The following is a 115,343-nucleotide window of genomic DNA, read 5'->3' on the forward strand; positions in this document are numbered from 1 at the left end:
CACGTAACAAGTCAGGATAATTCTCTTCGTATCTATCAGCATAACCTTATGCAACGAAAAGAAATTATCAGCAACAACGTAGCGGTAACTTATTCAACCTCTGCTTTCTGATTAATTTTGCTGGTAGCAATTTTGGTCAGTAAGTTATCCGTATTCTTTTCTTCTTCCAGCGTTTGCGCCAGAAGTTGGCCAGCTTTGTTATAGCCTAATTGTTTCGCGAGCGTGCAAAGCGTACCGTAAGAGGCAATTTCGTAATGCTCGACTTTTTGCGCAGCGGCAATCAGGCCAGCATCACGTACGGTGCCTTTTTCGCTCGCTTCAATAACTTCATTGGCTTCATCGACCAGGCCTTCCATCGCATGGCATTTCATACGTTTCAGCTTGACGTTAGACTCGGCTTCAAGCAGCTGATCGATGCGTTCAATCTGTCCCTGGGTCTCTTCCAGATGCTGTTTGAATGCCTGCACCAGTTCGGGGGTAGAAGCTTCACGCGCCAGCTTCGCGAGTGCGCGAGCCAGTTGCTTCTCTGCACTGTAAATGTCCGACAGCCCATGAATGAAGAGATCGTTTAGCGTGTTAATCTGCATAATATCCACCCAATAATAGCGTTAAAAATAGCGAGCCATTTCTGACTCGCCAGTCATTTACTTATTTAAAATAGAAGCGGTGATATCCAAATCACAACAATATATTAATTGCCGGATTTACGGCCGCCGCTGTGGCTATTCTGGCCGCCTTTTTTCCCCGCTTCGGAAGCACGCTGTGGATCATTTTTAAAATTACCACCGCTATGTTGACCGCCTTTGCGGCCTGCTTCTGATGCCTTATCACGATCTTCGGCGAAATTACCTGAGCCACCACGATGTTCAGCCATAATATTTCTCCTGTTTCGTTGTTTCAATTAACGACATTTAATTAAGTCAATGTCGCCGGCGTTCGTAATTAAATTTAGACGCTGGCTGGAAATAGTCAAACGGCACGTCAAATCGCAAATATTAATGCTTTGTAAGTAGTTGTGTTTAATTTAACTGAGGGGGTTATTTGAAAGGTATCTTTAAAATAAATAACTTAGCGGCAGTTAGATAAAAATAAAATAATCACGTGAGTTATCATCAGGTGATTTCGCTCACAAAATGGCGCAAAACGCGCTTTTTTTGACATAAATTTACCTTTGGGAGAGTGGATATATCATTTTTTCTTATGGTTTTAAGAGGAATCTTAAAACCGGAGAGGAATAGTCACTGGCCGGTTGGCTCAGCGGGGCGGCGGGGTCTACTTTTAAACTTCATAACGGATACGGCACCCGAAACAGGGGCGACGTTACGATGCCGTTCACCTGAACCAGGCACCGTATCGACGCACCGGGAGTGCACGTACAGCACTTTTTTGGTGAGGAAGTAACATGAGCCTGCAAAAATGTACTGTCATCTATGACGGTAAGCCTTTGATTGGCCTGGCGGATATGCCACTGATCCCGTTTCTTGAGAGTTGTAACATTACGCTGCCCCATGTCTGTTACCACGAGGCACTGGATCCGTTGAAAACCTGCGATGTTTGCTGGGTGGAGATGGACGGCGAACTGGTGCGCGGCTGCACGTTGCGCAGCCGCGAGGGCCTTGTCATCAACTCGTTAAGCGAGCCTGCCCGCGCCGCGCGTGAAGAGGGGATGGACAGGTTGCTGGCGAAACATGAGCTGTATTGCACTGTGTGCGAACACAATACCGGCGACTGTACGTTGCATAACACCGCCGTTGATATGCACATTCCGATCCAGCGCTACCCTTATCAGCGCAAGCCCTATGTTAAAGATCACTCCAACCCGTTTTATACCTACGACCCGGATCAGTGCATTCTCTGTGGTCGCTGTGTCGATGCCTGCCAGAATGTTGAAGTTAACGAGACGCTGAGCATCGACTACACCATGGAGCACCCACGCGTGCTGTGGGACGGCGGCAACCAGATTGCCGGTTCAAGCTGCGTAAGCTGCGGCCACTGTGTTACGGTTTGCCCCTGCAATGCGTTGATGGAAAAGAGCATGCAGCCCGATGCCGGGCCATTTACCTCGATGCGTCAGTCCCTGAAACGCCCGCTCATCGACATCATCAAAACCCTCGAAAATTCCACCGGCGCGGAAGTTATCTCCGGCATTTCGGTTATCGACACCCATTTGCGCCAGCAGGAGATCAAACGCACCAAAACCGTCTGTACCTATTGCGGCGTCGGCTGCACGTTTGAAATGTGGACCCGCGATCGCCACCTGTTAAAAGTGCAGCCGCATGTCGACGCGCCGGTCAACAGCATCTCGACCTGCGTGAAAGGCAAATTCGCCTGGGATTTTATTAATAGCCCGCAGCGACTGACCACGCCGCTTATCCGCGAAAACGATCGTTTCCGCCCGGCAAGCTGGGAAGAGGCGCTCAGCCTTGTGGCGAAGCGGTTGCTGGAAACTCGCGACCGCTATGGCTCCGACAGCATCGGTTTTATCGGCTCAAGCAAAGGCAGCAACGAAGAAGCCTATCTGACGCAGAAAATTGCCCGCGCCATCCTTGGCACCAACAGCGTTGATAACTCCTCGCGCTACTGCCAGAACCCGGCGACAGAAGGGCTGTTTCGCACCGTGGGTTACGGCGGCGATGCCGGAACCATTGCCGATTTAACCAAAGCCGATTTGGTGGTGATAGTCGGCAGCAACACCGCCGAAAACCATCCCGTTATCGCTTCACGCCTGAAAGCCGCTAAAAAGCATCACGGGCAGAAATGGCTGGTGGTGGATCCGCGCCGCCATGAAATGGCCGAACGCGCCGATCTCCATTTACGCATTCACCCCGGTAGCGATCTGGCATGGGCCAGCGCCATGTCGCGCTATATGTTCGACAACGGCTATGCCGACGAAGCCTTCCTCGCTAATCGCGTTAACAAAGTCGACGAGTATCGCCAGTCGCTGGCTCCATTTACGCTGGATTACGCCGCGCAGATCACCGGCCTTGATACGGACGAGTTAACCCGCGCAGCCGAAATGATCGGCCTGGCGGGCAGTGTTTGTATCATCTGGGCGATGGGCATTACTCAGCACAGCCACGGGGCCGATACCAGCACTGCGCTCTCCAATTTGCTGCTGGTGACCGGCAACTACGGGCGACCCGGCACCGGCGGTTACCCGATGCGCGGCCACAACAATGTGCAGGGCGCGAGTGATTTTGGCTGCCTGAAAAATTTCTATCCCGGTTATGAATCCGTTAGCGACCCGAAGGTGCGGGAGAAGTGGGCGAAAGCCTGGGGCGTGCCCGCCGAGCGCCTCTCGCTGAAAGTAGGACAGGACAACTTTATGATGGTGGAAATGGCGCGTAGCGATCAGATCCGCGCCATGTATGTGATTGGCGAAGAGACCGCCTTTTCTGACGCCGATGCCCGCAACGTGCATGAAGGCTTTACCAACCTCGATTTCCTGGTGGTGCAGGATATTTTCCTCAGCCGCACGGCGCAGTTCGCCGATGTGGTGTTACCTGGCTGTCCGAGCGTGGAAAAAGAGGGCACTTTTGTGAACACCGAGCGGCGTATTCAACGCTTCTACCCGGTGATGGAGCCGCTCGGCGACAGCCGCCCGGACTGGCTAATCCTCACCCAGCTTGCCGCGTATATGGGCCACGACTGGGGCTACCGCCATCCGCAGGAGATCATGGCGGAGGCGGCCAGCATTGCCGACAGTTTCGCTGGCGTCAGTTATCAGCGCCTGGAGGGATGGAAATCGCAAATCTGGCCGGTCAACGCTGATGGCAGCAGCACACCGCTGCTTTATACCGAGCGTTTTAAATCCCCCGATGGCCGCGCCTCGCTCTATCCGCTGAGCTGGCAGCCACCCGCCGAAGAGGCGGATGCGCTCTACGATTTGCTGCTCAACAATGGCCGGATGCTGGAACATTTTCAGTCGACCAACCAGAGCGGCCAGGGCGGGCGCACCACCAGCCTGTCGCCAAACTGGTTTGTTGAAATTAGCCCGGAGCTGGCAACCGCCCGCAGCTTGCAGGAAGGCGACTGGGTAAAACTGATCTCCCGGCGCGGGGAAGTGGAGGTGCCGGTCGTTATCACCGAACGTGTGGCGGGCAAGGTGCTGTTTATCTCCATCCATCAGGGCAAAGATGGCATCAACAGGTTAACCGGTGAGCACCACGATCCGCAGGTCAACACCCCGGCCTATAAAGAGCTGGCGGTACGCCTTGAACCCGTTGATCGTCCGCCGCTTCCCGACCCGCTGCCGAAACATAACTTTCGTCACGGTAAACGCACACCCATCGCCAGGGTGCCCGTGGAAGAGAAATGGCGGCGCGACGATTACCGCGAACCGCCGGAAACCGAACCCCACCCGGAGAAATTTTGATGGCTAAAGCGATTGATTATCAGCCGGAACCGGCAAAAATCGGCCCCGATGCGCACGAGGAACTGGAGCGTTTACTGGAAACGCTGCACCAACATGGCGTGCTGCGCCTGGCGAACGACCTGGTGGCGGCCAATAACGAGGTGGCGCAGGTGCTGGTCAAAGGCTTGCAGCGCGAAGGTACGCTCAATGTGCTGCAAAATATCTCGGTGTTGTTGATGGCGCTCTCCAGCGTGCCGCCGGACAAAATGTACAAACTGGCGTTTGGCCTGCGCGATATGGCCGATGCCTTCAGCCAGCCGCCGTCGCAAAGTGAGCAGAAAGCGCCGGGGGGGCGCGGAGTGTGGAAGATGTTGCACGACGATGAGCTCTGGGGGGCGCTGCAACCGCTGTTGCAGGGTCTGAAAGCCTTCTCCCGACGCATGGATGAGCCGGTAGACAAACCCATCTCAGCCTGGACGGGCAAGCCCAGCGACGCATGATGAGCGAGGAATTCACTTTATTGCTGGCGCGCGGCCAGTTTGCCTTCACCATCGGTTTTCATATCGTGCTGGCGGCGTTCACCATTGGCCTGGCGCAGTTCCTCATGTTCCTTGAAGGCATGTGGCTGTGGCGCAAACAGCAAATCTGGCTCTCGCTCTGGCGCTACTGGAGCAAAATCTTTGCGCTGAATGTGGCGGTTGGCGTGGTCACCGGCGTGGTGATGGAGTTTGCTTTCGGCACTAACTGGAGCGGTCTTGCCAGCCGCGCCGGGTCGGTGCTCGGGCCGATGATGTATATGGAAGTGCTGGTGGCGTTTTTCCTCGAAGCGGGGTTTATGGGCGTGGTGCTGTTTGGTATGGGCAAAGTGCGCCCGTGGGTGCACTTTTTAGCCACCTGCATTGTCGCGCTTGGCTCGTTTATCAGCGCCTTCTGGATCCTCGCCGCCAACTCATGGATGCAAACCCCGGATGGCTTTAGCCTCGCGGCGGACGGGCGCGTGATCCCTGTCGACTGGTGGGCGGCGATTATCAACCCCTCGTTTCCCTGGCGCATGGCGCACATGGTGGTCGCGGCGATGCTCGGCACGGCCTGCCTGGTGGCGGCCTGCGGCGCATGGCATCTGCTGCGCGATGCCCGGCAACTGCCCGCGCGCAAAATGTTCTCTCTCGGCCTGTGGATGCTGGTGTTGCTGGCACCGGTACAGGTGGTGCTTGGCGATCTGCATGGCGAAAACACCCGCGATTATCAGCCGATTAAACTGGCGGCGATGGAAGGCGCATGGGATCCGCCGCCCGCAGGCGAGGGTGAGCCGCTGCGCCTGTTCGCGCTACCGGATATGCAGCAGCGGCGTAATCTCTATGAAGTGGCGATCCCCAATATCGGCTCGCTCTATTTGCGACACAATCTTGAAGGCCGCATCCATACCCTGAACCAGTATCCGCCGGAGGATCTGCCCTGGGTCCCGGCGGTGTTCTGGTCTTTTCGCGTGATGGTCGGTCTTGGCATTCTGATGGTGGCGGCGGGCATCGCCGGGCTGGTGGTGCGCCTGCGCGGGCGGTTATGGCAGGCCCGCTGGTTGCAACGCTGGATGGTGCTGATGGCACCGGCCGGTTTTGTCGCCATGCTGGCCGGTTGGCTGGTCACCGAAACCGGCCGTCAGCCGTGGACAATCTACGGCTTACTGCGCACTTCCGAAAGCGCTTCGCCCGTCGCCGGGCAGCTCGTGCTCGGGTCGCTTGCCGTGACGGTGCTGGTTTATCTTGTGCTTTTTTCGCTCGGGCTGTGGTTTTTGCTGCGCCTGATGTCACGCTTGCCCACGCCTGATGAAGAGGGCGCGGAGCCGGAAGTGGCAAAACGCAGTGGGAACGGGGAGGCATAACATGCAGGCGATAGTGGGTTTACCCTGGTTGCATACCCTTTCTGCCGCCGCGCTGGCGGGCAGTTTGTTGATTTACGTGCTGCTCGATGGCACCGATTTGGGCGCGGGCATCCTGAGCGGGTTTCAGCGCAGCCCCGAAGGGCGGCATATTATCAATCTTTCGTTGTTACCGGTGTGGGACGGCAACGAAACCTGGCTGGTCCTGACGGTGGGCGGCCTGCTGGGGCTGTTTCCGCTGGCGTATGCCATTGTGCTGAGCGCGCTCTACGTTCCGCTGTTTGTCATGCTGCTGGCGCTGGTGGTGCGCGGCATGGCAATTGAATATCGCCCCCACGCGCCACGGTTGTTCGATGGGATGTTGTTTGGCGGATCGCTACTGGCGGCGCTGGCGCAGGGCGTACTGGTCGGGACATTGTTGCAGGGGATCAGCACCGACGGCCAGCAATTTACCGGCAGCGGCTTCGAATGGCTGCGGCCATTTCCGCTCTACTGCGGCGTGGCGCTGGCCGTGGGCTACGCGATGATGGGCGCGGGCTGGTTAGTCTGGCGCTGCACCGGTGCGCTGCAAAACTGGGGGCGGCGTATACTGCCGTGGCTCGCCCTGCTTACTGCGTTGCTGGCTGCGGGGTTAGTTATCTGGAGCGCGCTGTTGCAGGAGACCTGGCGCCAGCATTTACTTAACCCGTGGTTGTGGTTGCCGCCCGGCGTGGGGGCGCTTCTGGGTGGGGGCGTGTTGTTTGTTGGCCTTGCGGGGCGACGCTCATTTATGCCGCTGGTCGGGGTATTGATAGGGGTTGTTTGCGCCTTCAGTCTGCTGGTGTTAACGCTTTTCCCGTGGATTGTGCCGCCGGTGTTATCCATCAGCCAGGCCGCCGCGCCGCCCGCGACACAAAAATTTTTACTTTTAAGTTTCGCGCTCCTGGTGCCGGTGACGCTGTTATACAACACGTGGGGTTTTCGTTTGTTCAGTGGAAAAATAGTCGGATAGTTTTTAAAAACCGGTCTATAAGAATAGTGGCAACACTGTTATTAAACAGCACTGCACGGAGACGCTTCTATGTCCAGAGCAAAAGCTTACAACCTGAAGCAGGCGTATCAGATGATAACCTCAGGCAAGCATCAACAAGTTGAGCTGGCCTTTGATGTCGATGCCGATACATTTTTTATGTTAACGACTAACTATGGTCTGAGCGGGGCAAAGATTGACCGCCACGATAACCATTTTGTGCTCACCCTTGAGCAAGAAGCCTCGTCAGCCTCTGGCTGAGAAATCGTTTTTAACTGTCATACCGGCGTTACATTTCTCCCTTTTAATAGCGGCGAGCCTGCCACTGTTAGTGCTTCATCCGGTGTGGCTTCATGTGGTGTTACCCTGATTTTTAGCGGCGCTTTTGCCGCTGGACAAAACTCGTTATCAAAACACTTTCCCGGCAGCGCCGGGTTTTTTTTATCCGCCATAAAAAAGCCTGCGGGCCTTTTCAGGCGTCGCAGGCCAGGTAAGCCAGAAGCGACTACAGCAGGTCGAAACGATCCAGATTCATCACTTTCGTCCAGGCAGCAACAAAGTCGGTGACAAATTTCTCTTTGCCATCGGCGCTGGCATAGACTTCTGCCAGGGCGCGCAGCACCGAGTTGGAGCCAAACACCAGATCGGCGCGGGTCGCGGTGTATTTCACTTCACCGCTGCGGCGATCGCGGCCTTCGAACAGCTCGGCTTTCTCGTCCGTTGCTTTCCATGCGGTGCGCATATCCAGCAGGTTGACGAAGAAATCGGTGTTCAGCACGCCCACGTTGTCGGTAAAGACGCCGTGCAAGCTGCCGTCATAATTCGCGCCCAGCGCCCGCAGGCCGCCCACCAGCGCGGTCATTTCCGGCGCGGTCAGCGTCAGTTGCTGCGCTTTATCAATCAGCAACGTTTCGGTGCTGATGCCGTCCCAGACGCGGCGATAGTTACGGAAACCATCGGCCAGCGGCTCCATTAATGCGAAAGAGTCCACACCGGTCTGATCCTGGCGCGCATCAACACGGCCCGGCGTAAAGGGAACCGTCACCTGCACACCCGCAGCGGCCGCGGCTTTTTCCACGCCCACCACACCGGCCAGCACAATGACGTCTGCCAGCGAGGCTCTGCCGGAAGTTTTCTGGATGCTTTGCAGCGCAGGCAGCACCTTCGCGGCAATGGCGTTCACTTCCCAGTTTTTCTGCGGATCGAGTGCCAGACGCGCACCGTTGGCACCGCCGCGCTTGTCACCGCCACGGAAGGTGGACGCAGACGCCCACGCCACCGACACCAGTTCGCTCACCGACAAACCGGACTCGGCAATCGCCGCTTTCAGGTTAGCGATATCTGCGCCATTGGGTTGATGCACGGCCGCTGGCAGCGGATCCTGCCAAATCAGATCTTCTTTCGGCACTTCCGGGCCAATGTAGCGTGATTTCGGCCCCATATCGCGGTGGGTCAGTTTGAACCAGGCGCGGGCAAAGGCTTCATTAAACGCCTGCGGATCGTTCAGGAAGCGGCGCGAGATTTTCTCGAACTCCGGGTCGAAACGCAGCGTCAGGTCAGTGACCAGCATGGTTGGCTTGCGTTTTTTCGCCGGATCAAACGGGTCCGGGATAACCTCTTCGGCATCTTTGGCTTCGAACTGAATTGCACCACCAGGGCTACGGGTCTGCACCCATTCATAGTTGAACAGGTTCTCGAAGAAGTAGTGGCTCCACTGGGTCGGCGTTTGCGTCCATGCCACTTCCAGCCCGGAAGTAATCGCATCGGCGCCTGCGCCGCTGCCAAATGTGCTGCTCCAGCCTAACCCCTGCGCTTCCAGCGGGGCGGTTTCCGGGTCTGCGCCCACATAGTCCGGTGCGTGAGCCGCGCCGTGGGTTTTACCGAGCGTATGGCCCCCGGCGATCAGCGCCACGGTCTCTTCATCGTTCATGCCCATGTTGCCAAAGGTCGCGCGAATGGCGGCTGCGGCAGAAACCGGCTCGCCGCTGGCGTTTGGCCCTTCCGGGTTAACGTAGATAAGCCCCATTTCCGTTGCGCCGATGGCGGCCTGCGCCAGGCTTTCCGGGTGACGATGGCTCAACCACTCTTTTTCATTACCCCAGTCGATGTCCATATCCGGCTCCCAGACATCTTCCCGGCCTGCGCCGAAACCGAAGGTGCGAAAACCGGCGTTTTCCAGCGCGACGTTACCCGCGAGGATAATCAAATCGCCCCAGGAGATTTGCTGGCCATATTTCTGTTTCACCGGCCACAGCAGGCGACGGGCTTTATCCAGGCTGACGTTATCCGGCCAGGAGTTCAGCGGAGCAAAACGCTGTTGGCCGCGCCCGGAGCCGCCACGCCCGTCAACGGTGCGATACGTCCCCGCACTGTGCCAGGCCATACGAATAAACAGCCCGATATAGCTGCCCCAGTCGGCTGGCCACCACTCCTGAGAATCTGTCAGCACGCCGCGAATATCGGCTTTCAGGGCGCTGTAATCGAGTTTTTTGAATGCTTCGCGGTAATTGAAGTTTTCACCCAGCGGGTTAGAACGGTTGGAGTGTTGGTTCAGCAGATCGACGCGTAGCTGGTTCGGCCACCAGTCACGGTTGGTCATCGGGCCGCCGGGCTTCGGCGTCGGTTTACTGGACGTGTTATGAAAAGGGCACTTCTCAATGGATGAATCACCGGTGAAATCGTCTGACGTGCTCATATCTGGCTCCATTTGCTTGCGTGATGCCGTTACGATATACACTGCTTCTGATAAAAGGTACCTGAATGAATCTACAGATTTGATAGTTAATACCTTTCTAAAAAACAAAAAACGCCGATAAAAATCACATAACCACACCCTCGTTACGCCAACTATCTTATTTCCTGCGCCGCCGCTGCGTTAGCCTTGCCGCCTTTTGGGCATTTCGCTGGCTGTATGGCTGCAATGGGCTACCTTCAATATTTCTACTGTTCAAAGGAGAGACAATGAAACGGCTGGCTTTCTACCTTGCAATTCCTCTGATCCTCGCTGGCTGCTCGGCGAATAACACCCCACCGCAAACGCCAATCCCCGGCGAAAAAACCTCTGCCAAATTACAGACGCTGGAAAGTGGCGCCGCGGCACTTCAGTCCCGACCGCCGATTGATGCCATCAGTACCTATCTGGACGGCTTTCACTTCTACAGCGATAACCAAAAGGGGCAGATGGAAGCGCATCACTACGTCACGGTGCTGAATGACGATGTAATGCAGGCGGTGATTTATGACGGCAACACGCGTGATGCGCGGCTGATGGGCGTGGAGTACATCATTAGCGAGCGCCTGTTCAATACCCTGCCGGCAGAAGAGAAAAAGCTCTGGCACAGCCACCGCTATGAGGTGAAATCCGGCAGTCTGGTCGCACCGGGTCTGCCAGCGGTGGCAGATAAGGCGTTGATGAGCAAAATCGTTAACACCTACGGCAAAACCTTCCATACCTGGCATACCGACCAGAACAAAACGCTGCCGCTTGGCACACCGGCGTTAATGATGGGCTTTACCGCCGACGGGCAACTCAACCCGGCACTGCTGGCCGATCGCGATCGCCGCTTTGATATCAACACCCGTGAAATCAGGCGTGAACGTGCCGATATTCCGGCAAATCCGGTCGCAAAAGGGGCCGATGCCTGGCAGCAAGGGCAGGCGATCCAGTTACGCGCGGTCAACGTCTCTGCCGATGGCGCACAGCATTCCCACTGACCGCGACGGGAGGTCTCAATGAAAGTTCATCACCTTAACTGCGGCTGTATGTGCCCGCTCGGCGGCGCGCTTTATGACGGCTTCAGCAAAGGCATTCATGCGCATCTTGTTTGTCACTGCCTGCTGATTGAAACCGAACGCGACGGACTGGTGCTGGTGGATACCGGTTTTGGCACCGACGATATGCAAACACCACAGCGCCGCTTGTCCGGCTTTTTTCGCCTGATGAACAACATCCAGCGCCGGGAAGAACTGACCGCGCTTTCGCGCATTCGCGCGTTAGGCTTTCAGCCGGAAGATGTGCGCCATATCGTCTTAACGCATCTTGATTTCGACCATGCCGGTGGGCTAACGGATTTTCCCCATGCCCAGGTGCACCTGCTGCAACAGGAGATAGACACCGCACTGCAACGCCATAGCTGGTTACAGCGCGAGCGCTATCGCCCCGGTCAGTGGAGCGCTCGCTCCGCCTGGCAGGGCTACGCGCCGCAGGGGGAGACGTGGTTTGGTTTTGACGCAGTGACCGCGCTGCGCGGCCTGCCGCCGGAAATCTTGTTGGTACCGCTTGCCGGGCACACGCCAGGCCATGCGGGCATTGCTATTCAGCAACAAAGTGGCTGGTTGTTGCACGGCGGCGATGCATGGTTCTACCGTGAAGAGATGGGGCGACCAGAGCGCCACTGCACGCCGGGGCTGCGTTTTTACCAGTGGATGATGGCGATGGACAATGACGCCCGGCGCACCAACCAGCAGCGCTTACGTGAGCTCTCCTGCACGCACGGTAATGAGATTGCGCTCTTTTGCAGCCATGATGCGCTGGAGTTGCGCGCGTTTGAGGAAAAGCAGGCATAAAAAAACCTCACCCCGCAGTACGGGGTGAGGTTTAGTCAGACAGGGTTATTTTTTCTTCGGCTTCGGTTCACCAGTGCCCAGTTCAGCCCCGGTCAGCGGTTCTGCTTTCGGGTCGGACTTGGTGCGTTCGCTCATCGCTTTCACCATTGCCAGTTGTTCCCGGGTCAGTTTGACGTCGATTAAGCCATCGCCACCGTCTACAGCTGGTTGCGGGTTAGCAACGTACTCGAAGTTTTCATCGCTGTTCCAGCTACCGCGCGGATCGTCACCTTCCGACATGTTGTAGTACACATTGCTGTACTGCTCAATCGGCGGCAGTTTGCCCGGCGGGAAGTTGTTACGAATAGAGTAGAGCGCTTTCTCAAACGAGAGCATATGCGCCACTTCGCGGGTCATCAGGAAGCCCAGTGCATCTTTCACACCCGGATCGTCGGTAACATTGATTAAGCGTTCGTAGATGATTTTCGCGCGCGCTTCGGCGGCAATGTTGGAGCGCAAATCTGCGGTCACTTCACCAATGGTATCGATGTAGGATGCCGACCACGGCTTACCCGCAGAGTTAGTCAGCGCCGGGCCACCGCCGTACAGCAGCGAGGTGATGTGGCTATCGTTGCCGTTTTCCGTCAGGGAACGATAGAGTTCCGCTTCGTTTTCGGTGCCTTCAGCCAGCGCGCCTTTCGCGCCTTTGTTCAGCATCCCGACCAGCGAACCGATGATTTCAAGATGGCTGAGCTCTTCGGTTGCGATATCCATCAGCATCTCTTTTCGACCCACGTCGTCATCACCCAGCCCCTGGGTAAAGTAGCGGCAGGCCGCAGCCAATTCGCCCTGCGGGCCACCGAACTGCTCCAGCAGCAGGTTAGCAAGGCCTGGGTTCGGCTCGCTGACGCGAACGGTATATTGCAGTTGTTTCACATGTCTAAACATTGCTTGCCTCCTTACATGTAATAATTATTTTTTGGCTTCGACGCCGTCCGCGTTACTGCGTAACAGGAATTGATCGGTGACATCCGGAATATGATTCAGTGCCCATTCAGCCATTGCTTTTTCTTCAGCCAGAATTTGTTTGAAAATATCAATGCTGGCAACATCACCGGCTTTTTCCGCTGCGCTGATAAGTGAGGTATAACAAGCAATTTCAAATTGTTCGAAGACGTAGCTGCTAATTGCGCCTTTGACAACTTCGTCCGGCGCGAACATACCGCCAAATGCCTGACCCATCGCCGCCATTTTGCTGGTGGCGTCTTTAATGACTGAACGATCAATATTATTTCTGTCCAGAACGCCTTCGAGCAATTTAATTTGCCCTTGCGTTTCGGTTAAGTGCTGTTCGATACGCGCCCGCAAATCCGGGTAGTTATCGATACGACCACTCATGGCTTTCAGCATGGATTCAGCCTGTTTCTCCATGGCGTGAGCGTCGCGTAACCAGTCATGATAATTTTCTTGCGGTGTCATGATGTTATCCTTCTCGTCGTCGGTTTGTGGTCAAAAAGAGAGCGTGTTTCCGGTGCGCGAATGCACCAGAATTAAGTCTGTAAAGTTATTTCAATTAATAACGAACCGGGGTGTGGTTCGCTGTAGACGTTAATTAATATATTCGCAAGTCATTTCTTAAATATTATTTCCATGTTGTTTAATTTCTCCTCTTGTAATTAAGTGAAGTTTTTTTTCGCACCCAGAAATAAAATTAGCTGCTGCTGCCCTTTAGTCAAATTGCGGGGCCAAAAAACCGCTATAACAGCCAGTTTGAGAATATTCTCAGCACAAGGTATGCTGTGCAAACGAGATTAAACGTAACGGCAAAGAATATATCGATGAGCAAAATGAACAGTACGGTGTTTGACGCGTTTCGCTGCCTTAACGTGCTGGCCACCGGCAGCCGTTCATTTGGTATTCGTGAGATTGGCCGTGAACTCAATCTGGACTCCGCCAAAGTGACGCGCCTGATGCAAACTCTGCTCGCACTGGAGATGGTGCAGCAGGATGCGAAACGCAAATACCGCCTCGGTATGGGCATTCACCGCTTGTCGGCCAGCGCCATTCACCACTCGGCGTTTTACACCGCCGCGCTGGAGATGCTGGAAGAGACCGGTAGCCACAACGTGTCGATCGTGATTGGCGTGCTGAGCGGCAGCAATGTGGTTTATTTGCTGCATACGCGCGGCGGGAAAAGCATCGCCCGCGCTATTGGAAATTATGAATCCTGGCCTATCCGCGACTCGGTGATCGGTATTAAATTGCTCTCGACCATGAGCGATGAAGAGATCGTCGAGCGCATCGGTATCCACGATTACCACCTGCTGCAACAGGAAATTGAGCAGGCGCGGCAACATCAGGTGTTTAGTAAGGAGTGGGCGCCCGGTGATTACCGGCTGGCCTGTATTATTCCGGGGATGCAGGCGGCGATTGCGTTATCCAATATCAGCGGTGACAAAGTAAATGTGGAGAGCCTGCGCCAGTTTCTGGTCTCAGCCGCGCGTAAAATTAGCGGGGAATCACTCCCCGCTGTTCAGTAACTGCCGTGCGCGTTGCGCGGTAACGGCAACGCTCTGGCCTGGCCGATAGAGAGATGAGCCGATGCCGACGCTGTTGTAATAAGGCAGGTAATCCGCCGCGTTTTCCACCTCTACGCCGCCGACGGCGGAAAAACTCACCCCCTGCGACAGCGGGCCTTTGATCATCTGCGGGTAGTTAAGGGGTAGCGCCCCGGCCGGGAAGATTTTCAGCACATCCACGTCTAATTCGCAGGCGCGGAAAATTTCACTGCTGGTAAACACACCCGCGCAAACCCGCAGGCCATGCTGCTTTGCCGCCTCCACCACGCGCGCGTCCAGATTGGGCGTGAGGATAAATCCCGCTCCCGCCAGATGGCAGTTTTCCACCTGCGACGCCGTCAGCACCGTACCCGCGCCGAGATCAATCGACTCGCCAAACGCTTTATGCACCTGCGCAAGACTTATTTGCCACTCGGGCGAGTTGGTGGTGATTTCCACGCAGGTGATGCCGTGATCGCGCAGGCAGGCGACCTGTTCGACACACTCTGCGGGCGTAATGCCGCGCAGGATCGCCACAATCTGCTTACTGTTGATCACGAAACACCTCATTTAGCCCGGCGATCAGCGCTGTTTCTGCCTCAAGGGAGGTGCAGGGGAGATCCAGCGCATCGCAGGCCTGGCGGTAGAGCGGCAGCAGCGCCCGGCTGCCAATAAAACACGCCACCTCCCGGCGCGGATGGCCCTGCAAAATTTCATGCCCGACCAGTAAACCCGACAGCCACGCGCCCGCCACCTGCGCAGGCAAATCCCCAAGAATATAGCGCCCGCGACAGCGGAACAGTTCACTCACCAGCGTGGTTTGCCCGCCCTCGACCTGTTGTGCGGTGGCAACGCCTTGCAGGAAGGCTTCTGTGGAGGCGACCTGCTCCGGCAGGCCTTTGCCGACAATCGAGTGGTTCAGCACCAGGTGATACAGCTCCCCGGTCATCAATGTGCGCAGGGTCTCCACCCGTTGCGCATTGCGGTTGACCGTCAGCCATTTACTGTGCGTGCCGACGGCGGCAAATGTCTCGCTCTGGGTGAGCGTCAGCGCGCCTGCCAGTTGCATCTCTTCACCCCGGCAGATTTCATTGACCCGCCGGTCACAAATGCCGGGACGCAGGGTCAGGGGATTGGGCAAAATGCCGGGCAATTCCCGCCCTTTGGCGGTTAAGTCGGCGAAACTGAGCGGCAATTCCAGATAGCCCGCATTGGCAAGTCCGATGTTGCTGCCAATCATGCCGCACAGCAGCACCGGAAGTTGATCATCCCACGCATCCTCCAGGCGCAGCAGTTGCTGGCGCAAAATATCCGCCAGATCCTCACGCTGACATTTACCCACGCCGCAGCTTGCTTCCACGGTGCGGATAAGCTTGCCCTCGCGCACGCGCATGGCGCGAAAATTACTGGTGCCCCAGTCGACGGCGATATAGTTCATCGGCGTCCCTCCAGCACCGCCAGCGGCAGAGCAGAGGTGAGATCGCGCAGTTCCTCGCGCGTAACATCATCAATGCGTTTGGCTGGAAGACGCACCACATCGGTGGCAAAAATCCCCGCCTGGTGCAGCACGGTTTTATGCACAGCCACGCCGATCCCCGGCTGCACGCCGTAACGCAGGAAGGGCAGGTAGTGGTAAAAAATGGCCTGTGCTTCGCGTTTGTCGTGCTGCCACGCATGGAGGATGGCGTTAATCACATCGGGAAATTCGCAGGCGGGCATGGTGCCGATAATCCCCCGGCGCAACTCCTCGTAAAGAAAACCGCCATTCAGCCCGCCGAACAGCCCAACGCGATCGCCGAGTGCCTGTTTCAGGGCGGTGATTTTCAGCGTGGTGGGGGGCTGCTCCACTTTGATGTATTTGATGGCGGGAAAATCCTCGCACAGCTTCACCAGCGTCGGCACCGGCATGTTCACCCCGGTCATCAACGGCGCGTCCTGAACCATAATGTCGATATCGCAGGCTGCGCAGATATCGCGCCAGAAGTGGTAGATCTCCTCCGGGCCGGGTTTTACCACCGACGGCGGGTTGACCATCGCCACCTGCGCGCCCCAGCGCTGTACGCGTTGAATATCTTCAATCGCCACCGCAGAGGATGCGCCGCCCGCCGCCGCAACAAGGGGCAACGCGCCAGTGAGGCGTTTAACGCAGGCAAATAGTGCCTCTTTTTCCCCGGATGTCAGCGCATAACCTTCCGACGCGTTGCCAAATAGCGCCAGCCCGTCGATCCCCTGGGCCAGCAGAAACTTCACTAACTTTTCGATGGAGGCAAAATCCAGCTCGCCATGCTCATCAAATGCCGTTGCCAGAATTGGCACATTACCTTTTAACATATGGCCCCCATAACCGATTGCCGAACTTTTTCTTCATTGATTTCAATACCTAAACCTGGCGCGTGCGGCAGGGCGTAGTGCCCCTGTTCACAGACCAATGGCGTGGTGAGTAACTGGTTGGCGATGGCAAACACCGGCGGCTGGTACTCGAGCATAAACAGGTTCGGTATGGCCGCTGCGACGTGGATCGAGGCGGCAATACATGGGCCTAAACCGACGCTTAAGTGCGGCGCAACCTGCAAATTCCACGTTTCTGCAAGCGAAGCGATATGCATCAGTTCGGTAATACCGGTGCGCCCGACGTCGGGCTGCACAATGTCCACCGCGCGCTGTTCAATAAACGGTTTGAACTGGTAGCGGGTGCGCTCGGTTTCGCCCAGCGCAATCGGCAGCGGGCTTTTTGCCCGTAGCTCGCGATGGCCGGCGATATCTTCCGGCAACAGCGGCGCTTCAAGAAAACCTAATCCGAACGGGTGCAGGGCATTTGCCAGGTCGGCCGCCTGCGCCACGCTGTAATTCCAGTGGGCATCGAGGAAGATTTTTGCCTCATCGCCCAGGGTTTCGCGAATGGCCTGTACGTTGGCGATGTCTTCCCGTACACCGTAGCCGAGCGCCAGCTTCACGGCGTTAAAGCCTTTCTCCTGCCAGCGTTTCGCCAGTGCGCAGCGGGCGGGAAGATCCGGCTCCGGCAGGCCGGAAACATAACAAGGAACCTGCTCGCGGTACGCGCCGCCGAGTAATTGATACACCGGCTGGTCGAGAATTTGCCCTTTCAGATCCCACAGGGCGATATCCACAGCGGCCAGCGCGTCGATGTGGTAGCCGGTAATGTGGCCGCGATCGCGCATCGCGTCATACATCCGCGAGTTCAGCACCTGGCTTGCAAACGGTGACTGGCCTTTTAACAGCGGCGCGAACAACTGCGTAATCAGTTCGGCTATCACCTGCGGCACCACCGGAGCCAGCGCTTCGCCCCAGCCGACATGCCCGCTGTCGGTGGTGATTTTCACCAGGCAGGTTTCCATCTTGCGTGAATAGACGCAGCGGTATTCGGGGCGGTAGTAATAATCCGCGTCGTTTTCCTGCGCCTCGCCGCCGAGATAGACCTGCTGCGGGGTGATTTTCAGGGGAAAACAGTCGATATGGCTGATCTTCATGACTACTCCAGATTAATCGAGAACTTTGCCGGCGGTCTCTTTGGCGATCCACACGACAATAAATGAGATAAGCGCGGTGCCCATGACGTACCACGCCGGGGAGAGCGGGTCGCCAGTAAGGGATATCAGGCCTGCCGAGGCAAACGGCGTCACGCCGCCGAACACCGCCACGGTCAGGTTATAGGCAATGGCGATACTGCCGTAGCGGATCGCAGTGGGGAACAGTTCCACCATGGCCGCGCCGCAGCCGCCGTTAAACATGGCGACAAACACGCCGAGCAGGCTCATGGCGGCAATCGACGCGCCGACCGACCCCTGGCTCATGAGTAGCATCGCCGGCCAGGTGAGCAGAATAAATCCGCCGCAGCCCATTAACATCAGCGGGCGTCGCCCCCAGCGGTCGGAAAGATAGCCGGTGAGCGGCATACAAATCGCCACGCTCAACAGCCCAAGTGTTGTGATGAGGTACGAATCGGTGCGGCTGTAATGCAGGTGCGTAGAGAGATACCCTGGCATAAAGGATTGCAGCACCCAGCTACTGACCGCTTTCACCACAACAAAACCGGTGCAGAACAGCAGGGCATTCATTGAAGTGGAAAGGGATTTGCGCAGCGGGGATTTTTCCAGCTTGCCGCTGGCTTTGAGTTTGTGAAACTCGTCGGAGTCTTCCATATTACGGCGCATATACAGCCCGCCGAGCCCCAGGGGCGCGGCCAGCAAGAACGGAATGCGCCAGCCCCAGTCATTCATCGCCGCTTCGCCAAGGGAGTGGGTTAACAGCAACACCAGCCCGGAGCCGCAGACAAAGGCCATAAAACTAAAGTTTTCGCTCCAGCAAGTGAGCGTGGCGCGCCGGTGCGGCGGGGCGCTTTCGGCAAGATAGGTAATCACGCCCGAACTCTCGCCACCTGCGGCAAAGCCCTGCACCAGCCGGGTGATGACCAACAAGATGGGCGCGATGATCCCGGCTTGTTGCCAGGTGGGCAAGATGCCCATCACAAAGGTGGAAATGGAGGTGATGACAATAACGGTGACCAGCACTTTGCGCCGCCCCAGCCGGTCGCCCATTGAACCGAAAAAGAGGCCGCCGATCGGGCGCATCAAAAAGCCGGAACCGAAGACGGCGAAGGATTTCAGCAGGCCGACCGCCGGATCGCTACTGACAAAGAAGTTGCTGGCGATAATCGCCGCCAGCGTGCCGTACAGGCCAAAGTCGAACCATTCAATAAAGTGGCCGACGCCCGCCGAAAGCATAATTTTCGCGGTGCGCCGGGCGGGCACTTTCTGTTGTGCTTGTGCAGCAGCATAGCGTTCGCCGGGCTGCGTTGTAGTGTGCTCCATTTAACCTCCCGAGGTTAAGTAGGGTAAGCGGTATGTTGTTATGGATATCAAGTGATATGGATATCGAGTGTTAAGGATTGGCGGGCATCCGGCGAGCGCAGGAGCGGGTTGCGTGAGGGGTATCAAAAATTAATGCGGGAAATTGCTTCACATAGTGAAGCAGTGGTTCTTTCAAAACTTTTGGTCTGTAACTTATGCAAACAGGGGAAACATTGTTGTGGCTGAGAGGAGAGGCGGGAGCAAAAATGAAAAGAGCAAGACACATTGTCTTGCTCTCAATAAACACAGGAATTGTAATTATTAGCGATAAAGAGGATCGCCATCCTGATCGCTAAATTCTTCTTCAATAATATTGGCTACTGCCCGATATTCTTCAACATTTGGATGCGCAACAAAATTGGAAGTGAATATATGATGGACGTCTTCAGCGCTAACATTTCCATTATGTTCTCGTGCATAGTCGAGTACAGCTCGGGAAAAATCCTTAGCTTCATCGCTGATACTGAGTCGATCCGATGTAAGAAGTCTATCGACAAGGGATTCTTCCGTTCTCAACATACGGCCTAACGCATGGAGCTTATCGATTCTTGGATTACTCATACGATACCTCACTAAAAAATTTAATCACGGCGGTCACTATAGCAGATTTATTGTTCAAATACATAGATGGCCTGCATATGTCAAACCTATTCGTACCTTCTTTCTGCCATCGGCAGTCCATTGTTCTACATCGTTTTTTTCAAGAGTCAGCACGATTCCTTTTTTACCTTTCGTCAATTCCAGTTCTTTCGAACCGTTCGGTTCGCTCCAAAAAGCGACGTTCCTGCTTGGTGGAAAACCTGTTCCATCAGCCCGGGAGGTCATGCCGAGCGGCGATATAGTTAGCACACAGGAACCAGGATCGTCCGATAAAAACGCAGCATATCGTCCAGGCCACCGATTCTTTATTTGGGCTCCGTCCAGCAATAAAGCAATGATGAGATTGGGGCCAAGGGATCTCACTACAGGGGCTACGGGATCCTGCCGGGCCAGGTCTTCACATATTAAAGGGCTAACTTGTAAGTTATGTTTCTGGCAGTAATAACTGATTAAGGACCGATCCGCAATTGATGTATATTCCCACCATTTTTTATTGGTCATTAAAGCCGTGCCAAGTTTATAATTTAATATCTGGTTACGGTCGAGATACCATCGATGATGTTTATGTTGATGAATTTCAGTTAGGCCAAAATCAGTGCCTTTTTTGTCTTCAGGGACATATAACGTTAAGGAGTTTTCACCAAAACGATCGTTATCACCGCGCTTGTAGACACCTAAAATTAAAGCAGGGCAATTTTCTGGATTAGATTGAAAACGGAGCTTCAAAGCGTCGGCTATTTTTTTTGCAGTTTCAGCGGATACTGAACACTCAGGCAATGCAATGATATCAATGTTGCCAATTTCTTTTATTGCGTCCTCTAAACATTCAATTACCAGCGAACTATCAATTTCTGCATCTGGTTCATAGGTAAAAAAACCAAAGTTTCCCGCCATTTCTAATTTGTTTTGGTCAAGTACTGGTTTGAAATTATTTCTGGATATAACGAGGGGAAAAGGGAGGATAAGAATATTGAACAGAGAAGAAACGGCCGAAGGCGTTTTACGTACAATGGATTTTAATTCAATTTCAGGCTTAATTAGAGAAATGTTATGGCTAATGCTACACAACGATATTCCGCTTTGGCTAACGGAGTTTTTGTAATGAACTGCACCAAACGTTTTATTTGAATAGGAAAGCTGGAACCCAAAGTCGTCATTCATGAGTTTTAACGACAAAATTATCTTTTCATGAATAGATGGTTTTGGCTTTGCGACAGTTGTTGCCGCAGGATAGTTGTTTTTCCTGTTCATGCTTTCGTCTGCTGAAAGAACAAGTTGTAGTGCGGATTTGATGAAATTTTTATTATTGATGAGCGTACCTAAATCCTGGGATAACGTTTGCTCATTAAACACAACCTGAATGGCATCAATTAAATCTTGAAAATTGAAATTAATATCTTCTAAGGTACTATTTATGAAGTTACCCCATAACGAACCTAACTCACTAACTTTATTTTGATCCTTTATGGTCCAGGTGATTTCTTCACCGGAAATCAATAATCTATATCCTCCCTTAATGTCGAGAAGCGATGCAAGAATAACAAAAGCGTTACCGGGCCATATAAATATATCTGTATACGTTTGAGGATAACCTACAATTCTACCTTCATCTTCTTTTAACTTATTAATATAACTGCCGTATTCTAAATATTCGCACGATAAGTCTTTTGGTAATTTAATGTTATGAAACGCATCCAGTATATAATCTTGCAACGTTGACATTCCATCCCCTCATACTTCGAAATTAATTGCCCGGCGGATTTTGCTTAAGTAGAAATTTAAAAGCATGACAGCAATTCTACCTGTCTTAATTAGATAATAAAGAGAGAAATAATTGTTTTTCGACAAGACATCCAAAAATAAAGCAAGGTAATGAGAAAAAACTATCAGAATGCATCCATCCTCGCAGAACCACGCATGCAAGGCGACACCAGGGCAGGCTTCACAAGGAACCGTCTTCATACACCTGCAGGCTGACAAATCGTGCGCTTATCTTGACAATCCATTGACAGTTATCTGCCTGGTCAGTAATTTCATTTGTAATTATTGACCAGGCAAATACCATGACAAACTCTGCGGATACGCCAAACCCCAAACTGCATCTGGGGTTGCTTATTCATCTGGCGAACCAGTTTAAAGACCAGCTCATCAGCCACTACTTCTCGTCGACGGATATCACCGCCGCGCAGTTTAAGGTGCTGATCAGCATCTATAAAGGCTTCAACAGCCCGGTGGAAGTGAGCAAAAACTTGCTGATGGATGCCGGTGCCATGAGCCGCATGCTTGAACGCATGGTGAAGCGCGAGCTCATCGTGCGCACCGTCAACCCCGACGACAAACGGCAGGTGATCCTCGGCCTGACCGATAAAGGGCGCTGCATTTGCGACAGGTTTCAGAACGAGGCGCTGGCCTCGATTCTCCGCTCGCTCACCACACGCCTGACACCCGAAGAATCCCGACTGCTGGAAACGCTTCTGATAAAAATGCTCCCTGACGAGGCCACCCAGCCACATCGCTAAGCTGTTTTGAATAAGGTTACTAAGATGTCTGATTCATCTGCACAATCCGCAACTCAATCCGCAACTGCCGCACGTGCGCCGAGTAAACGTAAGCGCAACTTCGCTATTTTGTTCGTTCTGTTGCTGCTTATCGCGGCCGGTTGCCTGGCGTGGTACCTGCTTTATGCCCGCTATTACGAAACCACCGACGATGCCTATGTCAATGCCAACCTGGTGACGCTGACGCCGCAAATCGCCGGGACTGTTACACAAGTCGCCGTTGATGAAGGTGATTACGTGCAAAAAGGCCAGCCGCTGGTGCTGCTCGATCCGAGCGATACAGAGATCGCGCTGCAACAGGCACAGGCCGATCTCGCCAATACCGTGCGCCAGGTGCGCGGGCTTTACAGCACGGCGGATAACTACCGTGCGCAGGTCGCGGCGAAAAAGGTGGCTCTGCAAACCGCGCAAAGTGATTACGCGCGTCGGCAGAAGATTTTTGCCACTGGCGCGGTGACGGCTGAAGATCTTGCCCATTATCGTGACACTGTCACCAGTGCGCAAAGCGATTTAGTGGCCGCGCAACAGGCTTTAAACACCAATCTGGCGATGGTCGATGACACGGTTATCGACAGCCACCCGGAGATCAAAAGCGCCGTCGCCACGCTGCGCCAGCGTTTTCTCGACAATGCGCGTAGTACCATTGTTGCGCCGGTGAGCGGGTATATCGCCAAACGCGCCGTACAGCTTGGCATGCGCGTGGATTCCGGCACCACCTTGCTGTCAATTGTGCCGCTGGATCAGGTCTGGGTAGATGCCAACTTTAAAGAGAGCCAGATGAACACCATGCGTCTGGGGCAGAAAGTGACGCTGACGGCGGATTTGTACGGTGATGATGTCGAATACCACGGCACCATTGAAAGCCTCGGTATTGGTACCGGCAGCGCCTTTTCGTTGCTGCCCGCGCAGAACGCCAGCGGTAACTGGATCAAAATCATCCAGCGTCTGCCGGTGCGCATCACCCTCGACCCGCATGATATGCAAAAACACCCGCTGCGCGTGGGGTTGTCGATGTTCGCCCGCGTCGATATTCGCCAGACGGACGGGCATTTGCTGCCGCAAAAAACCGTTGAGGCGCCGCGCTTTACCACCGACGTTTATCAAAACGCGCTGGATAATGCCGACAAGCTGGTGGCGAAAATTCTTCATGACAACAGCCAGGCGGTAGCGTCGTCCAGCGCCCGCTAAGAGAGACGTGATGCAAGATAAATCGGTATTTACGCCGCCCAGCCTGCTGCTGGCGACGATTGCGCTGTCGCTGGCCACCTTTATGCAGGTGCTGGATACCACTATTGCTAACGTTGCCTTGCCGACGATTGCCGGGAATCTCGGCGTCAGTTCCGATCAGGGCACGTGGGTTATCACCTCGTTTGCGGTGTGTAACGCCATTGCGCTGCCGTTGACCGGCTGGTTTACCCGCCGGTTTGGTCAGCTCAAGCTATTTGTGGGCTCGGTGGCGCTGTTTACCCTGACCTCGTTTTTGTGCGGATTCGCCCACAGCATGACGGAATTGATTATTTTCCGCGCGCTACAGGGCTTTTTCGCCGGGCCGATGTTCCCGATGTGCCAGACGCTGCTGCTGGTGATTTTCCCCACCAGTAAGCGCAGTATGGCGCTGGCGCTGCTGTCGATGGTCACCGTGGTTGCGCCCATCGTCGGGCCGATTACCGGCGGCTGGATCACCGATAACTATTCGTGGCCGTGGATTTTTTACATCAACGTGCCGATCGGCATTTTCGCCGCCATTGTCGTCTGGACGCAGCTTCGCGCGCGCGAAGAAACCACCGTCGCATCGCCCATCGATTACATCGGCATTGCGCTGCTGGTGCTCGGCGTCGGCTTGCTGCAAGTGGTGCTGGATAAAGGCAACGATCTTGACTGGTTCGCCTCGACGGAAATTATCGTTATGTCGATTCTGTCGGCGATTGCGCTGGTGTCGTTTGTTATCTGGGAACTGGGCGAGCAGCACCCGATTGTCAATTTGCGGCTGTTTAAAGACCGCAACTTCGCCATCGGCACTGCGGCGCTAACGCTCGGTTACGCGGCATTTTTTGCCATCAACATTATTTTGCCACAGTGGCTACAAACCCAGATGGGTTACACCGCTATCTGGGCGGGGCTGGCGGCGGCACCGATGGGCTTTTTGCCGCTGCTGCTGACGCCGTTTATCGGCCGCTACGCCCACAAAGTGGATTTGCGCTTTCTGGCGATGACCTCGTTTCTGACGATGGGTGCGTCCTGCCTGATGCGCGCGCAATTTAATACCGATGTCGATTTTCGCACTATTGCCGAAGTGCAGATGTTTATGGGCATCGGCGTGGCGTTTTTCTTTATGCCGATAACCACCATCGTGCTGTCGAATCTGCACGGCCAGGCGGTGGCGGAAGGCTCCGGGCTGGCGACTTTTTTCCGCGTGTTGGGCGGTTCGTTTGCCTCCTCGCTGACCACCTGGATTTGGTCGCGGCGCGAGGTTTATCACCACGCAAACCTGACCGAAAGCGTCTCTGTCTGGAACCCGGCGGCAACGGATTATCTGCATAAAATGGGCGGCGTGACGCAACAGCACCTGGCGGCGGTGGATAAAACCATTGAACAGCAGGCTTATATGATGTCGACCATCGACTATTTCTGGTTGCTGGGCTGGGGCTTTATGGCATTGATGGTGGTGATTTGGTTTGCCCGACCGCCATTTGTGCGTTCCGGTGCGCCGGGCGCGCCGTCGGCGGGACATTAATAATAACGGAGAGACTATGGCACCTGTTTTACCCGGCAGTGATGGTCGTTTATTGCAGCACCGCTCGTTTGTCGCCTTTTGGCTGGCGCGAACCAGTTCCAGTTTTGGTTTCCAGATGCTTTCAATCATTGTCGGCTGGCAGATTTACTCCCAGACCCAGAGCGCGTTCTGGCTTGGCATGATTGGGCTGGTGCAGTTTGTTCCCTCGCTTACGCTGGCGCTACCCGCCGGGCATATTGCCGATCAGTTTGACCGCCGCCGCGTGGTGCTGCTGTCGCAAATTTGCGAGTGGGTGGCGATTGTGGCGCTGGCCTGGCTGACATGGCAGGGCGACGCCAGCGTGTGGGTGATCCTGGCGCTGATTTTTGTTATCTCCTGTGCGAAAACCATTGAGTCCCCGTCGATGATCTCAATGCTGCCCGCGCTGGTGCCGCTGCCGATCCTGCCGCGCGCCACCGCCGCCAATGCCGTTTCCGGCCAGGCGGCGCAAATCGTTGGCCCGGCGTTGGGCGGCTTTCTGTACGCGGCGGGCGCGGATGTGGTGTATAGCGTCACCGCCGCGCTCTATCTGGTGTCGCTGCTGCTGGTGGTGACTCTGCGCTATGAACAAGCACAGCCGAAACGCACGCCCGCCACGCTCTCATCCCTGTTCGCCGGGGTGGGGTTTATCCGTAACCGCCCGGATGTGCTGGGGGTTATCTCCCTTGATTTGTTCGCGGTGCTGCTGGGCGGCGCAACCGCCTTGCTGCCAATTTTTGCTCACGATGTGCTGCATACCGGGCCACTCGGCCTGGGTCTGCTGCGCAGTGCGCCCGCGGTTGGCGCGTTGCTGGTGGGGTTCTGGCTCAGCCACCGCGCACTGAAACGCAATGTCGGCATGATTATGTTTATGTCCGTCGCGGGGTTTGGCGTGGCAACGCTGATGTTTGCCTTTTCAAGCTGGATGTGGCTGTCGCTGCTGGCGCTGTTTGCGCTGGGCGGTTTCGACATGGTGAGCATGGTTATCCGCGGTTCGCTGGTGCAGCTCGATACGCCGGATGAGATGCGCGGGCGCGTCAATGCGGTGAACTCGATTTTTATCAACACCTCAAATCAGCTTGGCGAGTTTGAATCCGGTATGCTCGCCGCCTGGCTTGGCGCGGTGCCCGCCGCGGCGATTGGCGGTATCGGCACGTTGATTGTGGTGGCGTTGTGGATGAAGTGGTTCCCCGGTTTGCGCCACCGCCAGCGGTTAGAGAGCACGGTGGAGTAGGGTGCACTTAGTTTGCCGGATGGCGGCTTCGCCTGATCCGGCCTACGGGACTTTTAGCTACTCATTATCTATTCATCAGCGCAGATCTCACCGCGGGGTGTTGAGTCCCCGCCGAAATCGGCGAACCGAAGCGTGAATGACAAGGTCTGGACGCCAGGGATGGCGGCCAGAGGCGAACCGAGACAGGATGTCGAGTCGAGCCGACCGCAGTCAGGCACGCGGGAGGTGAGCGTAGTGCGAAGCACCGATTTCCCTGCGGGGCCGCGGGGATTGACAAGGGGAACGCGGTGTTCCCCTTGTCCCGTTCACCGCATGTAGATTTTCTGAAACTACTGAACGACTGGTGAACGGAATCATTCCTGAACCGTTACATATATGCCGTCGTGCTTGCGTTTATCCGGCGAATAGGCCAGCACCACTTTTGCCGGGTCGCGGCTGTTCCAGCCATCTTCCGCCAGGCGCACTTTCTCTGTCGCCGACTCGTGGGTAAAGGGCGGCAATGGTGGGCGGGGGGATATCTGTTCAGACATAGCACTCTCCATTTTTGAAGATATTATTCTGGCGCATTGCCTTCGCCCTGCGCCGATGGCCATTTCCAGCCGCGCACTTCGGGCAGGTCTTCACCATATTCGCGCACATAACGGTGGTGATCCGCAATTTTCTCTGCCAGTTCATCCAGCACCGCATCGGCTTTGCCCTGCAACGACGGGGTGCGCAAAATCGCTTCCTGCGCCAGGTGAAAACGGTCCAGCTCATTCATCACCGTCATATCAAACGGCGTGGTGGTGGTGCCTTCTTCCATAAAGCCGCGCACGTGGAAATTGCGGTGATTATTACGCGGGTACGTCAGGCGATGGATCAGGCTTGGGTAACCGTGGAAAGCAAAAATCACTGGCTTATCCGCGGTGAAAATGGCGTCGAAGGCGTCGTCGCTCAGCCCGTGCGGATGCTGGTCCTGAGTTTGCAGCGCCATCAAATCCACCACATTCACTACCTGGATACGCAGATCGGGGAAATACTCACGCAGCAGATCCACCGCCGCCAGGGTTTCCATCGTGGGGACGTCGCCTGCGCAGGCCATCACCACATCGGGCGATTCACCTTCCGCCACTGTGCCTGCCCAGTGCCAGACACCCATCCCGGCGGCGCAATGTTTAGCGGCGTCTTCCAGGTTGAGCCACTGCGGCGCAGGCTGTTTCCCGGCGACAATCACATTAATGCGATCCCAGGTTTTCAGACAGTGATCCGCCACGCACAGCAGCGTATTGGCATCGGGTGGCAGATAAACGCGCACAATATCGGCTTTCTTATTGACCACATGATCGATAAAACCCGGATCCTGATGGCTGTAACCGTTGTGATCCTGTCGCCAGACATGGGACGAGAGCAGGTAGTTAAGAGAAGAAATCGGTTCGCGCCACGCCAGCTTACGCGTCACTTTCAGCCACTTGGCGTGCTGATTGAACATCGAATCAACAATATGGATAAAGGCTTCGTAGCAGTTAAATAACCCGTGCCGCCCGGTCAGCAGGTAGCCCTCCAGCCAGCCCTGACACTGATGCTCACTTAAAATTTCCATCACCCGGCCATCGGCTGCCAGTTGTTCGTCATAGGGTTTTACCGGCTCCTGCCAGGTGCGATTCGTGACGTCGAACACTTTGCTAAGCCGGTTAGACGCCGTTTCATCCGGGCCGAAGAGGCGAAAGTTATCCGCATTGCGCTGGAAGATCCCAGCGAGATACGCGCCAAGTGCGGCGGTGGATTCTGCCTGCGTTTCGCCAGGCGAGGTGACATTCACGGCGTAATCTTCAACAGATGGGGTTTGCAGTTCCCGGCGCAGCCGACCACCGTTCGCCCACGGCGTGGCGCCCATGCGTTTATCCCCTTCAGGCGCCAGCGCGGCCAGTTCCGGGCGCAGGCGACCCTGCTCATCAAACAGATCGTCGGGCCGGTAGCTGCGCATCCACGTTTCAAGGATTTGGCGGTGGTCGTCATTGTCGCGACACGAAGAGACCGGCACCTGGTGCGCGCGCCAGAAATCCTCCACTTTTTTGCCATCCACCGTTTGCGGGCCGGTCCAGCCTTTGGGGCTACGCAGGATTATCATCGGCCAGCGCGGCAGTTGCGTAGGAGCCTCGCCGCTACGCGCCTGTTGCTGGTAGTCGCGGATGCTCTCCAGCGCCGTTTCCAGGGTTTGCGCCATTTGCCGGTGCATCTTTTCTGGCTCGTGGCCGCTGACCAGTAGCGGTTCATAACCGTAGCCGCGAAATAGCTGGAATAAGTCCTCGTCGCTGCTGCGCCCGAGTAGGGTCGGGTTGGCAATTTTGTAGCCATTAAGATGCAGGATCGGTAGCACCGCGCCGTCGCGGGCGGCGTTGAGGAATTTGATGCCGAACCAACTGGAGGCCAGCGGGCCGGTTTCGGCTTCGCCATCGCCAATCACGCAGGCGGCAATTAATGACGGGTTATCGAATACCGCGCCGAAGGCGTGCGATAAGGAATACCCAAGTTCACCGCCTTCGTTAATCGATCCTGGCGTTTCCGGTGCCGCGTGGCTGGGAATGCCGCCGGGGAAGGAGAACTGGCGAAACAGCTTTTTCATGCCCTCCGCGTCCTGGCTGATATCCGGGTAAATCTCGCTGTAGCTGCCCTCAAGCCAGGTATTCGCTACCATGCCTGGCCCGCCGTGACCTGGGCCGCAAATGTAGATCATGTCGAGATTACGTTTGCGAATCATCCGGTTGAGATGGGCATAAACAAAGTTCAGCCCCGGCGTGGTGCCCCAGTGGCCGAGCAGGCGCGGTTTAATATGCTCCGGCTTTAGCGGCTCGCGCAGCAGGGGGTTATCCATCAGGTAAATTTGCCCGACTGAGAGGTAGTTCGCCGCACGCCAGTAGCGATCGAGCGTGTGCAGTTCCTGGTCCGAGAGTGAAGCGTTTTGCGTCATGCCGTTCCCCATTGAGACAGTGAATGTTCCCTTAAGCCTGGCACAGATGCGCGAACGCTTTGTCTCGCCTACGCTTAAATCGTTACCGTTACGTAAGGATTGGGATGAAAACCGACAACCATGCAAACACCGTTATCGATAAACACGGGATTATTGGCAATCTTCACACCTGTGCGCTGGTGAGCGTTTGCGGGGCGATCGATTTTCTCTGCTGGCCCGACCTGGATAGCCCATCCATTTTTACCTCGCTGCTGGATGCAAAAAAGGGCGGGTATTTCTCCCTTGCGCCGGTGGGCGATGCGTGGCGCGCCGTTCAGCACTATCTGCCCGATACCAACATCCTGCAAACCCGCTGGTTGTCGAAAGAATCAATGGTGGAGCTGACGGATTTTATCGCCATCAATGAGGACGCCGAAGCCAACCCGGTTATCATCCGGCAGATCAAAATCATTTATGGCGCAGCGAAAATTAAGCTGCACTGCTCGCCCCGGTTTAACTACGCAAGCGAGACTCCGAAGGTAACGCAGGATAAAAAGATCTACTGCTTTAAGGGAAAGCGGGGCTTCAGCTTGTCGCTGGCATCGTCCGTGCCGCTGGTGGTGAAAGAAGGGCAACTCGACGGCGAATTTACGTTGTCGGAAGGCGAGAGCGCGGAGTTTGTGCTCGGCGATGCGAAGGTCAAACATGCCGCACTTTCCCATGTTGATGAGCAGTATCAGAAGACGCTAACCTTCTGGCAGCGCTGGGTGAGCCAGAGTAAATACCGTGGGCGCTGGCGCGAAGCGGTTACGCGCTCCTCGCTGGTGCTGAAGCTTTTGACCTCCCAACGCTATGGCTCGATTGCGGCGGCGGCGACATTTGGTTTACCGGAACTGCCGGGCGGCGAGCGTAACTGGGATTACCGTGCCACCTGGCTTCGCGATGCCTCGTTCAGTTGCTATGCGTTGATTCGCCTGGGCTATGTTGACGAAGCTAAAGCATTTGGCGCATGGATCGGCCGCTGTATGGAGAACAGCAAGTTCGATCCGAAAAAATTGCAGGTGATGTACCGGCTGGACAGCGAGACTGATTTAACCGAAGAGGCGTTGCCGCACCTGGCCGGGTATCTCAATTCAAGGCCGGTCAGAAAAGGCAACGAAGCCTATAAACAGCTTCAGCTTGATATCTATGGCGAACTGCTGGATGCGGTCTATCTGACCACTAAATATGGCGACAATATCTCGCACCGGGGCTGGGGGCATGTAGTACGGCTGGTGGATTATGTCTGTGATATCTGGGATTCGCCGGATGCCGGGATCTGGGAGATGCGCGGTGAACCGGCCAATTTTCTCTATTCGCGGCTGATGTGCTGGGTGGCGCTCGACCGTGCGCTGCGCCTGGGCGCGAAGCGTTCGCTGTCGATGCCGTTTGCCCGCTGGGAGGAGACGCGGCAGAAGATCCGCGACGATATCTGGAACAACTTCTGGAACGAGGAGCTGGGCCATTTTACCTCCACGCGCCACGGCAGCGATCTGGACGGCTCGATGCTGCTGATGCCGCTGTTTCGCTTTATCGGCGCGAAAGATCCCGACTGGTTAGCCACGCTGAAGGCCATTCGCAGTAAATTAATGCGCGACGGCATGGTGCGCCGTTATTTGCAGTCGGAAACGCCGTCGGATTCGCTGCACGGCGAGGAGGGCTATTTTGTGCCCTGTTCGTTCTGGTATGTAGAGTGCCTGGCGCGGGCCGATTTTGTCGATGAAGCCAGGATCGAGTTCGAAAAGCTGCTCCATTACGCCAACCATCTGGGGCTGTTTGCCGAGGAGTTTGACGAGCGCGGCTTTCCACTGGGTAACTTCCCGCAGGCGCTGTCACATCTGGCGTTAATCAGCGCAGCGTTTTATCTCGACAAAAAGATGTCCGGGAATCAACAAACCTGGCAGCCTTAAAGGCTGTCGTGAACGGCGATGGTGAAACCCTGTTCCCGCCAGTGGGGAAAACACTACGGACGTGGTGAAAAGCGATATTATCCGCCACACTCTGGAAATTGTTGTACATCACACCACTGATGATATTTAACCGGCCTTCAGACATGAAAATCCACGCTGCGACGTGGATTTTTTTGCGCATTATCATGCTTACATCTGGCAGACGACTTCCACGTTGTTTCCGTCAGGGTCAAAAACGTAAGCGGCATAATAAGCATCATGATAATGCCGACGGACACCGGGCGCGCCATTGTCTTTTCCTCCTGCCTGTAAGGCCGCTTGCCAGAATTGATTAACCTTCATTCTGTCTTCTGCCGTGAACGCCAGATGAACCGGTGCGCCGGGGATGTCATTATCATGCAGCCACAGGCGCGGGTAGCCTTCGGGGCCCAGGCCAAAACGTAAGCCTTCCGTACGGGTTTGCGCTGGGGTAAGCGCTAAAATAAGCTGGAATCCCAGGGGGGCAAGCGCCTGCTCGTAGAATTGCCGCGATGCTTCTGCATCGGTGACTGCAATTTCAATATGATCAATGACTGACATCGTTGTCTCCTGTCTGCTTATCTTCAGTGTTGCCAGCTTTTATAAACAAATTCGAGGCTGTAGCCGTCAGGATCGCGCACCTGGGCTGCGTAGTAGCGTGGGTCATAATGAAGTTGTGCGCCGGGCGGATGAATTTCTGCTGCCCCGGCAGCCAGTGCTGCGGCCCAGGCCTGGTCAACCTGCGCCTGTGAATCAGCAACAAAGCCAACATGCACGGCAGTAGGGGATGGCATGCCCTGTCGTAGCCAGAAAAAGATACGCCCCTTTGCGCCGAAGCCGTACAGATCCGGGTGACCCGACGGGCCCTCGTTACCGTCATAATCGTGGCGACGGTTAATACCCAGTGTCGGGAGTACCGTTTCGTAAAAGGCCACCGAACGCGCAATATCGCTGACGGTGATAAACAGATGATCCAGAGCCATAAAAAGTACCTCGCGAGTCAGTAATACTTTCAAAGCCTACGCAAAGCGGTGTTTCCGTGCTTATGCGATCCTCTCTAAAAGTTGCCCAATCCTGCTTTATTCTTGTCGCGAACCCGGGCGGCATGCTATTGATCGGCGATGGAAAAACACTTACTCGAACTGCGTGAACTGGCATCGGTCGCGGGCAATCAGCGTACTGAAACGGGCATTCCGCGTGTGGCTATGGTGCAGGGTGAAATCCCTGAGCATCGTCTATCTGCTGTTTATGAGCCGATGATCAATCTTATTTTGACCGGCTCGAAAAGCATGACGGTAGGGGACAGAACGTACCGCTACGATCCCGCGACCTATTTTGTGATGTCGGTGGATTTACCTGCCGTTGGTTCTGTTTACCCGGATGCGACGACCGGTGCGCCGTATCTGGCAGTTAGCCTGACGCCAGAGCCGGGCATCATTGCGGATTTACTGGTGGGGTTGCCTGATTCTGACTCCGGGGCTTTGTTTGATTCAGGGTTTGCGGTTGCGCCAGTCACCACCGAGTTGCTGGATGCCTGGGTACGTATGTTGCGCCTGATGCAGACGCCGGAGGCGATCCCCGCGCTGGCTCCGGCCTACGAGCGGGAGATACTGTACCGGGTGTTGCAGGGGCCGCTTGGCTGGATGCTGCGGGATATTGCGCGACCGGAATCGCATCTGTCGCGTATCTATTCAGTGATTAACTGGATAAAGCAAAACTATATGCAGGCTGTGCGCGTGGAAACGCTGGCTGAAATGGCGGCATTGAGCGTGTCGGCTTTTCATCGCCACTTTCTGGCGATCACCGCGCTTAGCCCCGTTCAGTACCAGAAGCGGATAAGGCTGATGCAGGCGCGTGAGAAACTGAGCACCACCCGCGCGAGTATCACCACTATTGCACTGTCGGTAGGCTATCAAAGCCACACGCAATTTAGCCGGGAGTATGCGCGGTTGTTCGGCTTACCGCCGTCGGTTGACAGACGACGCATACCGGAGCGATAAAAACGGCTAAAATAGCGCGCTTACCATCATCTATTCACGGAGGAAATTATGACGAATAAATTATTGCAGGTTCACTTCGAGTTTAACGGCCCGTTTGGCAGTGACATGTCTGAGCAGTTGGTTGAGCTGGCGGAATCAATCAACCGGGAACCGGGCTTTATCTGGAAAATCTGGACCGAAAATGCAACGTCCCACGAAGCGGGTAGCATTTATCTCTTCGATAGCGAAGAAAACGCGCAACGTTACCTGCAAAAGCACCGGGCACGGCTGCAAGAGTTTGGTGCGAAAAATGTCACGTGCAAACTTTTCGACATTAATACTGCACTCACGACACTCACTCACGGCCAGACTAACTAACCAACTACGCGCACGTTGCCTCACACCACGGGCAAGGTGCGCTTCACATCTCATCAGCGGTAATAGATTGAGATCCCCGCGATAAAGTCGGCGGGCGGTTCGAAATAGGTATCGAACGGCGCGTCATCAAAGTGTTCGTAACTTTCCGGTTCATCCAGCGGGCCGTTGTAGACCACAACCTCACCGAAACTGTCTGCGGTGATGCCGTTTACTACCGAGCCACGGCTGCTCATTTCATAGGATAAATTGAAGCCAATCGGATCGTCGTCAGGCATTGCATATGCGCCATAAACGGCGCTGAGGCTGGATGATGAGAACTCAACGCGTTCTCCCTCATAGGTGAATGACTCAGGAAGGGTGATGGTCATTGCACCTGCTGTGTATTTAATCATGTTTCACTCCGTTTTCTTTTTCTGAATGACGCTGCGGGCGCTAGCGTTGTGATGACGATATTTGCCTATCAAAGTTAAGTCAATTGGTTATTTTCAATTTGAAGTTGGTTAATTAAACCACGTTTGAATATCAAAATTTAAAATAGATAAGCAAAATAAATAATTTTACAGAACTTGTAGTGTTTTTTATTTAATGAGATATTCTCATTTCTATGAGGGAAGCGCTAACCAGGTTGCATGCAGTATGCTGCCAGGCTGTTTGGGTGGGAGCATGGCTTGCTGACAGCTGTATATAAAGAGGGGTAAGCAAAGTGGTTTCTGACGATGTCGATGCAATTGCTCAGGAAATGAGCAATCATCCACGCATTATTAATAAAAATCCGTTTGTACATTGCCTGGAAGCGGTCGGTTCTGAATGGTTACAGCTTCTGCTGGTGGTAGAGCGCATCAAACTTGATACCCAGGCGAATAAGAGGTTGGATGAAGTGGTGGCGATCGCCAAAGAGGTGCTGGCGCATCATCAAATCCAGGAAAACTATGGCTATAACCCAGGTGATTATGCCTTACGAAACGATACCGGCTGGAACCCGCAAGTTGACGAAAAGAGCAGGGCGTTAAATGCGGCTACCCCGCTGTTTGATACCCTCGATCAGGGTGGGAAGATCAACGCTTATTTCGCCGCCGTACATAAGACGGATTACGTTAGCTTCGTCCCGGATGCTGCGGAAAATGAATTTCTGACGATCGCCACAGAGGTGCTACCCGCGATACTGGATAGCCGAAATTTTTCCTGGGAAAATCTAAACGTCTGGCGATTAGGCTATCCGCATCACCTGCTAGTCAGAAGCATTGTCTTTAACGATAACCTGCTGCGCGCAATTGATGCGCTGCTCACCTTTGTTGAAAATGGCGTCTTGTTTGACGAATTGCGCAGGAAAACGATTCAGGCTTACGTCCAACGCAAAACATTTCAGGAAGGGCCGTTCTACAACCTCAATGGCAATTTTTTAGCTAACAGGGCAGATATTGTCGCCGAGGTGAATCATCAGATCCTTTTAGCCACGGCGCAGAAATGCCTCTTTCTGGCGCGCGCGATTCCCGTATCAATTGGGATACCAGCCGTTATTCTTGATCAACAGTTCAGAATGCATGTTTCCTCACCGGAAAATATCAAAACCCATTTTGGTCGAATCTGGGAGCAGGAGAAAGAGCGCAAAGTCGTCACCATACAAATGGATGTTGAAGATTTTACCTGGGCCATTAATAACGAATCCAGCGGCGAACTTTACCGCCAGTTAAATGAAATGCTGTTCGCCGCTATTCGCCCTGAAGTAAAAAATTCTCACGGGAAGTACAGTGATATCGATTTGCCCGCATGGTTGTATCAGGCCATCTGGAAATATAAAGGCTGGGTGGAGCAGAGTTCGCACATCATGCTGCTTGGCAACAAAGAGGATTATCTGGCCGCACGCATTATATTGCGTGGCGTGAAGTTCTCACATTGGGACTGGAATCACCGGACTCCGGGCAAGGTCTCCATCGAAAAGAAACTTGCGCAATATAAAACCGGGGGTGAAAGCGAATCGACGATTAAACAGTCCTATGAGAAAGTTCGCGGTTACGCGAAGAATAAAATCACCGGGCTGATTATTAACCAGCTTGAGGAACGCCTGAATATGAATAATCGGCTGGCAGAGGGGATGCAGGCTCCGCTTAATCATCGTGTCATTGATAAGTGCTTACGCTTTCGCAACGTGCTTGCGCGTTATTTCCCTCGGGATATTTTCAACCAACAGGGGCTGTGCTGGGTTATTGATGGCGCAGAGAAGTTAGCGGAAAAATTAAACAGCAGTGACGCCTCTGATGCGCTGTTGCGACATCAACTTTATGCCTGTTTTGCGCTTGATGACCGCGCGCGCGCAATGTTGTCGGCAGGCGATGAACCCCTGGATAGAGTCGAGATTCGCGAACTGCGAACACTGATGAAACAGCCGCTTTTATCCTGACTGAGCCAAAAAAATCCACGCCCAGGCGTGGATTTTTGTTGAGCGCAAATTAACCCGGCCCCTCACTTCCTGCCGCCAGCAGCGGAACTACTACGTCGCTGATGGGTACGGGAATACCGTGAGCGCGACCATATCTTTGTATTACGCCGTTGCGGATATCCCACTCCAGCGGGCGGTTGGCCTGCCGGTCGGCGAGAATTGACGTGCCTAAATCCGCCGGGGCACGCTGAAAATTATCGACAATCTTCTGCAAAACCTGGTCACTCAGAACAGCACCTTCCGCCCGCGCGACCGCCAGACATTCGCGCAGATACGCCAGTGCCAGTTCAGTAATATCACGGCGCGAGAACATCCCGGCCCGGCGATTTGCCAGCACCATCAGCCCCGCGACCGCATTTTGCAGCAGTTTGCGCCATGCTATCGAGACAAAATCGGATGCCAACTCAACCGCGCAGCGCGTACCGCTGAGCGCATCGACAACGCTTTTTGCCTGGGGCACATCTGGCAGCGTCAGGCGCGGTTTCGCGCGTAGCCAGACAGAGGCATCCGGCTCGCGTTGTGCCGGAAACCAGACGACCGAAGGCAGCACCGTTGCGCCATTAACGAAAGGCGCGAGCTGGGCTTTCTGCTCAACGCCGTTTTGCAGGGCACATACGACGGTGTTTTCATCGCACAATGCCTTCAGCCAACCGGCGCTGTCAGCCACCTGTGTGGTTTTCACCGCGACAAATACCAGCCCGAACGGGTGACTGACCGCCGTCGGATCGCGCAATACCGGACCCGGCACCACAACTTCACCCTCATCGTGACGCAAAATTAACTGCGAATGCCCGGTGCGCCCGCAAAGCAGCGGTGTGCGGTCAACTTCATGCAGTGCCGCGGCGATGGTCGTACCGATAGCTCCCGGCCCAATCAACGCCATCGTCGGATGGTCAGACATTGTGAGTTCTCCTGATGTGATTAACCGATAATCAGTGTGCCGGTGACAATCACCGCGCACGCCAGCATTTTTCTTAGCGTTAACGTTTCGCCGAGAAAGAGATAACCCAGTACTGCGGCAAACAGCACGCTGGTTTCGCGAAGCGCAGAGACGGCGCCCATCGGTGCCGCTGCCATGGCGTAAATAATAATGCCGTAAGCCAGCAGCGAAACCAGACCGCCAGCCGCAGCACTCAATAAACCCGGCCGCCAGCGCAGTAAACTTTGGCTGTCGCGCAGCGTGATATAGAGCGCGGGCATCAGTACTCCCCATAATGCACTCATCCACACGGTATAGGAGAGCGCATTGCCTGAGAGGCGGACACCCATACCATCTACCACGCTATACGCGGCGATAAAAGCCCCGGTCGCGAGGGAGTATTTCAGCCCCGGCATTGCCAGCCTGCGGCGTCTCAATGCAAGCATCAGAATGCCGACAGAAATGAGCAGGATGCCGCCAAGCGTGGTGAGTGCCATTTTTTCCCCGGCAAACAGTGCCGCCGCACAGGTAACCAGTAACGGCGAAGAACCGCGCGCAATCGGGTAGGTTTGGCTGAGATCGCCGCTCTGGTAACTGCGTATCAGACACAGGTTATACCCGACATGCAGCAGGGCCGATAACAGCGCGTACTTCCAGCTTGCGATGGCCGGTTGCGGCAGAAACAGCGCGATAACGACGCTGGTCAGGGCGATCGTTACGCACATGATGGTCATCGACCACAACCGGTCAGTGCCGCCGCGTAATAACGCATTCCAGCTGGCATGCAGCAGGGCGGCAAATAATGTAAGCAAAATAATGGGTTCGGACATGGGATGATGCTAAACAGCATGCGTCCGGATGAAAAGCGAAGTCTCGTCATTGCGCCATGAACAAATCCTCATGCATTACCGGTAGCTGAGCTGGGCTTGCTGTGACTCTGCCAGCAGCCAGCGGCGGAATTTCACGATATGCGACTGCGTTTCGATGCCTTGCGGGCAGACGAAATAATAGGCGGCGGGTGAGGGAAAAGGGACGTCAAAGAGGCGCACCAGGCTGCCGTCGCCGATCTCTTTTTCAACGTGACCGCTGCGCGCAAGTGCAATGCCCTGACCCAGAAGCGCGGCTTCAATCGTCATATTGGTGTCAGCGAAGCGGACGCTCTCATGCAGCACATCAATATTTACGCCGTTCTGCTTAAACCAGGCGTCCCATTTGGGTACCAGATCGGCACCATCACGCGTGAGCAGCGGATAGCGCAGCAGCTCGGCAGGTTCAGAAGGCGTGCCAAAACGCTGAAGCAGCGCCGGGCTGGCCACCGGAAATAACTGCTCGCGAAACATAAACTCCGTGAATAGCGCGGGATAATTACCGTGACCGAAACGGATCGCCACATCGGAATCTGTGCCGGCGAAGTTGATGGCTTGATCGGTACTTTCGAGGCTCACCAGAATATCCGGGTGTAAACGCGCTAAACCCGGCAGGCGCGGCAGAAGCCACTTCAGCGCAAACGAATAGGTGGTGTTTACACGCAATCGAACCCGGCCATTTTGTTCCCGCAGATCGCCAAGTGTGGTTTCCAGTTTGCTAAAGAACTCGCGTACCAGCGGCGCGAGCGCGGCACCGGCAGGCGTCAGGCTGAGGGTTTTACCGCGCTGAAAAAGTTGCAGGCCCCAGATTTCCTCCAGGTTTTTTAGCTGATGACTGACCGCGCTTTGCGTAATAAAGAGCTCTGCGGCGGCGGAAGTAAACGTGGTGTGGCGAGTGGCGACTTCAAACGCCCGCAGCGTGGCGGTAGGGGGAAGGTCACGCATTATTCTGTTCCTGTTAATGAGCTAATACTCATGACACAGTATGTCGAATTGAATGTGAAAGACAGAGTGACAGAGAAAGAAGTACGGTGGGAAAGAGCCCTGCGGGTCTATGAAAAGAAAAATCCACGCCGCGGCGTGGATTTTTGTGAAGCGAAAAGGGCAACCAGACGTTGAACAGGACGTTCATCACATTGCCATTTTTAACGAGTTCCACGGGTTGCTTTTATGATTTGGCTTGTGGTTTGCGCAACCCTGTTTTCGCTGCAAACAACAGCAGAGTGATCAGACTTACGGTCAGCATGACAATATTCACCAGTAAACCCATGCCGAAATCGCCGGTCAGATCTTTCACGTACCCCATTGCTGTTGGGCCAAAAAAACCGCCCAGGTTACCGATGGAGTTAATCACAGCGATGCCGCCAGCCGCGGCTGATCCCACCATAAACTGTGGCGGGAGCGTCCAGAAAACCGGTAAAACGGCAAACAGACCTGCCGATGCCATGGTCAATCCGAGCACATTCAACAATGCGCCTTTACTGAATGCGGTCAACGCTATTCCAGCGATGGCTAACACCAGCGGTACCACGGTATGGAACACGCGCTCATTACGACGATCGGATCGCTTTCCCCACCACAACAGGGCAATAACGGCGGCAATATAAGGAATGACTGACAGAAAACCGGTCGCAATAAATGAAAAACCTGCGCTTTTAATGAGCTGCGGAAGCCAGAAGTTGACTGTCGCATTAGTCATGGAAATCCCGAGGAAGATGAGCGCAAGGCTAAGCACCAGAGGATGGAAAAAAATACGAGAAACTTCAACGCTGGATGTATGCTGCCGCTGCGTTAAATCTTCATTCAAAACGTTGCGGGCAGTCTGTTTTTCCTGATCGGAAAGCCATTTAACATCCTCAACTTTTTCCGGCAGTCGCAGCCAGACAATGATACCCAGAATCACAGCCGGAACGGCCTCAATAACAAACAGCCATTGCCATCCTTGCAGACCGCTATGCGCACCGGTGGAAAGAATGAGCCCGGAAACCGGCCCGCCGATAATTGTCGCCAGCGGATTGGACAGTAATAAAAAGCCGACAATTTGCGCGCGCCGTTTGTTCGGAAACCATTGTGTTAAGTAATAAAGAATGCCCGGATAAAAACCCGCTTCAGCAGCGCCTAACAAAAAACGTAGGGCAAGAAAGGATTTCGCATCCCAGACAAATGCCGTACAGGCGGATAAAAGCCCCCAGGTGATCATAATCCGGGCAATCCAGCGTCGGGCACCCACGCGGGCTAACATCAAATTACTGGGCACTTCAAAAATAAAATAACTAATAAAAAATATGCCGCTCCCCAGGCCGAATGCGGTAGCGGACAGACCGATATCTTCACGCATTGTTAATGCTGCGAAGCCCACATTCACCCGGTCGAGAAAAGCCGCAAAATAGCAAAGCACCAAAAATGGTAATAATCGCCAGGCGATTTTATTAAATGTTTTTTGCGTCGTTTCGCTCTCTTGAAGCGGAACATACGCCGATTTACTTGTAGATGTAACGGAGGAATTTTGTGACATTTGTCTCTGCCTTTTTATAATTTTAGAAACCTACCACTTGCCCCGGATCGGCCGAGGTTGCCAGTGGCGGGAAGTGAATGCCGCGCTGACCTGAAAGCCCACGATTAACAGGCAGGACAAATTCAGGCGGTTCGCAGCCTGTGAAGGTGCCGTTATTAACCCACGCCAGATCGCTGCCGTAGAGTTCTTGTAATAGTTGTTGTTTCAATGAGCCGATGACATCGTGCATAGCCTCATGCCGGGAGAGATCGTGTTGTTCGCCCGGATCGCTCTCTAAATCAAACAGTTGGAAATGGTTTCCCGCCGGATACCAGAGAAGTTTAAAGCGCCCGTCGGTAAGCATTCGGCTGGCGAGCGGGCCTTCAAGGCTCTCGCCGTAAAACGTGCTGCGCTGCCGTTCGCCGGTCATCGATATGCCATCGCAACTTTCCGGTACGGGGATATCACACAGCGTGAGCAACGTTGGCATGATGTCCTGGAGCCCTACCAGGCGCTTGTCACAGCGGCCGGGCTGAATGCGGTTCGAACCTGCCCGATCCACAACAATCATCGGTATTTGTGCTGAACCCTGGTAAAAATAGCGTTTGGCGTACATGCCATGGTCGCCGAGCATATCCCCGTGGTCGCTGGTGAAGACAATGATGGTGTCATCCAGGATGCCTTCTTCCCGCAACGAGCCTATCAGCAGGCGGATTTGGTGATCGATATGGGTGCATTGCGCGTAAAAGGCGCGTCGCATATCGTCGTACTGCTCTGGCGGTAGCGGCGGTTTGAGTTGTTGATTCATGGCGAGCGCATAGGGAAGGTCTGCCGCTCGTGACCATTCACTTTGTTGTGGGCCATCAATATTACGCAGGCGATAACGATCGAAATAACTGCTCAGCGGGACAATGGGCGGGTGAGGATGAGTATAGGAAACGTACCAAAAGGCGGGACGCGTCGGGTCACGGCGGCGGATATTCTTCGCTGCCGTTTGTGTTACCCAGTTGGTCACGTGCAGCTTCTCGTCCAGGTGCCATGTCCGCCAGCTATATTCGTTATTGCTCATGCCATGCATAAATTGCTGACCGGCAACGCCATTTTCCGCGAGGAAAATTTCGTAATCATCCACGCCGCCCAGATGGCTGCGTCCCTCTTCAGCGATAAAGGCCTCTTCAAAACCGATACGATCGCGTGTGGGGTAAACGTGTAATTTCCCGGTGGCTGACGTTTGATAACCGGCACGGGCAAATGTACCTGCCAGCGTTGGCATATCCGGCATTGGCAGCGCAGGCTGAAAGATTCGATCGCCATGTTTTCGCGATGTTGTACCGGTCATGATCGTCCTGCGCGCAGGGATACAAATCGGGCAAGGTGACCAGGCATTTGGAAAATGGACCCCCGAACGAGCCAGATTGTCGATAGTCGGTGTTTCAATAAAGCGATTACCGGCAAAACCAAACAGGTGGCCTGGCCATTGATCCACGGTGATAAACAGGACGTGGGGGCGTTTTGTTAACGTTGAATTATTGCTGTTCATTTTTTAGCTCTTTCAATGAGTTATGGCGTTTTTCTGCCGGGACAAGAAAAGCTTTCCCTGGTGGAATCATTGTCATTAAAAAGAATATGTAATAAAAAATGAGCTACAAATTAGATTTCCTAATTTGTTATCTTCTAATTACATCCAGGTCACAGTTATGGATCAAAAAAGCTTGATGTCGTTTGTCGTGCTGGCCGAGGAGTTGCAATTCATCCGCGCGGCAAAGCGACTGAATGTCACGCAATCAGCGTTAAGCCAGTTAATCGCTCGCCTTGAAAAAGAGCTGGGCGTGGAGCTTTTTGAGCGCACCAAACGTAGTGTTCGCTTGTCACAATGCGGACATGTTTTTTTACCCGAAGCGCGAAAAGTCATTGAGGATATTGATAAAGCCGCAGAAACGGCGCGCCGCGCCGCCAGGGGACAAGTGGGTAAAATTGCTGTCGCCTATGTTGATGCTGCCCCCTTCAGCCTGCTTTCGCCGGTGATTATGCAATTTCGTAAAGCCTGGCCGGATGTCGAAATGGTATTGCATGAAATGACGTCAGCAGATCAATTCGACGCGTTGCAACATGATCACATCGACATCGGCTTGTTGCGACCGTTATACCAGGCGGAGTGGATGCGAAGCGCGACGTTGCTGGAAGAGCCTTACGTGGTGGCGATGCATAAAGAGCATGAGCTTGCCGCGCTGGAGGCGGTGCACATTCGCGCACTTATCAGGGAGAAATTTCTCTTTACCTCCAAAGAGAAAGCGAAATACATCTACAGCAACTGGGACGCCATATTTTCTCGCCATGGGATGTTACCGATAGTGGTTCAGGAGGTGAATCAACTCCACGCGCTGTTAAGCCTGGTTGGGGCGGGTATGGGAATGGCGTTTCTGCCGCTGTCGGTGGCGCAGAATAACAATCATGGTGTTGTCTACCGACCCATTACTGGCATTGATACACCTTGCGCGCAACTGAATATCGCCTGGCGTGATGGAACCCATAACGCGCTCATCAGTAATTTCGTTCATACTGCGAAGCAGGTAAGTGCAAGGGTGAAAAGGGATAAAAACGTCCTGGCGGCGCATTAAGAGCACGCAGAAGAAAAGAGGCCAGAGTCTGGCCTCTTGTATGAGTGTCTCAGCGTTATTATTGTGCGGAGATCCCATCTTCCATACGGTTGAACTTGTAGAAGAACGGAACGGGGTCGACAACCGGTGGATTACTGTATTTTTGCGCTTCCTGCTGCCAAAGGTTTTTCAACTCTGCCAGTTTTTCCGGATATTTCGCCGCCAGATCGGTTGATTCCGAATAATCATTGGCGGTGTTAAACAGCTGCCATTGGTCGTTTGCGTAGTCCGTGCCAATCCGGTGCATAGCCACTGCACGCCAGTCACCTTTGGTAATTGCCCTTTGACCACGCAGTTCAAAGTACTGCACATCGCGGGTTTTGGCCGTATCTGAATTTAATGTTGGCAGGAATGATTTGCCCGCGACCGGAATTTGTTTTACGCCGTCAACGACGTCAGCAAATTTTGTCCCGGCTGCATCCAGAATGGTGGGGGCCAGGTCAATAACGCTGACGTACTGGTGGCGAATGACGCCTGGTTTCTGAATCTGTTTAGGCCAGGAGACAATCAGCGGCGTGCGGATCCCGCCTAAATAGGGCCACAACTTATAGCGACGGAAAGGCGTGCTGCCTGCATAAGCCCACGGGCGCTGATAGAGCATATCTGTATTCGGGCCACCGGCCTCATCCAGATGGGCATCCATTTCCGCGACAGTGGTGTTATCCATATAGGCACGACGGAAACCACCGTTCGGGCCACCTTCGGAAGCTGCGCCGTTATCGGTAATAAACATGACCACGGTGTTATCAAACTGATTGGTGGATTTCAGATACTGAACCAGCCGGCCAATTTGCTCATCCGTGTGAGTAATAAAACCTGCGTATGTTTCCATAAAGCGACTGAAAACGCGTTTATGTTGTTCATCCAGCGAATCCCAGGCCGCATCACCTTTCTCACGCGGCGGGAGAACAGTATTTGCCGGTATAACGCCCAGTTTTTTCTGGCGTTCAAAACGTTCGAGGCGCAGTTTATCCCAGCCCTGGCTGTACTTGCCTTTGTAGGCATCAATATAAGATTGCGGTACTTGCAACGGTGAGTGTGCAGCCCCAAAAGCGAGATAGACAAATTTTGGCTTATCCGACTTTTCTTTGAAGGCACCGATAGCGTGATCGACCAGATCAACAGAGAGGTGATAGCCCGGTTTGTCCGGTTTGGGGAGTTCTTTATTATTTTCCACTAAATCAGGGTGATATTGCGGTGAATGACCACTCAGGAAGCCGTAGTAGTAATCAAATCCTTTCTGTCTCGGCCAGAATTTTTGGTTACGTTCAGGCGCATCTTTGTATTCAGGTGCGATATGCCATTTTCCCAGCGCATAGGTTGAGTAGCCCGCCTGGTGCAGGGCCTGGGCCATGGTTTGCGCATTCATTGGCATTTCACCGCTGTTGGCTGGGCCTGCTCCCAGCGGCGTTTCCGGCGCAGGTGCATTCGTGCCTTTCGGCGGCAACTCTTCCATATTGACAGTCTGATTGTTGCGTCCGGTCATCAACGCAGCACGCGTCGGCGCGCACATGGAACTGGTATCGAACCGGTTATAGCGCAGTCCCGAATACGCCAGCAAATCGATATTAGGCGTTTTAATCTCAGAGCCAAATGCGCCGATGTCCCCAAACCCCATGTCATCAAGCACAATCATCACGACGTTGGGTTGTTGCTTCGTTTTCTCTGCGGTGGGCTGGGTCTGTCCGGCGGCCGTGAAGGACGCCATCAGCATACCTGCCATAGCGGTGCCCGTAGCCAGAATGCTGAGTAACTTTTTCCGCGAGGGAAAAAGGGGGCTATTACTTTGTTGAACGTCATTGTTCTGGTGTGAAGCGGCAAAAATTTCCTGCCTGTCTTTATAAAGCGATGTAACGAGCGTTCTCATTGCGTGATTCCTTATTAATAAAAGGTATCGGGTTTAAAAATCCCACTGGAATTCAATACGGGTAATATCGTCGGCTTTCTCTTCCCAGGTATAAGACAGCCATGCGCGCAGGTTAGGCGAGCCAAACCAATATTCCAGCTGCGGGGTAATGCCAGTGCCGCCAAATTCGTCGTAAGTGTTGTAGAGGATATAACTGAACCCGGAGGCTTTTTCAGGGAACATTTGCGCGCCAACCGTTGCTGAATAACCGAGGCCGCCTTTTGCCCAGCCGCGTTTTTTAATCAGCGCTTTGGACTCGCTGTTATCGCGTTTTGAATAAGCAGTCTGACCAACAAGACGATATTGTTTCCCGATATTGGCATACCCCGCCAGCGCCCAGGTATAAAGCGAGGTGCTGTCGCGCGCATATTTTGAATCGGCATTTTTAGTAGTCTGACCAACAAGACGATATTGTTTCCCGATATTGGCATACCCCGCCAGCGCCCAGGTATAAAGCGAGGTGCTGTCGCGCGCATATTTTGAATCGGCATTTTTAGTGTCGCCACGTTGTGTTGCGGCGATATCGACGTTACCCACGATACTGGTGCTGCCAACCGTGACAGAAGGTTGGCCGTTATGCATTGAGGCGTATACGCCATAATCACCTGGACGGAAACTGTAGAGATCATCCGTTTGATAACCGATATCGACGCCAAAGATTTTGGATGTGCGATCGTAGCTGCCTGCGAGGAAGAGATTGTCAGGAAATTGTTTCTTATAAAGAAACTTGCCCGCGTTTTTTACACCTGCATCGGCCTGGGTATCCAGTAATCCCTGCGAACCCATATCGACCGCAAAGAAGCTCCATGTCGCGGTATGTTTACCGTACATAAACGCCCCAAGATCGTCATGGGAGATACCTACCCGGAATTGTTCCCATTTGACGGTATCATCAAAATCATTAAATTCGTTGATGGTTTCTCCATGCAGACGGCTATAGTTTTCCTGTCCCCGCATCCAGAAATCACCTACCAGCGCCGTTTTATCCGCAAAGTATGTTTTTCCCCGAAGTCGGCCATTCAATTGAAGATATTCAGCATTACGGGCATTTTCATTCGTGTATGAACCCTTGACGCGAAATGTCGCATACCAGCGAGAGTCTTTCGACAGGTCGGTCAACGCAGGGACAGTGCTCCCTTTATTCGCGGAAAGGTAATTTTCTACTACATCGTCACGTTTGCTGGATGTATTTTCTTCAGCGTATACCGAACCAGCAAAGAGTGTTGAGGCAATCAGTAAAGAGAGAAAAGTACGTGTTGTTTTTATGTTCATCATAGTTAGCCAGAGTTCTTGTCTTCCGGGAGCAATAAATGCGTCGGCCGGTTGAACAATAATTATAAAACAGTGCGTGACAGAGTTTGACGTATTAAAACGCCATTGCCTGTGCGCCATTCAAATTAACCAAAGCGGAATCATCCTTAATGTCTGTAATAAAATACTGCGACGTTAGTTGTTCGATATCGTTAATATTTTTCTCCTCTGGTACTGGGCGTGTAACTAATGGGCAAAAAAAAACCTAAATCGGGAGAGATAAACAACATCTTCACCGATTTAGGTTTTGCCTGTTAAGAACAGTAACAATCCTTAATCTGATGCACTTATAAAATTAACAGATCGTGTTAGCAAGCTCTTTTTAGCGTTAATCATCAGTCTGTGAGATGACTCACTTTTTATTATTTATCCTAAAAATAGTTTGGCTTCAGAAAGATCGGCTTGTTAATGCGATCAGTGTCACATTTCTTAATGTGCGCCATTGCATACAACAAGCTGCCTGTTAATCTCGCCAGCAGTTGGATTGTTACTGTTCTTAACAGGCAAAACCAGATAAGTTTTTTCCTTCTTGAGGATCAGCTTATCTGGTTTTTTTTTGGGATTTATCGGTCAGGCAGGGCTGAAATAATGAAAAAAATACTTGTCCCGGGATTGCTGTCAATATGCATTGCTCAGCAGGTACAGGCAGCGGATTTTTCCGCACAGGCCAATAGCCAGCGTCCAAATATTGTGTTGATCCTTGCCGAAGATATGAATCCCCGGTTGGGCGCGTACGGCGATCCCAATGCGGTAACGCCGAATATTGATGCGCTGGCGAAAGAGTCCGTGTTGTTTACCAACGCATTTACAATGGCGGGCGTCAGCGCACCTTCCCGCGCGGGGTTGATTACCGGCATGCCTCAACAGGCCACCGGTTTGCTGCATATGAGAACCGCGACCTATAAACATAAATATCAGGGCGTACCCCCCTCTTATGTGAAAGCTTATCCTGAATTATTGCGTGCAAACGGCTATTTCACCTATAACGACACGAAAACTGATTACCAGTTTACGGACGGGCATGCGGACGTCGGGCCATTTACCATCTGGAGCGCACATGGATCTTATTCTAATCTGGATGATTTGAGGGTGCCGGCCGCGTGGGAAAATTATGACCTGAAAGGAAAACCTTTCTTCATTAATCTCAACCCGCAGATAACGCACGAGTCAGGCATTTTTACTGCTGAAAATGTCGCTAAAATTCAGCCCGCTTTTAAAGAATTACCCGCTTTGTGGGATAAGCTACGCGCGCATTATACGCTGCCCGACATAGATCCAGCGAAGCTACAACTTGATCCGTACTGGAAAGACACAAAACAGGTCAGAAATGAACTGGCATTGTTTTACAAGAATATCAGCGTCATGGATCAGCAAGTGGGGAATATAATAAACAGGCTTAAGAAAGACGGACTTTGGAATAACACTATCGTTATTTTTGCTGCTGATAACGGAGATGGTTTGCCTCGTCATAAACGTGAGGGTTATGACTCCGGGACGCATGTTCCATTAATTATTCATGTCCCTGAAAAATATACTCCTGTTGGCTGGAAATCAGCGGGCGAAAAAGACGACAGGTTACTTTCATTTGAAGATTTAGCACCGACAATTCTTGGTTTTAGTGGCGCAAAAATACCTTTTTATATGAAGGGAATTAACTTATCTCAGGATAATCCTCCTGAGAGAAAGTATATTTTCTCCGCCAGAGGGCGTATGGATGAGATTTACCTTAGGTCATACTATGTCCGCGATAAGCACTTCCAGTATGTGCAGAATATAGACAAAACGCCCAATGGCGAACATATTGCATTTCGTGATGTTCTGGATACCACCAGAGCACTGAATGAGGCGCATCAGCATGGCACGCTTAATGCAGAACAGGAAGCGTGGTTTAGCCGCAAACCTGCTGAGGAACTTTACGATCTGCAACAGGATCCCTGGCAATTGCACAACATTGCCGGCAATACCGCCGCCGAACCCACGCTCACGCTGTTTCGTCAGAAACTGGAGCAATGGCGTAACGAAACCAACGATATGGGGGTCATCCCCGAAGAGCAAATGGTTAAAGATTTACAGGACGCAAATGGCCAGGCGCGTGTGACGCTTCCCCCGGTTGCGGAACTTAATCCCCTGACCAACAAAATTTATATTGCTAACCGGACGGATGGCGCCTCTATTGGTTACAGTCTGGACGGTAAAAACTGGGAGCTGTATAGCGGCGCGTTCCCGGCACCATCAGGGATTAATTCTCTCTTCATTAAAGCGGTTCGTTATGGCTGGAAGGAGAGTGAAGTTCAGCAGTTTGAGTTATCCAGACAATAAAAAGAAACGGTTATCCGTCAATGAAACAGCGCACATGGGCAGCAGCGAGGTAAGCAATGAGCCAGACGTTCACCAATTTCCAGTTGATGGCAAAACCTTCCGGTTCTGTTTGCAACATTGACTGTACCTACTGTTTTTATCTGGAGAAAGAGCATCTCTATCCGGAACGAAAAGCGCGCTGGAAGATGGATGCCACTACGCTTGAAAACTACGTCCGAAAAAATATCCAGTCACAAAATAATGAGGTAGTGGATTTTCTCTGGCAGGGCGGAGAACCCACCTTAATGGGGCTGGATTACTTTCGTGAAGCTGTGCGCTTACAAAATCAGTACCGTGGCCTTAAACACATTAATAATTACTTCCAGACCAACGGTACGAATCTGGATGACGATTGGGCGGTTTTTCTCAAAGAGAACAATTTTCTGGTCGGCTTGTCGATAGATGGCGACAGGATCAGCAATGACACTTACCGGCTCACCCGTTCAGGCAAAAGCACCTTTGATGCGGTGATGAACGGCCTTGAAGCGCTTAAACGGCATAAAGTGGAGTTCAATACGCTTACCGTTGTGAATGCCGAAAACGTTAAACGACCGATGGATGTTTATAATTTTCTGAAACGGATCGGCAGTCGCTATATGCAGTTTATTCCGCTGGTTGAAAGGGCTGCCGCAAAGCCGGATGCCAATGGATTGACCCTGATTCAGCCTGATTTCTCCGGGCAGTGTAGTGTTACCGACTGGTCGGTGCCTGCAAAAGCCTGGGGGCAATTTATGAACTGCATCTTTGATCATTGGATCCAACACGATATCGGTAACGTTTTTGTCATGAATTTTGAGCAAACGCTGGCGAAGATGTGCGGGCAACTCAGTGCCTGTGTGATTAATGAAACGTGCGGCACAAACCTTATTGTTGAAGCGAACGGTGATGTTTACTCATGCGATCATTTCGTTTATCCAGAGAACAAACTCGGCAATCTCAACGAAGATGATTTGCTGGCGCTGGTGAATAAGCCCGAAAACATTGCCTTTGGGCAAAATAAAAAGAACGGCATCAGTAAAGATTGCCTCAATTGTATGGTTCGTCCAGTGTGCAACGGCGGTTGCCCCAAACATCGTTTTGAAATTTCCAGCGATGGTCGGCCCAATAAGAACTATTTGTGCGAAGGGTTTGCAACCCATTTGTTTCATGTCGTCCCCAAAATGAAGACGTTGCTCTCTATGCTGCAATCCGATATGCCGCCAGGAAAAATTCGTCGGGAGATAAAGCAACACTACTACCGGTGAAGATATTTCCACCGATCCAGATTGTTTGCTTAGGGTCATTTGGGGATCAAGATGAAAATCGCCAGAGTACTAAATAACAATGTCGTCGTTGTCCTCGATGAACAAAATCGGGAACAGGTCGTGATGGGACGAGGGCTGGCCTTTAAGAAACGCGTTGGTGACGCACTGGATGAAGACAAAATTGAAAAAGTCTTTTCACTACAGAATGATGAAATGGTCCGCCACCTCGGTGAATTACTGAGCCAGATCCCGCTGGAAGTCATGACCACTTGCGATCGCATCATCACGCTGGCAACGCAGCGTCTGGGTAAATTGCAGGAGAGTTTGTATATCACATTAACTGACCACTGCTGGTTTGCTATCGAACGTCATCATAAAGGCGCGGCGATAAAAAACGTTCTGCTCTGGGAAATTAAACGTCTCTATCCGAAAGAATTTGCGTTGGGTCAGGAAGCGCTGTCCATCATTGCTCGCAGGCTTCATGTGGATTTACCTGAGGATGAAGCCGGTTTTATTGCATTGCATCTGGTCACCGCACAGCTTAATAGCGAGATGCCGGAAGTGATGCACGTTACGCGTGTTATGCAGGAAATTCTGCAACTGGTTAAATATCAGTTACAGCTTGAGTATGACGAAGAATCATTGAGTTATCAGCGGTTTGTAACGCATTTGAAATTCTTTGCTCAGCGGATGCTCACCCGTACTGTGGTACCTGACGACGATATTTCATTACACAGCGCAGTGAAAGAGAACTATGCGAAGGCGTGGAGATGTGCTGAAAAAGTTGCGCGGCATTTGCTGACAACCTACCAACGGGAATTAACAACGGAAGAGATAATGTTTCTCGCTATTCATATTGAACGCGTGAGAAAAGAGCGACGTTAATCTCCTCCGGGCTATCTAAAAAAGGATTGTTACTGCGTTAAGCAGGCAAAACCTGAGCGCGGCTCTTTTTAAGAGCTGTTCTCGGGTTTTTTTATTTTTTACCTAAGGGATACCTGCGGGTATCGGATGTAAGGAAAACGACATGAAATATCAAGCTCTGGCGAAGGATATACTCAGCCATGTGGGGGGACGGGAGAATATCGTCAGCCTGGTGCATTGCGCGACGCGGTTACGTTTCAGACTTAAAGATAACAAAAATGCAGATGCTGAAGGGCTTAAAACCAACCCGGATGTCATTATGGTGGTGGAAAGCGGCGGACAGTTTCAGGTTGTGATTGGTAATCACGTCAATGAGGTCTGGCAGGCTGTTCGCAGCGAAGCAGGGCTAACAGATGACTCTCCCGCTGCGGAAGATGAACACAGCGAAAAACCTAATCTGCTGGGGCGGTTAATTGATATTGTTTCCGGAATATTTACGCCCTTTATCGGCATCCTCGCTGCATCGGGGATCCTCAAAGGGCTACTGGCGCTGGCGGTGGTCTGTCACTGGCTCACCGTTGATAGCGGAACGTATAAAATATGGTACGCGGCCAGCGATGCGCTGTTCTTTTTCTTCCCCATCGTACTGGGTTATACCGCAGGGAAAAAATTTGGCGGCAACCCGTTTATCACGATGGTTATCGGTGGCGCGCTGACGCATCCGCTGATGTTACAGTCTTTCGAAGCCAGCCGGGTGCCGGGCGCACCGGTTGACCTTTTCCTTGGGATCCCGGTTAGCTGGTTCAATTACAGCGCCTCAGTCATCCCCATTATTCTCGCCGCCTGGGTAAGTTGCTGGCTGGAAAAGCAAGGTAATAAACGCCTTCCTTCTGCGGTGAAAAATTTCTTCACCCCGCTGATTTGCCTTGCGGTAACGGTGCCTTTGACTTTCCTGGCGATTGGACCTGTCGCGACATGGCTGAGTCAACTTCTGGCGGGTGGATACCAGATGATTTACGGTGTTGCACCCTGGTTGGCGGGTGGCGCAATGGGGGCTTTATGGCAGGTCTGTGTGATTTTCGGCCTGCACTGGGGACTGGTACCGCTGATGATCAACAACCTGTCGGTATTGGGACAAGATTCGATGGTACCGATGTTGCTGCCTGCGGTAATGGGGCAGGTTGGTGCGGCATTCGGGGTTTTTCTGCGTACTCGCGACACGCGTCAGAAAGTGCTGGCGGGCTCTGCGGCAACCGCAGGTATTTTTGGTATCACCGAGCCGGCAGTTTACGGCGTTAACTTGCCGTTGCGTCGGCCGTTTATTTTCGGCTGTGTGGCCGGATCTATTGGTGGTGCCATCGTGGGGTTCAGTAACAGCCACGTTTATTCATTCGGTTTTGCCAATATTTTTACCCTTGCACAGATGATTCCTCCAGGCGGCGTCGATGCCACATTGTGGGGAGGCATTCTTGGCACGCTGGTCGCCATGGTGCTGAGTTTTGTGCTGACATTGGTGGCAGGTATGCCTGCGCGTTCAACTGCACAATCATCGGTTGTCAAAATAGAAGTCGGTGAAAATGAAATTCACTCCCCGATGAGCGGCACCGTGTTAGCGCTCGACCAGGTTCCGGATAGCACATTTGCCAGCGGCTTATTGGGCGAGGGCGTCGGCATTATTCCTTCTGGCAACAAAGTGATTGCGCCCTTCGCCGGTGAAGTCGCCTCCCTTTTTCAGACTAAACATGCGATTGGACTGCTTAGCGACAGCGGTATCGAAGTGCTGATCCACGTAGGTATCGACACTGTGAAACTTGATGGTGAGCCCTTCACGGCACATGTAAAAGTAGGTGACAAGGTTCAGCCTGGCGACCTGTTGCTCGAATTTGATCGGCAAGCCATCCTCGCGGCCGGGTTTGATCTGGCTACCCCCATTATCATCAGCAACAGCGACAGTTATCGCGCTGTTACCACCGTGGCCTCTACGGCCGTCGAAGCCGGAATGCCGTTGCTGACCGTAAATCGTAACTCACACTAACAGGAGCACAGGATGAAAACGTTCCCGGACAATTTTTTATGGGGTGGCGCGATTGCCGCCAATCAGGTTGAAGGCGCTTATCAGGAAGCGGGTAAAGGACTGTCGACATCAGATGTACAACCGCAGGGCGTGTTTGGGCCAGTAATCGAGCGTGTAGCAGGTGATCATGGCATTAAAGATGTGGCGATCGACTTTTATCATCGCTACCCGGAGGATATTACATTATTTGCAGAAATGGGTTTCAGTTGCCTGCGCGTTTCTATTGCCTGGACAAGAATTTTCCCCAATGGTGACGAGGAACGACCGAACGAGGCCGGGCTAGCTTTTTATGACCAGTTGTTTGATGAGCTCGCAAAGCATGGCATTACTCCGCTGGTGACGTTGTCGCATTATGAAATGCCGTGGGGACTGGTGAAACAGTACGGCGGCTGGGGAAGCCGGAAGGTCATCGGGTTCTTCGAACGCTATGCGCGCACGGTCTTTACCCGCTACCAAAATAAGGTGAAGTTGTGGCTTACCTTTAACGAAATCAATATGTCCCTGCATGCACCGATGACGGGTGTTGGCCTGCCTGAAACCAGCAGCAAAGCGCAGGTGTATCAGGCGATCCATCATCAACTGGTAGCCAGCGCTTTAGCGGTGAAAGCCTGCCATGAAATCATTCCGGATGCGAAGATTGGCAATATGCTGCTGGGCGGCCTGGTGTATCCGCTTTCCTGCAAACCGGCAGATGTGTTTAAAGCGTTACAGGAGAATCGCACCTGGCAATTCTTTGGCGATGTGCAGTGCCGTGGCGCGTATCCTGGCTATATGAAGCGCTATTTCCGTGATAACGCCATTGAACTTGATATTACGGATGCAGACCTGATGGCGCTGCGGCATACCGTCGATTTTATTTCATTCAGCTACTATATGACGGGCTGCGTAACCGCTGACGAAGAACTCAATAAAAAAGCGCGCGGCAATATTCTGAGTATGGTGCCAAACCCCCATCTGGCTGCGTCGGACTGGGGCTGGCAAATTGACCCGATTGGTCTGCGAACGTTACTGAACGACCTGTGGGATCGTTATCAGAAGCCTTTGTTTATAGTAGAAAACGGGCTTGGCGCGAAAGATAAAGTCGAGGCAGATGGCACAATTCTGGACGACTACCGAATCAGCTATCTCAACGATCATCTAGTCCAGGTGCGTGAAGCCATTGCAGACGGTGTGGACGTCATGGGATATACCGCCTGGGGGCCCATTGACCTTGTGAGTGCCTCTAAAGCTGAGCTTTCCAAACGGTACGGTTTTATCTATGTCGACCGGGATGATAACGGAGAGGGCAGCCTCGCACGCAGTCGCAAAAAAAGCTTCTACTGGTATCAAAAAGTTATCGCCAGCAAGGGGGCAAGCTTGCAGGAGTAGCTTGTAACCTCATTGAAATAAAAAATCCACGCAAAAGCGTGGATTTTTGTGAAGCGAAAAGGGCAATCAGACGTTAAACAAGAAGTTCATCACATCGCCATCTTTAACGATGTAATCTTTCCCTTCGGAGCGCATTTTGCCGGCTTCTTTCGCGCCTTGCTCACCTTTGTAGGTAATGAAATCTTCATAAGCGATGGTTTGTGCGCGAATAAAACCTTTCTCGAAGTCGGTGTGGATTTTACCGGCGGCCTGCGGCGCGGTTGCGCCAACCGGAATAGTCCAGGCGCGCACTTCTTTTACGCCAGCGGTGAAGTAGGTTTGCAGGTTCAGCAGTTCGTAACCGGCGCGGATCACGCGGTTCAGGCCCGGCTCTTCCAGACCCAGTTCGGCCATAAACTCGTCACGATCGGCATCGTCCAGCTCGGCGATATCCGATTCAACCGCCGCGCACACCGCAACCACCACAGAACCCTCTTTGGCGGCGATTTCACGCACGGTGTCGAGATAGGGGTTGTTTTCGAAACCATCTTCATTGACGTTGGCAATGTACATGGTCGGTTTCAGCGTCAGGAAGCTCAGGTAGCGGATCGCTGCTTTGTCTTCGTCGCTCAGATCCAGCGAGCGCAGCATCCCGGCGTTTTCCAGCTGCGGCAGGCATTTTTCCAGCGCGGCCAGCTCGGCTTTTGCGTCTTTATCGCCGCCTTTGGCTTTTTTCTGCACGCGGTGAATCGCACGTTCGCAGGTATCCAGATCCGCCAGCGCCAGTTCAGTATTGATAACGTCAATGTCTTCTGCCGGATCGACTTTGTTATTAACGTGAATGATGTTGTCATTCTCAAAGCAGCGCACCACGTGGCCGATCGCTTCCGTTTCGCGGATGTTGGTCAGGAACTGGTTACCCAGGCCTTCGCCTTTGGAGGCGCCTTTTACCAGACCGGCGATGTCCACGAATTCCATGGTAGTCGGCAGAATACGCTGCGGTTTAACGATTTCCGCGAGTTTATCCAGACGCGGATCGGGCATCGGTACGACACCGGTGTTCGGCTCAATGGTACAGAACGGGAAGTTGGCCGCTTCGATACCCGCTTTGGTGAGCGCATTGAACAGGGTGGATTTACCTACGTTAGGCAGACCGACGATACCGCATTTGAATCCCATGATGTAATTACCTTAATCTCTTGATAATCAACCCGTTGCGAAAAACGGATTGTAGAAAAGTGAAAAACTTCGCCTAGTATACACATAACCGCTGTAACGCGCGGCAAAAAAGCCGCCGCAGCCCGGTTACTGTGCTTTAAAGGCGTGCAGCCGGTTGGTCGCTTTGGTCAACCCTTCTTTCAGCCAAATCTCGGTGCAACGCGCCGCTTCGTCTACCGCCTCGTCGATCAGTTTCTGCTCGGAAACCGGCGGTTTACCCAGCACAAAACCGACAACTTTGTTTTTATCGCCCGGATGACCGATTCCGACGCGCAAACGGTGGAAATTCGGGTTATTGCCCAGTTTGCTGATGATGTCTTTCAGACCATTATGGCCGCCGTGGCCCCCGCCAAGTTTGAACTTCGCCACGCCTGGTGGCAGATCCAGCTCATCATGGGCCACCAGGATCTCATCGGGGTTGATGCGATAAAAGGTCGCCATTGCCGCAACCGCTTTACCGCTCAGGTTCATAAATGTCGTGGGGACGAGCAGACGCACATCTTCGCCTGCCAGCGTAATGCGCGAGGTATAGCCAAAAAACTTCGGCTCGTCGCGTAGCGGGACGCGGGCGCGATCCGCCAGTAAATCCACATACCAGGCACCCGCGTTATGGCGTGTCGCGGCGTATTCGGCACCGGGGTTCGCCAGCCCGACAATCAATTTAATCGTCACTTTTCATTCCTGACCAGGTCAATGTCCGGCGCGTAGTTTACGTTGTGCGAAGCGCGATGACAAAATTCTCACCGGAAAGAAGGGGAAATGATAATAATTGCTCTCGTCAACCATTCGATTTTCAAGTAGTTCAGTGGGTTATATGTAAATTTTTGTTAGTCGGATATGTGTAATTGTGATCGTGTCCGCAACCGCTTAAAAGTGCGCTGCCTATACTTTACGCACAAGGATTGGGGTTATCCCATCCAACCCATCGTTCCGGAGGTGACAGATGAAACGCAAAAACGCTTCGTTACTCGGTAATGCGCTCATGGGGTTGGGGTTGGTCGTGATGGTTGTTGGCGTCGGTTATTCGATTTTAAACCAGCTTCCACAGCTTCACCTGCCACAAATTTTTGCCCACGGCGCGGTGCTCAGTATTTTCCTCGGAGCCGTGCTCTGGCTTGCAGGCGCGCGCGTTGGCGGCCATGAGCAGGTATGTGATAAGTACTGGTGGGTGCGCCACTATGACAAACGTTGCCGCCGCGACAGGCAAAATCACGGCTAACAATAACGAATTTGATAACGGTTCCCGCGGGAACCGTTTTTTTACCCCAATGTCAGAGCGCTGCTAACGCCGCATCACGGTTCGGGAAGAATGCCAGGCGGCCAGGGATCGGCTGGATACCGGCGCGGGCCATCGTGCGCAGCGGCTGAAACTCCAGGTTGCTGACGCGAAGTTCCGTGCCTTCCGGCAGGCGGCTGACAAAGCGGCGGAACGCGTCCAGACCACCGGCATCCAGCACCGGAACAGCATCCCATTTCAGCACCACGATGCGTTTCCCGGCGATGCGTGTTTCCAGGTCGCTGAACACACCTTCCGCTGCGGCAAAAAACAGCGGGCCAATCACACGCAGGACCAGCACGTCATCCGGCACGCTGACATTTACCGTTGCCAGGCGCGTCATGTGCGCTATGCGACGCATAAACAGCAGTGATGCGAGCACAATCCCGACGCTGATGGCGATAACCATATCAAACAGTACCGTCAGCGACATACAAAGAATCATTACCACAATGTCATCGGCTGGTGCGCGGCGCAGCAGGTCAATCACCTTATGCGCTTCGCTCATATTCCATGCCACCATCAGCAGCAACGCAGCCATCGCCGAAAGCGGCAGCCACGAGAGCAGCGGAGCCAGCACCAGCAGCGCCATGATCACCAGCAGCGAGTGGATCACCGCTGAAATGGGTGACGTTGCCCCGGCGCGCACGTTGGCGGCGGAGCGGGCGATAGCGGCGGTGGCGGTGATGCCGCCAAAAAACGGCGCGACAATATTGCCCAGCCCCTGACCAATCAGCTCGCTGTTGGCTTTATGTTTGGTTCCGGTCATGCCATCCAGCACGACCGCGCAGAGCAACGATTCAATCGCACCGAGCATCGCCATCGAAAACGCGGCAGGCAGCAGCGCCCGCAACGAATCCCAGCTCAACGTAAAAGTGGAATCGGGCAGATCCCACGGCAACACCAGTTGCGGCAGCAACTGCGGAATGCCATTGCCCTGGCTGCCATCGGCCAGCACATAGTGGAACTGCGAACCGATAGTGGCGACATCACCGCCCAGCAGATTAACAATCAACATGACCGCACAACCCGCCAGCAGCGCAGGCAAGTGACCGGGCAGGCGCAAACGCAGACGCGGCCAGAGGATCAACGTGCCGAGGGTGACAATACCAATTGCCGCATCGCCCGGGTTAATCGTCGGCAGTGCCATCACCAGCGCGCCCACTTTTTGCAGGTAATGCTCCGGCACGTGCGTCAGTTGCAGACCGAAAAAGTCTTTTATCTGCATGGTGGCGATGGTAATGCCGATCCCGGAGGTGAAACCAAGGGTGACGGAAAGGGGAATGTATTCAATCAGGCGGCCAAAGCGGGCCAGACCAAACAGGATCAGAAAAACCCCGGACATCAGGGTCGCTACCAGCAGGCCGGAGAGGCCAAACTGCTGCGAGACCGGGTAGAGGATCACCACAAAGGCGGCAGTCGGCCCGGAAACGCTGTAGCGCGACCCGCCGCTCAGAGCAATCACAATGCCTGCAACGGCAGCGGTATAAAGCCCGTATTGCGGTGCGACGCCGCTGCCAATTGCCAGCGCCATTGCCAGCGGGATCGCAATAATGCCTACGGTGATGCCGGCAATCAGATCGCGGGTAAACCGTGCGGCGGTATATTTTTCTTTCCAGCAGGCATCAATGAGCGCGCGGAAAGGCATGATGTGTGGAGAAAGCAACTTGTTCACAATGTGGTCGTCCGTGAAGCGTAGTCGTAAAGTATTAATAAATCATACAAATAATTTTTGAAGCTAAAAAAACCCGCCGGAGCGGGTTTATTGTGCAGCGTCGATTAATGTTCGAACATCGCAGAAATCGATTCTTCGTTGCTGATACGACGGATAGCTTCGGCCAGCATGCCAGAGAGCGTCAGCGTACGTACGTTCGGCAGCGCTTTGATCTCTTCGCTCAGCGGAATGGTGTCGCAGACCACCACTTCGTCAATCACAGAGTTGCGCAGATTATTGACCGCATTACCGGAGAAAATCGGGTGTGTGGCGTAGGCGAAGACGCGTTTCGCGCCACGTTCTTTCAGGGCCTCAGCGGCTTTGCACAGCGTACCGCCGGTGTCGATCATATCGTCAACCAGTACGCAGTCGCGGTTAGCCACGTCACCGATGATGTGCATCACCTGGGAAACGTTAGCGCGCGGACGGCGTTTATCAATGATCGCCATATCGGTATCGTTCAGCAGTTTAGCAATAGCGCGAGCGCGAACGACGCCGCCGATATCCGGCGAAACCACAATCGGGTTATCCAGATTCAGTTGCAGCATATCTTCGAGCAGGATCGGGCTACCGAACACGTTATCTACCGGCACATCAAAGAAGCCCTGGATCTGTTCAGCGTGCAGGTCAACGGTGAGTACGCGGTCAACACCAACGCTTGAGAGGAAATCGGCAACCACTTTGGCGGTAATTGGCACGCGAGCAGAGCGTACACGGCGGTCCTGGCGAGCATAACCAAAATAGGGGATAACGGCGGTGATACGGCCTGCGGAAGCACGGCGCAGGGCATCGACCATAACAACCAATTCCATCAGGTTGTCGTTCGTTGGGGCACAAGTGGACTGGATGATGAAAATATCACCACCGCGTACGTTTTCATTGATTTGTACGCTGACTTCGCCGTCGCTAAAGCGACCTACAGCGGCGTCGCCGAGAGAAGTGTACAGGCGGTTGGCAATACGTTGTGCTAGTTCCGGGGTAGCGTTACCAGCAAAAAGCTTCATATCAGGCACGAGAAGAACCTCAGGCATGCGTCCAGTGGTGGATAGAATACGCCGAAATGTGCGGGTCAGGGCGAAAAACTATCCATGCGGTGTATTAAAGAGCACGATGCAACGTCTGGAACATGTGACGTTGTCACCGGAACTCAGCTTGCCCGGCGATGGTTTGTGCTAGCGGCGAGAGGTTGACGCCTCGCGCGACAAAACCGTGCAGCCATTCCGGGGCTTGCTCAAGCACCTGACGAGCGGCGGATTCGGTGTCAAATTCGGCAAAGACACAGGCTCCTGTGCCAGTCAGGCGCGACGGCGCGTATTCTAACAGCCAGGAAAGCGCGGCATCAACCTTACGAAAACGTTTTCTTGCGATAACCTCGCAATCGTTGCCGAATTCACATTTCAGTAACGTCTCAATTGACCTGACGGGGGTATTTCTTGGTAGTTCAGGATCATTAAAGATAACCGGAGTGGGAATGCTGACACCCGGATGCGCCACCAGATACCACTTTTCGGGCGGATTTACTGGCGTCAATATCTCGCCTACGCCCTCGGCAAACGCGGCATGACCGCGCACAAACACCGGCACATCGGCACCGAGCGTCAGACCCAGCGCCGCCAGTTCATCAACACTCAGCCCGCACTGCCACAGATGGTTGAGCGCAACCAGCACCGTCGCCGCATTTGACGAGCCGCCGCCCAGACCGCCGCCCATCGGCAGGCGTTTTTCAATGGCAATGTCCGCGCCGCTGCCTACGGTTAAGCGCCCGGTTTCCCCGGCGCGTTTCATCAGCAACCGCGCCGCGCGCACGATAAGGTTCTCTTCATCAGGCACGCCAGCAACCGGCGTCAACAGGCAAATGTTGCCATCGCTGCGCGGTTCAATCGTCAGCGTATCACCGTAGTCAAGGAACTGAAAAAGCGTTTGCAGCGTGTGGTAACCATCCGCACGCTGGCCGGTAATGTATAAAAACAGATTGAGTTTCGCCGGAGCAGGCCACTTCATCATTTGACGATCCAGTTATCCATCTTCAGCTTGATGCGCTGCTGACCGTCGTTGAGCTCCATATTGGCGGGCATGGCGGGCTGGGTTTTCGTGTCGTAGCCGCCATAAACCACTTTCCAGTTTTTCCCGCCCTGGCTGTAGTTCAACTGGCTCAGGCGGTACTGGTCATCAAGTTTATAGTCGGTGGCATCACCCGGCAGGCCGAGGATCCACTGGCGCAGGCTGTTAAGCGGGATAGGCATGCCGGTCAGCTTACCGATCATCTCTTCGGCATCGTCAGCGGTGTAGCGTTTGCCTTTGTTATCGACCAGTTGCACGTTACCCGGCTGCGCGTTCAGCTCAAGCTCGGTGCTGCCCAGCGGGTTGGTGAGCAGTAAACGGTAGCGATCCTGGCCGGTTTGTTGCCAGAAAAAGCGGGCATAGACTTTTTGTTCATCGGAAATATAAGCAAAGGCACCACGGGTTTGATACTGGTTCAAATCGCGTACTTGCTGCTGGTGCTGACGCCATTGCGGTGAGTCGGGGCTTTGACCCGGACCTTTCGGCGCGTTAAGCGTACAGGCGGTCAGAACGAGGCTTGCCAGCGGTAGCAGGCGAATGAAGCGGGAATCCGGCATAATCATAACGATGACAAATCCTTGTAAGAGTTTGCAGTGGTTAAACGTAATGCTAGCGCCGCACAGAAAGAGCGTCTACGTTCAAGTTGTCTTAAATCATTAAATTACCAATTACTCCGAAAGGATAGTCTCTCTTTTATTGACTACGCTCATCCTGTATGATGCGTGCAGTCTAACCTTATCAACGTTGGTACTATTCCCGCGCCCATGACCCTTTTAGCTCTCGGCATCAACCATAAAACGGCACCTGTTTCGTTGCGAGAACGCATTGCATTTTCGCCGGAAACGCTTGATCAGGCGCTGGAAAGCCTGCTCTCACAGCCGATGGTGCAGGGTGGCGTGGTGCTGTCGACCTGTAACCGTACCGAACTCTATCTGAGCGTCGAGGAGCGGGACAATCTTCAGGAAGCGCTGGTGCGCTGGCTATGTGATTACCATCATTTGCGTGAGGACGAGGTCCGCCAGAGCCTTTACTGGCACCAGGATAACGACGCCGTCAGCCATTTAATGCGCGTGGCGAGCGGTCTGGATTCGCTGGTGCTTGGCGAGCCGCAAATCCTGGGCCAGGTAAAAAAAGCCTTTGCTGATTCTCAGCGCGGACACGATAACGCCAGCGAACTGGAGCGCATGTTCCAGAAATCCTTCTCCGTTGCCAAGCGCGTGCGTACGGAAACGGATATCGGTGCCAGCGCAGTCTCTGTCGCCTTTGCCGCCTGTACGCTGGCGCGCCAAATCTTCGAATCTCTCTCTTCGGTAACCGTGCTGCTGGTCGGCGCGGGGGAAACCATTGAACTGGTGGCCCGCCATCTGCGCGAACACAAAGTGCAGAAGATGATCATCGCCAACCGTACGCGCGAGCGTGCGCAGGTGCTGGCCGATGAAGTTGGCGCGGAAGTTATCTCCCTGAGTGATATTGATGAGCGCCTGAAAGACGCCGATATCGTTATTAGCTCAACCGCCAGCCCGCTGCCGATTATCGGCAAAGGGATGATGGAGCGGGCAATGAAAGCGCGGCGTAACCAGCCGATGCTGCTGGTGGATATCGCCGTTCCGCGCGATGTTGAGCCGGAGGTGGGTAAAATCGCCAATGCCTATTTGTACAGCGTGGACGATTTGCAAAGCATCATTCAGCACAATCTGGCGCAGCGTAAAGCTGCGGCAGTGCAGGCAGAAACCATTGTCGCCCAGGAAACCAGTGAATTTATGGCCTGGCTGCGCGCGCAAAGCGCCAGCGAGACTATTCGTGAGTATCGCAGCCAGTCAGAAATCGTTCGCAACGAGCTGACGGCGAAAGCGCTTGCCGCGCTGGAGCAGGGCGGCGATCCGCAAGCCATTATGCAAGACCTGGCGTGGAAGCTCACCAACCGTTTGATTCACGCCCCTACCAAATCTCTTCAGCAGGCCGCCCGTGACGGGGACGACGATCGCCTGCATATTCTGCGCAACAGCCTCGGGCTGGATTAGCACAACACACTCTTATTCTTAAAAGGTGCACTTACGCCTATGAAGCCTTCTATTGTTGCCAAACTGGAAGCCCTGCATGAACGCCATGAAGAAGTTCAGGCGCTGCTGGGTGATGCGCAAACTATTGCCGATCAGGACCGTTTTCGCGCCCTGTCGCGTGAATATGCGCAACTGAGCGACGTATCCCGCTGTTTTACTGACTGGCAACAGATTCAGGATGATATCGAAACCGCGCAGATGATGCTCGATGACCCGGAAATGCGCGAAATGGCGCAGGACGAACTGCGTGACGCGAAAGAAAAGGGCGAGCGGCTTGAACAGCAATTGCAGGTGCTGCTGCTGCCCAAAGATCCCGATGACGAGCGCAATGCGTTTGTCGAAGTCCGTGCCGGAACCGGCGGGGATGAAGCCGCACTGTTTGCCGGCGATCTGTTCCGTATGTACAGCCGTTATGCCGAGTCTCGTCGCTGGCGCGTGGAAATCATGAGCGCCAATGAAGGCGAGCATGGCGGTTATAAAGAAGTGATTGCCAAAATCAGCGGTGACGGTGTGTATGGTCGGCTGAAATTTGAATCCGGCGGCCACCGCGTGCAGCGCGTACCGGCCACGGAATCGCAGGGGCGTATTCATACTTCTGCCTGTACCGTGGCGGTGATGCCGGAGATACCAGAAGCGGAATTGCCGGAGATAAGCCCGGCGGATCTGCGTATCGATACGTTCCGCTCGTCTGGCGCGGGTGGTCAGCACGTTAACACCACCGATTCCGCTATTCGTATTACCCACTTGCCAACCGGCATTGTGGTGGAGTGCCAGGACGAACGCTCACAGCACAAAAACAAAGCCAAAGCGCTGGCGGTGCTCGGTTCACGTATTCGCGCGGCAGAGATGGCGAAACGCCAGCAGGCAGAAGCATCAACCCGTCGTAACCTGCTTGGCAGCGGCGATCGCAGCGACCGCAACCGCACCTACAACTTCCCGCAGGGGCGCGTCACCGATCACCGCATTAACCTGACACTCTATCGCCTGGACGAGGTGATGGAAGGCAAACTCGATATGCTAATCGAACCGATTGTGCAGGAATACCAGGCCGACCAACTGGCGGCACTCTCCGAGCAGGACTAATGGATTATCAACAGTGGTTGCGCGAGGCGATAAGCCAGTTACAGGCGAGCGATAGCCCGCGCCGTGACGCGGAGATCCTGCTCGGTTTTGTGACCGGCAAAGCGCGGACCTTTCTTCTCGCCTTTGGTGAAACACCGCTTACGGCGGATCAGCAGCAACAGCTGGCAACATTGCTGGCCCGGCGCGTGCGCGGCGAGCCGGTCGCGCACCTGGTCGGCGAGCGGGAGTTCTGGTCGCTGCCGCTGTTTGTTTCTCCGGCCACGCTTATCCCGCGCCCGGACACCGAGTGTCTGGTTGAGCAGGCGCTCGCCCGTCTTCCCGCCTCGCCGTGCCGCATTCTGGATTTGGGCACCGGCACCGGGGCAATTGCGCTGGCTCTGGCGAGTGAACGCCCGGACTGCCACGTCACCGCTGTTGATCTGATCCCTGAAGCGGTTGCGCTGGCGCAGCGCAATGCCGCGCATCTGGGCATCACGAATGTTGAAATCCGGCAAAGCAGCTGGTTCAGCGCCCTCGATGGGCAGCAATTCTCGCTGGTTGTCAGCAATCCTCCCTATATTGATGAGCAAGATCCCCACCTGGCGCAGGGCGATGTACGCTTTGAGCCATTAAGTGCGCTGGTGGCGGCTGAAAACGGGCTTGCGGATCTGCACACCATCATTGCTAACGCGCCCCGTTATTTGCAGCCACAGGGTTGGTTGCTGCTGGAACATGGCTGGCAGCAGGGCGCGGCGGTGCGGGAGATTTTCGCCCGCTATGGCTGGCAGAACGTGGAAACCTGCCGGGATTATGGTGATAACGAACGCCTGACGCTGGGACAGCGACCTTAACCGGAGCTACACGGAATGCGTGCATTTAACGTCCTGATTATTCTGCATTTGACCTCGGTAGCGCTGACCATTAGCCTGTTCGTTTTACGTTACTGGTGGCGCTGGACAGAGAACCCCCGCTTTAACGCGCGCTGGGTGCGGGTGGTCCCGCATATGGTGGATAGCGTGTTGCTGCTCAGCGGCGCGGGGTTGATGTGGGTGACGGGTTATTTACCTTTGACTTCGAAAGGCGCATGGCTGACTGAGAAGCTGTTTGGCGTTATCATCTACATCGTTTTGGGTTTTATTGCGCTGGGGCGACATCGCCCGCGCAGCCAGCAAATCGGTTTTATCGCCTTTCTGCTGGGGCTGGTGGTGCTGTACATCATCATTAAACTCGCCGCCACAAAAGTACCGATACTGGGGTAAGACATGAGGTCGTTAGCTGATTTCGAATTTAACAACGCGCCATTATGCGACGGGATGATCCTTGTTTCCGAGCTGATCCGCGATGATTTTCCTTCACAGTATGTGCAAGATGAACTGGAGCGCTTGCTCAGCCTGGCGCGTGAGGAAATCAGTCAGGCAAAGCCTCAGGACTGGCAACTGGAAAAACTTGTTGAGCTTTTTTATGGCGAATGGGGTTTTAAAGATACCCGCGGTATCTACCGTTTATCCGATGCGCTGTGGCTCGATAAAGTGTTGCAAAACCGCCAGGGCAGCGCGGTGTCGCTGGGTGCCATTTTACTGTGGGTTGCCGGGCGGCTGGATATTCCCCTGACGCCGGTTATTTTCCCGACGCAGCTTATTCTGCGCGCCGAATGGCTGGACGGTGGAATGTGGCTGATTAACCCGTTTAACGGCGACACGCTGGATGAACACACGCTAGAAGTTTGGCTGAAAGGCAATATTAGCCCGGTGGCCGAGCTATTTAATGAAGACCTTGATGAAGCCGACAATGCTGAAGTGATCCGCAAACTGCTGGATACGTTAAAGTCGGCATTAATGGAAGAGCAGCAGATGGAGCTGGCGTTGCGCGCCAGTGAAGCATTATTGCAGTTCAACCCGGAAGACCCGTATGAGATCCGCGATCGTGGGCTTATCTACGCTCAGCTCGATTGCGACCATGTGGCGCTGCATGATTTAAGCTATTTTGTTGAGCAGTGCCCTGAGGATCCAATTAGCGAGATGATCCGCGCGCAAATCAACACGATTTCCCATAAACAGATTACCCTGCATTAAGCATTCACACTCGATAAGGCGATTTTATGAAACAAAAAGTGGTCAGCATTGGCGACATTAACGTCGCGAACGATCTGCCGTTTGTACTGTTTGGTGGTATGAACGTGCTGGAATCCCGCGATTTAGCAATGCGCATTTGCGAACACTACGTCACCGTAACCCAGAAACTGGGCATTCCGTACGTGTTCAAAGCCTCTTTTGATAAAGCCAACCGCTCTTCCATCAAGTCCTACCGTGGGCCGGGTCTGGAAGAGGGGATGAAAATCTTCCAGGAACTGAAACAGACCTTCGGCGTTAAAGTTATCACTGATGTGCACGAAGCAAGCCAGGCGCAGCCGGTTGCCGACGTGGTTGATGTGATCCAGCTTCCGGCGTTCCTTGCTCGCCAGACCGATCTGGTGGAAGCAATGGCGAAAACCGGCGCGGTCATTAACGTGAAAAAACCGCAGTTCGTAAGCCCCGGCCAGATGGGGAATATCGTCGATAAATTTATTGAAGGCGGTAACGATAAAGTGATCCTGTGCGACCGTGGCGCTAACTTCGGTTATGACAACCTGGTTGTGGATATGCTTGGCTTTAGCGTGATGAAGAAAGTCTCCAACAACTCGCCGGTGATTTTCGATGTGACCCACGCGTTGCAGTGCCGCGACCCGTTTGGCGCAGCATCCGGCGGCCGTCGCGCTCAGGTGGCTGAACTGGCCCGTGCAGGCATGGCGACCGGTCTGGCTGGCCTGTTTATTGAAGCGCATCCGGATCCGGACAATGCCAAATGCGACGGCCCATCTGCGCTGCCGCTGGCGAAGCTGGAGCCGTTCCTCAAACAGATCAAAGCCATTGACGATCTGGTGAAAAGCTTCGACGAACTCGATACCGAGCACTAAGAGAAACCCCGCGAAAGCGGGGTTTTTTGTACTGGGGGCAGGCCATTATGAACGCGCATAATGGCTGGGCGGCTGCCCGACATACCGGCTGAACGCCACGCTGAATGTGCTGGTCGAGCCGTAGCCCACACGTTCCGCAACCTCCGCTACTGACAGTTGATCACCATGCAGCAAATCCTTTGCGACGGCCATGCGCCAGGCAAGCAGATACTGCATCGGCGCTACCCCCACCAGGCGCGTAAAGCGCTCAAAGAATACGGAGCGCGACAGAACCGCGATTTTCGCCAACTCATCAATACTCCAGGCGTGAGCGATACGTTCATGCATCTGCTTCAGGGCACGAGCCAGGCGTTCATCCGCTAAACCGCGCAACAGCCCGGGCGGGGCGCTTCCGGCTGCGGCCGAGCGCATGGCCTCCACCAGCAGCAATTCTGGCAGTCTGGACAACATAAACTCGCTGCCTGGCTTCTGCTCTGCGGATTCTTCCGCCACCATCTGCACAAGCTGCGACAAACGAAGCGAATCCCGGACGTGGACCACCCCGGGCAGCAGCGAAACCAGCAGGTCAGGTTCAGCACAATCAAACAGAAAAGCGCCGCCCATTGCGCGCATATCCGGGGAACCGCCTTGTTCACCATAACGGATCTCGCTGTGCAGGCTCGCCACTTTATTGGGATCGAGATAAACCGGGGGCGCAGGGACGAAGCTCGACAGGGTGAAAGCGGGTGTGGTGGGCAGCAGAATGAAATCGCCGGCGCGCAGAGTGACGGCTTCATGCCCGTCCACCGTAAGCTGGCAGCTTCCTTCCAGCATGATGCAGAAGCTGGGCAAACCGTATTCGAAATAGCGCACGGCCCAGTTACCTTTGCCGCTGATGATATTGGCAAAGGCCGCCCCCGGATGGAGCAGCCGAACGACTTCTGAAAGCGGATCGCTCATTTCAGGACTCTCGCTAAATAAAAACGGACGCTGCATTATCGGTAATCCGGTGGTGCGCGTCTATTGTACAGGCTGAACTCACACACCTGGAGCCTGCAATGAAAACTGTACTGATCACCGGCTGTTCATCCGGCTATGGCCTGGAAACGGCCCGTTACTTCCTCAAACAGGGCTGGAAGGTCATCGCCACGATGCGCGAACCTCAGGAGGAATTGTTTCCTGCTTCCGTGAACCTGCGCATGTTGCCACTGGATGTGACGAAACCCGACAGCATCGCTTCTGCCCTCAATGCAGCCGGCCCGATTGACGTGCTGGTGAATAATGCCGGGATCGGCCTGTTCGGCGCGTTTGAGGACACGCCCATGTCCACCGTACGCGAAATTTTCGAGACCAACACCTTCGGCGTGATGGCGATGTGCCAGGCGGTGATCCCCCAGTTTCGGGCGCGCCGGGCGGGCACCATTGTCAACGTCACCTCAAGCGCCACGCTGGCTCCGTATCCGCTGGTCGCGGCCTACACGGCCAGCAAGAGCGCTATTGAAGGGTTTACCGCCTCACTGGAACCCGAACTGAGGCACTTTGGCGTGCGGGTCAAACTGGTGGAGCCGGGTTATGGCCCGACGACCCGCTTTGCCGCCAATGGTCAGCAGCGTATGCAGGGATTGATCTCAGAAGCTTATGAACCTTTCGCCCGCAGTGTCTTTGCCGGTTACGAAACGTTCTCGGTATTTACTAAGGAAATTGAAGTCGCCGAAGCCGTATTCAGGGCTGCAAGCAGTGGGGAGGATCAGCTTCGTTTCCGGGCGGGAGCCGATGCGCTGGCGCTTCCCTGAGCGGCATAACCGGAGGCGTTATTGCGCGCCTCCGGTCATCATCAGGCAAATATCGTCATCAAATACGCGGCGAACAGAGCCAGATGCGCCGCGCCGTTGAGCACATTGGTGCGACCGGTTGAAAAAGAGAGCTGACACAACATCAACGAGGCTACCATCACAATCATTTCCGGGGCTTCCAGACCAAACACCAGATGGTTACCGGTAATCCAGGCGATAAGCGTCACTACCGGTACGGTGAGGGAAATGGTCGCCAGCACCGAGCCGAAAAAGAGGTTCATTGCCCGCTGGACCTGATTATTCAGCACCGCTTTCAGGGCACCCAAGCCTTCTGGCGAGAGGATCAGCAGCGCCACCAGGAAACCGGTAAAGGCCACCGGCGCGTTCAGCTCCGTTAACAAAGCTTCCAGCGGTTGCGCATTCATTTTGGTCACGGCAATGACTGCAATCAGATGCACAATCAGCCAGACGGTATGCCACAAATTGCCGTGAGCCGATGGCTTACCGTGGTGCGGATCGTCGTCATCGCTGTCGTCTTCATGCTCATAAACGAACAGGCTTTGATGGGTTTTGGTCTGGATCAGCAGGAAGACGCCATACATTGCCGCTGAAATCACCGCCACTAATAACGACTGACCGGTCGTGAAATTGGCCTCCGGCAGCGCCATCGGGAAGACCAGCACAATAATCGCCAGTGGAAAGAGGGCAATCAGATACTGTTTGATGCCGAAAAGATTCATATATTGGGTGGCAAATTTTCGCCCGCCCAGTAACAGCGAGAAGCCAACCAGACCGCCGGTAACAATCATAATGATCGAATAGAGCGTGTCGCGCATGAGCGTCGGCGCGGCGTCGCCGGTCGCCATTAAGGCGGAAATCAGGCTCACTTCCAGAATCACTACCGACAGGCTCAGGATCAGCGAACCGTAAGGCTCACCCAGACGGTGAGCAAGTACATCGGCGTGGCGCACCACGCTAAACGCACTGGCTAAAATCCCGACCAGCGCCAGAATATTGATACCCACTACCACTGGCAGTGACTGCGAACTCCCCCAGAACAGCAGCACGGCCAGCGCCGCCACCGGGAAAATAAGCGTTGTCTCCTTGTGGCGGGTTTTAACCGCCTCATGCGTTGTTGTCATTATGATTCTCCTGAGAAGGCAGGTGTTGTTGAAGTATAGATAAAAACAGCTAGCGCATTAAAATAGCAAAAACGGGCGTTTTAACGGGCTTTTTTACTTAATTTTACGGCAAAGGAATGAATTTCAGTTCAGTGTCGTTAAAAATCATGTTTATCAGAAATTATCACTATATAACAAAGATATATATAGATATAAAAATCACTAATCTGAGTCACCTGGCGCGGCTGGATATTATCGTCCAGACTTATCTCTTTAAACCAGGAGGAGGCGCAAATGCCCTATAAATCAAAATCTGAACTGCCCGATAGCGTCCAGCATGTGCTGCCAGCCCATGCGCAGGAAATCTATAAAGAGGCCTTTAACAGTGCCTGGGACCAGTACAAAGACAAAGAAGACCGGCGCGGCGATGCCAGCCGTGAAGAGACGGCGCACCGTGTCGCCTGGGCGGCGGTGAAAAATGAGTATGAAAAAGGGGATGATGATAAGTGGCATAAGAAGAAATAACGCCTGAACGCGTTACCCTTCGCCATTTATAGCTTTATTCAATGGATTGACGCTATTGCAAGCGGCGCGTGAATTGCATATCGTTTTAACACGCTGCGTTAAAAACCAGCAGTGTATGTCGGGAAGGCAGCAGTAAAGCAGTCGCAAGGAAGTATGCAGTGGCGGAGGTAGAAGATGTTAACGCGTGATTTCTTGCGAACGGCAGATTGTAAAACGGCGTTTGGGGACATTGAAGAATCCCTGTTATGGTCGGCTGAACAACGGGCGGCCTCGCTCGCAGCGACGCTTGCATGCCGGCCGGATGATGGCCCGGTATGGATTTTTGGTTACGGCTCGCTGATGTGGAACCCGGCGCTGGAGTATGACGAATCCTGCACCGGTACGCTGGTTGGCTGGCACAGGGCATTTTGCTTACGCTTAACCGCCGGGCGCGGCACCGCCTGCCAGCCAGGCCGGATGCTTGCACTGAAAGAGGGCGGACGCACCACAGGCGTGGCCTATCGCTTGCCGGAGGAGACGCTGACCGACGAACTTACGTTGCTGTGGAAGCGTGAAATGATTACCGGCTGTTATATGCCGAGCTGGTGCAAACTCTCCCTTGACGATGGCCGCGTGGTGAATGCGCTGGTGTTTATTATGGATCCGCGCCATCCGTTGTATGAGTCCGATACCCGCGCCCAGACCATCGCCCCGTTGATTGCCTCGGCCAGTGGCCCGCTGGGCACGAATGCGCAGTATCTTTTTTCTCTTGAGCAGGAACTGATTAAGCTCGGCATGCATGATGATTGCCTGAATGAGCTGGTGGGGAAAGTGCGGATACTGCTGGAGGGAGAAAAACCAGGTCCGGAGATGCGACCTGGTTTTGCCTGCTAACCGCTGCGCTTACGCCGCAACGTAGCTGATCGAGTGTTCCAGCGACTGGCTGTGGCTATCGATCAGCACACTCCAGACACCGCTGTAAGGTACAGACAGATACGCGCTGGCGCGGTTCTGTACACTCAGAATATCTGCCTGGGCGTCCGGAGTGTGGCTCTTTTCGCTCATCAGATGGATATGACAATTTTCAGAACAACGAACAACAACTGTGTCCCCGCCAAATAACTTCAAACTTGCTTTTACCACCGCCATTTTTAACCCCGTAGTTGTTAACATGTCGCTTTTAACATGTCGTTTTCTAACAACGCGATCCTTGCGGGAAAGTCCCCGTGCGTGATTTTGTTCACATTTCACTCAGGGCATAACACCAAATGGACCGGGGTCGAATGCTGATTTTGATCAAATAATGACGTAACGATTAAACAAAAATTACATTATGCGGTACGCGGGAAAGTCGGCGCGAAAAACCGTGGTTAAAACGCGCCTGAATAAGATTAAATGCGGAAATGCCCGGCGGTTTCGGCAAGCTCGCTCGCCTGCGAGCGTAACGCCCCCGCGGCGGCTGTCGACTCGACGACCAGTTCCGCATTCTGCTGCACCATGCGGTCCAGATCGAGCACCGCACGGTTGATTTCCTGAATCCCCTTCATCTGTTCACTGGTGGCAACGGTGATTTCCCGCATGATAACCGACACGCTGTCGATGCTGGAGACAATATCCGTCATGCTTTCGCCTGCGAGGCGCACATAGCGTGAACCAGTGGACACGCTCTCGGTGGTGGAATCAATCAGCGTTTTAATCTCTTTTGCCGCCTGCGCGCTACGGCTGGCGAGATTACGCACTTCGCCCGCGACCACCGCAAACCCACGGCCCTGCTCACCGGCGCGCGCGGCCTCTACCGAGGCGTTAAGCGCCAGGATATTCGTCTGGAAAGCGATACCGTCAATCACGCTTGTGATATCACCAATTTTCGTTGAGGCAACTTCGATTGACTGCATCGTGTTGATAGCCTGATTCACCACTTCGCCGCCGCGTGACGCCGCCTTTGACGCGGCAAACGCCTGGTCGTTGGCCTGCGCCGCCGCATCAGTAGACTGAGCAACGGAGGCGGTGATTTGCTCAACGGCACTGGCCGTTTCACGCAGGCTGGAGGCTGCCTGTTCTGTACGCCCGGAGAGATCCTGGTTACCGGCTGCAATTTCCTGCGCCGCCAACTGCACCGATTGCGTGGAATCGCGCAGTTTCACCATCACCACCGCGAGCTTGTCGCTGAAGGCATTAAACGCGTGGGCAATTTGTGACACTTCATCATGACCGCCAACCGGCAAACGCTGCGAGAGATCATTGGTGCCGCTGCTGATGGCGTTCATGGCGTCGCGAATGGTCAGCAGGCGTTTCAGCATGGTTGCGACGATCCACTGCATAAAAGCCCCGGCAATCACCACCAGCACAATCAGGGAGAGGGCCGAAGCTTTTAATTGTGCCCGCAGGCCAGCGGTGGACTCGTCGCTATCAAGGGCGACGACCAGTAACCAGTCTGTGCCTTTCACGCGGTTTACCAGCAACGCTTTATCTGCCCCGGCATAACGCCCTGCAACGGGTTGACCGACATGGAGATCGGCAAAGCGAACGCCGCTGATGGCGTCGCTAAAAGGCTTCATCGTCAGTTTTTCATCGGCGGCGGCAATCACTGAACCGTCGCTGGCGAGTAACATTCCGGTGCTGTGAGGCGTCGGGTTGATGCCTCGCACGTTTGCCACCACGCTATCCATCGACACATCGCCCGCCACCACGCCTTTCAGCGTTCCGTTCTCTTTCACCGGAACGGCAAACGTGACAACCAGTGAACCGGTGCTGGCATCCACATAAGGCGCGGTCACGACAGGCGCATCCGCTTTGACGGCCTGCTGATACCACGGGCGAATCGTCGGATCGTAATCTGCCGGCACGCCGCCTGGATCGGAAAATTTTGCCGTTTTGCTGGCATAGCCGACATAAACATTAATAAAACCGCCTGCGCGGGCGAGTTGCGCGAATACCGGTATCGGATCGTCGGTTAATGCCACGCGTTGCAAGGAGGCGACCATGTTCATTTTGCTGGACACCCAGTCGGCAATGGCAATGCTGTGGCTGGCGCTGGTGCTGGCGAGAATATCCTGCTGTGTTTGCTGGTTGTGCTGGCGGGTGACCTGATAATTGATCACGGTGTTAAGAAGCAAAGCGATGGCGAGGCATCCCGCTGTCGCCGCGATAATACGAGCCTTAATCGATCTGAACATTTTTATCGTACCTGCTGTGTTTGTCTTAAGTTGCTATCGGCAACACAGCAGGCAAACTTGATGACCTGACGTCATCCATAAGAAAGTCGTATTAAACCTGGCGCAAGATTAGAACGTTAATACTTTATCCGCCGCCAGTGTCCACTGCGCGAGTTCCACCAGCGTACCGATTTCTACCCCATCGGCCAGCGGCAGCGACGTGACGCCACGTCCGTCGGTACAGGTTTTACACAGCTTAACCGGCACGTTTTGCGCGGTGAGAATTTCCAGCATTTGCTGAATGTTATAGCCCTCGGCCGGCTTTTGCCCGCGCAGCCCGGCGGTCACCGCATCGGACATCAGAAAAAGCTGTAAGGCAAGGCTGGCGTCCTGTTCACGCAGGGCAATGGCCAGCCGCAGGCTGTTAAACAGGGATTCACTGCCGTACGCCGCGCCGTTGGCGATGATCACTATCTTTTGCATATTCACTCCTTCGATAAAAATAACGGAAACGGCTATGCTACTGCGCCGCCCGCGTTGGGGAAAGGGCGGCGGCGCACAGAAATATTATTGTCCGAAACGGCCAATCAACCCGGTCGCTGCCAGTGTGTGGCCTTTAAGTTTGGCGAACAGCGCTTCGCGCGTAAGCCCTTCCGGTAACTCAGGTTTCAGGGAAGTGGCGATAAGCGTAAAGGTGTAGTGATGCGCACCGCTGCCCGGCGGCGGGCAGGGGCCATGCCAGCGGAAATTACCTGGCGTATTTTTCCCGCCGGTGAAGCCTTTGCCATCACGCAGGTCGTTTTGCGCAAACCCGGTGGCCGATGCCGCGATGTTATACGCCACCAGGTGCGTGACGCCTAACCCTTGCGCCCCTTCGGGATCGTGTACTACCAGGGCGAAGCTTTGCGTATTGGCGGGCGGGTTATTCCAGACCAGCGACGGCGAGATATTCTCACCGGTGCAGTTGGGGTTGTTACTGGCATTACCAGCGAATTTCTTCTCCATCATCGCGTTATCGGCAAACGCCGGGGATTGCAGAGTAAAGAGCGCATTGGCACTCGCCTGTACGCCGTAAAACAGCAACGCTGTGCAGAGCACGTTCAGTTTTCTATTCATGACGCATCTCTTCTGACAAAGATGCATTAAATGTAGCCGCGGCGAAGCGCAAGCGATAAGGATTTTCTTGATATATTGCCTGTGGCTGTAAACACAGAGCAAAACCGTTAAACTGAGTGAGCTACTTCACAAAACAGAACGGGATTTTAATTAGCGTTGTGATACGTCATTTCTTCATTTATCCACTTCTTTCACTTCTTGCTGTTTTGTTGGCGGGAGGCGATGCCCGTGCTTTGCAAAACAGATTCGTGCAGCAGGCAGAAAACCCCTTTGATAATAACGGCGACGGTTTGCCGGATCTCGGTATGGCGCCTGAAAACGGCACGCAGGAAAAACATGTTGCCGAAATGGCGAAGGCGTTTGGCGAAGCCAGCATGACGGATACCGATCTGAGCCCCGGTCAGCAGGCGCGCCAGTTCGCCTTTGGTCAATTGCGCGATGTGGTGAGCGACGAAGTTAATCAGCAGGTGGAATCCTGGTTATCGCCCTGGGGCAGCGCCAGTGTCGATCTGAAAGTGGATAACGAAGGCGGATTTACCGGCAGCCACGGCGACTGGTTTGTCCCTTTGCAAGATAACAATCGCTACCTGAGGTGGAGCCAGCTTGGGTTGACGCAGCAAGATGTCGGGCTGGTTGGTAATCTGGGTGTCGGTCAGCGCTGGATAGCCGGTGACTGGCTGCTTGGCTACAACACCTTTTACGACAACCTGATGGATGAAAACTTCGGTCGCGCGGGGTTAGGGGCTGAAGCATGGGGCGAATACCTGCGGCTTTCCGCTAACTATTACCAGCCGGTAAGCCACTGGGATTACCAGACTGCAACACAGCAAATGCGCATGGCGCGCGGTTACGATGTCACGGCGCAGGCGCGGCTGCCCTTTTACCAGCAGCTCAATACCAGCGTCAGCGTGGAGCAATACTTCGGCGATAACGTCGATCTGTTCGATAACGGCACCGGCTATCGCAACCCGGTAGCGGTGAAATTTGGCGTGAATTACACCCCGGTGCCGCTGGTGACATTTACCGCCGAGCATCGCCAGGGCGAAAGCGGCGTTAGCCAGAATGATTTGGGGCTGAAACTCAATTACCGCTTTGGTGTGCCGCTGTGGAAACAGCTTTCCGCCAGCGAAGTGGCAGAGAGCCGTTCCCTGCGCGGAAGCCGCTACGACAGCCCGACGCGCAACAGCGCGCCGGTGTTTGAGTATCGCCAGCGTAAAACGTTATCGGTGTTCCTTGCTACGCCGCCGTGGGATCTTCAGCCGGGTGAAACGGTGGCGTTGAAAATGCAAATTCGCAGCACCCACGGCATTCGCTCATTAATCTGGCAGGGCGATACGCAGGCATTGAGCCTGACGCCACCGGCGAATGCGCGAAGCGAGGAGGGCTGGACGCTGATTATGCCGCACTGGGACAGTAGCGAAGGGGCAACCAATAGCTGGACGCTCTCAGTGTTGGTGGAAGATGAAAAAGGGCAGCGTGTTGAGTCCAACACTATCGAGCTGAAGCTGACCGAGCCGGTGATCCCACCGGCCACGGAAAACAGTGCGGACTGGATGCTGCCCGCCGCGCAATAATCAGAAAATTCGTTCCTGATGCACCCACACTGCGGCTTCGACGCGGGATTTTAGCTTCATCTTTTTCAGCATATGTTTTACGTGCACTTTTACCGTGCTTTCGGTGATATCCAGCCGACGGGCGATCATCTTGTTTGGCAGCCCTTGCGCAATCAGCTTCAGAATGTCACGCTCGCGCGGCGTTAACTGCGTAATATCACGATCGGTTGTCGCACGGTTGGCGCGCAGGCTGGCCGCCAGCACCGGCGTTAGCGCTTCGCTGAGCACCATTTCGCCCGCCGCCGCTTGCTGCAACGCTTTCAATAAATCTTCCGGCTCCATATCTTTCAGCAGGTAGCCGTCTGCGCCGCGTTTCAGGGCGGTCACCACATCCTCTTCGTGATTGGAAACGCTAAAGACCACCACGCGCCCCGAAAGGGTTTTTTCACGCAGCTTGTCCAGGGTTTCCAGCCCGTTCATGCCGGGCATATTGAGATCCAGCAATATCAGATCAGGATCCAGTGATTCCGCCAGCTCAATGCCGTGTTCCCCGTTGCTGGCCTCGCCGACGACAGTGATGTCCGGGGCCATGCTGATTAACTGCTTTACACCGGTTCGCAGCATCGGATGGTCGTCGATCAGGAGGATTGTAGCCGGATCCTGATTACTCATGGTTATCTCCTTGCATGGATGAGAGAAACGTCTCGGGTATAAACGTCACGACAACGTCAGTCCCCCCGGAGGCTCCGGGACGCACCTGGCAGTCGCCGCGCAGGCTTTGCGCGCGGTCACGCATAATAATGAGTCCATAGTGGTTGGTCCGTTCAGCATTGACCGGGATCCCACAACCGTTATCGCTGATGCGCAATATTACCCGGTTTCCCTGCTGTTGCACTGCGACGCTGACCGCGGTTGCGCCGGAGTGTTTTAATGCATTGCTCAATGCCTCACGGGCGATTTGCAATAAATGAATCGCCTGATGGGCCGGTACTAAGCGGGGCGGTAACTGGTAGTCGAGCCGCACCTGGAAACCGAACCGCGCGCTGTACTCCTGGCAACTGGATTCCAGCGCCGGGCGCAGCCCCGGTTCGGTTAATTGTAAACGGAAGGTGGTGAGCAACTCGCGTAACTGCACCCATGACGTATTCAGTTCATTACGGATTTGCCCCAACAACTGCTGGCTGCTGGCCGGGAGTTCGTCACCCTGCATTTGCAGGCAACTGACCTGCATCTTCATACAGGAGAGGGACTGGGCAATAGAATCGTGCAGTTCGCGGGCAATGGTAGCGCGCTCTTCCATCACCATTAATTGTTGCTGGCGATCCTGATGCCGATCCAGCGCCAGCGTCGCGGTAAGTTGCTCAACCAGCGTATCCACCAATTGCTGCTGGTCGTGGCTCAGATGCCGACCCGGTGGCAGTTTCGCCAGCAACAAACCATATTGCATATGCGCATCCGCCAGCCGCCATTTCAGGGTCGAACCCACCCCGGATAACTCAACAAGTTTGCCGTCGCGCGGGCATAAATGGCAGCCTTTGATATCGCAACTGGCGGTCGACTGGCAGGTAAATTCCTGATGATTTGCCTCATCTTCCATATCGTAAACGCGCAGTTCGATATCATGCAGCAGCGTGAGATTTTGCAAGCCGTTCAGCACTGGCGATAAGCGTTCACATAAAGGAATGCGGGAGTGAAGACGGTGATTGGCCTGCCATAGAAACGACAGGATCTCATTTTTTTGCTCAAGCCCGGCGGTCTTTTCCTGCACGCGGCGCTCAAGTACCGCGTAACTTTCGCCAAGTTCGGCGGACATGTTGTTCAGCGCCTCGCCGAGGGTCGCCATCTCATTGCCGCCGCTGATATGGGCGCGCTGGGTAAAATCACGCTGACTGACGGCGCGCGCCATGTGCAGCAGTTGCTGCCACGGACGGAGTAGACGAGCCCGCAGCCAGATAACGGCAAACAACAGTAATAAGCCCATCAGCACTGCCATCACCCGGTGCATCACTACCACCTGTTCAATGCGATGCTCGGTATTGCTGTCAAAGGCAGAGACCAGCCCGTCGATGCGCCCGACGAAGATGGCGATAATATCGGCGACTTCGCCCGGCTGGCGGGCATCTTTAATAGCCGGGATAACCACGCTGTGCCAGTAGGTTTGCAGATCTGTCAGTTGCACTTGCTGGCCGTCCCGCTTTGCCGCTTGCGCCAGCTCAGCGCTGAAGGCGGTATGCTCCATTTCATCCAGCAGATATTGCTCATCATCATGCAACGGGATTGCTGACAGCAGCCGGTAGCTCTGCATGCGCAGCGATCCCGCTTTATTGATTGCGTGAGCGCTGCCCTGAACGCCTTGTACCAGCCAGCCGGAAATAGCCATGCCCGTCACGCCTATCAGGGTCGATAACAGCATCAGCACCGCCAGTTGGTTAACCAGCGACATCGGTGAGAAAAGGCGTTTTAGCATAGACGATTGAGGCTCCTCGGCTGTGCGGAGTGGGGTGGCGGTATTGTCAGCTATCACCTGGGGTATACCCATACCCATAAAGGATTACCCCTTTATTGCCAGTGCGTCGACATTCGGGGGAAGAAGCTGGGTAGCCGGGGGCAGAACCGTGAAAAACCACACCTTTTTTGTCGGTAAGCGCTACTCATAAATGAGCATGATGTTTTTTCGCCTCTCAAAAGGCCAGCTTATCCTTTGATTTATATCAACTTAACCCGCGCTGTAGAAACTAAGGTGGCAGGCATCAAACCGAACATCAGAGGTGTATATGCAACACACATCCATCCCGGAAAAAAGGTCGTCATCTCGGGTTATTACCGACTGGCGTCCTGAAGATCCGGTTTTCTGGCAACAACAGGGGCACCAGATTGCGAGCCGCAATTTGTGGATCTCCGTTCCCAGCCTGCTTCTGGCATTCTGCGTCTGGATGCTTTTTAGCGCGGTCGCCGTGAATCTACCAAAAGTGGGCTTTCAGTTCACGACCGATCAGCTGTTTATGTTAACCGCGCTGCCATCTGTTTCTGGCGCACTGTTACGCGTGCCGTACTCATTTATGGTGCCGGTGTTTGGCGGACGTCGCTGGACTGCCTTCAGCACCGGGATTTTAATCATCCCTTGTGTGTGGCTGGGTTTTGCCGTCCAGGATACGTCTACCCCGTTTAGTACCTTCATCGTTATCGCGCTGCTGTGTGGTTTTGCCGGCGCCAACTTCGCCTCCAGCATGGCAAACATCAGCTTCTTCTTCCCGAAAGAGAAGCAGGGCGGTGCGCTGGGCATCAATGGCGGTTTTGGTAACCTCGGCGTCAGCGTAATGCAGCTGATTGCGCCGCTGGCCGTGTCGTTCTCCATTTTTGCGGCCTTTGGCGGAGCCGGTGTGACACAGCCTGATGGCTCTATGCTGTATCTGCAAAACGCGGCATGGATTTGGGTGCCGTTGCTGGCGGTATTTACGCTGGCAGCCTGGTTTGGCATGAACGAGCTGGCAACCTCAAAAGCCTCGCTGCGCGCGCAGTTGCCGGTGCTGAAACGCTCGCATCTGTGGATCATGAGCTTCCTTTACCTGGCGACCTTCGGATCCTTTATCGGCTTCTCGGCGGGGTTTGCCATGCTGTCAAAAACCCAGTTTCCGGATGTGCAGATCCTGCATTTCGCCTTCTTCGGGCCGCTGGTAGGCGCACTCGCACGCTCTGCGGGCGGGGCGATTTCTGACCGTCTCGGTGGAACGCGCGTGACGCTGGTGAACTTTGTGGTAATGGCTATTTTCAGTGCGCTGTTGTTCCTGACCTTACCGGCAAATGGGACAGGGGGTAATTTCACTGCGTTCTTCTGTGTCTTCCTGGTGCTGTTCCTGACGGCCGGGTTAGGCAGTGGCTCTACGTTCCAGATGATTTCGGTTATTTTCCGCAAAATGACCATGGAGCGCGTGAAGCAATCCGGCGGTAGCGAGAGCGAAGCCATGCGTGAAGCCGCGACAGAAACCGCTGCTGCACTGGGCTTTATCTCCGCCATTGGCGCGATTGGTGGCTTCTTCATTCCTAAAGCATTCGGCACTTCGCTGGCGCTGACCGGTTCACCGGCGGGCGCGATGAAAGTGTTCCTCGTGTTCTATATTGCCTGCGTGGTGATCACCTGGGCGATATACGGGCGTAAAAAACAATAATATTAAGTCGATTGTTGATTATCGTTGCGCGGCTCAGGCCGCGCTTTTTTTGCACCTCATTTAGTTACAACATACTTTTGCGTTTATGAGTTGCCTGCTGCGGTAAGCACTGTGATGCACATCGCATCGCAGTGGCATCTACCCCTTAATACCTCCGGAGCGAGATAAGTCTGAATAATTCAGCCGCTAAATTAATAAAATCGCTATTTTTCAAATAATTAAAAAATAAAAATTAATAACACTTTGGTAGTACTCCGTTATTTATCCGGGCAAATGAAGCTCTGGCGGCTTGATCACCATCAATTCTCTTTGTCTTTGCGGGGGTTACCTTCGCGGCAATTGCAGCAATGTCGATTTAGCCAAGAGAGCCGAACAGGCTCCAACAGGAGAACCCCCGATGAGTAAATTCCTGGACCGGTTTCGCTACTTTAAGCAAAAAGGCGAAACCTTTGCCGATGGGCACGGCCAGCTCTTAAACACCAACCGGGACTGGGAGGATGGATACCGCAGCCGTTGGCAGCACGATAAAGTCGTACGTTCAACCCACGGCGTAAACTGCACTGGCTCCTGTAGCTGGCAGATTTTCGTGAAAAACGGTCTGGTCACCTGGGAAACCCAGCAGACTGACTATCCACGCACCCGTCCCGATATGCCAAACCATGAACCGCGCGGCTGCCCGCGTGGGGCGAGTTACTCCTGGTATCTCTACAGCGCAAACCGCCTGAAATACCCGCTGATGCGCAAACGCCTGATCAAACTGTGGCGTGAAGCGAAAGCGCAACATAGCGATCCGGTGAATGCCTGGGCATCCATTATTGAAGATGCGGATAAAGCGAAAAGCTTTAAACAAGCGCGTGGCCGCGGCGGATTTGTCCGTTCTTCCTGGCAGGAAGTGAACGAACTGATTGCCGCCTCTAACGTCTACACCGTCAAAACCTACGGCCCGGACCGCGTCGCCGGTTTCTCGCCGATCCCGGCGATGTCGATGGTCTCTTACGCGTCTGGCGCACGTTATCTGTCGCTGATTGGCGGCACCTGCCTGAGTTTCTACGACTGGTACTGCGACTTACCGCCCGCATCGCCGCAAACCTGGGGCGAGCAAACCGACGTGCCGGAATCCGCCGACTGGTACAACTCCAGCTATATCCTTGCCTGGGGCTCCAACGTGCCGCAAACCCGTACCCCGGACGCGCACTTCTTTACTGAGGTTCGCTACAAGGGTACTAAAACTGTGGCGATCACCCCGGACTATGCTGAAATCGCTAAACTCTGCGATTTGTGGCTGGCGCCGAAGCAGGGCACTGATGCCGCGATGGCGCTGGCGATGGGCCACGTCATGCTGCGCGAGTTCCATCTGGATAAACCCAGCCAGTACTTCACCGATTATGTGCGTCGTTACACCGACATGCCGATGCTGGTGATGCTCGAAGAGCGCGACGGTTACTATGCTGCTGGCCGTATGTTGCGTGCTGCCGATTTGGTGGATGCGCTGGGTCAGGAAAATAATCCGGAATGGAAAACCGTCGCGCTGGATAGCGAAGGCAATATGATTGCGCCAAACGGTTCGATTGGTTTCCGCTGGGGCGAAAAAGGCAAATGGAACCTGGAGCAGCGCGATGGCGGCAACGGTGCCGATGTCGAACTGACGCTCAGCCTGCTGGGCAAACACGATGATGTGGCGCAGGTTGGCTTCCCGTATTTCGGCGGTGACAATACCGAGCACTTCAAAGGCGTGACGCTGGATAACATCCTGCTGCACAAACTGCCGGTTAAACGCCTGCAACTGGCCGATGGCAGCAGTGCGCTGGTCACCACCGTTTACGATCTGAACATGGCGAACTACGGCCTCGATCGCGGTCTCGGGGATGAAAACTGCGCGACCCGCTATGACGAAGTGAAAGCCTATACGCCCGCCTGGGCCGAGAAAATTACCGGTGTGCCGCAGGCGCAGATTATCCGCGTTGCGCGCGAATTCGCCGAGACCGCGGACAAAACTCACGGTCGCTCGATGATTATCGTCGGGGCCGGGATGAACCACTGGTATCACCTCGATATGAACTATCGTGGGCTTATCAATATGCTGATCTTCTGCGGTTGCGTGGGTCAGAGCGGCGGCGGCTGGGCGCACTATGTCGGCCAGGAAAAACTGCGTCCGCAGACCGGCTGGCAGCCGCTGGCGTTTGCCCTCGACTGGCAGCGCCCGGCGCGCCATATGAACAGCACGTCGTACTTCTACAACCATTCCAGCCAGTGGCGTTACGAGACGGTCACCGCGCAGGAATTCCTGTCGCCGATGGCGGATAAATCCCGCTATAGCGGTCATTTAATTGACTTTAACGTGCGCGCCGAGCGTATGGGCTGGCTGCCGTCTGCGCCGCAACTGGGCACTAACCCGCTGCGTATTGCCGCAGAAGCGGAAAAAGCCGGGATGTCACCGGTGGATTACACCGTCAAATCCCTGAAAGAGGGTTCCCTGCGTTTCGCTGCTGAACAGCCGGAAAATGGCAAAAACCATCCGCGTAACCTGTTTATCTGGCGCTCCAACCTGCTGGGCTCTTCCGGTAAAGGCCACGAGTTCATGCTCAAATATTTGCTGGGTACTGAGCACGGTATTCAGGGCCAGGACCTGGGCAAACAGGGCGGCGTGAAACCTGAAGAAGTGGAGTGGCATGACAACGGTCTCGACGGCAAACTGGATCTGGTGGTGACCCTCGATTTCCGCCTCTCCAGCACCTGTCTCTATTCCGATATCGTGCTGCCGACCGCGACCTGGTATGAAAAAGACGATATGAATACCTCGGATATGCATCCATTTATTCATCCGCTTTCTGCCGCTGTAGACCCGGCATGGGAATCGAAAAGCGACTGGGAAATCTACAAAAGCATTGCCAAATCCTTCTCTGAACTGTGCGTTGGTCACTTAGGGAAAGAAACTGACGTGGTGACGCTGCCGATTCAGCATGACTCTGCCGCTGAACTGGCGCAGCCGCTGGGCGTGAAGGACTGGAAAAAAGGCGAATGCGATCTGATCCCGGGCAAAACGGCACCGCACATTATTCCGGTCGAGCGTGATTACCCGGCGACTTACGAGCGCTTTACCTCTATCGGCCCGCTGATGGAGAAAATCGGTAACGGCGGGAAAGGCATCGCCTGGAATACCCAGAGCGAAATGGATCTGCTGCGCAAGCTCAACTACACCAAAGCAGACGGCCCGGCGAAAGGCCAGCCGATGCTGAACACCGCCATCGACGCGGCGGAAATGATCCTGACGCTGGCCCCGGAAACCAACGGTAATGTGGCGGTGAAAGCCTGGGCGGCGCTCAGCGAATTTACCGGTCGCGACCATACGCATCTGGCGCTGAATAAAGAAGACGAGAAAATTCGCTTCCGCGATATTCAGGCGCAACCGCGCAAAATTATCTCCAGCCCGACCTGGTCTGGCCTGGAAGATGAACATGTTTCTTACAACGCCGGTTATACCAACGTCCATGAGCTGATCCCGTGGCGTACGCTCTCTGGCCGCCAGCAGCTTTATCAGGATCATCAGTGGATGCGCGACTTCGGCGAAAGTCTGTTGGTGTATCGTCCGCCGATCAACACCCGTTCGGTGAAAGAAGTGCTTGGCGTGAAAGCCAACGGTTACCCGGAAAAAGCGCTCAACTTCCTGACGCCGCACCAGAAGTGGGGAATTCACTCCACCTACAGCGATAACTTGCTGATGCTGACGCTGGGCCGTGGTGGACCGGTTGTGTGGCTGAGCGAAACTGACGCGAAAGAGATGGGCATCGCCGATAACGACTGGATCGAAGTCTTCAACAGCAACGGCGCATTGACTGCCCGTGCGGTGGTGAGCCAGCGTGTGCCGTCCGGCATGACGATGATGTACCACGCGCAGGAACGCATCGTGAACCTGCCGGGCTCAGAAATTACCGGTCAGCGCGGCGGGATCCACAACTCGGTGACGCGTATTACGCCGAAACCCACCCATATGATTGGCGGCTATGCACAGCTGGCCTACGGCTTTAACTATTACGGTACGGTCGGTTCCAACCGCGATGAATTTGTGGTGGTACGTAAGATGAAGAACATTAACTGGTTGGATGGCGAAGGCAATGACCAGGTACAGGAGAGCGCAAAATGAAAATTCGTTCACAAGTCGGCATGGTGCTGAATCTCGATAAGTGCATCGGCTGTCATACCTGTTCAGTGACCTGTAAAAACGTCTGGACCAGCCGTGAAGGCATGGAGTACGCGTGGTTTAACAACGTCGAAACCAAACCGGGCACCGGCTTTCCAACCGACTGGGAAAACCAGGAGAAATGGAAGGGCGGCTGGATCCGCAAAATCAACGGCAAACTGCAACCGCGCATGGGCAACCGTGCGCTGCTGCTCGGTAAAATCTTCGCCAACCCGCATCTGCCGGGCATCGATGACTATTACGAGCCGTTCGATTTCGACTATCAGAACCTGCATACCGCACCGGAAAGCAAACATCAGCCGATCGCCCGACCGCGTTCGCTGATAACCGGCCAGCGCATGAATAAAATCACCGCCGGCCCGAACTGGGAAGATGACCTGGGCGGTGAATTCGAAAAACTGAGCAAAGATCAGAACTTCGAAAACATGCAGAAGGCGATGTACGGCCAGTTCGAAAATACTTTCATGATGTACTTGCCGCGCCTGTGCGAACACTGCCTGAACCCGGCATGTGTGGCGACCTGCCCGAGCGGTGCCATTTATAAACGTGAAGAAGATGGCATTGTGCTGATCGATCAGGATAAATGCCGCGGCTGGCGGATGTGCGTCACCGGCTGCCCGTACAAAAAAATCTACTTCAACTGGAAGAGCGGCAAATCGGAGAAGTGCATCTTCTGTTATCCGCGTATTGAAGCAGGTATGCCGACAGTCTGTTCCGAAACCTGTGTTGGGCGTATTCGTTACCTTGGCGTGCTGCTGTACGACGCGGACGCGATTGAAAACGCAGCCAGCACCGAGCACGAGAAAGATCTCTACCAGCGTCAACTGGATGTGTTCCTCGACCCGAACGATCCGGCGGTGATTGAGCAAGCGCTGAAAGATGGCGTTCCGCAAAGTGTTATCGATGCGGCGCAGAAATCGCCGGTCTACAAAATGGCGATGGACTGGAAGCTGGCGCTGCCGCTGCACCCGGAATACCGCACGCTGCCGATGGTCTGGTATGTGCCGCCTTTGTCACCAATTCAGTCCGCTGCGGATGCGGGCGAACTGGGCAGCAACGGGATCCTGCCGGACGTGGAAAGCTTGCGTATTCCGGTGCAATACCTGGCGAACCTGCTGACCGCAGGTGATACCCAACCGGTGCTGCTGGCACTGAAACGTATGCTGGCAATGCGCCACTTCAAACGTGCTGAAACCGTGGACGGTGTGGAAGATACCCGTGCGCTGGAAGAGGTGGGTTTGTCGAAAGCGCAGGCGCAGGAGATGTACCGTTATCTCGCCATCGCCAACTACGAAGACCGTTTTGTTGTGCCGTCCAGCCATCGTGAACTGGCGCGTGACGCCTTCCCGGAGAAAAACGGTTGTGGTTTCAGCTTTGGCGATGGTTGTCACGGCTCGGATAACAAATTCAACCTGTTCAACAGCCGCCGTATCGATGCGGTGAATGTGACAGTGAAAACGGAGCCGCACGCATGATTGAACTGCTGGTTATTTCCCGTTTGCTTGAGTACCCGGATGCTGCCCTGTGGCAGCATCAACAGGAGCTGTTTGATGCGCTGGCGTCCGGCGAACATCTGGCGAAAGCGGACGCTCAGCACGTCGGCATCTTTTTACGTGATCTGACGACGCAGGATCTGCTGGATGCGCAGGCCAGCTACAGCGAACTGTTCGATCGCGGTCGCGCGACATCGCTGTTGCTGTTTGAACATGTTCACGGCGAATCCCGCGATCGCGGTCAGGCGATGGTTGACCTGCTGGCGCAATATGAGCGCCACGGGTTGCAGCTTGATAGCCGCGAATTACCGGATCACTTGCCGCTCTATCTGGAATATCTGGCGCAACTGCCGGTTGCCGAGGCTATCGGCGGGTTGCAGGATATCGCCCCGATTCTGGCGCTGTTGCAGGCGCGCTTACAGCAGCGCGAAAGCCATTATGCGTCGCTGTTCGATGCGCTGCTGGCGCTGACGAAAACCGAGGTGGATAACGCGCAGGTTGCCGAGAAAATTGCCGGTGAAGCGCGCGACGATACGCCGCAGGCGCTGGATGCGGTGTGGGAAGAAGAGCAGGTGAAATTCTTCGCCGAACAGGGCTGCGGCGATGCCGATATCACCGCGCATCAGCGCCGTTTCGCTGGTTCAGTCGCCCCGCAATATCTGAATATCTCAACAGGAGGAGAGCGCTAATGCACTTCCTTAATATGTTCTTCTTTGACATCTATCCGTACATGGCGGGCGCTATCTTTCTGATTGGCAGCTGGCTGCGTTATGACTACGGTCAGTACAGCTGGCGCGCCGGCTCCAGCCAGATGCTGGATCGCAAAGGAATGAACCTCGCGTCGAACTTGTTCCACCTGGGCATTCTGGGTATTTTCGCCGGTCACTTCCTGGGGATGTTAACGCCGCACTGGATGTACGAATCTTTTCTGCCTATCGAAGTTAAGCAGAAGATGGCGATGATCGGCGGTGGGGCCAGCGGGGTGATGTGTCTGGTCGGTGGCCTGTTGCTGTTGAAACGTCGTTTGTTTAATCCGCGTATTCGCGCGACATCGACGGCGGCCGATATTCTCATCATGTCGCTGTTAATGGTGCAGTGCACGCTGGGGCTGCTGACGATCCCTTTTTCTGCACAACATATGGATGGCAGTGAAATGATGAAACTGGTCGCCTGGGCACAGTCTGTCGTGACGTTCCATACCGGTGCGTCTGCGCATCTCGACGGTGTCGCGTTTATTTATCGCGTGCACCTGGTGCTGGGGATGACGCTCTTTGTTCTGTTCCCGTTCTCGCGTCTGGTGCATATCTGGAGCGCGCCGGTTGAGTACTTAACGCGGAAGTATCAAATTGTTCGCGCTCGTCGCTAATCACTACAAACCCGCTTCGGCGGGTTTTTTATTGCCTGTAAGAAGCGCCACCAGGCAAAAAAGGGGAAGGGTTCTGTTCGGAATATGGTGGTGGGGGAAGGATTACTCGGAGCTAAAGCTCCTCGCCCTTCGGGTCGTTGCCTGCGGCAACGCTCTCTCGCGATGCTCGAGTCGAACCTTAGTCGAAGGTTCTCGTCCTTCCCCGTACGAAGATTTATATAAGGCTGAGCAATAAATTTACGTTGGGACTTTATATAAAGATGGTGGTGGGGGAAGGATTACTCGGAGCAAAGCTCCTCGCCCTTCGGGTCGTTGCCTGCGGCAACGCTCTCTCGCTATGCTCGAGTCGAACCTTAGTCGAAGGTTCTCGTCCTTCCCCGAACGAAGATTTATATAAGGCTGAGCAATAAATTTACGTTGGGACTTTATATAAAGATGGTGGTGGGGGAAGGATTACTCGGAGCAAAGCTCCTCGCCCTTCGGGTCGTTGCCTGCGGCAACGCTCTCTCGCTATGCTCGAGTCGAACCTTAGTCGAAGGTTCTCGTCCTTCCCCGAACGAAGATTTATATAAGGCTGAGCAATAAATTTACGTTGGGACTTTATATAAAGATGGTGGTGGGGGAAGGATTACTCGGAGCAAAGCTCCTCGCCCTTCGGGTCGTTGCCTGCGGCAACGCTCTCTCGCTACGCTCGAGTCGAACCTTAATCGAAGGTTCTCGTCCTTCCCCGATCAAAAACGTATGTAGGAGTTCTGTCGTTTGGAGAATGTATGTTTTATTGAAGATGGTGGTGGGGGAAGGATTCGAACCTTCGAAGTCTGTGACGGCAGATTTACAGTCTGCTCCCTTGGGCCGCTCGGGAACCCCACCAGGGGTAATCCATAGTGTTGATGCAGGATGTTGATGGTGGGGGGGGAAGGATTCGAACCTTCGAAGTCGATGACGGCAGATTTACAGTCTGCTCCCTTTGGCCGCTCGGGAACCCCACCAGGGGTAATACATAGTGTTGATGCAGGATGTTGATGGTGGTGGGGGAAGGATTCGAACCTTCGAAGTCGATGACGGCAGATTTACAGTCTGCTCCCTTTGGCCGCTCGGGAACCCCACCAGGGGTAATACAGAGTGTTGATGCAGGATGTTGATGGTGGTGGGGGAAGGATTCGAACCTTCGAAGTCGATGACGGCAGATTTACAGTCTGCTCCCTTTGGCCGCTCGGGAACCCCACCACGGGGTAAAGCTGGTTTATTACTGGCCGCTTCCGTCTTGGGAAGCGCGGCGCATCATACCAAATGACGCGCCGCTGTAAAGCATTCAAACGAGAAAAATGAATCAGTTGCCTGCTTTTTGCCCGCAACGGTTTAAAGCCAGGCAACATCTTTCATGAACGATCACAGAATGATTGTCCGGTTGCCGTAAACGAACACACGCTGCGCCAGAACCTGATATAGCGCGCGGCTCAACACATTTTTTTCCACGTCGCGACCGGCGCGCATCATATCTTCGGCGGTATAGGTGTGATCAACGTGGATCACGTCCTGCATGATAATGGGGCCTTCGTCCAGATTGTCATTCACATAATGCGCTGTCGCCCCGATGATCTTCACGCCGCGTTCATACGCCTGGTGGTAAGGGCGCGCGCCAATAAAGGCCGGCAGAAATGAGTGGTGAATATTAATTATTTTGTTCGGGAAACGTGAAACAAACTCGGGCGTTAATACACGCATATATTTTGCCAGCACAACGTAATCCGGTTGATGCGCTTCAATCGCCTTCACCATCTGGTTATCGTGCGCTTCACGCGTCAGGCCTTCGTGGCTTACCAGTTCGAACGGAATATCAAAACGTTCAACCAGTGAACGTAGCGTGTCGTGATTACCGATCACCGCCGCAATCTCCACATCCAGACCGCCGTAATTCGCTTTCATTAGCAGGTCGCCGAGGCAATGCGCCTCTTTAGTGACCAGAATAACCACACGGCGACGGCCTGCCGGGTTTAACTCGCGTACTGACCCTTCCGGTAAGGCGCTGTCGAGATCTGCCAACAGCGTGGCGTCGTTAAAAATCCCCTCAAGCTCAGTACGCATAAAGAAACGACCGGTGCGGTGATCGACGAACTCATTATTCTGAACAATGTTCAGTTCATGCTTATAACAAATGTTGGTGATGCGTGCGATAAGGCCCTTCTGATCGGGGCAGATGGTACGCAGAATTTTACGTTGTAGAGAGTGCATAACCGGGTAAATCCTGTTGAGTGTGTTTGCTATGAAGTGATGCCAGGCTTATTGCCCGCAGCATTTTTTAAATTTTTTGCCTGACCCGCAGGGGCAAGGATCGTTACGGCCAAATTGTGGACGTGTGCCGTCGATATAGTACCATTCGCCGTTTTCCTTTAAGAAACGGGAGCGTTCGATAATCGCGCCGTTTTTGCCTTGTTCACTAAACCGGGCGACAAAACTGACGTAACCTTCATTGTCATCGTCACCGTAAGCATGCTCAAATAGTGTCAGGCCGAGCCATGTGGTATGCGCAAAACCTGCCTCAATTTGCTGGCGAAACGTTTGTGCCGCACACGAGGGATGCCAGGTTTTAATCAGGTACTCCGTCTGGTGTAATACAAAAGCCGTATAGCGTGAACGCATCAGGCGGGACGGATCGGGCGCCGCTTGTTCACCAGACAGATAAGGCTGGCAACATACGCTATACTCCAGAGCGCTACCGCAAGGACAAGTTTGAGACAAAATGGCATTCCTGGAACAAAAAATAACGGCGCTGCTGCGCCAGGGTAGCAATATGTTAACTGAGCCGTAGCGCTGTGGCTACAGTCTGCCGGGGGAAGTAAAACACGCTGAATGAGAACGGTAAAAATAGGCCTTGCGCTGGGTTCAGGCGCAGCCAGAGGTTGGTCGCATATTGGCGTGATCAACGCCTTAGAGCACGCCGGGATTAAAATTGATATCGTTGCAGGATGTTCCATCGGTTCATTAGTCGGCGCGGCTTACTCCTGCGGGCGGCTTCCTCTGCTGGAAAAGTGGGTGCGTTCTTTCCGTTACTGGGATGTGCTGCGTCTGATGGATTTGTCATGGCGACGCGGTGGTCTGTTACGGGGCGAACGCGTGTTCAATCAGTATCGCCAGTTACTTCCCTTTGCCGATTTTAGCCACTGTGAAAAACAATTTGGTGCGGTAGCGACGAACCTCAGTACCGGGCGTGAGTTGTGGTTCACCGAAGGTGACTTACATCATGCCGTTCGCGCTTCGTGCAGCATGCCAGGGTTAATGTCGCCAGTCGCGCACAATGGCTACTGGTTGGTTGATGGCGCAGTGGTTAATCCCGTCCCGGTCTCGTTGACGCGCGCATTAGGCGCTGACGTGGTCATCGCTGTCGATTTGCAGCATGACGCGCATCTGATGCAACAGGACCTGCTCTCCGTTAGCCTGACCAATAGCGAAATGGAAAACGGTGACGGAGAGACCTTGCGCTGGCATGAGCGCCTGCGGGAACGGCTCAGCCGCACAACGCCAAAGCGTCCGGTGACACCCACCGCCATGGAAATTATGACCACCTCAATCCAGGTGCTTGAAAACCGTCTCAAACGCAATCGTATGGCGGGCGACCCGCCGGATATTTTGCTGCAACCCGTTTGCCCACAAATATCGACACTCGATTTTCATCGCGCCGATGCCGCCATTGCAGCAGGACAGCTGGCTGTGGAAAAGAAAATGGATGAGTTACTTCCTCTGGTGCGGACATTGGCATGAATATAATTTTTATAAGACTTCAGCAAATTCTGACAGGCGAGTCCCGGCTAAGCATGCCACTATTGATCTACTGTCAGGCAGGGGAGAAAAGATGACGCAGCCGTTGGTCGGAAAACAGATATTGATTGTGGAAGACGAGCTCGTTTTCCGATCGCTGCTGGACTCATGGTTGCAATCACTGGGGGCAACGACGTTGCTGGCCGGAGACGGGGTTGATGCGCTTGAACAAATGGCGCGCAACAAACCCGACTTGATGATTTGTGACCTGGCCATGCCGCGTATGAATGGTCTCGCACTGGTTGAGTCTGTCCGCAATCAGGGCGTACAGACGCCGGTGTTGGTGATTTCAGCGACTGAAAATATGGCAGATATTGCCAAAGCCTTGCGTCTTGGGGTGCAGGATGTCGTTCTGAAACCCGTTAAAGATTTCAATCGCTTAAGGGAAACGATCTTCGCCTGTCTTTATCCCAATATGTTTAATTCGCGAGTGGAAGAAGAGGAGCGTTTGTTCCAGGACTGGGACGCCCTGGTGGACAATCCGCAGGCGGCAGCGAATTTGTTGCAGGAATTACAACCGCCAGTACAGCAGGTTATTTCTGGCTGTAGAGTCAATTATCGCCAGCTTGTTTCCGCTGAAAATCCAGGTCTTGTGCTTGATATTGCGCCGCTTTCCGGGCATGACCTTGCTTTTTATTGTCTTGATGTAACGCGTGCCGGTAATAACGGTGTGCTGGCAGCACTGTTGCTGCGCGCTTTATTTAATGGGTTACTTCAGGAGCAGTTATCGCACCAGCGCCAGCGCTTACCCGAAATGGGTGCTTTACTTAAGCAGGTGAATCAACTGCTGCATCAGGCGAATTTGCCTGGACAGTTCCCGCTGCTGGTGGGCTATTACCATAGCGAACTCAAGAACCTGATATTAGTTTCAGCCGGACTTAATGCCACATTAAATACCGGTGAACATCAAATACAAATCAGTAACGGTGTTCCGCTTGGTACGCTTGGGAATACGTATCTGAATCAATTAAGCCAGCGAAGCGACGCCTGGCAATGCCAGGTTTGGGGTGCGGGAGGTCGTCTGCGCTTAATGTTGAGCGCGGAATGAGCGATCGCATCGCGCCATGCAGATAGATTTACCCGGCGGATTAAACGGGTGGTAATATCGCCGCAGTTTATACGTATTAATCCTAATTCGTTGTAAGCGCGTCCTTTTCAGACCTGGTCGATGTGATGGTACTGATATACTCAGACGCGAGTTATTCATGAACCTGTTCAATGCATGGACAGTCCAGGAGATTTTCAATGGCTGCAATAAATTCGAAAGTGACTAAAGCAGTAATCCCGGTGGCGGGATTAGGAACCAGGATGTTACCAGCGACCAAGGCAATTCCTAAAGAAATGTTACCGCTGGTTGATAAGCCATTAATTCAGTACGTAGTCAATGAATGTATCGCTGCGGGTATTACTGAAATCGTTCTGGTAACACATTCATCAAAAAACTCTATCGAAAACCATTTCGATACCAGCTTCGAACTTGAAGCGATGCTGGAGAAACGCGTAAAACGTCAGCTGCTGGAAGAGGTTCAGTCCATTTGCCCGCCGCACGTCACCATCATGCAGGTGCGTCAGGGGCTGGCGAAAGGTTTGGGGCACGCTGTGTTGTGTGCACACCCGGTAGTTGGTAATGAACCCGTCGCGGTTATTCTGCCGGACGTTATTCTTGATGAGTACGAGTCCGATCTCTCTCAGGATAACCTGGCAGAAATGATCAAGCGCTTTGATGAAACTGGTGCCAGCCAAATCATGGTTGAGCCTGTTGAAGATGTAACTGCATACGGTGTGGTTGACTGTAAAGGCGCGACGCTGAATCCGGGTGATAGCGTACCGATGGTTGGTGTGGTCGAAAAACCAAAAGCCAACGTTGCTCCGTCTAATCTGGCGGTAGTAGGGCGCTATGTTCTGAGCGCAGAAATTTGGCCGCTGCTGGCCAAAACTCCTCCGGGCGCTGGCGATGAAATCCAGCTTACTGATGCTATCGATATGTTGATTGAGAAAGAAACCGTCGAAGCTTACCACATGAAAGGCAAAAGCCATGATTGCGGGAATAAACTGGGCTATATGCGCGCATTTGTAGAATATGGCATCCGCCATAATTCGCTGGGTGAAGAGTTTAAAACCTGGCTGGAAGAAACAGTCGGTACCGGGAAAGCATAATACGCTTAACCGAAGCTGAATAAGGCCGGAGGTAATAGTGCGTTGCGCTGATTATCTCCGGCTTTTTTATTTGCCAGGGTTTGGATGAGACTTATCGCAACGCAGGCAGAGGGAATTGATCGCGCACAAGAATAAGAAAAAGTGGCGGGAATTTGAGCAATGAATTAAGGTTCAGATGTGCCGTTTGCATACACTCTATTTGTGAAGAAATTGTGTAGTTCTGGCAAAAAAAATCCCGCCAGCGGCGGGACTTTGAAAAGCAGCTTAGAGATTACTCATCAGTTTCGAGCAGGAAATCTTCGAGTTTTTTACCTTGTTCTTCGATTGCTTTTTTGATTACAGCGGGAGTACGACCCTGGCCGGTCCAGGTTTTCGTTTCGCCGTTTTCATCAACGTAGCTATATTTAGCCGGGCGGGCTGCGCGTTTTGCTTTAGTGCCTGATTTAGCCGTAGCCATGCTATTCAGCAGTTCGTTCGGATCAATACCGTCAGCAATCAGCATTTCACGATATTGTTGCAGTTTACGCGTACGCTCTTCCACTTCAGCTGCGGCAGCGCTTTCTTCCTCGCGGCGCTCATTCACCACAACTTCTAATTTTTCCAGCATTTCTTCGAGCGTTTCCAGAGTGCATTCTCTTGCCTGCGCACGAAGAGTACGGATGTTGTTCAGAATTTTAAGTGCTTCGCTCATTGTAGTAATCTCAAACTTATATTGGGGTGGTTTGTCGGGCTAATAATAGAGCGTTAAATTCGGCAGTGCAATAGCTGTGAATGTAAGGAATTCAAAATACCTCTTTATTTAAGCCTTTCCTAAATACCGCTAACTTAAATTCCCGTTGAAATAGCGCACGAAAAAGCACTTATACAGATGCGGTAAAGCGGTACTGCTGGAGTTTGTACTGGGATAACGTCTGATTAATCCGCGTCGGCTAATAGTCTTTATGGATAAATAACAACCTCATTTATTAGCACCTCAAAAGTGTTCTCTGCCTTAAATTATTAATAATTTCCGGATGATATGGAGAGAATCTTCCGATTAAAAAACATGTGTAAGAGTATGAATCCCTTATTGCTGTTTCTTAGGCAGTAACAACAATGTGGATAAGTAAAGTCTTGTCTATGTGCTGACATTGTCTACAGGATTTACTTAAGACGTGTTGGTGTTCCAGGTTAGCCAGACAAAATATGGTACAATCCTTCGCAGGAATATCACACTTTGATTGGGGTTTTGCGCGCAATGGCACAGCTTTATTTCTACTATTCAGCAATGAATGCAGGGAAATCCACGGCTTTACTACAGTCTTCATACAATTATCAAGAGCGTGGCATGCGCACAGTGGTCTATACCGCCGAGATTGATAATCGATTTGGCGCTGGCAAGGTTAGTTCACGGATCGGATTATCCTCACCCGCGCGTTTGTTTAATCAACACACATTGTTGCTGGATGAAATTAAAGCGGAACATGAACAAGACGCCGTCCATTGCGTATTAGTGGATGAATGCCAGTTCCTGACGCGTGAACAGGTATATGCGCTCTCTGAAGTCGTCGACCAACTGGATATTCCAGTGTTGTGCTATGGCCTGCGCACTGATTTTCGCGGTGAGCTATTCATGGGGAGCCAATATTTGCTGGCCTGGTCAGATAAGCTGGTTGAACTTAAGACTGTTTGCTTTTGTGGGCGCAAAGCCAGCATGGTGCTGCGGCTGGATCAATCCGGACGCCCTTATAACGAAGGCGAACAGGTCGTTATCGGCGGCAATGAGCGCTACGTCTCTGTATGCCGTAAACATTATAAAGAAGCACTTGTTGAAGGCTCGCTTATGGCGATACAGAAACGTGTAAGGGGTTAATGCGCTTTTATCTTTCAGTAACAACAGCGATAAAAAAACCCGCCGAAGCGGGTTTTTTATTAGGTTCATCGATTAAGCGGTTTTCTTCGCTTTCTTATCGACTTTTACCGGTGCGATTTCAACTTTCGCCACGGATGCCGGTTCACCTTCTTTGAACTCGCGGCCATAGAACGTATCCAGAAGAATCTGTTTCAGTTCGGCGATCAGCGGGTAACGCGGGTTAGCGCCGGTGCACTGGTCATCAAACGCATCTTCAGACAGTTTGTCCACATGCGCCAGGAAGTCTGCTTCCTGTACGCCAGCTTCGCGGATAGATTTCGGAATACCCAGTTCAGCTTTCAGGCTTTCCAGCCAGGCCAGCAGTTTCTCAATCTTCGCTGCGGTGCGATCGCCTGGAGCGCTCAGGCCCAGATGGTCCGCGATTTCAGCATAACGGCGACGCGCTTGCGGGCGGTCGTACTGGCTAAATGCAGTCTGCTTGGTCGGATTGTCATTCGCGTTGTAGCGGATAACGTTGCTGATCAGCAGGGCGTTGGCCAGACCGTGCGGAATGTGGAACTGTGAGCCCAGTTTATGCGCCATGGAGTGACACACACCGAGGAAGGCGTTAGCAAACGCGATACCTGCGATAGTGGCAGCACTGTGCACACGTTCACGAGCAACCGGGTTTTTAGACCCTTCGTTGTAAGAAGCCGGCAGGTTTTCTTTCAACAGTTTCAGGGCTTGCAGTGCCTGGCCATCAGAGAACTCAGATGCCAATACTGAAACGTAAGCTTCCAGTGCGTGGGTCACTGCATCCAGACCACCGAATGCGCACAGAGATTTCGGCATATCCATCACCAGGTTGGCATCAACAACGGCCATATCCGGGGTCAGGGCGTAATCCGCCAGCGGGTATTTCTGACCGGTCGCATCATCGGTAACCACCGCAAACGGGGTTACTTCAGAACCGGTACCGGAAGTGGTAGTGATGGCGATCATTTTCGCTTTCACGCCCATTTTCGGGAACTTGTAGATACGTTTACGGATATCCATAAAGCGCAGCGCCAGTTCTTCGAAGTGGGTTTCCGGGTGTTCGTACATGACCCACATGATTTTCGCGGCATCCATCGGGGAACCACCACCCAGGGCGATGATCACGTCCGGTTTAAAGGAGTTTGCCAGCTCAGCACCTTTACGCACGATGGTCAGTGTCGGATCCGCTTCAACTTCGAAGAACACTTCGGTTTCAACGCCTGCGGCTTTCAGCACAGAGGTGATCTGGTCAGCATAGCCGTTGTTGAACAAGAAACGGTCGGTCACGATCATGGCGCGTTTGTGACCATCAGTAATCACTTCATCCAGCGCGATAGGCAGTGAGCCACGGCGGAAGTAGATTGATTTCGGAAGTTTATGCCACAACATGTTTTCAGCTCGCTTAGCAACGGTTTTCTTGTTGATCAGGTGCTTCGGACCAACGTTTTCAGAGATGGAGTTACCACCCCAGGAACCACAACCCAGAGTCAGGGAAGGCGCGAGTTTAAAGTTATACAGATCACCGATACCGCCCTGAGAAGCAGGGGTGTTGATCAGAATACGTGCCGTTTTCATCATCTGGCCGAAGTGGGCCACACGTTCTGGCTGGTTGTCCTGATCGGTATACAGACAAGAGGTATGACCGATACCGCCCATTGCGACCAGTTTTTCCGCTTTCACAACAGCGTCTTCGAAGTCTTTTGCACGATACATTGCCAGCGTCGGCGACAGTTTTTCGTGGGCAAATGGCTCGCTTTCATCAACAACTTTCACTTCGCCGATGAGGATCTTGGTCGTTGCCGGAACGGTGAAGCCTGCCAGTTCAGCGATTTTATATGCCGGCTGACCTACGATAGCGGCGTTCAGCGCACCATTTTTCAGGATGATATCCTGAACGGCTTTCAGCTCTTTGCCCTGAAGCAGGTAGCCGCCATGGCTGGCGAAACGTTCGCGAACGGCGTCGTATACAGAATCAACGACAACAACAGACTGCTCAGATGCGCAGATTACGCCATTGTCGAAGGTTTTAGACATCAATACGGAAGCAACGGCACGTTTGATATCGGCCGTTTCGTCGATAACAACAGGCGTGTTACCTGCGCCGACACCAATTGCCGGTTTACCGGAACTGTAAGCGGCTTTAACCATGCCCGGACCGCCGGTGGCGAGGATAAGGTTGATATCCGGGTGATGCATCAATGCGTTAGAGAGTTCGACGGACGGTTGATCAATCCAGCCGATAAGGTCTTTCGGCGCGCCAGCAGCAATTGCGGCTTGCAGTACGATGTCTGCCGCTTTGTTAGTGGCGTCTTTAGCGCGTGGATGTGGAGAGAAGATAATTGCGTTACGCGTCTTCAGGCTAATGAGTGATTTAAAGATTGCAGTAGATGTCGGGTTAGTGGTCGGCACGATACCGCAAATGATGCCGATAGGTTCCGCGATAGTGATGGTGCCGAAAGTATCATCTTCAGACAACACGCCGCAGGTTTTCTCGTCTTTGTACGCGTTATAGATATACTCAGAAGCAAAGTGGTTTTTAATCACTTTATCTTCGATGATACCCATGCCGGATTCAGCAACGGCCATTTTCGCGAGGGGGATTCGAGCATCTGCGGCAGCCAGGGCGGCGGCGCGGAAGATTTTATCTACTTGCTCTTGAGTAAAGTTGGCATATTCACGCTGGGCTTTCTTCACTCGTTCAACGAGTGCGTTCAGTTCAGCGACATTAGTAACAGCCATAATGCTCTCCTGATAATGTTTAAACTCTTTTAGTAAACCAGCTGCCCAATTAGAGAGTATAGACAGACCGGCTGTAGCTTGCGTAAAACTTAGAAAAACAACAGTTTAACGCTCGACCATGTGCCACTGGTTTACTGAAAGAGCCTCAAGGAAATAATGCAATTATTGACGTTTTTGCTCTCTTTTCGTGGGTTCAAGGTTACTCACTTCTGAGTAACTGTAGTGTGATCCACGTCAAATTTCCGCGAAGCTGACACCTTTCAGCAAGGCTGTTTTTGGGCATTTGTTGCAAATGTTAATGGCATACGACTGAACGTTCTTGCAGACTATCACAACTACCACAAATAAATAACACGCTGTTTTACCAGTATTTTTAATGTGGGAACTGATGAAGTACGCAAAAAAAACGCGTATCTTCTGCATGGATTTTTCTGTCACGCTAAAGTTTTACCTAACTGGCGCCATTGCGGAGCGCACTGTGGAGCATACTTTGTTTGATTTACCTCTCTATTTTAAATTTTTTGTTGGCCTGTTTGCGCTGGTAAACCCGGTCGGGATCATTCCGGTATTTATTAGCATGACCAGTTATCAGATGGCTGAGGCACGCAACAAAACCAATCTTACGGCCAATGTATCGGTGGCGATTATTCTATGGACGTCCTTGTTTCTCGGTGACGCCATATTGCAGCTCTTCGGCATTTCGATTGATTCATTCCGCATCGCCGGGGGTATCCTGGTGGTGACGATTGCCATGTCGATGATCAGTGGGAAGTTAGGGGAAGATAAACAAAACAAACAGGAAAAGTCAGAAACCGCTATCCGTGAAAGCGTTGGCGTTGTGCCGCTGGCATTGCCATTAATGGCGGGGCCGGGGGCAATCAGTTCGACCATTGTGTGGGGAACGCGCTACCACACTTTAGGTCATCTGATAGGTTTTTCGCTTGCGATAGCGTTGTTCGCGTTCTGTTCATGGGGGCTGTTTCGCATTGCGCCGTGGCTGGTGCGCTTACTTGGGCAAACCGGTATTAACGTTATCACGCGTATCATGGGTCTGCTGTTAATGGCGTTAGGTATTGAGTTTATTGTCGCGGGCGTTAAATCGCTTTTCCCTGGTCTGCTGAATTGATTCACGCATCCTTTATAAGAAGAATATATATTTTCGCTATATTTAACTTTATATAGCGAGGGTGGTGCAAGCTTCTTTTCGACGGTAAATAAAAGCGCAAAATTAGCAAATCATATGAAGAATAAGCAAAACAGCGCGAAGCATACTAAATTGCACTAATCAGAAAATCTTTTTTCTATCAGTGGATTATAAGTTTCATGAATCCTTATCGCGTAATTTTTACGCATACAGGTGTGTTCTTTCCCTGACCCAATACTATTGGGCTTGCCGAGACTTTATCGAAATGATATTAGTACTTTCAATCTTCTCGCAGATGAATGTGCTAAAAAATAGTCAATTGTTGCTTTTTTGTACAAAAATGTCTGATGTCAGTTGAAAAGCATTACACGGCGGTGGTGCTTGTTTATCTGGTTGAAAATAAAAGATAAAAAATAAACAGGGAGTTTGAGTCATCATCTCTCTGCGGCTATCGCTGTGCCGCAAAAGAGAAACGGTTAACAAATTTGCAAATTGTATTGGCGGCGGTGGAATGCATTTGTTATTTTCCGCCCACTGTGTTTATCAGCCTAATAATTCGCAGATAAACCGCTTTGTTGAGAATCGTTTTCAACTATAACAATTGAAGTCATGAATGCAACGCGCCTCGACAGGGGAGGCGCGTAAATGAATCGACGTAAGATTGCCGTTTGAGCAGTCCGTAATAAAAAAGTCGGTGATAGCAGCAGTAAAAAAAGATGTCTGATAGCGCCAAAAGCTCCTGCGCTACTCAGGCCCCCAACAGGGGATGAAACACGCTGGCGTGAACGTCAGTAATTATAATGAGTGGAGTAACAACACAATGTCCATTATCACAAAGAAAAGTCTGGTAGCGGCGGGTATTCTTACGGCGCTAATTACCGGTAATGCAGCATTCGCTGCCGATGTCCCGGCCGGTGTCCAACTGGCGGAAAAACAGACGCTAGTTCGCAATAACGGTGCTGAAGTTCAATCTCTCGATCCGCATAAAATTGAAGGTGTTCCTGAGTCAAACGTTAACCGCGACCTGTTTGAAGGTCTGCTGATTTCCGATGTCGAAGGCCATCCAAGCGCCGGTGTTGCTGAAAAATGGGAAAACAAAGATTTTAAAGTCTGGACTTTCCATCTGCGTAAAAATGCGAAATGGTCTGATGGAACCCCCGTTACCGCGCATGATTTCGTTTACAGCTGGCAGCGCCTGGCTGACCCGAAAACCGCTTCTCCTTACGCCAGTTACCTGCAATACGGCCATATCGCTAATATCGACGACGTTATCGTCGGGAAAAAACCAACCAGCGAGCTGGGCGTAAAAGCCATTGATGATAATACCTTCGAAGTCACGCTGAGCGAGCCGGTGCCTTATTTCTATAAACTGCTGGTTCACCCGTCAGTTTCTGCTGTACCTAAAGCCGCTATCGAAAAATTTGGCGATAAGTGGACGCAGCCTGCGAATATCGTGACCAACGGTGCTTACAAACTGAAAGACTGGGTGGTCAACGAACGTATCGTTCTGGAACGCAACACCAACTATTGGGATAACGATAAGACCGTTATCAACCAGGTGACTTATCTGCCAATTGCCGCAGAAGTTACCGACGTTAACCGCTATCGCAGCGGCGAAATCGACATGACCTATAACAACATGCCGATTGAACTGTTCCAGAAACTGAAAAAAGAGATCCCCAAAGAAGTCCACGTTGACCCGTATCTGTGTACTTATTACTACGAAATCAACAACCAGAAAGCGCCGTTCACTGACGTTCGAGTCCGTACCGCTCTGAAACTGGCGCTGGATCGCGACATCATCGTTAATAAAGTGAAAAACCAGGGCGATCTGCCGGCCTACAGCTACACTCCGCCGTATACCGATGGTGCAAAACTGACTGAGCCAGACTGGTTTAAGCTGACCCAGGAGCAACGTAACGCCGAAGCGAAAAAACTGCTGGCTGAAGCAGGCTATACCGCTGACAAACCGCTGACGTTCAACCTGCTGTATAACACCTCCGATTTGCACAAAAAACTGGCGATCGCCGTGGCATCTATCTGGAAGAAAAACCTCGGTGCGAACGTCAAGCTGGAGAATCAGGAGTGGAAAACCTTCCTCGATACGCGTCATCAGGGCACTTTTGATGTGGCACGTGCAGGCTGGTGTGCGGACTATAACGAGCCGACATCCTTCCTGAACACCATGCTTTCCGATAGCTCCAACAACACCGCGCACTATAAGAGCCCGGCGTTTGACAAGATTATCGGCGATACGCTGAAAGTCACTGACGAAGCACAACGCACTGAGCTTTACTCCAAAGCTGAACAGCAGCTTGATAAAGACTCCGCGATCGTGCCGGTTTATTACTACGTGAACGCCCGTCTGGTGAAACCGTGGGTGGGTGGCTATACGGGTAAAGACCCGATGGATAATATCTACGTTAAAAACTTGTATATTATCAAGCATTAATGGCAAAGAGTGGGGCAGGGAAACCTGCCTCACAGTGTCTTATTTTTATCGCACCAAAACACATCAATCGCAGGCAGCGTCATCGCCGCCTGAAAGAGAATGTGCAAAAGGCACAGGCCAGAAGGTACGGGCAATGTTGAAATTTATCCTACGTCGCTGTCTTGAAGCGATCCCAACGCTCTTTATTCTTATCACTATTTCGTTCTTTATGATGCGTCTCGCACCGGGCAGCCCTTTTACCGGTGAACGTGCGCTCTCGCCAGAAGTGATGGCGAATATCGAAGCGAAATACCATTTAAACGATCCCATCCTTACGCAATATTTGAGCTACCTGAAACAGCTGGCGCATTTCGATTTCGGTCCCTCGTTTAAATACAAAGACTACACCGTCAATGATCTGGTCGCGGCAAGCTTCCCGGTTTCGGCAAAATTAGGCGCGGCGGCCTTTATCCTGGCGATTGTCTTTGGCGTTACGGCAGGGGTTATTGCTGCGCTGAACCAGAACACCAAATGGGATTACACCGTCATGGGGTTAGCCATGACTGGGGTGGTTATCCCGAGCTTCGTTGTCGCGCCGCTATTAGTGATGATCTTCGCCATTTTGCTGCAATGGCTTCCCGCCGGTGGCTGGAATGGCGGCGCACCGAAATTTATGATCTTACCGATGGTTGCCTTGTCCCTGGCCTATATCGCCAGTATCTCGCGCATTACCCGTGGGTCGATGATTGAAGTGTTGCACTCCAACTTTATCCGTACCGCCAGGGCGAAAGGCCTGCCGATGCGCCGGATAATTTTCCGCCATGCCCTGAAACCCGCCTTGCTGCCCGTGCTCTCCTATATGGGGCCGGCGTTTGTCGGCATTATCACCGGCTCGATGGTTATCGAGACAATCTACGGTTTGCCGGGTATCGGCCAGTTGTTCGTCAATGGCGCACTGAACCGTGACTACTCGCTGGTGCTGAGTCTGACCATTCTGGTCGGCACGCTGACCATTTTGTTTAACGCGATCGTCGATGTGCTGTACGCCATCATCGATCCGAAAATCCGTTATTAAGACTGGAGTTCGCCATGATGTTAAGTAAGAAAAACAGCGAGGCGCTGGAAAACTTCAGTGAAAAACTCGACGTCGAAGGACGCAGCCTGTGGCAGGATGCGCGTCGCCGCTTCATGCATAACCGCGCGGCGGTCGCGAGCCTGGTCGTGCTGGTCGTGATTGCCTTGTTTGTGACGCTGGCACCGATACTGTCGCAGTTTAGCTATTTCGATACCGACTGGGGCATGATGTCCGCCCAGCCGGATATGGAGTCCGGCCACTATTTCGGCACGGACTCTTCCGGGCGCGACCTGCTGGTGCGTGTGGCGATCGGCGGGCGTATCTCGCTGATAGTCGGTATTGCGGCGGCGCTGGTGGCGGTGGTTCTCGGCACGCTGTATGGCTCCTTGTCTGGTTACCTTGGCGGCAAAACTGACTCGGTGATGATGCGTTTGCTGGAGATCCTCAACTCCTTCCCGTTTATGTTCTTCGTCATTCTGCTGGTGACCTTTTTCGGGCAGAACATTCTGCTCATCTTTGTGGCCATCGGCATGGTTTCCTGGCTCGATATGGCGCGTATTGTGCGCGGCCAGACCCTGAGCCTGAAGCGTAAAGAGTTTATCGAAGCGGCACAGGTGGGCGGTGTTTCTACCGCGAATATCGTCCTGCGCCATATCGTGCCAAATGTACTGGGCGTGGTGGTGGTTTATGCCTCGCTGCTGGTGCCAAGCATGATCCTGTTCGAATCCTTCCTGAGCTTCCTCGGCCTCGGTACTCAGGAGCCGCTGAGCAGCTGGGGCGCGCTGTTAAGCGATGGCGCAAACTCAATGGAAGTCTCTCCGTGGCTACTGCTGTTCCCGGCGGGTTTCCTCGTTGTTACCTTGTTCTGTTTTAACTTTATCGGCGATGGCCTGCGTGATGCCCTCGACCCGAAAGACCGTTAAGGAGTGCTGTTATGAGCATTATTGAAACCTCATTGGCGTCAGCGACGCAGCAGCAATCGAACGTTCTTCTGGATGTTAAAGACTTACGGGTGACATTCCAGACGCCGGACGGTGATGTAACGGCTGTTAACGACCTGAACTTCTCGCTGCGCGCCGGTGAAACGCTGGGCATCGTGGGCGAATCCGGCTCCGGTAAATCCCAGACCGCCTTTGCATTAATGGGCCTGCTGGCGTCGAACGGGCGTATCGGCGGTTCGGCGACCTTTAACGGCAAAGAGATCCTCAATCTGCCGGAACATGCGCTGAATAAACTGCGCGCCGAGCAGATCTCGATGATTTTCCAGGATCCGATGACCTCGCTGAACCCTTACATGCGGGTGGGCGAGCAGTTAATGGAAGTGCTGATGCTGCATAAAAGCATGAGCAAAGCGGAAGCGTTTGAAGAGTCGGTGAAAATGCTCGACGCGGTAAAAATGCCGGAAGCGCGCAAGCGCATGCGCATGTACCCGCACGAGTTCTCCGGCGGCATGCGCCAGCGCGTGATGATTGCCATGGCGCTGCTGTGTCGGCCAAAACTGCTGATTGCCGATGAACCGACAACCGCGCTGGACGTGACCGTGCAGGCACAAATCATGACGCTGCTGAACGAGCTGAAGCGCGAGTTCAACACCGCGATTATCATGATTACCCATGATCTGGGCGTCGTCGCCGGTATTTGCGACAAAGTGCTGGTGATGTATGCCGGGCGGACGATGGAGTACGGCAAAGCCCGTGATGTGTTCTATCAGCCTTCGCATCCGTACTCTATTGGCCTGCTGAATGCGGTACCGCGTCTCGATGCGGAAGGCGAATCGATGCTGACCATTCCAGGCAACCCGCCAAACCTGCTGCGTCTGCCGAAAGGTTGCCCGTTCCAGCCACGCTGCCCGCACGCGATGGACATTTGCAATAACGCTCCACCGCTGGAGGAGTTTGCCCCGGGTCGCTTGCGCGCCTGCTTTAAGCCGGTGGAGGAATTAGTATGAACGCTGTAACCGAAGAGAGAAAAGTGCTGCTGGAAATCGCCGATCTGAAGGTGCATTTCGATATTAAAGACGGCAGGCAATGGTTCTGGCAGCCGCCGAAAACACTGAAAGCGGTCGATGGCGTCACGCTGCGTTTATACGAAGGGGAAACCCTTGGCGTGGTGGGTGAATCCGGCTGCGGCAAATCGACCTTTGCCCGCGCGATTATCGGTCTGGTGAAAGCCACTGACGGTAAAGTCGCGTGGCTGGGCAAAGATCTGCTGGGCATGAAACCGGAAGAGTGGCGCGAAGTGCGCAGCGACATTCAGATGATTTTCCAGGATCCGCTGGCCTCCCTGAACCCGCGTATGACTATCGGTGAAATTATTGCCGAGCCGCTGCGGACCTACCATCCGAAGATGTCGCGTCAGGAAGTGCGTGACCGCGTCAAAGCGATGATGATGAAAGTGGGCCTGCTGCCGAACCTGATCAACCGTTATCCCCATGAGTTTTCCGGTGGTCAGTGTCAACGTATCGGGATTGCCCGCGCGCTGATCCTCGAGCCGAAGCTGATTATCTGTGACGAACCGGTTTCGGCGCTGGATGTTTCCATCCAGGCGCAGGTGGTGAACTTGCTGCAACAGTTACAGCGTGAAATGGGGCTGTCGCTGATCTTTATCGCCCACGACCTGGCGGTGGTGAAACACATTTCCGACCGCGTGCTGGTGATGTACTTAGGTCATGCGGTCGAGCTGGGCACTTACGATGAGGTGTATCAGAACCCGCTGCATCCTTACACCAAAGCGCTGATGTCGGCTGTGCCGGTGCCCGACCCGGATGTGGAAAAGAACAAGACTATCCAGTTGCTGGAAGGGGATTTGCCGTCGCCCATTAATCCGCCGTCAGGCTGTGTGTTCCGCACCCGTTGCCCGATTGCCGGGCCAGAATGCGCCGAAACGCGCCCGGTGCTGGAAGGTAGCTTCCGCCACGCGGTTTCCTGCCTGAAAGTCGACCCGCTTTAATCGACGCATAAAAAAGGGCTGACATTGTGTCAGCCCTTTTGCTTTTCCGCGCTTATTCGCGCCAGAGAATATGACAAAGCTTATGATCTTTTTCGCGACACAGTAATATGCGCGCAAACACATCATTAATTTCACCACCGTCGGTATCCGCCAGCCCAATCACCACTTCGGCGAAGAAGTCCGGGTTTAAATCGTAATCCACATGTTCCTTCCAGTCTTCGCCTGGATCAAACAGCTCCGCACCACCACGCTCTTCAAACTGCAAATTGAAAAGAATGACGTCCGCCGGATCAAGATTATCCATAGCCAGTTCGAGGAAGATGTCATAAGCCTGTTCAAGCGTTTCGTCTTCAGTCAGGCGATTGTTCAGATCCATTTCCATGATTACCTCTTCACGTCTGTTGGGCACGTTTTACAGCAACGGGCTAAAGAAGTAAAACAGTCGTTCGGCAATGCGATGCCAGAACGGACGTTTTACCCACAAACGCGCATCAAGTAACCGGGAGCGGGAAATATAGTCATCCTGCACCGCAGCCAGATCGCCGCCAAATCCCGCATCGTCAATCACCAGCGTTATCTCAAAGTTAAGCCACAGGCTGCGCATGTCCAGATTCACCGTGCCGATCAGGCTCAGTTCCCCGTCAACCAGCACGCTCTTGGTGTGCAGTAAGCCGCCTTCAAATTGATAGATTTTTACCCCGGCAGCCAACAGCTCGGTGAAGAACGCGCGGCTGGCCCAGCCCACCAGAACAGAGTCATTCTTGCGCGGCAGAATAATGCTCACATCCACGCCGCGCTGGGCAGCGGTACAGATAGCGTGCAGTAAATCGTCGCTGGGCACGAAATAGGGCGTAGTCATGATCAAATATTCACGAGAAGCATAAACCGCCGTCAGCAGCGCCTGGTGAATCAAGTCTTCCGGGAAACCGGGGCCGGAAGCGATAGTGTGAATCGTATGCCCGCTGGCTTCTTCGAAGGGCATGATATTGGTATCCGGCGGTGGCGGAAGAATGCGCTTGCCGGTTTCAATTTCCCAGTCGCAGGAGTAAACAATGCCCATTGCCGTGGCAACCGGGCCTTCCATACGCGCCATTAAATCAACCCATTGCCCGACTCCGGCATCCTGTTTAAAGAAGCGGGGATCGACCAGGTTCATACTGCCGGTATAAGCAATGTAGTTATCAATAAGTACAATTTTGCGGTGCTGGCGTAAATCCATGCGGCGCAGAAAGACACGCATCAGGTTAACTTTCAGTGCTTCGACCACTTCAATCCCGGCATTGCGCATCATTGACGGTTAATTTCCGCTGACAACCCCTAATTTCAAAAAAGTTTTCAACCGTCTCTTTTTTGCGCAAAACAGCCCTAAAGTGCCAGTTTTTCGAGCTTTTTGAAACCGTAGCGCTGCAAAACGGGCAGTAATTGCGCAGTCCCGGGCGTCAATGCCATGCAATAAGCAATATTCTCGCCAAACGATTTTGCATCCGGCGCTTCGTGTTCAAGAAGCCAGGCGGTACGACGGGCGATAGCCGAGCCGGAATCCACCAGCCGCGTCCCTTCCGGCAGCACCTGCAACAACTCTTCCTGCAATAACGGGAAATGCGTGCATCCCAACACCACCGTATCTGGCGGCTCCTGCATGCGCAGCCACGGTCGCAGGATACGACGCAACTCCTCAAGCGGCACGGGCTCACCGTGCAGTTTTGCTTCGGCTAATTCCACCAGCTCCGCCGACCCCAGCATTTCAATCCGGCATTCATTGGCGAAACGTGCAATCAATTCGTGCGTATAAGGTCGTTTCACCGTGCCGCGCGTCGCCAGTAGCCCAACAATGCCGTTCGCCGTTAAGCGCGCCGCAGGTTTAATAGCTGGCACTACGCCTACAACAGGGAAGGTAAATTTATCGCGCAGCGCGGGTAGCGAAACGGTGCTTGCCGAATTGCAGGCTATAACGGCCAGTGCGAGGGGGTATTGCGCCTGAACGGCGGTAACAATCTCGACAACTCGCTCAACGATGAACGCTTCGCTTTTTTCCCCATAAGGGAAAGCAACGTTGTCGAAAGCGTAGATGTAATGCAGATCCGGCAGAAGATGCCGGATCTCATCATAAACGGATAACCCACCGACGCCGGAGTCAAACACCAGGACGGTGGGACGTGCATCAGAAGGTGTAGCTGCCAGACAAGGTATATTCCCGTCCTGCAGTTTGGTAGCCATATGCTGTCTCGTACTCTTTATCGAACAGGTTGGCGATTTTACCACGAACTGTCAGATGAGAGGTCACAGGATATGAAGCAGAAAAATCGACCGTACTATAACTTGGCAGAATACGTTGCTGCGGGTTATAGGCTGACGAACGATTATCATAGCGCTTACCGAAATACGCCCAGGCCAGGTTCATATCCACATCGAAGGCGGACCAATCAAGCTCATACTTCGCCTGGCGCTTCGAGCGGCGCGGCAGCACTTCATGGGTTTCATCATCACGCGGATCAATGTATTGCAACGTGACGCGATGCGAGAAAATGCCCGTATCGACGCTTCCGGTCCACTCGACACCTTTAATAGTGGCAGAGTTGATGTTGTAGTAAGCCGTATCACTATAAGTGATAAGGTTATCGATCTCATAACGATAAGCAGACAAACGCCAGTCCACCGGGCCGGTTAACCCCTCAACACCCGCTTCCCACTGTTTTGACTCTTCCGGTTTGAGATCCGGGTTAGAGGCAATCGTGAAACGCTTAGCGCCATATTGCTGCCCCAGCGACGGCGCGAGGAAGCCAGTGCCATAAGAAACAGTCAGGCGATAATTCTCCACGAATTCCCAGCCTGCGGCAGTCTGCCAGGTACCGTGCCAGCCAAACTCATCATCTTTGTCTTCACGGCCAGACGCTTCGAGCGTGACATCGCCCAATTGCTGCATTCCGGTCAGATACAAGCCGGTGTTCTCGCGCTTGTAGGCATCGCGAGTCGTTGTATTCGACGACACCAGGCGCTCCTGTTTCCAGTCCACACCCGCACTGACCGAGCCTTTACCAACCTCAACGTTATTGCCCCACTGAATATAACGCTGTTCCATATCATCTAGCGTGGTACCGTCGTGATAGCGGCCATAAATGCTACTGTAGTTGTAGTCTTTGCTTTTCTGGTAGCTCGCCAGCAGTTGAGAAGAGTAAATCCCTTGCCTGAAGTTCAGGCCGGTATCCCAACCCTGCACATATAACTGACGCTCATCGGCGCTGTAATCTGCCGTATAAGGCGCACTGCCCAGATCGTAATCGACATTATTGCTGAAGTTATAGCCACGGAAGAAACCGTCGAAGCTCTCGTTAAATTTATGCTGCAAACTTCCCCAGAAAGTTTTATTACGGTAACCATCGCGGTCGCCGTCATGATCCCATGTCGAATCTGGCTGGACGTTAAACCCACGCGTGCTGGTATAAGAACCAGCGGCGGTAGCAACGGTGTCACCAAAACGCTGGCGCACAGTACCGTCGTAGGTTTGATAACCCCTGGAACCCATGCCCGCATTGATTTGTGATTTTTCGTCTCCCGTCAGGGTAATGACGTTAACCACGCCGCCGATCGCGCCAGAGCCGTAAACGGTCGAGCGCGGCCCGCGAATATATTCCACGCGCTGCACCAGAGAGAGCGGGATTTGGTTAAGTTCGGGATCGTTGGAAATGCCCGAGCGGGCAACCGGCACACCGTCAATCAGTAACAACAAGTGTTTGGCTTCGGTTCCACGAACATAGACAGATGCGGTTTGCCCCAGGCCGCCGTTTTGCGCGATATCTACGCCAGGCAGACGACGCAGGACATCAACCAGTGAGCGAGACTGCCAGCGATCAATATCCTCACGCGTGACAACTTCCGTCGGCGCCAGCACCGTCTTAACCGGTTGTTGAAAACGATTTGCTGTCACCACTAAACTGTCTGAGCCGCTATCCTGCGCCCAGCCGGAAAATGCCGTGACGGAGAGCGCCGTCAGCAGCGAAGCTTTTTTAATCATTGTGTAAGCATCCACAAAATCAAAAGGATGCCGCAGGTTCCATCAGTAGCTCGCGATGATGTTAACCAGATGCGACGTATTCCGGCAGGTCTTCGGGCTTGGAGGTACAACGAGATGGTGACTTCCCACCCGCAGGCAGTGTCTGTCCTCTCACCTTTATCCTTACCGCTGCGCGTCAGCCCCAGATTTGCACTGGGTTCCCTTTTAACTCACAGGACCGGAACCCGGATGCTACATTCTGTTACATATAGATGTCCAGACTGCTAAGTAGTATTTCGCTGGCATCCAGGGCTGGACATCCCGTGAGCAATCCCTACAATCGCCGCGTTATTCATAATCACTCAGGAAGCATCATGACCCCAGAACACCTGCCGACAGAACAGTACGAAGCCCAACTGGCCGAAAAAGTCGTGCGTCTGCAAGCAATGATGACGCCTTTTTCCGCGCCACTTCCGGAGGTGTTCCGCTCACCGGTCAGCCATTACCGTATGCGTGCCGAGTTCCGTATATGGCATGATGGCGACGATCTCTACCACATCATCTTCGAGCAGCAGACAAAATCGCGTATCCGCGTCGATAGCTTCCCGGCAGCGAGCGAGCTGATTAATCAATTAATGAAAGTGATGATTGATGCGGTGCGCAGCAACAACACGCTGCGCCACAAACTTTTTCAAATCGATTATCTGAGCACCCTGAGCAACCAGGCAATCGTGACGCTGCTGTATCACAAAAAACTGGATACAGAGTGGCAGGAAGAAGCTACCCGTCTGCGCGATGCGATGCGCGCGCAAAACCTGAATGTGCAGATTATTGGCCGTGCGACCAAAACCAAAATCGAACTGGACCAGGACTTTGTTGACGAGCGCCTGCCAGTGGGCGGCAGAGAGATGATTTACCGCCAGGTGGAGAACAGCTTTACCCAGCCGAATGCGGCAATGAATATCCAGATGCTGGAGTGGGCGCTGGATGTTACGCGCGATGCGACGGGCGATCTGCTGGAGCTGTACTGCGGAAACGGTAACTTCTCCCTGGCGCTGGCGCGCAATTTTGACCGCGTGCTGGCCACTGAAATCGCCAAACCATCGGTGGCGGCAGCGCAATACAACATCGCGGCAAACCACATTGATAATGTGCAGATTATCCGCATGTCGGCAGAAGAGTTTACCCAGGCGATGAACGGCGTTCGCGCCTTTAACCGCTTGCAGGGTATCGATCTGAAGAGCTACCAGTGTGAGACGATTTTTGTCGATCCGCCGCGCAGCGGGCTGGATGCAGAAACCGAGAAGATGGTGCAGGCTTACCCGCGCATTCTTTATATTTCCTGTAACCCGGAAACATTGTGCAAAAACCTGGAAACATTAAGCCAGACGCATAAGGTTTCGCGTCTGGCGCTGTTCGATCAGTTCCCCTACACGCACCATATGGAGTGCGGCGTGCTGTTAACCCGCAAGTAAGACGTTATGCCGGAGCGGCTCTCCGGCATATTCATCACTCTGATGCTTCGTGTTGACGGCTACGGTTACGCAGGCGAAAACCAATCCAGAACACCAGAATCACCGACAGCAGCGCAGGCAGGAAGTTGGAACCCATATCCGGATATTCTGCGCGCACCACGGCGCTATAAAGCAGTACGCCAAGAATAAAGCAGGCGGCGGAAAGCCCCGGTAAGCCAACGGGCATTGTACGGTTCTGGTAGCGTTGGTGCAGACAGTAGATCGTCAGCACTAACGAGATAATCGGGAATAGAGAGAACGGTACGAGGGCGCTAAAAATGGCGGTAAACGTACCGTTAATAGACAAACCAGCGATCAGCGCCAGCAGCAACGTACCTTTCTCTTGACCTGACTGTTTCATTACTCATCCTTCACTCGTCGGTTGATGCGCCATTTTTTCCTGTTCACGGCGATACCAGTAATATGCGCCCTTCGAAATCATGCGCAGCTGTAATACCAGCCGCTCTTCTAATTGCTTGCGCTGCTCTACGCTCACGTCCAGCGCTTCCGCACCGGCGTTAAACACAATCGTCACCATGGCTTCAGCCTGCGCTTCCGTAAACGCGCGCGGCATATGGTTTTCGAGTTCGAGGTAGTCAGCAAGTTCCGCAATAAAATGCTGGATTTCACGCGCGACCGCTGCACGAAACGCCGCGGACGTCCCGGAACGCTCACGTAACAGTAGCCGAAAAGCATTAGGATTATTGCCGATAAACTCCATAAAAGTGGAGACCGATGTGCGGATAACGCTCCCGCCTTTGGCGATACGTTGGCGCGCCTGGCGCATCAACTGGCGCAGCATCAGCCCGCTTTCATCGACCATGGTCAGGCCAAGTTCATCAACGTCGCGAAAATGTCGATAAAAAGACGTCGGCGCAATGCCCGCCTCGCGGGCGACTTCTCGCAGGCTGAGGCTGGTAAAGCTACGCTCAGCGCTAAGTTGGCTAAATGCGGCTTCAACCAGCGAACGCCGGGTTCTCTCTTTTTGTTGCGCTCTTACACCCATCACGATGTCTGAATCCTTCCAAAGGCCTGCTGGCACTATACCAGAGAATAATTCTGAACGGATTGTACTGGATTGTGACTGATTGTTTACGCGCATATTCTTCTTTTATGCCGGAAAAAAGCACAGTGATAATTGGGTTATCCCGCCAACGATGTTAGTATTATGTTGCTTTTATGTATAAGAACAGGTAAGCCTTACCATGCCACATTCCTACGATTATGATGCAATAGTAATAGGCTCCGGTCCCGGCGGCGAAGGCGCAGCCATGGGCCTGGTTAAACAGGGAGCACGGGTAGCGGTTATTGAGCGTTACCACAACGTCGGTGGCGGCTGCACGCACTGGGGAACCATCCCATCAAAAGCGCTGCGCCACGCGGTTAGCCGTATTATCGAATTCAACCAGAACCCGCTTTACAGCGATCATACCCGTCTTCTTCGCTCCTCTTTCTCCGATATCCTGAACCATGCCGAAAGCGTGATTAACCAGCAAACGCGTATGCGTCAGGGTTTTTATGAGCGTAACCACTGCGAAATCTTAGAAGGTAGCGCCCATTTTATTGATGACCACACGCTGGCGCTGGAGTGCCACGACGGCACTGTCGAGACGATCACCGCCGAAAAATTTGTCATTGCCTGTGGTTCACGTCCTTACCACCCTACGGATGTGGATTTCGCTCACCCGCGCGTTTACGACAGCGACTCGATTCTCGATATGCATCATGAACCCCGCCATGTGATCATCTATGGTGCTGGGGTGATCGGCTGCGAATATGCATCGATCTTCCGGGGAATGAACGTCAAAGTGGATCTGATCAACACCCGCGATCGCCTGCTGGCGTTTCTCGATCAAGAGATGTCAGATTCCCTTTCGTACCATTTCTGGAACAGCGGCGTGGTGATTCGCCATAACGAAGAGTATGAACGCATCGAACCGCTGGATGATGGCGTGATCATGCACCTGAAATCGGGCAAAAAGCTGAAAGCCGACTGCCTGCTTTACGCCAACGGTCGTACCGGCAACACCGACAGTCTGCAACTGGGCAATATTGGTCTCGAAGCAGACGGGCGCGGCCAGTTGAAGGTCAACAGCATGTACCAGACCGCGCTGCCGCACGTTTACGCCGTGGGCGATGTAATCGGTTATCCAAGCCTGGCCTCAGCGGCGTACGATCAGGGCCGTATCGCTGCGCAGGCGATGGTGAAAGGCGAAGCCACGGCGCATCTGATTGAAGATATCCCGACCGGCATCTACACCATCCCGGAAATTAGTTCCGTTGGTAAAACCGAACAGCAGCTTACCGCCATGAAAGTGCCGTACGAAGTGGGTCGCGCGCAGTTTAAACACCTCGCGCGGGCGCAAATCGTGGGTATGAATGTTGGAACGCTGAAGATCCTGTTTCACCGTGAAACCAAGGAGATTCTGGGGATCCATTGCTTTGGCGAGCGCGCGGCCGAAATCATTCATATCGGCCAGGCGATTATGGAGCAGAAAGGTGGCGGTAACACGATTGAATACTTTGTTAACACCACCTTTAACTACCCAACAATGGCGGAAGCTTATCGGGTAGCGGCGCTAAACGGCTTAAACCGCCTGTTTTAACGTATTGTCGAAATGGCCATTCATCGCACTGCGGATGGCCTCTGCCAGCTGCTCATAGCGGCTGCGCAGCGGCGAACCCGGACGATAAACCAGGCCAATAGTCCGTTTCGGTTCCGGCTTGATGCACGGCAAGTAAACGACGCCATCGCGTTTGCGTTCACGCGGTACTGACAGCGCAGGCAGCAGCGTAATACCACTTCCGGCCGCCACCATATTACGCAGCGTTTCCAGGCTGGTTGCGCGGAAATGGGTATCTTCATCCGCGCCCGCTTCAAAACAGAAGCCCATCGCCTGATCGCGCAGGCAGTGGCCATCTTCCAGCATCAGCAATTTTTCGCCCGCCAGATCGGCCATCGGCACGCATTCACGGTTAACCCACGGGTGATCTTCATAAATCGCCAGCATCATTGGTTCGTCGAAAAGCGGCACTTCGATAAACGCTTCACTCTCTTTCACCAGCGCCAGGATCGCACAGTCGAGCTTACCGCTGTCGAGCTGCGCCAGTAGCTGATGCGTCTGCGCTTCATGCAGGTACATTTCGAGTTTTGGGAAGGTTTGATGCAGCTGAGGAATAATATGCGGCAGCAAGTAAGGTCCAACGGTTGGGATCAGACCAATATGCAGCGGGCCGGACATGCTTTCCCCCTGCTGGCTTGCCATTTCCTTCAGCACTTTGACCTCGCGCAGCACGGTACGCGCCTGATCCACCAGCAACAAACCGGCCTGGGTAAACAGGACTTTGCGGCTGGTACGCTCCAGCAGCATGACGCCCAGTTCATCTTCCAGTTTACGGATCTGCCCGCTCAGCGTGGGTTGGCTAACGTGGCAGGAGTCGGCTGCACGACGAAAATGGCGGTGTTCGGCTAATGCCACCAGGTATTCAAGATCACGAATATTCATACTCATCCTCCGTCGCCACGATAGTTCATGGCGATAGATAGCATAGCAATGAACGATTATCCCTATCAAGCGTTCTGTACAATAATTAGCTCCAGAAACGTAGCGGTACCTCAATTACCCTTGTTGAGACCGTTTTCCCTCCGTTTTTCTCTGAATAACTAAAGCCAACGTGAACGTTTGCGGACCCGAGTGTCCGCTTTTTTTTGCCATAAAAAAGCCCGGCGTGATGCCAGGCTCTTCATTTCATTTATACGCCATTACACGAGCCGCGCTTTCGCCTCAGCAATCGCCTGCGCAACTTGCACCGGCGACACGCCACCTTTTGCCGCGCGCTTATCAAGGCACGATTGCAGGGACAGGACAGGATAAACATCATCGCCAATGACCGGGCTGAACTGTTGCAGATCGGCCAGCGACAGCGCTTCCAGCGGCTTGCCCTGGCGAATCGCTTCCACTACCGCTTCACCCACAATATGGTGCGCTTCACGGAACGGTACCCCTTTCGCCACCAGGTAATCGGCCAGTTCTGTCGCGTTCGCGTAACCCTGTTGCGCCGCTTCCTGGCAACGCGGGCGTTTCACCTGAATGCCGTCCAGCACCAGCGCCGCCATATGCAGGCAGTCAAGCCAGGTATCAAGCGCGTCGAACAGCCCTTCTTTGTCTTCCTGCATATCTTTGTTGTAGGCCAACGGCAGGCCTTTCAGCGTCATCATCATCCCGGTCAATGCGCCTTGCACTCGGCCGCATTTCCCGCGGATCAGCTCCAGCGCATCCGGGTTTTTCTTCTGCGGCATCAGGGATGACCCCGAGGTGACGCGATCGGACAACTCAACAAACCCGGCTTCGCCAGAGTTAAAGAAGATGAGATCTTCGGCAAAACGCGACAGATGCACCATGCCAATTGAGGCGTCAGAGAGCAGCTCCAGCACGTGATCGCGGTCAGAAACGCTGTCCAGGCTGTTACGGGTTGCCGAAGCAAAACCTAACCAGCCCGCCAGTTGTTCACGGTCGATTTCATACGCTGTACCGGCCAGCGCACCGCAGCCCAGCGGGCTGACATCCAGGCGTTTCAGCGCATCCTGCAAACGGCTTTCATCACGGGCCAGCATCTCAACGTAGGCCAAAGACCAGTGCGCGAACGTCACCGGCTGCGCGCGTTGCAGATGCGTATAACCCGGCATCACGGCGTCCTGGTTGTTCTCTGCGGTGACCACCAGCGCACTTTGTAACTGGCGGTTCGCCAGCAGCAATTCACTGATGGTTTCTTTGCACCACAGTTTCAAAT

At 53.6% G+C, this 115,343-nt stretch carries 99 protein-coding genes, 4 tRNA genes, 4 other RNA genes, 3 pseudogenes and 1 riboswitch (1 of these 111 running past the window's edge); of the genes and pseudogenes, 51 read left to right on the plus strand and 59 right to left on the minus strand.

Annotated elements, in window-relative coordinates:
* Positions 1–89 precede the first annotated feature (89 nt).
* Both Q5705_17820 and Q5705_17825 read right to left on the minus strand, forming a co-directional pair.
* Positions 90–587: a ferritin-like domain-containing protein gene (locus Q5705_17820; GenBank protein ID WLI76420.1), complete on the minus strand. Its 498-nt coding sequence runs from the start codon at positions 585–587 to the stop codon at positions 90–92.
* A gap of 104 nt (positions 588–691) precedes the next feature.
* On the minus strand, positions 692–874 hold the full coding sequence (locus Q5705_17825) for a general stress protein (GenBank protein ID WLI76421.1): 183 nt from the start codon (positions 872–874) through the stop codon (positions 692–694).
* A 528-nt stretch (positions 875–1,402) separates the two neighbouring features.
* Between Q5705_17825 and fdhF the strand changes: the two genes are divergently transcribed.
* The 5 genes from fdhF (at position 1,403) to Q5705_17850 (ending at position 7,500) form a co-directional block, all read left to right on the plus strand.
* Complete coding sequence (gene fdhF, locus Q5705_17830; GenBank protein WLI76422.1) at positions 1,403–4,375, plus strand: formate dehydrogenase subunit alpha; 2,973 nt, start codon at positions 1,403–1,405, stop codon at positions 4,373–4,375.
* The gene (locus Q5705_17835) at positions 4,375–4,854 is read left to right on the plus strand and encodes a DUF1641 domain-containing protein (protein WLI76423.1); all 480 of its coding nucleotides are present in this window, start codon (positions 4,375–4,377) and stop codon (positions 4,852–4,854) included. The genes fdhF and Q5705_17835 overlap by 1 nt, the downstream gene beginning before the upstream one ends.
* A complete protein-coding gene (locus Q5705_17840; protein ID WLI76424.1) occupies positions 4,851–6,233 on the plus strand; it encodes a cytochrome ubiquinol oxidase subunit I in 1,383 nt (460 codons plus the stop codon). The genes Q5705_17835 and Q5705_17840 overlap by 4 nt, the downstream gene beginning before the upstream one ends.
* A 1-nt stretch (position 6,234) precedes the next feature.
* A complete protein-coding gene (locus tag Q5705_17845; protein ID WLI76425.1) occupies positions 6,235–7,221 on the plus strand; it encodes a cytochrome d ubiquinol oxidase subunit II in 987 nt (328 codons plus the stop codon).
* Positions 7,222–7,290: 69 nt separating this feature from the next.
* A complete protein-coding gene (locus tag Q5705_17850; GenBank protein ID WLI76426.1) occupies positions 7,291–7,500 on the plus strand; it encodes a hypothetical protein in 210 nt (69 codons plus the stop codon).
* A gap of 17 nt (positions 7,501–7,517) precedes the next feature.
* On the opposite strand, the gene Q5705_17855 is transcribed toward Q5705_17850, so the two are convergent.
* Both Q5705_17855 and katG read right to left on the minus strand, forming a co-directional pair.
* A complete protein-coding gene (locus tag Q5705_17855) occupies positions 7,518–7,691 on the minus strand; it encodes a hypothetical protein (GenBank protein WLI76427.1) in 174 nt (57 codons plus the stop codon).
* A gap of 53 nt (positions 7,692–7,744) precedes the next feature.
* Positions 7,745–9,934 carry a catalase/peroxidase HPI gene (gene katG, locus Q5705_17860; protein ID WLI76428.1) on the minus strand — a complete coding sequence of 730 codons (2,190 nt, stop codon included), beginning with the start codon at positions 9,932–9,934 and terminating at the stop codon, positions 7,745–7,747.
* A gap of 266 nt (positions 9,935–10,200) precedes the next feature.
* Here katG and Q5705_17865 point away from each other — a divergent pair, with 266 nt between their 5' ends.
* A complete protein-coding gene (locus tag Q5705_17865; GenBank protein ID WLI76429.1) occupies positions 10,201–10,953 on the plus strand; it encodes an OBAP family protein in 753 nt (250 codons plus the stop codon).
* Positions 10,954–10,971: 18 nt separating this feature from the next.
* Positions 10,972–11,805, plus strand: coding sequence for an MBL fold metallo-hydrolase (locus Q5705_17870; protein WLI76430.1), 834 nt, complete (start codon positions 10,972–10,974; stop codon positions 11,803–11,805).
* Positions 11,806–11,850: 45 nt separating this feature from the next.
* Here the strand turns inward: Q5705_17870 and Q5705_17875 are convergent, their stop codons facing one another.
* Entirely contained in the window at positions 11,851–12,732 is an 882-nt protein-coding gene (locus tag Q5705_17875) for a manganese catalase family protein (GenBank protein WLI76431.1), read from the minus strand.
* A gap of 24 nt (positions 12,733–12,756) precedes the next feature.
* Positions 12,757–13,263: a DUF892 family protein gene (locus tag Q5705_17880; GenBank protein ID WLI76432.1), complete on the minus strand. Its 507-nt coding sequence runs from the start codon at positions 13,261–13,263 to the stop codon at positions 12,757–12,759.
* Between the two features lie 359 nt (positions 13,264–13,622).
* On the opposite strand from Q5705_17880, the gene Q5705_17885 reads away from it, so the two are divergent.
* The gene (locus tag Q5705_17885) at positions 13,623–14,324 is read left to right on the plus strand and encodes a helix-turn-helix domain-containing protein (GenBank protein WLI76433.1); all 702 of its coding nucleotides are present in this window, start codon (positions 13,623–13,625) and stop codon (positions 14,322–14,324) included.
* Here Q5705_17885 and Q5705_17890 read toward each other — a convergent pair.
* The 7 genes from Q5705_17890 to Q5705_17920 all read right to left on the minus strand — a co-directional run bounded on the left by Q5705_17890 (position 14,304) and on the right by Q5705_17920 (position 21,532).
* Entirely contained in the window at positions 14,304–14,900 is a 597-nt protein-coding gene (locus tag Q5705_17890) for a 2-dehydro-3-deoxyphosphogluconate aldolase (GenBank protein ID WLI76434.1), read from the minus strand. The two genes, Q5705_17885 and Q5705_17890, sit on opposite strands and share 21 nt — an antisense overlap.
* The gene (locus Q5705_17895) at positions 14,887–15,780 is read right to left on the minus strand and encodes a 2-dehydro-3-deoxygalactonokinase (GenBank protein WLI76435.1); all 894 of its coding nucleotides are present in this window, start codon (positions 15,778–15,780) and stop codon (positions 14,887–14,889) included. The genes Q5705_17890 and Q5705_17895 overlap by 14 nt, the downstream gene beginning before the upstream one ends.
* Entirely contained in the window at positions 15,777–16,673 is an 897-nt protein-coding gene (locus Q5705_17900; GenBank protein ID WLI76436.1) for a dihydrodipicolinate synthase family protein, read from the minus strand. The genes Q5705_17895 and Q5705_17900 overlap by 4 nt, the downstream gene beginning before the upstream one ends.
* Complete coding sequence (locus tag Q5705_17905; GenBank protein WLI76437.1) at positions 16,667–17,830, minus strand: mandelate racemase/muconate lactonizing enzyme family protein; 1,164 nt, start codon at positions 17,828–17,830, stop codon at positions 16,667–16,669. The genes Q5705_17900 and Q5705_17905 overlap by 7 nt, the downstream gene beginning before the upstream one ends.
* A gap of 12 nt (positions 17,831–17,842) precedes the next feature.
* Positions 17,843–19,084 (minus strand): MFS transporter, encoded by a 1,242-nt coding sequence (locus Q5705_17910; protein WLI79057.1) that lies wholly within the window; start codon positions 19,082–19,084, stop codon positions 17,843–17,845.
* Between the two features lie 387 nt (positions 19,085–19,471).
* A complete protein-coding gene (locus tag Q5705_17915; GenBank protein ID WLI76438.1) occupies positions 19,472–19,771 on the minus strand; it encodes a hypothetical protein in 300 nt (99 codons plus the stop codon).
* A gap of 54 nt (positions 19,772–19,825) precedes the next feature.
* On the minus strand, positions 19,826–21,532 hold the full coding sequence (locus tag Q5705_17920) for a hypothetical protein (GenBank protein ID WLI76439.1): 1,707 nt from the start codon (positions 21,530–21,532) through the stop codon (positions 19,826–19,828).
* Positions 21,533–21,873: 341 nt separating this feature from the next.
* Between Q5705_17920 and Q5705_17925 the strand changes: the two genes are divergently transcribed.
* From Q5705_17925 to Q5705_17940, 4 genes are read left to right on the plus strand one after another with little or no spacing between them, the layout of a single operon-like run.
* A complete protein-coding gene (locus Q5705_17925; GenBank protein ID WLI76440.1) occupies positions 21,874–22,329 on the plus strand; it encodes a MarR family transcriptional regulator in 456 nt (151 codons plus the stop codon).
* Between the two features lie 24 nt (positions 22,330–22,353).
* Positions 22,354–23,556, plus strand: a complete 1,203-nt coding sequence (locus Q5705_17930) for an efflux RND transporter periplasmic adaptor subunit (protein WLI76441.1) — start codon at positions 22,354–22,356, stop codon at positions 23,554–23,556.
* Between the two features lie 10 nt (positions 23,557–23,566).
* The gene (locus Q5705_17935) at positions 23,567–25,102 is read left to right on the plus strand and encodes a DHA2 family efflux MFS transporter permease subunit (protein WLI76442.1); all 1,536 of its coding nucleotides are present in this window, start codon (positions 23,567–23,569) and stop codon (positions 25,100–25,102) included.
* A 16-nt stretch (positions 25,103–25,118) separates the two neighbouring features.
* Positions 25,119–26,354 carry an MFS transporter gene (locus Q5705_17940; GenBank protein WLI76443.1) on the plus strand — a complete coding sequence of 412 codons (1,236 nt, stop codon included), beginning with the start codon at positions 25,119–25,121 and terminating at the stop codon, positions 26,352–26,354.
* Positions 26,355–26,749: 395 nt separating this feature from the next.
* Here Q5705_17940 and Q5705_17945 read toward each other — a convergent pair.
* Together Q5705_17945 and Q5705_17950 are read right to left on the minus strand one after the other, a co-directional pair.
* Positions 26,750–26,884: pseudogene (locus Q5705_17945) on the minus strand (DUF1348 family protein).
* Between the two features lie 23 nt (positions 26,885–26,907).
* Positions 26,908–29,301 carry a phosphoketolase family protein gene (locus Q5705_17950; protein ID WLI76444.1) on the minus strand — a complete coding sequence of 798 codons (2,394 nt, stop codon included), beginning with the start codon at positions 29,299–29,301 and terminating at the stop codon, positions 26,908–26,910.
* A 104-nt stretch (positions 29,302–29,405) separates the two neighbouring features.
* Here Q5705_17950 and Q5705_17955 point away from each other — a divergent pair, with 104 nt between their 5' ends.
* The gene (locus Q5705_17955) at positions 29,406–31,229 is read left to right on the plus strand and encodes a glycoside hydrolase family 15 protein (protein ID WLI76445.1); all 1,824 of its coding nucleotides are present in this window, start codon (positions 29,406–29,408) and stop codon (positions 31,227–31,229) included.
* A 58-nt stretch (positions 31,230–31,287) separates the two neighbouring features.
* Positions 31,288–31,359: pseudogene (locus Q5705_17960) on the plus strand (biofilm development regulator YmgB/AriR family protein).
* A 59-nt stretch (positions 31,360–31,418) separates the two neighbouring features.
* Here Q5705_17960 and Q5705_17965 read toward each other — a convergent pair.
* A complete protein-coding gene (locus Q5705_17965) occupies positions 31,419–31,808 on the minus strand; it encodes a VOC family protein (GenBank protein ID WLI76446.1) in 390 nt (129 codons plus the stop codon).
* Positions 31,809–31,831: 23 nt separating this feature from the next.
* Positions 31,832–32,230: a VOC family protein gene (locus Q5705_17970; GenBank protein WLI76447.1), complete on the minus strand. Its 399-nt coding sequence runs from the start codon at positions 32,228–32,230 to the stop codon at positions 31,832–31,834.
* A gap of 138 nt (positions 32,231–32,368) precedes the next feature.
* Between Q5705_17970 and Q5705_17975 the strand changes: the two genes are divergently transcribed.
* A complete protein-coding gene (locus Q5705_17975) occupies positions 32,369–33,247 on the plus strand; it encodes an AraC family transcriptional regulator (protein WLI76448.1) in 879 nt (292 codons plus the stop codon).
* A 48-nt stretch (positions 33,248–33,295) separates the two neighbouring features.
* Entirely contained in the window at positions 33,296–33,604 is a 309-nt protein-coding gene (locus tag Q5705_17980; GenBank protein WLI76449.1) for a monooxygenase, read from the plus strand.
* A 53-nt stretch (positions 33,605–33,657) separates the two neighbouring features.
* Here the strand turns inward: Q5705_17980 and Q5705_17985 are convergent, their stop codons facing one another.
* Positions 33,658–33,996: a hypothetical protein gene (locus tag Q5705_17985; protein WLI76450.1), complete on the minus strand. Its 339-nt coding sequence runs from the start codon at positions 33,994–33,996 to the stop codon at positions 33,658–33,660.
* A 311-nt stretch (positions 33,997–34,307) separates the two neighbouring features.
* On the opposite strand from Q5705_17985, the gene Q5705_17990 reads away from it, so the two are divergent.
* Entirely contained in the window at positions 34,308–36,002 is a 1,695-nt protein-coding gene (locus tag Q5705_17990) for a hypothetical protein (GenBank protein ID WLI76451.1), read from the plus strand.
* Between the two features lie 49 nt (positions 36,003–36,051).
* Here Q5705_17990 and Q5705_17995 read toward each other — a convergent pair whose 3' ends face one another.
* From Q5705_17995 to Q5705_18015, 5 genes are all read right to left on the minus strand, one after another.
* Positions 36,052–36,942, minus strand: coding sequence for an oxidoreductase (locus Q5705_17995; protein ID WLI76452.1), 891 nt, complete (start codon positions 36,940–36,942; stop codon positions 36,052–36,054).
* Between the two features lie 20 nt (positions 36,943–36,962).
* A complete protein-coding gene (locus tag Q5705_18000) occupies positions 36,963–37,790 on the minus strand; it encodes a DMT family transporter (protein WLI76453.1) in 828 nt (275 codons plus the stop codon).
* Positions 37,791–37,865: 75 nt separating this feature from the next.
* Entirely contained in the window at positions 37,866–38,771 is a 906-nt protein-coding gene (gene gcvA / locus Q5705_18005) for a transcriptional regulator GcvA (GenBank protein ID WLI76454.1), read from the minus strand.
* A 223-nt stretch (positions 38,772–38,994) separates the two neighbouring features.
* The gene (locus tag Q5705_18010; protein ID WLI76455.1) at positions 38,995–40,341 is read right to left on the minus strand and encodes an MFS transporter; all 1,347 of its coding nucleotides are present in this window, start codon (positions 40,339–40,341) and stop codon (positions 38,995–38,997) included.
* A gap of 22 nt (positions 40,342–40,363) precedes the next feature.
* Positions 40,364–41,860 (minus strand): sulfatase-like hydrolase/transferase, encoded by a 1,497-nt coding sequence (locus Q5705_18015; protein ID WLI76456.1) that lies wholly within the window; start codon positions 41,858–41,860, stop codon positions 40,364–40,366.
* Positions 41,861–42,017: 157 nt separating this feature from the next.
* Between Q5705_18015 and Q5705_18020 the strand changes: the two genes are divergently transcribed.
* Positions 42,018–42,938, plus strand: a complete 921-nt coding sequence (locus Q5705_18020) for a LysR family transcriptional regulator (GenBank protein WLI76457.1) — start codon at positions 42,018–42,020, stop codon at positions 42,936–42,938.
* Positions 42,939–42,996: 58 nt separating this feature from the next.
* Here the strand turns inward: Q5705_18020 and Q5705_18025 are convergent, their stop codons facing one another.
* Positions 42,997–44,685, minus strand: a complete 1,689-nt coding sequence (locus Q5705_18025) for an arylsulfatase (protein WLI76458.1) — start codon at positions 44,683–44,685, stop codon at positions 42,997–42,999.
* A 192-nt stretch (positions 44,686–44,877) separates the two neighbouring features.
* A complete protein-coding gene (locus Q5705_18030; protein WLI76459.1) occupies positions 44,878–46,275 on the minus strand; it encodes a hypothetical protein in 1,398 nt (465 codons plus the stop codon).
* Between the two features lie 507 nt (positions 46,276–46,782).
* Here Q5705_18030 and Q5705_18035 point away from each other — a divergent pair.
* The 5 genes from Q5705_18035 (at position 46,783) to ascB (ending at position 54,102) form a co-directional block, all read left to right on the plus strand.
* Positions 46,783–48,513 carry a sulfatase gene (locus Q5705_18035; GenBank protein ID WLI76460.1) on the plus strand — a complete coding sequence of 577 codons (1,731 nt, stop codon included), beginning with the start codon at positions 46,783–46,785 and terminating at the stop codon, positions 48,511–48,513.
* 86 nt (positions 48,514–48,599) lie between these two features.
* The gene (locus Q5705_18040) at positions 48,600–49,796 is read left to right on the plus strand and encodes an anaerobic sulfatase maturase (GenBank protein ID WLI76461.1); all 1,197 of its coding nucleotides are present in this window, start codon (positions 48,600–48,602) and stop codon (positions 49,794–49,796) included.
* A 51-nt stretch (positions 49,797–49,847) separates the two neighbouring features.
* Positions 49,848–50,681, plus strand: a complete 834-nt coding sequence (gene bglG / locus Q5705_18045) for a transcriptional antiterminator BglG (GenBank protein ID WLI76462.1) — start codon at positions 49,848–49,850, stop codon at positions 50,679–50,681.
* A 142-nt stretch (positions 50,682–50,823) separates the two neighbouring features.
* Positions 50,824–52,695: a PTS beta-glucoside transporter subunit IIABC gene (gene bglF / locus Q5705_18050; GenBank protein WLI76463.1), complete on the plus strand. Its 1,872-nt coding sequence runs from the start codon at positions 50,824–50,826 to the stop codon at positions 52,693–52,695.
* 12 nt (positions 52,696–52,707) lie between these two features.
* On the plus strand, positions 52,708–54,102 hold the full coding sequence (gene ascB, locus Q5705_18055; GenBank protein ID WLI76464.1) for a 6-phospho-beta-glucosidase: 1,395 nt from the start codon (positions 52,708–52,710) through the stop codon (positions 54,100–54,102).
* A gap of 66 nt (positions 54,103–54,168) precedes the next feature.
* Here the strand turns inward: ascB and ychF are convergent, their stop codons facing one another.
* Together ychF and pth are read right to left on the minus strand one after the other, a co-directional pair.
* A complete protein-coding gene (gene ychF, locus Q5705_18060) occupies positions 54,169–55,260 on the minus strand; it encodes a redox-regulated ATPase YchF (GenBank protein ID WLI76465.1) in 1,092 nt (363 codons plus the stop codon).
* A 126-nt stretch (positions 55,261–55,386) separates the two neighbouring features.
* Positions 55,387–55,971 carry an aminoacyl-tRNA hydrolase gene (pth, locus tag Q5705_18065; GenBank protein ID WLI76466.1) on the minus strand — a complete coding sequence of 195 codons (585 nt, stop codon included), beginning with the start codon at positions 55,969–55,971 and terminating at the stop codon, positions 55,387–55,389.
* A gap of 271 nt (positions 55,972–56,242) precedes the next feature.
* Between pth and ychH the strand changes: the two genes are divergently transcribed.
* Positions 56,243–56,518, plus strand: a complete 276-nt coding sequence (ychH, locus tag Q5705_18070) for a stress-induced protein YchH (GenBank protein WLI76467.1) — start codon at positions 56,243–56,245, stop codon at positions 56,516–56,518.
* 52 nt (positions 56,519–56,570) lie between these two features.
* Here ychH and dauA read toward each other — a convergent pair whose 3' ends face one another.
* From dauA to lolB, 4 genes are all read right to left on the minus strand, one after another.
* Positions 56,571–58,250, minus strand: coding sequence for a C4-dicarboxylic acid transporter DauA (dauA, locus tag Q5705_18075; GenBank protein ID WLI76468.1), 1,680 nt, complete (start codon positions 58,248–58,250; stop codon positions 56,571–56,573).
* A gap of 104 nt (positions 58,251–58,354) precedes the next feature.
* A complete protein-coding gene (prs, locus tag Q5705_18080) occupies positions 58,355–59,302 on the minus strand; it encodes a ribose-phosphate diphosphokinase (protein ID WLI76469.1) in 948 nt (315 codons plus the stop codon).
* A 124-nt stretch (positions 59,303–59,426) separates the two neighbouring features.
* Positions 59,427–60,293, minus strand: coding sequence for a 4-(cytidine 5'-diphospho)-2-C-methyl-D-erythritol kinase (gene ispE / locus Q5705_18085; GenBank protein ID WLI76470.1), 867 nt, complete (start codon positions 60,291–60,293; stop codon positions 59,427–59,429).
* The gene (gene lolB / locus Q5705_18090) at positions 60,290–60,913 is read right to left on the minus strand and encodes a lipoprotein insertase outer membrane protein LolB (GenBank protein ID WLI76471.1); all 624 of its coding nucleotides are present in this window, start codon (positions 60,911–60,913) and stop codon (positions 60,290–60,292) included. Before lolB ends, ispE begins: the two co-directional genes overlap by 4 nt.
* A 201-nt stretch (positions 60,914–61,114) precedes the next feature.
* Between lolB and hemA the strand changes: the two genes are divergently transcribed.
* Genes hemA through kdsA form a run of 6 tightly spaced genes read left to right on the plus strand, consistent with a single transcriptional unit; the run spans position 61,115 to position 66,425 of the window.
* Positions 61,115–62,371 carry a glutamyl-tRNA reductase gene (gene hemA, locus Q5705_18095; GenBank protein WLI76472.1) on the plus strand — a complete coding sequence of 419 codons (1,257 nt, stop codon included), beginning with the start codon at positions 61,115–61,117 and terminating at the stop codon, positions 62,369–62,371.
* A gap of 39 nt (positions 62,372–62,410) precedes the next feature.
* Complete coding sequence (gene prfA, locus Q5705_18100) at positions 62,411–63,493, plus strand: peptide chain release factor 1 (GenBank protein ID WLI76473.1); 1,083 nt, start codon at positions 62,411–62,413, stop codon at positions 63,491–63,493.
* On the plus strand, positions 63,493–64,323 hold the full coding sequence (prmC, locus tag Q5705_18105) for a peptide chain release factor N(5)-glutamine methyltransferase (GenBank protein WLI76474.1): 831 nt from the start codon (positions 63,493–63,495) through the stop codon (positions 64,321–64,323). The genes prfA and prmC overlap by 1 nt, the downstream gene beginning before the upstream one ends.
* 15 nt (positions 64,324–64,338) lie before the next feature.
* The gene (gene sirB2, locus Q5705_18110) at positions 64,339–64,731 is read left to right on the plus strand and encodes an invasion regulator SirB2 (protein WLI76475.1); all 393 of its coding nucleotides are present in this window, start codon (positions 64,339–64,341) and stop codon (positions 64,729–64,731) included.
* Positions 64,732–64,734: 3 nt separating this feature from the next.
* The gene (gene sirB1, locus Q5705_18115; GenBank protein WLI76476.1) at positions 64,735–65,544 is read left to right on the plus strand and encodes an invasion regulator SirB1; all 810 of its coding nucleotides are present in this window, start codon (positions 64,735–64,737) and stop codon (positions 65,542–65,544) included.
* A 26-nt stretch (positions 65,545–65,570) separates the two neighbouring features.
* Positions 65,571–66,425 carry a 3-deoxy-8-phosphooctulonate synthase gene (gene kdsA, locus Q5705_18120; protein ID WLI76477.1) on the plus strand — a complete coding sequence of 285 codons (855 nt, stop codon included), beginning with the start codon at positions 65,571–65,573 and terminating at the stop codon, positions 66,423–66,425.
* Between the two features lie 45 nt (positions 66,426–66,470).
* On the opposite strand, the gene Q5705_18125 is transcribed toward kdsA, so the two are convergent.
* Complete coding sequence (locus tag Q5705_18125) at positions 66,471–67,364, minus strand: AraC family transcriptional regulator (protein WLI76478.1); 894 nt, start codon at positions 67,362–67,364, stop codon at positions 66,471–66,473.
* 98 nt (positions 67,365–67,462) lie between these two features.
* Between Q5705_18125 and Q5705_18130 the strand changes: the two genes are divergently transcribed.
* Positions 67,463–68,197: an SDR family oxidoreductase gene (locus Q5705_18130; protein WLI76479.1), complete on the plus strand. Its 735-nt coding sequence runs from the start codon at positions 67,463–67,465 to the stop codon at positions 68,195–68,197.
* A gap of 41 nt (positions 68,198–68,238) precedes the next feature.
* Here the strand turns inward: Q5705_18130 and chaA are convergent, their stop codons facing one another.
* The gene (chaA, locus tag Q5705_18135; GenBank protein ID WLI76480.1) at positions 68,239–69,339 is read right to left on the minus strand and encodes a sodium-potassium/proton antiporter ChaA; all 1,101 of its coding nucleotides are present in this window, start codon (positions 69,337–69,339) and stop codon (positions 68,239–68,241) included.
* Between the two features lie 273 nt (positions 69,340–69,612).
* On the opposite strand from chaA, the gene chaB reads away from it, so the two are divergent.
* Positions 69,613–69,843, plus strand: coding sequence for a putative cation transport regulator ChaB (gene chaB, locus Q5705_18140; GenBank protein WLI76481.1), 231 nt, complete (start codon positions 69,613–69,615; stop codon positions 69,841–69,843).
* A 174-nt stretch (positions 69,844–70,017) separates the two neighbouring features.
* Positions 70,018–70,716, plus strand: coding sequence for a gamma-glutamylcyclotransferase (locus Q5705_18145; protein WLI76482.1), 699 nt, complete (start codon positions 70,018–70,020; stop codon positions 70,714–70,716).
* A gap of 9 nt (positions 70,717–70,725) precedes the next feature.
* Here Q5705_18145 and Q5705_18150 read toward each other — a convergent pair whose 3' ends face one another.
* The 4 genes from Q5705_18150 to Q5705_18165 form a co-directional block, all read right to left on the minus strand.
* A complete protein-coding gene (locus Q5705_18150) occupies positions 70,726–70,971 on the minus strand; it encodes a DUF1883 domain-containing protein (GenBank protein ID WLI76483.1) in 246 nt (81 codons plus the stop codon).
* A 242-nt stretch (positions 70,972–71,213) separates the two neighbouring features.
* Positions 71,214–72,998 (minus strand): methyl-accepting chemotaxis protein, encoded by a 1,785-nt coding sequence (locus tag Q5705_18155; protein ID WLI76484.1) that lies wholly within the window; start codon positions 72,996–72,998, stop codon positions 71,214–71,216.
* A gap of 108 nt (positions 72,999–73,106) precedes the next feature.
* Positions 73,107–73,460 carry a DsrE/DsrF/TusD sulfur relay family protein gene (locus Q5705_18160; GenBank protein WLI76485.1) on the minus strand — a complete coding sequence of 118 codons (354 nt, stop codon included), beginning with the start codon at positions 73,458–73,460 and terminating at the stop codon, positions 73,107–73,109.
* 84 nt (positions 73,461–73,544) lie between these two features.
* On the minus strand, positions 73,545–74,093 hold the full coding sequence (locus tag Q5705_18165) for a YbhB/YbcL family Raf kinase inhibitor-like protein (protein ID WLI76486.1): 549 nt from the start codon (positions 74,091–74,093) through the stop codon (positions 73,545–73,547).
* 176 nt (positions 74,094–74,269) lie between these two features.
* Here Q5705_18165 and Q5705_18170 point away from each other — a divergent pair, with 176 nt between their 5' ends.
* Positions 74,270–75,667 (plus strand): YchO/YchP family invasin, encoded by a 1,398-nt coding sequence (locus Q5705_18170; GenBank protein WLI79058.1) that lies wholly within the window; start codon positions 74,270–74,272, stop codon positions 75,665–75,667.
* Here Q5705_18170 and narL read toward each other — a convergent pair whose 3' ends face one another.
* Both narL and narX read right to left on the minus strand, forming a co-directional pair.
* Positions 75,668–76,318 carry a two-component system response regulator NarL gene (narL, locus tag Q5705_18175; GenBank protein WLI76487.1) on the minus strand — a complete coding sequence of 217 codons (651 nt, stop codon included), beginning with the start codon at positions 76,316–76,318 and terminating at the stop codon, positions 75,668–75,670.
* Positions 76,311–78,113 (minus strand): nitrate/nitrite two-component system sensor histidine kinase NarX, encoded by a 1,803-nt coding sequence (narX, locus tag Q5705_18180; protein ID WLI76488.1) that lies wholly within the window; start codon positions 78,111–78,113, stop codon positions 76,311–76,313. Before narX ends, narL begins: the two co-directional genes overlap by 8 nt.
* A gap of 307 nt (positions 78,114–78,420) precedes the next feature.
* Between narX and Q5705_18185 the strand changes: the two genes are divergently transcribed.
* The 5 genes from Q5705_18185 (at position 78,421) to narI (ending at position 86,869) form a co-directional block, all read left to right on the plus strand.
* Complete coding sequence (locus Q5705_18185; GenBank protein WLI76489.1) at positions 78,421–79,812, plus strand: NarK family nitrate/nitrite MFS transporter; 1,392 nt, start codon at positions 78,421–78,423, stop codon at positions 79,810–79,812.
* A gap of 397 nt (positions 79,813–80,209) precedes the next feature.
* Positions 80,210–83,953 carry a nitrate reductase subunit alpha gene (locus Q5705_18190; GenBank protein ID WLI76490.1) on the plus strand — a complete coding sequence of 1,248 codons (3,744 nt, stop codon included), beginning with the start codon at positions 80,210–80,212 and terminating at the stop codon, positions 83,951–83,953.
* The gene (gene narH, locus Q5705_18195; GenBank protein WLI76491.1) at positions 83,950–85,485 is read left to right on the plus strand and encodes a nitrate reductase subunit beta; all 1,536 of its coding nucleotides are present in this window, start codon (positions 83,950–83,952) and stop codon (positions 85,483–85,485) included. The genes Q5705_18190 and narH overlap by 4 nt, the downstream gene beginning before the upstream one ends.
* On the plus strand, positions 85,482–86,192 hold the full coding sequence (gene narJ, locus Q5705_18200; GenBank protein ID WLI76492.1) for a nitrate reductase molybdenum cofactor assembly chaperone: 711 nt from the start codon (positions 85,482–85,484) through the stop codon (positions 86,190–86,192). Before narH ends, narJ begins: the two co-directional genes overlap by 4 nt.
* Positions 86,192–86,869 carry a respiratory nitrate reductase subunit gamma gene (gene narI / locus Q5705_18205; GenBank protein WLI76493.1) on the plus strand — a complete coding sequence of 226 codons (678 nt, stop codon included), beginning with the start codon at positions 86,192–86,194 and terminating at the stop codon, positions 86,867–86,869. The genes narJ and narI overlap by 1 nt, the downstream gene beginning before the upstream one ends.
* A gap of 85 nt (positions 86,870–86,954) precedes the next feature.
* Here narI and Q5705_18210 read toward each other — a convergent pair.
* From Q5705_18210 to Q5705_18255, 10 genes are all read right to left on the minus strand, one after another.
* Positions 86,955–87,086: non-coding RNA, RtT sRNA (locus Q5705_18210), on the minus strand.
* 44 nt (positions 87,087–87,130) lie between these two features.
* Positions 87,131–87,261, minus strand: a non-coding RNA gene (locus Q5705_18215) — RtT sRNA.
* A gap of 44 nt (positions 87,262–87,305) precedes the next feature.
* A non-coding RNA gene (locus tag Q5705_18220) (RtT sRNA) lies at positions 87,306–87,436 on the minus strand.
* Positions 87,437–87,480: 44 nt separating this feature from the next.
* Positions 87,481–87,611, minus strand: a non-coding RNA gene (locus tag Q5705_18225) — RtT sRNA.
* A 43-nt stretch (positions 87,612–87,654) separates the two neighbouring features.
* Positions 87,655–87,739: transfer RNA gene (locus tag Q5705_18230), tRNA-Tyr, on the minus strand.
* A gap of 34 nt (positions 87,740–87,773) precedes the next feature.
* Positions 87,774–87,858: transfer RNA gene (locus Q5705_18235), tRNA-Tyr, on the minus strand.
* 34 nt (positions 87,859–87,892) lie between these two features.
* Positions 87,893–87,977 (minus strand) — tRNA-Tyr (locus Q5705_18240).
* 34 nt (positions 87,978–88,011) lie between these two features.
* A tRNA-Tyr gene (locus tag Q5705_18245) sits at positions 88,012–88,096 on the minus strand.
* A gap of 162 nt (positions 88,097–88,258) precedes the next feature.
* On the minus strand, positions 88,259–89,101 hold the full coding sequence (gene purU / locus Q5705_18250) for a formyltetrahydrofolate deformylase (protein ID WLI76494.1): 843 nt from the start codon (positions 89,099–89,101) through the stop codon (positions 88,259–88,261).
* A gap of 48 nt (positions 89,102–89,149) precedes the next feature.
* Positions 89,150–89,608, minus strand: coding sequence for a YchJ family protein (locus tag Q5705_18255; protein WLI76495.1), 459 nt, complete (start codon positions 89,606–89,608; stop codon positions 89,150–89,152).
* A gap of 111 nt (positions 89,609–89,719) precedes the next feature.
* Here Q5705_18255 and rssA point away from each other — a divergent pair, with 111 nt between their 5' ends.
* From rssA to galU, 3 genes are all read left to right on the plus strand, one after another.
* Positions 89,720–90,628, plus strand: a complete 909-nt coding sequence (gene rssA, locus Q5705_18260) for a patatin-like phospholipase RssA (protein WLI76496.1) — start codon at positions 89,720–89,722, stop codon at positions 90,626–90,628.
* A gap of 91 nt (positions 90,629–90,719) precedes the next feature.
* Positions 90,720–91,733 carry a two-component system response regulator RssB gene (gene rssB, locus Q5705_18265; GenBank protein WLI79059.1) on the plus strand — a complete coding sequence of 338 codons (1,014 nt, stop codon included), beginning with the start codon at positions 90,720–90,722 and terminating at the stop codon, positions 91,731–91,733.
* A 197-nt stretch (positions 91,734–91,930) separates the two neighbouring features.
* Entirely contained in the window at positions 91,931–92,842 is a 912-nt protein-coding gene (gene galU / locus Q5705_18270; protein WLI76497.1) for a UTP--glucose-1-phosphate uridylyltransferase GalU, read from the plus strand.
* A 271-nt stretch (positions 92,843–93,113) separates the two neighbouring features.
* On the opposite strand, the gene hns is transcribed toward galU, so the two are convergent.
* Positions 93,114–93,533 (minus strand): histone-like nucleoid-structuring protein H-NS, encoded by a 420-nt coding sequence (gene hns / locus Q5705_18275; protein ID WLI76498.1) that lies wholly within the window; start codon positions 93,531–93,533, stop codon positions 93,114–93,116.
* A gap of 546 nt (positions 93,534–94,079) precedes the next feature.
* Between hns and tdk the strand changes: the two genes are divergently transcribed.
* Complete coding sequence (gene tdk / locus Q5705_18280) at positions 94,080–94,694, plus strand: thymidine kinase (protein ID WLI76499.1); 615 nt, start codon at positions 94,080–94,082, stop codon at positions 94,692–94,694.
* Positions 94,695–94,766: 72 nt separating this feature from the next.
* Here the strand turns inward: tdk and adhE are convergent, their stop codons facing one another.
* Positions 94,767–97,448: a bifunctional acetaldehyde-CoA/alcohol dehydrogenase gene (gene adhE / locus Q5705_18285; protein ID WLI76500.1), complete on the minus strand. Its 2,682-nt coding sequence runs from the start codon at positions 97,446–97,448 to the stop codon at positions 94,767–94,769.
* 478 nt (positions 97,449–97,926) lie between these two features.
* On the opposite strand from adhE, the gene Q5705_18290 reads away from it, so the two are divergent.
* The 6 genes from Q5705_18290 (at position 97,927) to oppF (ending at position 105,047) form a co-directional block, all read left to right on the plus strand.
* Complete coding sequence (locus tag Q5705_18290) at positions 97,927–98,574, plus strand: YchE family NAAT transporter (GenBank protein ID WLI76501.1); 648 nt, start codon at positions 97,927–97,929, stop codon at positions 98,572–98,574.
* A gap of 838 nt (positions 98,575–99,412) precedes the next feature.
* Complete coding sequence (gene oppA / locus Q5705_18295) at positions 99,413–101,044, plus strand: oligopeptide ABC transporter substrate-binding protein OppA (GenBank protein ID WLI76502.1); 1,632 nt, start codon at positions 99,413–99,415, stop codon at positions 101,042–101,044.
* Between the two features lie 133 nt (positions 101,045–101,177).
* Positions 101,178–102,098: an oligopeptide ABC transporter permease OppB gene (oppB, locus tag Q5705_18300; GenBank protein WLI76503.1), complete on the plus strand. Its 921-nt coding sequence runs from the start codon at positions 101,178–101,180 to the stop codon at positions 102,096–102,098.
* 14 nt (positions 102,099–102,112) lie between these two features.
* Positions 102,113–103,021 (plus strand): oligopeptide ABC transporter permease OppC, encoded by a 909-nt coding sequence (oppC, locus tag Q5705_18305; protein WLI76504.1) that lies wholly within the window; start codon positions 102,113–102,115, stop codon positions 103,019–103,021.
* 11 nt (positions 103,022–103,032) lie between these two features.
* The gene (locus tag Q5705_18310; GenBank protein WLI76505.1) at positions 103,033–104,046 is read left to right on the plus strand and encodes an ABC transporter ATP-binding protein; all 1,014 of its coding nucleotides are present in this window, start codon (positions 103,033–103,035) and stop codon (positions 104,044–104,046) included.
* Positions 104,043–105,047 (plus strand): murein tripeptide/oligopeptide ABC transporter ATP-binding protein OppF, encoded by a 1,005-nt coding sequence (gene oppF / locus Q5705_18315; protein WLI76506.1) that lies wholly within the window; start codon positions 104,043–104,045, stop codon positions 105,045–105,047. Before Q5705_18310 ends, oppF begins: the two co-directional genes overlap by 4 nt.
* 52 nt (positions 105,048–105,099) lie before the next feature.
* Here the strand turns inward: oppF and Q5705_18320 are convergent, their stop codons facing one another.
* The 4 genes and pseudogenes from Q5705_18320 to btuB all read right to left on the minus strand — a co-directional run bounded on the left by Q5705_18320 (position 105,100) and on the right by btuB (position 109,059).
* The gene (locus Q5705_18320) at positions 105,100–105,429 is read right to left on the minus strand and encodes an HI1450 family dsDNA-mimic protein (GenBank protein WLI76507.1); all 330 of its coding nucleotides are present in this window, start codon (positions 105,427–105,429) and stop codon (positions 105,100–105,102) included.
* Positions 105,430–105,459: 30 nt separating this feature from the next.
* Positions 105,460–106,341: pseudogene (gene cls, locus Q5705_18325) on the minus strand (cardiolipin synthase).
* Between the two features lie 71 nt (positions 106,342–106,412).
* Positions 106,413–107,264 carry a glutamate racemase gene (murI, locus tag Q5705_18330; GenBank protein WLI76508.1) on the minus strand — a complete coding sequence of 284 codons (852 nt, stop codon included), beginning with the start codon at positions 107,262–107,264 and terminating at the stop codon, positions 106,413–106,415.
* Positions 107,209–109,059: a TonB-dependent vitamin B12 receptor BtuB gene (gene btuB / locus Q5705_18335; GenBank protein WLI76509.1), complete on the minus strand. Its 1,851-nt coding sequence runs from the start codon at positions 109,057–109,059 to the stop codon at positions 107,209–107,211. Before btuB ends, murI begins: the two co-directional genes overlap by 56 nt.
* Positions 109,060–109,124: 65 nt before the next feature.
* A riboswitch (cobalamin riboswitch) is annotated at positions 109,125–109,296 on the minus strand.
* Positions 109,297–109,412: 116 nt separating this feature from the next.
* Between btuB and trmA the strand changes: the two genes are divergently transcribed.
* The gene (gene trmA, locus Q5705_18340) at positions 109,413–110,513 is read left to right on the plus strand and encodes a tRNA (uridine(54)-C5)-methyltransferase TrmA (protein ID WLI76510.1); all 1,101 of its coding nucleotides are present in this window, start codon (positions 109,413–109,415) and stop codon (positions 110,511–110,513) included.
* Between the two features lie 34 nt (positions 110,514–110,547).
* On the opposite strand, the gene Q5705_18345 is transcribed toward trmA, so the two are convergent.
* Both Q5705_18345 and fabR read right to left on the minus strand, forming a co-directional pair.
* Positions 110,548–110,913, minus strand: a complete 366-nt coding sequence (locus Q5705_18345; GenBank protein ID WLI76511.1) for a YijD family membrane protein — start codon at positions 110,911–110,913, stop codon at positions 110,548–110,550.
* A 3-nt stretch (positions 110,914–110,916) separates the two neighbouring features.
* Positions 110,917–111,561 (minus strand): HTH-type transcriptional repressor FabR, encoded by a 645-nt coding sequence (gene fabR / locus Q5705_18350; protein WLI76512.1) that lies wholly within the window; start codon positions 111,559–111,561, stop codon positions 110,917–110,919.
* Between the two features lie 196 nt (positions 111,562–111,757).
* Between fabR and sthA the strand changes: the two genes are divergently transcribed.
* Positions 111,758–113,158: a Si-specific NAD(P)(+) transhydrogenase gene (sthA, locus tag Q5705_18355; protein ID WLI76513.1), complete on the plus strand. Its 1,401-nt coding sequence runs from the start codon at positions 111,758–111,760 to the stop codon at positions 113,156–113,158.
* Here the strand turns inward: sthA and oxyR are convergent.
* Together oxyR and argH are read right to left on the minus strand one after the other, a co-directional pair.
* Positions 113,141–114,058, minus strand: a complete 918-nt coding sequence (gene oxyR / locus Q5705_18360) for a DNA-binding transcriptional regulator OxyR (GenBank protein WLI76514.1) — start codon at positions 114,056–114,058, stop codon at positions 113,141–113,143. The two genes, sthA and oxyR, sit on opposite strands and share 18 nt — an antisense overlap.
* 257 nt (positions 114,059–114,315) lie before the next feature.
* On the minus strand, positions 114,316–115,343 hold the 3' portion of the coding sequence (argH, locus tag Q5705_18365) for an argininosuccinate lyase (GenBank protein ID WLI76515.1). 346 nt of this gene lie beyond the right edge of the window; 1,028 of the gene's 1,374 nt are visible here — the last part of the coding sequence; its start codon lies off the right edge, out of view; it ends in the stop codon at positions 114,316–114,318.

The sequence above is a fragment of the Kosakonia sp. H02 genome (genome assembly GCA_030704225.1).
In the GTDB taxonomy this organism is placed as follows: domain Bacteria; phylum Pseudomonadota; class Gammaproteobacteria; order Enterobacterales; family Enterobacteriaceae; genus Kosakonia.

Bases quoted from the DNA above. Each gene is read 5' to 3' on its own strand.
- Q5705_17820 (WLI76420.1), bottom strand. From the start codon at position 587: ATGCAGATTAACACGCTAAACGATCTCTTCATTCATGGGCTGTCGGAC.
- Q5705_17825 (WLI76421.1), bottom strand. From the start codon at position 874: ATGGCTGAACATCGTGGTGGCTCAGGTAATTTCGCCGAAGATCGTGAT.
- fdhF (WLI76422.1), top strand. From the start codon at position 1,403: ATGAGCCTGCAAAAATGTACTGTCATCTATGACGGTAAGCCTTTGATT.
- Q5705_17835 (WLI76423.1), top strand. From the start codon at position 4,375: ATGGCTAAAGCGATTGATTATCAGCCGGAACCGGCAAAAATCGGCCCC.
- Q5705_17840 (WLI76424.1), top strand. From the start codon at position 4,851: ATGATGAGCGAGGAATTCACTTTATTGCTGGCGCGCGGCCAGTTTGCC.
- Q5705_17845 (WLI76425.1), top strand. From the start codon at position 6,235: ATGCAGGCGATAGTGGGTTTACCCTGGTTGCATACCCTTTCTGCCGCC.
- Q5705_17850 (WLI76426.1), top strand. From the start codon at position 7,291: ATGTCCAGAGCAAAAGCTTACAACCTGAAGCAGGCGTATCAGATGATA.
- Q5705_17855 (WLI76427.1), bottom strand. From the start codon at position 7,691: ATGGCGGATAAAAAAAACCCGGCGCTGCCGGGAAAGTGTTTTGATAAC.
- katG (WLI76428.1), bottom strand. From the start codon at position 9,934: ATGAGCACGTCAGACGATTTCACCGGTGATTCATCCATTGAGAAGTGC.
- Q5705_17865 (WLI76429.1), top strand. From the start codon at position 10,201: ATGAAACGGCTGGCTTTCTACCTTGCAATTCCTCTGATCCTCGCTGGC.
- Q5705_17870 (WLI76430.1), top strand. From the start codon at position 10,972: ATGAAAGTTCATCACCTTAACTGCGGCTGTATGTGCCCGCTCGGCGGC.
- Q5705_17875 (WLI76431.1), bottom strand. From the start codon at position 12,732: ATGTTTAGACATGTGAAACAACTGCAATATACCGTTCGCGTCAGCGAG.
- Q5705_17880 (WLI76432.1), bottom strand. From the start codon at position 13,263: ATGACACCGCAAGAAAATTATCATGACTGGTTACGCGACGCTCACGCC.
- Q5705_17885 (WLI76433.1), top strand. From the start codon at position 13,623: ATGAGCAAAATGAACAGTACGGTGTTTGACGCGTTTCGCTGCCTTAAC.
- Q5705_17895 (WLI76435.1), bottom strand. From the start codon at position 15,780: ATGAACTATATCGCCGTCGACTGGGGCACCAGTAATTTTCGCGCCATG.
- Q5705_17900 (WLI76436.1), bottom strand. From the start codon at position 16,673: ATGTTAAAAGGTAATGTGCCAATTCTGGCAACGGCATTTGATGAGCAT.
- Q5705_17905 (WLI76437.1), bottom strand. From the start codon at position 17,830: ATGAAGATCAGCCATATCGACTGTTTTCCCCTGAAAATCACCCCGCAG.
- Q5705_17910 (WLI79057.1), bottom strand. From the start codon at position 19,084: ATGCTTTCGGCGGGCGTCGGCCACTTTATTGAATGGTTCGACTTTGGC.
- Q5705_17915 (WLI76438.1), bottom strand. From the start codon at position 19,771: ATGAGTAATCCAAGAATCGATAAGCTCCATGCGTTAGGCCGTATGTTG.
- Q5705_17920 (WLI76439.1), bottom strand. From the start codon at position 21,532: ATGTCAACGTTGCAAGATTATATACTGGATGCGTTTCATAACATTAAA.
- Q5705_17925 (WLI76440.1), top strand. From the start codon at position 21,874: ATGACAAACTCTGCGGATACGCCAAACCCCAAACTGCATCTGGGGTTG.
- Q5705_17930 (WLI76441.1), top strand. From the start codon at position 22,354: ATGTCTGATTCATCTGCACAATCCGCAACTCAATCCGCAACTGCCGCA.
- Q5705_17935 (WLI76442.1), top strand. From the start codon at position 23,567: ATGCAAGATAAATCGGTATTTACGCCGCCCAGCCTGCTGCTGGCGACG.
- Q5705_17940 (WLI76443.1), top strand. From the start codon at position 25,119: ATGGCACCTGTTTTACCCGGCAGTGATGGTCGTTTATTGCAGCACCGC.
- Q5705_17950 (WLI76444.1), bottom strand. From the start codon at position 29,301: ATGACGCAAAACGCTTCACTCTCGGACCAGGAACTGCACACGCTCGAT.
- Q5705_17955 (WLI76445.1), top strand. From the start codon at position 29,406: ATGAAAACCGACAACCATGCAAACACCGTTATCGATAAACACGGGATT.
- Q5705_17965 (WLI76446.1), bottom strand. From the start codon at position 31,808: ATGTCAGTCATTGATCATATTGAAATTGCAGTCACCGATGCAGAAGCA.
- Q5705_17970 (WLI76447.1), bottom strand. From the start codon at position 32,230: ATGGCTCTGGATCATCTGTTTATCACCGTCAGCGATATTGCGCGTTCG.
- Q5705_17975 (WLI76448.1), top strand. From the start codon at position 32,369: ATGGAAAAACACTTACTCGAACTGCGTGAACTGGCATCGGTCGCGGGC.
- Q5705_17980 (WLI76449.1), top strand. From the start codon at position 33,296: ATGACGAATAAATTATTGCAGGTTCACTTCGAGTTTAACGGCCCGTTT.
- Q5705_17985 (WLI76450.1), bottom strand. From the start codon at position 33,996: ATGATTAAATACACAGCAGGTGCAATGACCATCACCCTTCCTGAGTCA.
- Q5705_17995 (WLI76452.1), bottom strand. From the start codon at position 36,942: ATGTCTGACCATCCGACGATGGCGTTGATTGGGCCGGGAGCTATCGGT.
- Q5705_18000 (WLI76453.1), bottom strand. From the start codon at position 37,790: ATGTCCGAACCCATTATTTTGCTTACATTATTTGCCGCCCTGCTGCAT.
- gcvA (WLI76454.1), bottom strand. From the start codon at position 38,771: ATGCGTGACCTTCCCCCTACCGCCACGCTGCGGGCGTTTGAAGTCGCC.
- Q5705_18010 (WLI76455.1), bottom strand. From the start codon at position 40,341: ATGTCACAAAATTCCTCCGTTACATCTACAAGTAAATCGGCGTATGTT.
- Q5705_18015 (WLI76456.1), bottom strand. From the start codon at position 41,860: ATGAACAGCAATAATTCAACGTTAACAAAACGCCCCCACGTCCTGTTT.
- Q5705_18020 (WLI76457.1), top strand. From the start codon at position 42,018: ATGGATCAAAAAAGCTTGATGTCGTTTGTCGTGCTGGCCGAGGAGTTG.
- Q5705_18025 (WLI76458.1), bottom strand. From the start codon at position 44,685: ATGGCGTCCTTCACGGCCGCCGGACAGACCCAGCCCACCGCAGAGAAA.
- Q5705_18030 (WLI76459.1), bottom strand. From the start codon at position 46,275: ATGGCGCACAGGCAATGGCGTTTTAATACGTCAAACTCTGTCACGCAC.
- Q5705_18035 (WLI76460.1), top strand. From the start codon at position 46,783: ATGAAAAAAATACTTGTCCCGGGATTGCTGTCAATATGCATTGCTCAG.
- Q5705_18040 (WLI76461.1), top strand. From the start codon at position 48,600: ATGGCAAAACCTTCCGGTTCTGTTTGCAACATTGACTGTACCTACTGT.
- bglG (WLI76462.1), top strand. From the start codon at position 49,848: ATGAAAATCGCCAGAGTACTAAATAACAATGTCGTCGTTGTCCTCGAT.
- bglF (WLI76463.1), top strand. From the start codon at position 50,824: ATGAAATATCAAGCTCTGGCGAAGGATATACTCAGCCATGTGGGGGGA.
- ascB (WLI76464.1), top strand. From the start codon at position 52,708: ATGAAAACGTTCCCGGACAATTTTTTATGGGGTGGCGCGATTGCCGCC.
- ychF (WLI76465.1), bottom strand. From the start codon at position 55,260: ATGGGATTCAAATGCGGTATCGTCGGTCTGCCTAACGTAGGTAAATCC.
- ychH (WLI76467.1), top strand. From the start codon at position 56,243: ATGAAACGCAAAAACGCTTCGTTACTCGGTAATGCGCTCATGGGGTTG.
- ispE (WLI76470.1), bottom strand. From the start codon at position 60,293: ATGATGAAGTGGCCTGCTCCGGCGAAACTCAATCTGTTTTTATACATT.
- lolB (WLI76471.1), bottom strand. From the start codon at position 60,913: ATGATTATGCCGGATTCCCGCTTCATTCGCCTGCTACCGCTGGCAAGC.
- hemA (WLI76472.1), top strand. From the start codon at position 61,115: ATGACCCTTTTAGCTCTCGGCATCAACCATAAAACGGCACCTGTTTCG.
- prfA (WLI76473.1), top strand. From the start codon at position 62,411: ATGAAGCCTTCTATTGTTGCCAAACTGGAAGCCCTGCATGAACGCCAT.
- prmC (WLI76474.1), top strand. From the start codon at position 63,493: ATGGATTATCAACAGTGGTTGCGCGAGGCGATAAGCCAGTTACAGGCG.
- sirB2 (WLI76475.1), top strand. From the start codon at position 64,339: ATGCGTGCATTTAACGTCCTGATTATTCTGCATTTGACCTCGGTAGCG.
- sirB1 (WLI76476.1), top strand. From the start codon at position 64,735: ATGAGGTCGTTAGCTGATTTCGAATTTAACAACGCGCCATTATGCGAC.
- kdsA (WLI76477.1), top strand. From the start codon at position 65,571: ATGAAACAAAAAGTGGTCAGCATTGGCGACATTAACGTCGCGAACGAT.
- Q5705_18125 (WLI76478.1), bottom strand. From the start codon at position 67,364: ATGAGCGATCCGCTTTCAGAAGTCGTTCGGCTGCTCCATCCGGGGGCG.
- Q5705_18130 (WLI76479.1), top strand. From the start codon at position 67,463: ATGAAAACTGTACTGATCACCGGCTGTTCATCCGGCTATGGCCTGGAA.
- chaA (WLI76480.1), bottom strand. From the start codon at position 69,339: ATGACAACAACGCATGAGGCGGTTAAAACCCGCCACAAGGAGACAACG.
- chaB (WLI76481.1), top strand. From the start codon at position 69,613: ATGCCCTATAAATCAAAATCTGAACTGCCCGATAGCGTCCAGCATGTG.
- Q5705_18145 (WLI76482.1), top strand. From the start codon at position 70,018: ATGTTAACGCGTGATTTCTTGCGAACGGCAGATTGTAAAACGGCGTTT.
- Q5705_18150 (WLI76483.1), bottom strand. From the start codon at position 70,971: ATGGCGGTGGTAAAAGCAAGTTTGAAGTTATTTGGCGGGGACACAGTT.
- Q5705_18155 (WLI76484.1), bottom strand. From the start codon at position 72,998: ATGTTCAGATCGATTAAGGCTCGTATTATCGCGGCGACAGCGGGATGC.
- Q5705_18160 (WLI76485.1), bottom strand. From the start codon at position 73,460: ATGCAAAAGATAGTGATCATCGCCAACGGCGCGGCGTACGGCAGTGAA.
- Q5705_18165 (WLI76486.1), bottom strand. From the start codon at position 74,093: ATGAATAGAAAACTGAACGTGCTCTGCACAGCGTTGCTGTTTTACGGC.
- narL (WLI76487.1), bottom strand. From the start codon at position 76,318: ATGAGTAATCAGGATCCGGCTACAATCCTCCTGATCGACGACCATCCG.
- narX (WLI76488.1), bottom strand. From the start codon at position 78,113: ATGCTAAAACGCCTTTTCTCACCGATGTCGCTGGTTAACCAACTGGCG.
- Q5705_18185 (WLI76489.1), top strand. From the start codon at position 78,421: ATGCAACACACATCCATCCCGGAAAAAAGGTCGTCATCTCGGGTTATT.
- Q5705_18190 (WLI76490.1), top strand. From the start codon at position 80,210: ATGAGTAAATTCCTGGACCGGTTTCGCTACTTTAAGCAAAAAGGCGAA.
- narH (WLI76491.1), top strand. From the start codon at position 83,950: ATGAAAATTCGTTCACAAGTCGGCATGGTGCTGAATCTCGATAAGTGC.
- narJ (WLI76492.1), top strand. From the start codon at position 85,482: ATGATTGAACTGCTGGTTATTTCCCGTTTGCTTGAGTACCCGGATGCT.
- narI (WLI76493.1), top strand. From the start codon at position 86,192: ATGCACTTCCTTAATATGTTCTTCTTTGACATCTATCCGTACATGGCG.
- purU (WLI76494.1), bottom strand. From the start codon at position 89,101: ATGCACTCTCTACAACGTAAAATTCTGCGTACCATCTGCCCCGATCAG.
- rssA (WLI76496.1), top strand. From the start codon at position 89,720: ATGAGAACGGTAAAAATAGGCCTTGCGCTGGGTTCAGGCGCAGCCAGA.
- rssB (WLI79059.1), top strand. From the start codon at position 90,720: ATGACGCAGCCGTTGGTCGGAAAACAGATATTGATTGTGGAAGACGAG.
- galU (WLI76497.1), top strand. From the start codon at position 91,931: ATGGCTGCAATAAATTCGAAAGTGACTAAAGCAGTAATCCCGGTGGCG.
- hns (WLI76498.1), bottom strand. From the start codon at position 93,533: ATGAGCGAAGCACTTAAAATTCTGAACAACATCCGTACTCTTCGTGCG.
- tdk (WLI76499.1), top strand. From the start codon at position 94,080: ATGGCACAGCTTTATTTCTACTATTCAGCAATGAATGCAGGGAAATCC.
- adhE (WLI76500.1), bottom strand. From the start codon at position 97,448: ATGGCTGTTACTAATGTCGCTGAACTGAACGCACTCGTTGAACGAGTG.
- oppA (WLI76502.1), top strand. From the start codon at position 99,413: ATGTCCATTATCACAAAGAAAAGTCTGGTAGCGGCGGGTATTCTTACG.
- oppB (WLI76503.1), top strand. From the start codon at position 101,178: ATGTTGAAATTTATCCTACGTCGCTGTCTTGAAGCGATCCCAACGCTC.
- oppC (WLI76504.1), top strand. From the start codon at position 102,113: ATGATGTTAAGTAAGAAAAACAGCGAGGCGCTGGAAAACTTCAGTGAA.
- Q5705_18310 (WLI76505.1), top strand. From the start codon at position 103,033: ATGAGCATTATTGAAACCTCATTGGCGTCAGCGACGCAGCAGCAATCG.
- oppF (WLI76506.1), top strand. From the start codon at position 104,043: ATGAACGCTGTAACCGAAGAGAGAAAAGTGCTGCTGGAAATCGCCGAT.
- Q5705_18320 (WLI76507.1), bottom strand. From the start codon at position 105,429: ATGGAAATGGATCTGAACAATCGCCTGACTGAAGACGAAACGCTTGAA.
- murI (WLI76508.1), bottom strand. From the start codon at position 107,264: ATGGCTACCAAACTGCAGGACGGGAATATACCTTGTCTGGCAGCTACA.
- btuB (WLI76509.1), bottom strand. From the start codon at position 109,059: ATGATTAAAAAAGCTTCGCTGCTGACGGCGCTCTCCGTCACGGCATTT.
- trmA (WLI76510.1), top strand. From the start codon at position 109,413: ATGACCCCAGAACACCTGCCGACAGAACAGTACGAAGCCCAACTGGCC.
- Q5705_18345 (WLI76511.1), bottom strand. From the start codon at position 110,913: ATGAAACAGTCAGGTCAAGAGAAAGGTACGTTGCTGCTGGCGCTGATC.
- sthA (WLI76513.1), top strand. From the start codon at position 111,758: ATGCCACATTCCTACGATTATGATGCAATAGTAATAGGCTCCGGTCCC.
- oxyR (WLI76514.1), bottom strand. From the start codon at position 114,058: ATGAATATTCGTGATCTTGAATACCTGGTGGCATTAGCCGAACACCGC.